This is a genomic window from Rhodospirillales bacterium (genome assembly GCA_028824295.1).
Taxonomy (GTDB): Bacteria; Pseudomonadota; Alphaproteobacteria; order TMED109; family TMED109; genus VXPW01.
Genome location: JAPPED010000023.1, coordinates 1 through 93,129, shown reverse-complemented (window position 1 = coordinate 93,129; position 93,129 = coordinate 1). Strand labels below are relative to the sequence as shown.

Here is a 93,129-nt window from a genome sequence, read left to right as displayed (position 1 = left end):
TTCGTGTGCACGAAGAAACGGATGCTACGACGCACGTGGTACTGCCGCCGCGTAGCAAGCTCAGCGAGGCCGAACGGAAGGAGGCGTTGACCGGAGCAGCGTCACTGGAGTTTCTCAAGCGGACAATGCACGACCCTGCACCTCCGTTTCGCCCACCCGCCCCGAAACCGACGACCACCCAGGCGAGCGCCGTCACGCCCGAGGCACTTGCGACGGCCGGAAGAGACAGCATCCGCCGCGGTCTCGAATTTCTGGAATCCACCATCGACGATCGCGGAGCCTGGCACTGCATCCGGTTCAACGTGGCCGACCCGGGGATTCCACGGCACTTCGAACGGCCTCCCTTTGTTTCCGCCCTCTGCGTACTCGCCCTAGAAAGTTCCGACGAAGACCGGGCCAAGGCCATTTGCACCGGCACAAGAACCTATCTTGTCAATACCGTTGAACATCCCGGTTTCTGGCGATACTACCGGCATCTTCCACAAGACCTTGACAGCACCACGCTCTGCTCACTCGTCATCGGCAATCACCCATGGATGGTGCTGGGGAAGAACGTCCCGAAGATGTTGGCGAATCGTGACCGGGAAGGTCGCTTCATGACGTGGGTGCTCGCGGAGGATCAGCCCGATGTCGTATCGGCTTTCCGGATCGAAGCGGACCCGGTCGTCAATGCGAATGTCATCGCCTACCTCGGTGACCACCCCGAAACCAGGGATGCGCAGCGGTGGCTGGAAGCCCTGGTTTCCGAAGGCGGGCTTGAGGGTTCGTCCAAATGGTACCCGGACACGGTCGCGATCCACTATGCGATCACCCGCGCCATGATTCGCTCATATCCCGCGCTTGATCAGTTGCGCCCAATACTCGCGGACCAGATCCTGGGCCTGCGTGATGAAGGGGGTGAATTCGGCAACATCCTTCAGACCGCCCAGGCGGTATCGGCGCTCTACAACATTGGAAAACTCGAGGGCATCGACGGGAGCCGCCAGATGGAACGGCTCCTGAGTTCGCAGCGAGAGGACGGCAGCTGGCCGGAACTTCTCGCATTTGGCGACCAGTCGCTGCAATGGGGTGTAGTGGGGCAGATCGGCCATGGTTCCGAAGCCGTCACTACCGCGTTTTGCATCGAGGCGCTGGAGCGCCTCGTCGAAGTCTTGAGAGGCTGACGGTCGGACGGGTCACTGCCCCTGATGGTACCATGGCGTTCCGCGTCAGGGAGAGGTACGCCGCCAGAGGAACTGCATGCTGCAAACCACAGCCGCTCGTCGCGCCTTCGGCTCGGGCGGAACTGACGTCAGACAGCCCATCGGGCCGTCAAGCGCTGACGCGTTTCCCCAATGTCTGCCGCAGGCCATCGCGCAACTCGCTGGGAAGGAACGGTTTGAAACCGACGGCGCTGGGCGGAAGGTGCACAATCGTCGTGCCAACGCTTGCAGGCGCAAGCGCTTCGGTCTGCCGGGCTCGACGGTTGATTGACTTGCAGCCCGCGAACTCACCGGGAGCTGCGCGTTCACTGCGCGCGCCTGAAGGTGCCCGCTGACCCTGCGCAGGAATCCCGGGTGCAAGCGGAGACCGCCGGGAATCCCAAGCGCGGGATTCTGCTCAAGACCACTCCCGACGACCAGGGCCTCATCACGCTTCCAGCGCTCGCTCCACACCTGAAGTTTCACGACATCGACGAGCAGCAGATGCTGCTGGTTTCCGAGTCATTCAATACTTTGCTGCACGGCAAGCTGTACGGCGATCTGCTGCCGTTGCTCGACGGTCGGCATTCACACGACGAAATCGTCTCGGCTCTCGAGGGCGTCCATGCCTCGGTCGATGTTCTCGCAGCCATCGTCTCGCTCGCGGCCAGGGGCTATGTCGTCTCGGCCGACCACGGGATGGAGCGGTCCCGGGCGGCCTACTGGTCGTCGGTTGGCGCCTCGCCACGCTGGGTCGAACAACGGCTGGCTGAATCGCGCATCTCGGTTGTCGGTGACCAGGGGCGACTGGCCCGACACCTGAACGACTCCGGCGCCAGGGTGCGAACCGACGACCCTGAGCTGAGCGTTGTCGTTTGTGACGACTATCTCGAGGAAGAACTTGCGGACGTCAATCAGCGTCATCTTGGGCTCGGCGCTTCCTGGATGCTGGCGAGACCCCGCGGCATCCAGCCGTTGCTCGGCCCCGTCTTTCGCTCAGACGAAACAGGAGCTTGCTGGGCCTGCCTCAGCTACCGCCTGCGCTGCCACCAGGAGGTGCACAGCTTTTTGCGCAACCTTGCTGGTGAGGGGGCTGCCTTCAAGCCGTTCGCCGCGGAGCCAGCGGTGCTCGAAGCGCTCTACCGACTGATCGCGGCGGAGATTGTCAAATGGGTGGTGCTCACTGAGGCCGCTCCGATTCACGAGCACGCGATCGCCGTGGACGTCGGTACGTTGGCCAGCTCTAGGCATCGGGTCGTGCGACGGCCACAGTGCCCGGCATGCGGCGATCGGGCGCTGCATCGCCCAGACCGACCGCCGATCCCGGTCTCGCTGAAGGCGAGTCCCAAAGGGCATCGCAACAGCGGCGGCGTGCGCATCGTGGCACCGGAAGTCACCCTGGCCAAGTACCGCCACCTGGTGAGTCCGATCAGCGGTGTCGTGACGTGGCTTTCCCGCACCACCGATGAGACTGATTCCTGGCTGCACGTGCACTGGGCCGGCAGCAACCTCGGGATGAGAACCCGAAGCCTGAGTTCGCTCAGGCGAAGCTTGCGCAGCAAGAGTGCCGGGAAGGGCAGCACGCGAGAGCAATCTGAGGTCAGCGCGCTCTGCGAAGCGATCGAGCGCTATTCAGGCGCCTTTCACGGTGAGGAGATCCGTGTACGCAAGTCACTCGTCGAGTTCGCAGGGAGTGGAGAGGCAATCCATCCCAACGATGTGCAGCTGTTCAGTGACGATCAGCTCGACAATGCCGAGAGCATCAATGCGAAGGGACACCCGTACAACATCGTCCCGTCGCGGCTCGCTCCCGACGCTCAAATTGACTGGACACCGGTGTGGTCGCTCACGCATGAGCGGCACCGCTACCTGCCGACGTCCATGCTCTACAGCATGCCGGCTGAACAGCGCGGCCCGGCCGATCTGATTGCCGATTCCAACGGCTGTGCCGCCGGCAACACGTTGGAAGAGGCCGTCCTGCAGGGCTTCTACGAACTGGTCGAGCGCGATGCCTTTGCCATCTGGTGGTACAACCGGTTACGTGTGCCCGGGGTCGACCTAGCCAGCTTCGACGACGACTACCTCGCATCCGCCGCTGACTACTACGGCCGCCGCGATCGGGAAATGTGGATGCTCGACGTCACCTCTGATATCGGCATTCCCACCTTTGTCGCGCTTTCGCGCAGCCCGGACGCTCAGACCGAGGACATCATTTACGGTGCTGGCGCCCATGCTGAACCACGGTTGGCGGCACTGCGGGCAGTCTGCGAATTGAATCAGTGCCTGAGCTGGCTGCCGGGTCCCGAAAGCCGAGACGGTCGGCCAATGATCGATGATCCGTTGGCGCTTTGGTGGTGGAAGACCGCTCGACTCGCCGATTGCCCTTGGCTGGCGCCGTCGCCGGACGAGCAGCCCCACAAGGCATCACGGTACCCGGCGACCGATTCGACGGACACACGTGACGACGTGGAATACTGTCGCGCGCTCGCCGAGGCCAGGGGAATGGATTTCCTGGTGCTGGACCAGACCCGGCCCGACGTCGGCATGCCGGTGACGCGGGTCATCGTGCCGGGCATGCGTCACTTTTGGGCAAGATTCGCGCCGGGGCGGTTGTACGACGTGCCGGTCAGCATGGGGCGCCGTGAGTTCCCCGTCGCTGAAGCAGATATCAATCCTGCACCTGTTATCGCGTGACGAGACGGCATGGATATTGACGAAGCAGTCGCGCTGACCCAGGACCGCCTCGCCGAAGAGGGCGGCACCATGGGCGACTTGCTCGGACACTTTCGAAACGGAGTTTCGCCGACGCTTGTCGGTGACCCTGAATGGGAGCGCATACTCGCATGCGCCGAAGACCTTCCGATCACGATGGGCGCGCTTCCGTTCGGCTTTGAACTGCCGCTGCACACTCCGAGGCCGGAGGCGGATTTGGGCGTCTCCTTGGCGAGCGGAACCAGAACGGCTGAGTTTTTCTTGGAGCGAGCGCGGACCAACAAGACCGACGAGACCGCGACAGCGATTGCGCGGTTGTTCAGACACATCGATACGGAGAATTCACCCCTGCGAGCAGTAGTGGGCCGCAAGTTGATGCTGGAATATGACATCGGCTCGGCGCGGGACCGCGAGCGCGAGCGCGAGCATCCGGGAATGTTCCTCCGGCCCGGCGGGCGGCCGATCATCGGCGCCCGCGGTCAGGCGAACGACGCCGGCATGGTGGCGGACGCCCTCGTTTCCTGTGCGGGCTGGAAGCGAAACGATGCCCAACGCGAGCACGTCGAGCGAGTCTACCTGGCGCAGCCATCGGGAACGCGCATGGATTCTTTCGGAGTATTTCCGTCTCGTTCACGAGCGATTCGTTTGGCCATCATGGGCTTTGAAGCGCAGCATGACCTCTGTTCCTATCTCGCGGGCACGAACTGGCCAGGTCAGATCCCGGCCGTCGAATCCGTGATGTCCCGCTTCGCGCGACGCGCGAACGTCGCGAGGGCAGGGGTGAACGTTGACGTCCAGGAAGACGGTCTCGGTCCGACGCTCGGCCTGACGTTCATGGTCAAGCAGCGATACACAAGAGATGCACGTTATTGGCTGGACGGCCCGGGTGATTGGGACCCGTTCCTGGCCGCACTAGGCCACGAGGAGCTTGTAGTTCCGGAGAAGGTTGCGGCGCTTGCTGGCTGGGTGTCGAAACCGCAGCCACTCTTCGCGAAGTCCGGGCGTTATTTGCTCCTGCGCGGCATTCACCACATCAAGCTGGTCATATCCGGAAACGGGCTTCGAAAGGTCAAGGCCTACGTGTTCATGGTGCTGTCCGGAGCGGCCACCTCCTGACAGCGGCGTTCAGCGGGCGCACGCAACCATCAAGTACGCCCGCCTAGGGAAGAAAAATAAGGCGAGGCCACGTCGAAACGTGGGTTCGATCAATGCGGAACTTCAACCGCCCTCCCGCTGATCGTGGAGATTACCAGCAGCAGCAAAGACCAGCTGAAATAGCTTCGAGTTGCTCCTCGGTGATGTTGGGATCTGGCGGTAGCGCGACATGCACGGTCTGCATGTCACTTTCATGCACTTTGATATTCATGGACTCAGGTATTGTGATACCCAATTCCTCGCTGATGGTACTCTTGGGATTCGCCAGAAGCTGTTGTCTGAATTCAGGGTCCAACGAAGACTTCTCAACAATCTGCTTCAGCATGTCATCGCCGCTGCGCATGACGTTCTCCTTCCTTTAAACATGACGATTCGCGTCCGTCAAGGGACGGACGATAGCATACACAAAGATGCGAAAAAATGCAACCATTTTAAGCTGATGCGCTGCACTGCAAACGCCGCTGGCACGGTGGATTCGCCTCTCGATCTGCCTTCCTGCCCGCTTTCGCGCCTGCGAAATTGCGTCGAGTTTTCCGAGACGGAGGAGCCGTGTCCATCGCATGCCAACAAGCCGGTTCTATGCAACGCGGCCCGCTGCGCCGGTTCATCCCGCAGCTTGGGCGGCTATCGCTCTTCGAGCTGCCAACTCCTTTGGAGGGCCCCGGAATCGATTCACGGTACAATGCGTCGTGTCCATCACGGGAGCTGAAGGGATGCTGATCCGCCGCGAAACCGCCGTGGGAAGGTGTACACGCCAAAGCCGGGCGACGGGCTGCCTGTGTCCCCGCCGTGCCTGGGCCGTTGCCCTGGTTCTGGCCCTGGCGTGCTTCTGCCTGCCGCATTCGCACACGCTTGCCCAGGACGAAACGCCGGAGGAAAAAGGGCTTCGGATCGCCAGTGAAGCGAGTGCCCGGAACGAAGGTTTCGGAGATTTCTCTGCCGGATTGACGATGGTGCTCCGCGACCGGCACGGACGCGAGAGCGTGCGCCAGATGCGCTTCAAGGTCCTGGAGGTGCTGACGGACGGTGACAAGAGCCTGTTCGTGTTCGATCAGCCACGCGACGTACAGGGAACAGCGCTCTTGACTCATGCTCACATCAACACGCAGGATGACCAGTGGCTGTATCTCCCGGCCCTGAAGAGGGTGAAGCGCATCAGCGCAGCGAAGCGCTCAGGGTCATTCATGGGAAGCGAATTTTCGTACGAGGACATGAGCCCTCCGGAGGTGGAGGAGTACACCTACAAGTATCTTCGCGACGAACCCTGCGGCGAACTGACTTGTACGGTGACCGAACAGGTTCCCTTGGATGCGAAGTCCGGCTACAGCAGGAAGGTCGTGTGGCAGGATGCGGACGAACTTCGAACCTGGAAGATGGAGCTCTACGACCGAAAGGGCTCGCATTTGAAGACGCTCACGCTCTCCAAGTACCAGCAGTATCTGGATCAGTACTGGCGGGCGGAAGAGCAAACGATGGAGAATCACCTGACCGGTGCTAGCACGGTTCTCCACTGGACCGATTTCCGATTCCGCACGAATCTTGATGACAGCGAATTCACCCAGACAGCGCTTCGGCGCGTGCGCTGATGCGAATTGGCATCGCCATCGAGACCGGTGTGTTCACCGACACCGAAGGCGCGGACGCGAGGACTTTGGAGGCAGGCTCCCTTGCGAGTCAGGGCGGCAGGCGAACGCCCCTGCCAGAGTTTGAGCGCGCGAGATAAGCGCTCTCGGACAGTTGATCAACGGTCGCTCACAGAAGCCTCGTAGGTAGATGGTGCCGGACGGCAAATCCTTACGGAAGATCGCGATTGTCGGGCGGGGAACGGCAGGTTCGTTGGCAGCCGCAAGCGTGACGCGTCTCCACCCGGACAACGACTACGAGTTGCACCACATCTATGACTCGCGCATCCCGGTCATCGGCGTGGGTGAAGGCAGTTGGCCCAGTCTGGTTCAGCAATTGCAGCAACTGACGAAGTTGCCGCATGCGGCTGTGCAGCAGCGTTTGAAAGGAACCAGGAAGTACGGTGTGGCGTTCGAGGGCTGGGGTCGGCGCAATCGAGACTTCACCCACTACTTCACGCCGCAGCAGGTGTCCTACGCCTACCACCTGTCGGCGGATTTCATGGCGGAATTGCTGCACGAAGCCACGCGTGCGCACCACATCGACGCGAAAGTGCTGAAAATCGCCAGAGTGGAGGGCGGCGCGGAGGTGGAATTCGAGGACCGGGCGCCGGAACACTACGACCTGGTCTTTGATGCCCGCGGGTTCCCGAAAGAGCTCCATCCCGATCACCACATCGACATTTCCTTTATTCCCACCAACACGGCTGTCATTCGTCGATGCCCGGCAATCGTCGCGGAAAGCGGGGAGGGCCCGGTCCTGCAACACACCTACACCCGCGCGGTCGCGCGTCCGCACGGCTGGATATTCGTGATTCCGCTTACGGTTCACACGTCATACGGGTACATCTTCAATCGCGATGTATCCAACCTCGCCGAAGTCGAGGCGGACTTTGACGCGTTCCTTGACGCCGACGGCGTCTCCGAATTCGAGCAGCGCGCCGTTATTCCGTTTCCCAATTTCGTCCACCGTCAGATCTACGATGGTGCAGTGGCCCGCATTGGCAATGCTGCGGCCTTCATGGAGCCCCTCGAGGCAACCGCGATCGTATCGGCCCAGTTGCAGATCGGGATGGTGCTCCACATCCGGCTGAACCGACCGGTCGAATCGCTCGAGCGCGACGCGCCGGTGGTTAATCGGTTTCTCGTCAACAATATGCTCTGCTACGGCCTGTTTGTTGGGTGGCACTATTCCTGCGGCTCCCAGTACGATACCGAGTTCTGGCGTAACGCCCGTGACCACGTCTGGCCTCAACACCGTGTGGCGGCGGACCCAGGCGTCGTCGATTGCGCTGCGCTTGAGAAATTCGATGACATGATCGAACTGCTGCACCGGCCCGTCATCGAAAAGGCGGACTGGAATCAGATGTGCGCGGTCCCCCTCACCAGTTATGCCCAGATGTCACAGGGTCTAGGCTGTTAGCCGCGCGTTGGAACGTTTCAGCGGAACTCCTTTTCGGTCGGCGGGTAGGACGTCTGCCGATTGCCGCCTGCGTTGGCGGCGGCGGGCGCCGGGCACTTGCGGTGGCGTTGCCGGTGGCCGAGGATCGCCGGTTCCGAATGCGCGTCGGCACTGCACCGGGAAAAGCGGATGACGACCAGCGAGCCGGACAGATCAAGCCAGCCGCCGTATCGGTATCCCGACTACGTGTCGACGCGCTTCCGGGCACCCACGCGGCCGCCACTTCGGGTACCCGGTTTCTCGTCGGTGCACGCCGGTCCGGCCCGCGATGGCTCGGCGCTTGCTCCGCTGGATGCCGATCTCACCAGGAACGGACGCCGTAGCGGCGAGCCCGTCGGGGAACGGATCATCGTCACCGGTCGGATCATTGACGAGGCCGGACGGCCGGTCCCGGGCGCCCTGCTCGAAATCTGGCAGGCGAATGCCGCCGGCAGATACATCCAGCCAACCGATCAGCACGATGCCCCGCTCGATCCAAACTTTCTCGGTGCCGGGCGCTGTCGATCGGATGCCACCGGTCATTACGGCTTCCGCACCATCAAGCCCGGTGCTTACCCGTGGCAGAACCACCCCAACGCCTGGCGGCCCAACCACATCCATCTGTCGCTGTTTGGGCCTGACTTCGGTTCACGGCTGGTGACGCAAATGTACTTCCGGGGGGATCCGCTGCTGCCGCTGGATCCCATCTACAACAGCGTGCCGGAGGATGCCCGCGACCTGCTGCTGGCCCAGTTCGATCTGGACCGCACCGAGCCCGGCGTCGCGCTCGCCTTCCGGTTTGACGTTGTCCTGAACGGCCCTGGGGCGACGCCGCACGAGGGTTAGGGCCGGATGCCGCGACAAACTCCCTCGCAGACGATCGGGCCGTTCTTCGGCTTCGGCCTCGTGCCCGACCAGTACGGTTTCGCTGGGACCGCCATCGGCAGCGGAACCATGGTGACGGATCAGGCCTGCGGCCAGCGTATCCGGATTGTCGGACGCGTGTTCGACGGTGCCGGGGACGTGATTCCGGACGCCCTGATCGAGGTCTGGCAGGCAGATGCGACAGGCCGCTGCGACGGTTTCACGAACGAACCGCCGTCCGGTCCATCCGACGCACCGTTCACCGGCTTCGGCCGGGTGGGGACCGGCGCCGGGTCGGACGGCCGGTTCGAGTTCGAGACGGTCAAGCCCGGCAGCGTCGACGGACTTCAGGCTCCGCACCTGCAGGTCACCCTGTTCATGCGCGGCCTGCTGCGCCACGTGGTCACGCGCATCTACTTCGCTGACGAGCACGAGGCGAATCTCCGGGATCCAGTGCTGAACGCGGTACCTCGTGGCCGGCGGGGCACGCTGATCGCACGGTGCACCGATGCCCATTCGAGCCGCACGTATAGTTTTGACATTCACATGCAGGGCGAACGCGAGACCGTCTTCTTCGATGTCTGAGCTGCCTGCAGTCGCGTCCGCGTGACTTCCGATCCCTTTTCGGCGCCGTCGCACGGCGCGCTGTTTGCGCCCGCAGACATTCGGGAACTGCTTTCCGACGGCCGTCGCGCGGCCGCGATGGTGCGATTCGAGGCCGCCCTTGCCCGGGCAAACGCCAGATGCGGCGTCATTCCGGCGGCCGCCGCGGACGAGATCAATCGCGCATTGGCCGAATTCACTCCCGACCTGGCCCGGCTGGGTAGCGGGACAGAGTCCGCCGGTGTGCCGGTGCCGGCGCTGGTGGCCCAGCTTCGCGAAGCGGTGGGTGGTCCGTCGGCCGACTACGTGCATTGGGGCGGCACTTCGCAGGACGCGGTCGACAGCGCGCTGGTACTGTTGCTTCGTGATCTGTTGGAGCGTCTCGATAAACAGATTGCGGAATTGATCGAGTCGCTCGGGGCCCTCGCACGCCGCCATCGAACGACAGTCATGCTTGCACGAACCCGGATGCAGCAGGCGGTCCCGACGACGTTCGGGCTGAAAGTGATCGGGTGGCGCCAGCCGCTCCTGCACAGTCGCGACCGACTGGCGGAGCTGCGCCCCCGCCTGCTGTTCGTGCAGCTCGGAGGCGCCGCGGGAACGCTTGCGCCGTGGGGAAATGCTGGGACGAGGGTGCGCGAGGCGCTGGCGGACGAACTGGGTCTCGCTGCCCCGCCGGTGCCCTGGCACACGCAACGCGACGGTGTCGTCGAATGTGCCGGATGGCTGAGCCTGGTGACCGGCGCGCTGGGCACCATGGGGCTCGACATCGGCCTGCTCGCGCAGAGCGAAGTCGGCGAAGTTGCCGAAACGTCGGAACCTGGTCACGGCGGGTCCTCGACGTTGCCGCAGAAGAGCAACCCTGTCCGCAGCGAGGTCCTGGTGGCCCTGGCCCGCTACAACGCCAATGCACTGGGGGCGATGCATCAGGCGCTTCTCCACGAGGGTGAGCGGAGCGGGGCGGCTTGGTCACTGGAGTGGCTCACACTGCCCGGAATGGCGCTGGCTGCCGGCGGGGCACTGGCGCAGGCGCAGCATCTGGTTTTTGGGCTTACGGTCGATGTCGCACGGATGCGCCGGAACCTAGAGGCGACACGGGGCCTATGTTTGGCGGAGGCGGCGGCCTTCGCCCTGGCTGAGCACATGCCGCGTGAGCGGGCCCGGGCTTTGGTGAGCGATGCATGCCGTGAGGCCAAGGCTGGTGGAGAGGGATTGATCGCCGTGCTCGAGCGGCAGACCGATGCCCCGGTTCACTGGCGCGCGGTTGAGGACCCTGAACGCTATCTGGGATCGGCTGTCGCCATGGTTGATGCGGCTCTGAGTGCCTGAGGCTGCGCGACAAACCGCCCGGCGGCCGGCGCTCGGAATCGCCAGGGCTCAAAACGAAGCACGGAAGACAGGGGAGATGCAGGTACAGGTCGTCATCGTCGGAGGAGGGCCATCCGGTCTGCTCCTGTCGCAATTGTTGCATCTGCAGGGCGTGGAATCGGTCGTGCTCGAGCGGCGGACGAAAGCTCATGTCATGGGAAGGGTCCGTGCCGGCGTACTCGAACAGGGCACGGTCGATCTGCTCCGAGCGGCGGGTGTGGCGGACCGGCTGGAGGCAGAGGGACTGATCCACGAAGGGCTGGACATCGCCTTCGCGGGCCGGCGGCATCGGCTGGATCTGGCGGGCCTGACCGGAGGCCGCACCGTGACGGTCTATGGCCAGACCGAGGTGACGCGCGATCTGTTCGAGGCCCGCGAGCGGCTGGGCGGGGCCGTCGTGGACGGTGCGGAGGACGTAGCCCTTCACGATCTCGACGGCGATGCCCCGTACGTCACGTACCGCCATGCCGGTGAGCAACGCCGCATCGATTGCGACTTCGTTGCTGGCTGTGACGGCTTTCACGGGGTAAGCCGCGGTTCCGTGCCCGCGTCGGTGCTTCGCGAATTCGGGCAGGTGTACGCGTTTGGATGGGTCGGCGTCTTGTCCCGGACACCGCCGGTTTCGCCAGAACTGGTCTATGCCAGTCATGAACGTGGTTTTGCCCTCTGCTCCATGCGGTCGCCCTCGCTCAGCCGGTACTATCTGCAGTGCCCGTCAGAGGACGTTCCCGAGAACTGGAGTGACGAGCGATTTTGGGAGGAACTGAAGCGGCGCCTGCCGGCGGCCACGGCGGATCTGCTGGTAGAGGGTCCGTCCGTCGAGAAAAGCGTTGCGCCGATGCGGAGCTACGTTGCCGAGCCGCTCCGGCACGGCCGCCTGTTCCTGGTCGGCGACGCGGCGCACATCGTGCCGCCGACCGGAGCCAAGGGCCTGAACTTGGCGGCGTCGGACGTTCATTACCTGTGGCATGGGCTGGTCGACCACTACCGCCGAGATGACGATTCCGGGCTTCGGGACTACTCGGAGAGGGCGCTCGCCAGGGTTTGGAAGTGCGAGCGGTTTTCATGGTGGATGACGTCGTTGCTGCACCGGTTTCCGGAGGAGGGCCCGTTTCGCGAGCGCGTGCAACAGGCTGAGCTTGAGTACCTGTTCTCGTCTCGGGCCGCCATGACGTCGTTGGCGGAGAACTACGTCGGCTTGCCCTATTGAACTGATGATGACCCGTCCAGAAGTCGCGTTCCCGGAATTTCGTCCAAGGCTCCCGTGGTGGTCAGGGGATCTGCAGACATGCCGCAACTCCCTGAGAGGACGATCCGTCAGCCTGGCGGAGTTCGAGACCCGCCGGTTGCGCGTGCCGGCGTCGGACGGGTCGGGCGACTGTCATCAGGCGGTGCTGAATTCTCCATTGTCTGACGCGAACCGGCCATTGGTGCTGCTGGTACACGGGCTGGCCGGGTCTGAAGACAGCGACTACCTGCGAGCCAGCGCCCGGTATTTCCTCGAACACGGGTACGCGGTGCTGCGCGTCAACCTGCGCGGCGCCGGGCCGTCGAGCACCACCTGCCGGGTGCGATACTGCGCGGGCAGCAGCACGGACCTTTCGGACCTCATTGCGGACCTGCCTGCGGGACTGGTGGGCGACGGGGTAGTGGTGATGGGATTCTCGCTGGGCGCCAACATCCTGCTGAAGTTCTTGGGGGAACCAGGCGGTACCCGAAGGCGAGTACTGGCAGCAGTCTCCGTATGCGCCCCGATCGATCTGGCCGCAACCTGCAGCAACATTCTCCGGTGGCGGAATGCCGGCTATCACCGATGGTTCCTGTCGCACATGAAGGCGGAAACGCAGGCTTCCGGTGTGCCGCTCGACGCTGGCGTGCGATCTGCGATCACGCGGGTCAGGACCATTTATGAATTTGACGAGTGCTTCACCGCGCCAAGTCACGGTTATGCCGATGCAGACGACTACTACCGGCAGTGTTCAGCGAAGGAGTTTCTGGGGGGGATCAACGTGCCAACGCTGGTGATTGCCGCCCAGGATGACCCGATTGTCCCGTTTGCGCCGTACCGTGCCCAGGCTTGGCGACGGACCACGGCGCTGACATGCCTGTTTCCACGTTCGGGCGGCCATGTCGGGTTTCACGGCCAAGGGTCGAAGACGCCGTGGCACGATCGCTGTGCCCATCGGTGGTTCCAGCACGCTGCCTCCCAGGAATGATCTGCATCACTTGCTTGCCATCATGATGTTCTCCTCTTAGCATCACTCGCATGAGAACCACGTTGACGCTGGACGACGACAACGCAGCCAAGCTGCGCGACGAGATGGCGCGCACGGGCAGGAGCCTCAAGGAAACCGTCAACGAATGGGACTTATATACCCTACTAGACAACCCCGCTCTCCCACAATCGGGTAGCACCCGCAAAATCCAGCCATTTCCGTTATGAACTCCCTCTAGGGGGAGCCAGCACTTACCATCTACCCTACATTGTGCTTGGCGTTGGTCGACGTTCGTTTGCGCGCCTCGACCCGACTAGTCGTTCTTTCAATTTTGTGGACTGTCGGTCGAGGCGGCTGGGCATCTCGCCCCTGCGTTCGGCATCCCGCCGCTTCTGGTTCCCCCGGCTGGTCGTCGTGGTCGGCCGGGGAGGTCCACGGATCATCTATCGCAGTTTGCAGGAATGACAACCCATGAAGCCCATGCTCGACCCCGAACGCGACCTGAAGGGTGCCACACCGGAGACGTTAGCTAGGGCACTACTGCGGAATGAGAGTTTGCGGGATAAGCCGAAGGACAAGGACCGTGGCGAACAGGACGCTACGAAAACCAACCACGACTAACTTACCTTGTTAGACGGCACATCCGGTGCCGGTTGTCCTTGCTGGCGCAAGTACTCCCCGAGGTGCTTCCAGAGACTACGGTGATAGGTGTGGGATTTGGCAGGTTCAGGTGTGACGTGGGTCAGCGGGCACCCCGGGACCTTGATGTAGATCCGCCCCTCGGTCGCGCTGTAGCGAACGGCCACGGTCACGTCCACGCTTCTGGTTCGCGCCGTGGTCATGACTCATCACTCCCCGTGTCACAGTAATCGGTGCGGCCATCCTTCAGGTCGTGCAGCGCCGCCAGTTCGCGCTCCGAGGTCTTCTTCAGGCGGTGGTACGTTTCGTAGTCCTGTGCCCGTGTGAGCGGGTCGGTCAATACCTTCTCTATCTTGGCCGCGATCTCTCTAGTCCGCAGAATCCCGCGGGCCGCGCCCCCTGCCACGCACACGTTGAGTTCCTTGTAGAAACCTTCGCACACGTTGCGGGCACTACCCCTGGCCACTTCCATGGCCCGGTCTGACAGGGTGGCCGAGTCCACGCCCGTTTCCTCCTCAAGGCCGTCAATGTGGTCCTGAACGCACCGTTGAATGAACGCCTCGTGTCCCATCACGGCCCGGCGCACGTCATCGGCATCATCCGCCTGCGCACTGGTAACCAGACCCAGCAGAACGGCGATGGCACCTGCCACCAAGACAGGTGCCCGAATAATCTTCCCCATCAGAAATGACTCACGGTTTCTGCCATGGCGCCGGCTGACGCCGGGCCATTGCAACCAACCGTGAAAACAGAAAGGCCCCGCCTGTTCGCCTCGGCGCGGGGAGCGACCCCATGCCGGGTAAGTAGGCTGTTGTATTCAGCGGGTGACCCGGCCCATGGCCGAGGTCACGATTGGTTGCGGGGGTGAGTGTACGATCGATGGTTCGAAGGGACAAGCAACTCGGCCAAGGCGAGTTGAATTGAGGATTACGCCTTCCTATTATTCCTACATAAGCGCGGAAGAAGTAGGAATCGAACTCACGGTGCGCTTGAATGCGCACCGGTACCCAGGATGATTGATAGGGACGGATATATGGGCAAGTGGCAGGTTCCGATCTCAGCAGCGGGAGTGGTCATCGCCTTGGGCATTCTGATAATCAACCTGAACTCAGGTCAAGCCGATTTGTTGAACGCCAAGTTTGATGCCCTGAACGCCAAGTTTGAGGCGGTCGATGCTCGCTTTGACGGCCTCGACGATAAGTTTAGCGCACGCGTTGATGGGCTTGATGCCAAGTTTGACGCACAAGTTGTCGGGATCAATGCGCGACTGGACGACACGATCGGCCGTCTAGATAGTCTTGGCGCCAACCTGAGCAGCATGGATGCCCGAATAACCACACGAATCGACGCGCTGCAACCGGGCGATCAAGAAGGCATGATATGGCCTGAACAACTGGACGGACCAGCCGTCACGAGCAACCCAAATACTGGAATGGAAATACCAGCGGGGATTTCGCAGGAAGACGTTAACCAATAAGCGGATAACAGGAAGTATTACCCGCCTTAGACCTGATCACCGCGCCCCATTCGACAGCCCGTTCTCCGCGACCAGCTCCCGGTATAGCAGGTTCCGGCCGACCATGGCGGCCACCATGTCCCGCATCTGATCGAGCGTGTCCGACTCCCGGATGTTGTGCTTGGCCACGAACTCGGCGATGTAGCGTTGCAGGTGCTTCGGTGACATCTTGTGGAACGTGCCCTGCTGTGCCCGCTTGAGCATGGACCAGAAGGACTCGATACCGTTCGTGTGGGCCATGTCGCGGACATACTCCGAGACCGAGTGCTTGACCGCCTTGTGGTCGAAGGGCATGCCCTTGTAGGCAATGGCCTCGTCCGTGTAGACGGTGGCGCCATCCTTGGCGGTGTCAGACACGAAACCCTGTAGCGTGGCCTTGTCCGTGGCCTGCACGACCTCGGCCTTCACCTTGTTGGTCGCCCGGTCCTTGGCCCCGACCACGGCCGTCTTGCCTACGGCACCGCGGCCGCCGACGGTCTTCCGGATTTCCCGGCGCTTGGCGTTGGACATGTTCTTCCGCTTCCCGCCGAAGTAGGTCTCGTCGACCTCGACCGGGCCATCGAACGGGCCGGTCCCGCGCCGCCATGCCCACGCTTCCCGGAGCCGGTGCAGCATGAACCACGCGCTCTTTTGCGTGATCTCGAGATCCCGGGCCAGCTTCATGCTGGCGACCGATTTCAGGCTGGTTAGGCACAGGTAAATCGCAATGGCCCATTTCCGCAACGGAATGTTGGTGCGGGCAATCGGGGTGCCCGTGCGGACGGAGAAGTACTTGCGGCAGTCGGAGCACCAGTAGGGCATCGGTCTAGCGTTCGGGACCGGTTTGGTGCGGGTTGAGCCGCACCGCCCGCAGAACCGTTTGCCGTCCGGCCAGACCACGGACTCGAACCACCGAGTCGCGGCCTCCTCGGTCGGGAACATGTTCATGAGTTCGATCAGGCTGACGCCCTTGCGGTGGGCCTTGCCTGGTGCGGTTTGTGCCATATGTGTTCTCCTTTTGCGTGGGAGAACTATAGGTCATCCGCGGGCGTTTGTCAAGTAGGGTATATAATCCCCCAACGAATGTCTTCGCCGCGGCTTCGAGGCACCCACGGAAGAGGATCTGGCGACACCATTTTCGGTCAAGTCGCAGGCAATGGGTCTCAGGCCCGGATGCGACCTGGACGACATCGGCGGCCTGCTGGATCTACTTGATGGCCCGGTCGGCCGGTGATTCTCATCGACGCCAACTTGCTTCTCTACGCCGCCGATACCGAAAGTCCGCATCATGAGCCGTCTCGGAATTGGCTCGAGAACACGTTGTCGTCCGGCCGAGCGGTGCGCTTCGCCGTTGTCACCCTGCTGGCCTTCGTCCGGATAGTATCGGACCGCCGCATCTTCAGCCGCCCCCTGTCCCCGGCAGAGGCGTGCTCGCGGGTCGACGAGTGGCTCGCGCTGCCGAACGTCCGTCTTCTCCAGCCGGGGCCGAATGCATGGCGGCTGCTGGGCAGAATGTGTCAGGAGGGCCAGGCCAAAGGTCCCATGGTGATGGATGCCCACCTTGCCGCACTGGCGATGGAGCACGGCGCGGCGATTGCAACCACCGATCGTGACTTCATGCGCTTTCCGGACATCGAAGTCGTGAATCCGGCCGTGCCGAACGCGTGATGAGCACCGCAGGCACCGGGGTCGCAGCTGGCTGTCGGATGGTTTCGGCCGGTGCGTGTCCGCCCGCCTGCATCTTCGCGCAAGGGCTCAGCGAAAGTAGCCGGATCAAGTAAGAGCGAAACCCGTCCCGTTCGGAGGAGCGGGGCAGGGTCGTCGCGCCGCCAACGGTTGTTCGGGCGGAGAAGCGCGGGGAGCACGCGCCGCCAACGCCGCCGCTGAACGCGACCTGCCATGGTTCTTGGTCCGAATTCAGCCAAGATCTCCTCGAACTCGGAACCGGCTCTCTCGGTGAGCTCAACCTTGCGTGACGGGTCCGGCGGCTGAGGCCCTTGCGGAAGCGTGCGCGTGGTGTGCACCTGCCATGCCACGGACATCGTCCTGGCAGTCAGGAACCGATCGGGGCATGACGAGAGACTGGTGGGGTGTCGAAGCCGTCCGACTTGTTTCGTGTCCGTTCCTGCTGAATCATGCATGTTTCTGGGCCAATGCTGGAGACCAGCGGAATGGACGCTGAACTGCGGGCTGCGTTAACCGCCTGTTCGACTGCAACCATTACGATGCAATTGCTCAAACGCGGCATTCGCGCGACGGCAATGCGTGGCGTTGCGCCGCTTGCGGAGGGACAGGGGCGTGTGGCCGGCGAGGCTTATACCGTCAGGTTCATCCCCATGCGTGAGGACCTCTCGGACCCCGCCGTCTTGGGCGCGAGGGAAAATCCGCAGCGTCGCGCGATAGAGGAATGTCCCGCCGGGGCAATCCTGGTGATGGACGGTCTCGGAAATTGCAACGTCGGGACACTCGGTGACATCCTCGCGGAACGCTTGCGAGTGCGCGGCGTCGCTGCCTGCGTGACGGACAGCGCGGTGAGGGATGCGGAAGCCGTCGTGGCGACCGGCTTTCCGGTGTGGTGCGGCGGGCGGGCGGCACCACCCAATAACACTGGGCTCGCGATGGGTGACCTGCAGACGCCGATCGGCTGTGGCGGTGTGGCGGTCATTCCGGGCGATGTGCTGGTTTGCGACGGCGACGGTGTGGCGGTCATCCCGACCGCGATGGTGGAGAGCGTTGCGGCCGATGCCGTCGAGCAGGAGCGGGTGGAAACCTTCGTGCTAGAGCGAATCCGCGCCGGCGACACCGTGCCCGGCACGTACCCGCCCAATGAAGAGACCTTGTCGGCCTACGAAATCTGGAAACAGGGCCACGACTGACTGCCAGCCGACGGGACCGGTCGGGTCGCCTCTCTGGCCCGATCCCTCCACCGGCACACTCCTGGGGCAGGACTTGCGCCGGTATCTGCAGTCACTCGGACCGACACGGACAACGCACGCGGCTTGCACTCCGCATCGGGCCCTGCCGGACACGGAGAGCATTCCTCATCTACATCGAGGCCGGGCGCCGTAGCTCGACACGGCCTCCCCGAAGCGTTCTCCCGATGATTACCGGATTCCATCGACTGCCGGGCGCCGGCCGCCGGTTTAGGTCCGCCTGTCGGCACGGCGCTATATCTGGACTTGACCGGCGGGTACCGTCCGGGGCCGCCATCCCACTGGCTTTACCAGCGCCGCCCTGTTGCGCGAAAATGCGGAGGTCGGGACAGGCGCGAAGGACTGAGGCAGGAGGTCACCATGGCTGAGAGCGTTGTCGAGCCGGGTATGCCAACCGAGGCGACTCCGGCCCCAGGAGGCGCGGTCGTGCCGTCATTGTGGAATGCGCTTCCGCATCTTCTGCCGTTGGCGATCTTTCCGCTGATATTCAATGCCGCCGTCTTCGGTGGCTGGTGGATTGGCGCATGTTTCGTGTTTTTCATGCTGGCGGGTCCGTTGGACATCGCACTGGGCGTGGACGAACGGAACATGGATCCGGCGAGGGCGTCTGAGCGGCGGTTGCTCTGGCACAATTTGCCGGTCTGGTTGTGGGCGTTTCTTTGGCCCGTGACCCTCGTGTTTGGTCTCTGGCAAATCCTCCTGGCCGACCACTTGGCCGCGTGGGAAGCGGTGTCGATGGCGGTCATCTTGGCCGTGGAAGCACAGGCGGTGTTCATCGTCGGCCACGAGTTGGTCCATCGGCGCACCGTGTGGGAGCGACGCCTTGGGGAGTTCCTGCTCGCCTCGGCCTCGTATCCGCACTACGCGACCGAGCACATCTACATCCATCACGCCCTGGTGGGCACGCCGCTCGACCTCGGCTCGGCCCCGAAGGGTCAGAGTCTCTGGCACTACTTTCCGCGCGAGCTGGCCAGCAATATCACCGGCGCATGGCGAGTGGCTCGCGAGCGGTTGGCGCGACGCGGACTGCCGGTTTGGCACTACACGAACCCGTTCTGGCGATACGGTGGCGAAACTGCGGCCTGGTACGCGCTGATCTACTGGATGGGCGGTCCCTGGGCCATCCTGATCTTCGCCATCCTCTGCCTCGGCGTGGTTCTGTCGATGAAGATCAGCAACTACATCCAGCACTACGGACTGCGTCGCATCCGGCTTTCGACCGGTCGGTTCGAGCGTGTACGGCCTCGCCATTCCTGGAGCGCCAATTGGCGTTTCAGCAACTGGATGTTCTACAACATGCAGCGGCATCCGGATCACCATGCCGTGGCCAGCCGCCATTACTCGCTGCTCCAGCATCACGGTGGAGACGAATCGCCGCAGCTGCCTGGCAGTTACGCCAAGATGTTCAATCTGGCGGTGCGTCCTCGGCGCTGGTTCGAGACCATGGACCCTCTGGTCGATCGCTGGCGCGCGCATTTCTATCCGGAAATTGACGACTGGAGCGCCTACGACAGCCCGGTTTCCGCTGCGCGTCCGGAAGCGTTTGACGCGATCGTCGAGATCTTCGGCGCGGCGCCTCGGCTCGCACGGCGGATCGAACGCCATCCCGAGTTGCTCGACACGCTCCAGGACAGGGAGTTCACCGATCTCGATCTTCCCACGGGCTTCGGACCGGACCCGGAAAGCGAAGCCATCGCCCGACGTGGCCTGACCCGGATCTACTGGACGCGCGAGTTCGGGGTACCGGAAATGCGCGCGCAAATCGCCGAGGCGCCGTTCCAGGATGCCGGCGATGCCGCGGAAGTGGTTCGGAACTGGGCAAACGACAAGGCATTTCAAATCGGCGTTCACACCCTGCGCGGGAATCTGTCGCCGATCGAAGCCGCAACGGCCCACTCGCACGTCGCGGATGCCGCTGTGACTGCCGTGCTGGCGGCCGTCCAGGATGAATTTGCCGAGCAGCACGGTCCGGGCGACGGGGGCGGGTTCGCAGCCGTCGTCTTGGACGACCTGGCGAGCAGGGAGGCCGCGCCTGGCGCGGAACTCCATCTCTTGTTCGTGCACGAGGGCGGACAGCAGGATCACTACGACTCGCTGTGTCGCCGGATTCTGGAGGCGACAGACGGCTTGTCGGTCGACAGCCTGCTGTTTGGGCCGATCCCGGCCGCCCGGAACAGGTGCGACGTGTGGTCGCTGGCCGGCTTCGTGGGACATTTCCGAGAGGGGGCCACGACCGACGAGCTCCGCGACCTGATCCGGGCGCGATGCGTCTACGAGTCTCCCGGTTCCGGCTTGGAGCGGCGGTTCGCCGAAGCACGGAGCGAGGCGCTGTCCGGCTCCCGGGGACGCGAAGAGCTGATCACGGAGCTCGCCGAGCCAGCTACGGACGCCGGAGAAGCCAGTCTGTCAGCGATCGACGGTGGCCGGGGCGGCCTCGGCGATGTGGAGCGCGTCGCCCGATGGCTGCAATTGCTCCACTTCCGAGACATGCCCGCGGACACAGCCACCACCGCGGCTTCGGTCTTCGAAACTGCTGCCACGCACGGATGGATCGCCGACGGAGCCGCGAAGCGGTTGGCCGAGGCTGCCAACCTGTGGCGAAATCTGCAGGGGGCTGTCCGCCTTGTTGCGGGTGCCAATGCCGAGATCGATGCGCTCGGCACCCGGGCCAAGGCCGTGCTCGCGCAATGCTGCGGGGCCGACGACTTCGAGGTACTGGCGACCACAGTGACGGACATGGCTGCCAGCACCGCCGCAGAGATCGATGCGTTGCACGGCAGTGATGCTTCCGAGTCGCAGGCTTGAGGCCCAGAAGGATTTGTCTCGAATCGGCAAATCGTGGCAGAACACGAACGTACGTCCGCGCACGAACCCAACATCAGAGGTGAGAACTTACAAGTCTTATCGAGGTGTTTGATAACCCAAAATCCGTTGTCTTACAATATCGTGAAATTCATTTTTGACAGGGATTCGAGCGGTAAGTGTGATGGGCCCGGCAGGGCTGCCTTATCGGACCCGCGCGATGAGAACATTCAGGGCCGCGCTCGCGGTGTTCGAAATCGCGATTGCTCCTGTTTTTTCGGTCGTGGTCTTCGAACCTACCGTCCGCAAGCTGCCCAAATCGTGGGTCGTTGCGTTTGGTCGGTATGGCTAGAGGTTCAGTTTTCTCGAGTAGCTTGGCAACACCAGCCACGGTGGCCGTGTCCTGCGTAGACGAGACCGTTGTTCGACACCAACGTCAGAAACCCGACTCAGAGTATGACCTGCAGGCTCGCACCACGACCGATAGTCAGGCCTTGGCCTTATTGACAATCACGAACTGACAGGCTATAGCCTGATTGCTTGCCGATAACAAACAGGCCTTGACGTTATGAAAACCGGCACAAGAGCCATTGCGCGCCAACGCTTGGATCAACGCTTTTCGTCCATGAAGCCGGAGTCCCGCTACCAACCTCCACCGAAAGGCTGGATCAGGGCGATACGCGATGCTTTGGGCATGTCCGGCGCTCAACTTGGCCGACGCATGGGCGTGAAAGCCCAAAGCGTCGCAGACATCGAGAAATCGGAGGCCGCTGGAACCATCCAGCTCACGACGCTCCGCAGGGTGGCAGAGGCGCTGGACTGCGTGGCCGTGTACGCCCTCATTCCGAAGTCTTCGCTGGAAGAACTGGTTCAACGAAACGCCCGCGAGATCGCACGCAAAGAACTCGTCCGGATCGCGCATTCGATGGATCTTGAAGCCCAAGGCCTGTCTCCGGAAGAACGCGAAGGACAACTCGAAAACTATATTCGCCAACACCTTCGAGAACGTGATCTCTGGGAGGATGCTTGAACGATCTCTTCGATGAGCCAGCGCATACCACCCCTCTTGAGCCGCGAGAGCGCGAAGGTCTTCTCCAGAGCTGGATCACCTATCGGCGAGATCTGAACGAGGCGGAGCAAACGAACGTCGCGGCGGGCACAGTATGGGCTTGGCGCGTTCGCCGACGCGACCTGCTTGAGGAGAAATTCCTTCGGCAGCTTCACAAGCGCCTGTTCGGTGACGTCTGGGCCTGGGCCGGCGAGTTTCGCATGACCGAGCGGAACATCGGTATCGAGCCGGTACGGATCCCCGTCGAACTAAGAATGGCGTTCGACGACGCTCGTTACTGGACTGAACACGAAACATTCCCGCCCGACGAGATTGCAGTGCGGCTGCATCACCGGCTGGTCGCGATCCATCCGTTTCCCAATGGCAATGGCCGAACGACGCGCCTGATGGGAGATTTGGTGGCAGCCCGGCTCGGCCAGGAGCCGTTTACATGGGGCAGACAGCATCTGACCGACATCAGCGAAATGCGGACGAGATACATCGCCGCCCTTCGGGCCGCGGACAATCACGACATCGGTCCGCTGCAGGAGTTCGCGCGTTCGTAGATCACTCGGCGGCATCCGTAAGCATGTTGGACTGATCGCGGTAGGGCGACTGTTCAAGCGCCAAGCCGATTTAGGCCGCTGGCTCTCCGACTCCGGAATCTGCCCGCGTTTCAACCCCGATTCCGCTGGCCGGCAAGCCGCGAAGTCGGAGACTTCACGGGAATCTCGGACTCATCCGGGCCCCGCCCATAGAGCGTCGTCAATGCGTCGGTCCGGGTGGGCTGGGGCGGTGCACCGGCTACCCGTCTCCATCGGCGCGAGTGCGCGGGGCACCGTTTGCCCGCGGAGTCCCTCATCTGGGTCCTGGTTCGTCGTGGGTTCCGCGACCGAGGTCGATCTCCGGCTCCGTACCCTTTAGCAATCGACGCACGTTGGCATGATGGCGGAAGGTAATGAGCAGTGCGATCAAGATCAGGGAGGGCAAGTGCGCAGGATCGCCGGGAAGTCCGATCGGCAGGTGACCAGCCCGCTGCAGTTCCAGCAGGCCCCAAAGAAGGAGGGGAGCGCCAACGACCAGCGCGCCGAGCGCCCCGACGGAGGACCTCCGGAAGATCGCCACAAGCGCGACCCATCCGACTCCTGACACGAGCGCTACCGGCCACGTCAAGGCCAGCAGCGCGCCAAACGTGGTGGCAACTCCCTTGCCGCCGCGAAAGCCAAGCCACACGGGAAACATGTGTCCACTGACGGCGGCAAGCGCCGCCCAGCCTGCGGGTTCGGGCCCGAACCGCAAGGCCAGTACGACGGCCAGCGTTCCTTTCGCGGCGTCCAGGACGAGCGTCGCGAGGGCCAGGCCGCGCCGTCCGGTACGGAGCACGTTGGTGGCGCCGATGTTGCCCGACCCGCGCCGCCGTACATCACCGACGCCCGCCAGCCGGCCCAGGATCAGACCGAACGGTATCGAGCCAAGCAGGTAGGCCGGGACCAGTACGGTCGCCCAGTACACGATCTGTCCCGTGCCCAGCACTAGGTCCGGGATCATGGTCCTTCGCCGAAGACCGTGCGTCCGTCGACAACCGTTCGGATCGCCCGGCCGCGAACCGGATGCGCGGTATATGGCGCGTTCTGGGACTTGCTTCGAAATTCCTTGGCGTCCAGGACCCAGGCGTAATCAAGGTCCAGGAGGACGAGGTCGGCGGGCTCGCCGGGAGCCAGGCGCCCGCCCGGGACGCCGAAGATGGAGGCGGGGCTCCAGGTGACCCGCCGGAGCAGCTCGATCAGCGGCAGCTGACCCGAATGCACGAATTCCAGAGCCAACGGCAGCACGGTCTCCAGCGCGGCCATTCCAAAGTCGGCCTGCTCGAATGGCTGACGCTTGCTGTCCTCATGGTGGGGCGAGTGGTCGCTCGCGATGACATCGATCACGCCGTTCACGACGGCCTCGGCGACGGCGGACCGGTCGGCTTCGGAGCGCAGCGGTGGCGACACCTTGGCGAAGGTTCGCCAGCCCTCAACCTCGTTCTGGGTAAGCGCGAAGTAGTGCGGCGCCGTTCCGGCCGTGACCGCCACGCCCCGTGCTTTGGCGGCCGCGACCGCTTCCACCGCGCCACGGGTCGAGAGAAGCGGGAAGTGAATGCGCGACCCCGCCGCTTCGGCCAGCCTCAGATCACGCTCGATCAGGATCATTTCCGCGATAGGCGGACGGCTGGGCAGGCCAAGCCGCGTGGCGAGAACGCCCGCGTTCATGGTGCCGTTTCCCGCTAGGGCAGGGTGTTCCGGGTGCTGAACGAGCAGCAGGTCGAGCGAGCGCGCATACTTGAGCGCCCGGAACATCAGGCTGGCGTTCTCGACAGCACGATTGGCATCGGTGAACGCGGGCACGCCGTTCTCGGCCAGCAGGCCCATCTCGGTCAGTGCCTCGCCACGACTGCCGACCGTGATGGCCGCCATCGCAAAAACCTTGACGAGGCTGGTCTCGCGCGCCCGCCGGCTGATGAACTCCACCTCGGCTACGCCGTCGATGACCGGGTCGGTATCCGGCGTACACAGGATGCTGGTAATGCCGCCGACCGCCGCCGAACGGCTGGCCGTGAACAGGGTTTCCTTGTGCTCGGCGCCGGGCTCCCGGAGATGGGCGCGCGTATCGATCAGGCCCGGCGCCAGCACGAGGCCCGTGCAGTCGACGTGGACCGCATCCTCGGGTGCGCCGTCGGTGAACAACCCGGGTCCGACATCGATGATCTGCTTGCCTTCGGTGAGCAGCCCGCCCTGTGCGTCCAGCCCTGACGCCGGATCCACGAGACGGCCCCCGGTATAGGCCGTTCGCCGCGGTGGGGCGCGGAAGCGCTTGCCGACCATCAGCCGGGGACTCCCGCTGCCGCGTTCTGGACCAGCGCTTCGAGCACGGCGATTCGTACCGCGACTCCGTGCGCCACCTGCTCAAGAATGAGCGAACGGCCGATGTCATCCGCCAGCACGCTGTCGAGTTCGGTCCCGCGATTGATCGGGCCGGGGTGCATGATCACGGCATCGTCCTTGGCCGCGCGCAACTTGTCCGAATCCAGGCCGAAAAACCGGAAGTATTCGCGGGTGGACGGGACGAGCGAGCCGTGCATGCGTTCGAGCTGCAAGCGGAGCATCATGACGACGTCGGCCCCTTCCAGCCCCTCGGCCATCGATTCGAACGGCAGGGCGCCGAACGCTTCGATGCCGGGAGGCATGAGCGTCGCCGGGGCCACGACGCGGACCGTCGATCCCATGATGGTGAGCAGGCGCATGTTCGAGCGCGCCACCCGGCTGTGCATGATGTCGCCGCAGATGGCGACGGTTAGCCCCTCGAGAGTGCCCTTGCGCCGCCGGATCGTCAGGGCGTCGGTCAGGGCTTGGGTGGGGTGCTCGTGGTTCCCGTCACCGGCGTTGATCACCGCGCAGTTGACCTTGTGACTAAGGAGATGGGGCACCCCGCTCATAGCGTGGCGCACGACGAGCACGTCGGGGCGCATGGCGTTGAGCGTCATCGCCGTGTCCAGCAGGGTCTCCCCCTTGCCGGTCGAACTGGTCGCGAGCGACATGTCCACGACGCTGAAGCCGAGATGCTGACCTGCAATCTGGAACGACGCCCGGGTGCGGGTCGAATTCTCGAAGAACAGGCTGATCAGCAGGTGGCCGGGCAGCGGGTCGGGCGGACGATTGTCCCGGGCTAGGCAATCCGCGATGAGGTCTGCCCGATCAATGAGGTGGACGATCTCGGTGCGGCTCATCTCCTCAATTCCAAGGAGATGGCGGCGAGCTACGGGAACGGTGGATGCAGCTTCGCCCATGAGTTCGCACGATAGGTCAGGTCCGGGACGACGGCAAGCAGACGTGGCCGCCCTGCTTGTGCGTTCGCCGAATGATGACTACCGGATATGGGGTATCCGCGTGGTACACTGATGCGCTGCTGTCATGCATCAGTCCTCGGGGTGCTACATGAATCCTCACTCGCGTACTGGTCGCGGTCGGCTTGTGACGCTCGCTGGAGTTGTTGCCGTCTTCGCGTGGGCTCTGCCAGCTCCCGCCGGCGCGGTCGAGTTCACGACAAGCGCACCGCAGGGATACCTGATCGACGCCGAGACGGGCACGGTCCTGCTGGCGAAGGGGGCCGATCAGCCAATGCCGCCGGCGTCGATGAGCAAGCTGATGACCGTGTACATGACGTTCGAGGCACTCAAGGACGGCCGCCTCTCGATGGACACCGAACTGCCCGTGAGCCGGGAGGCCTGGCAAAAGGGCGGGTCCAAGATGTTCGTGGAAGTCGACACGATGGTGCCGGTCATCGACCTGCTGCGCGGCGTGATCGTCCAGTCGGGGAACGACGCGAGCATTGTCCTGGCGGAGGGGATCGGCGGGACCGAGAGCGGTTTCGCGAGCCTGATGAATCACCGTGCGCGCGAACTTGGCCTGCAGAACAGCCATTTCACCAATTCCACGGGCTGGCCGGACCCGAACCACGTGATGTCACCCCGCGACCTCGCCCTCCTGACCATTCTGATTGTCGACCACTTCCCGGAATACTTCCCCCTGTTTTCAGAGACCGAGTACACCTACGGCGGTATCAAGCAGCAGAACCGCAATCCGCTGCTGTACCGGAACATGGGGGCGGAGGGAATGAAGACCGGCTACACGAAGGCAGCCGGATACGGCCTCACCGCTTCTGCGCTTCGAAATGGTCGGCGCCTGGTGCTGGTGCTGAACGGCATGAACTCGCCGCGACAGCGCGTGTCTGAGGCGACACGCCTGTTGGAGCTGGCGTTTGCGCAGACCGAGGCGGTCCACTTGGCGGATGCCGGCGAGGTCATTGGTGCGGTGTCCGTGGCCGGCGGCCGGGACCTGGAAGTCCCGGTGGCGTCGGCAACGAGGCTGGCGGCGACCTTGCCGAGGGGGTCCGGGCGCAACGACACCGAGTTCTTTATCCGGTATGAGGGCCCGGTAACTGCGCCGATCGCGGCCGGGACCCAGGTCGCCTCCCTGGTAGTCAGCAATCCAATGCAGGCGCCTACGGAGTACCCGCTGGTGGCGGCTACCCCCGTTCCTGAGGTGGGCCTCTTCATGCGGATGGTCCGGGCCGCCGGGTTCCTGATCTGGGGCCCTCCATAGTCCGCTCCGCTGCCCGGCGCGCTGCTTTCATCAGCTTCGAGGGAATTGATGGCAGCGGGAAGACGGTCCACGCACGTCTCGTTGCGGACCGTCTCGAATCGTGCGGAATCCCGGTCGTCCGGACACGCGAACCGGGTGGAAGCGAAGGGGCCGAGGCGATTCGCGCGCTCCTTAACAGAGGGGTCCTCGAAAGCTGGGACGCCATCACCGAAACGTTCCTGCTGTCGGCTGCGCGGACCGATCATTGTCGACGCGTGATCAAGCCCGCCCTTAGACGCGGATCGTGGGTAGTGTCGGACCGGTTCGTTGACTCGATGTTTGCGTATCAGGGCGCCGGGCGTGAAGTCTCCAACAGGTTCCTGCAAATGGTGACGCAATACTCGGTGGGCGAGCTGATGCCGGATCTCACCGTGGTCTGCGATGTTGACGTGGACACGGCCAATGCCCGGATCGAGGGGCGCAGCCTGGAAGGCGGAGGACTGCGGACCCGGTACGAGGAGACCGACCGGGAGCTGCGGCAACGGATACGCGAAGGGTTTCTCGACCATGCGTCGGTAGTGCCGGATCGCTGCGTCGTCGTGGACACCACCGAACCCCAGGACGAGGTCGCGGCACAGATCTGGTCGGTGATCGCCGAGCGGCTGGACGTGGATGATGGCGAACGCTGAGCCCGGCTACGCGGTGGATCCGCTGCACCCCCGCCGCGCCCCGGAACTGGTTGGCCACGACCGGGCCCGGGAAGCCTTCCGCGCATCGTGGGCCGGCGGTCGGGTTCCACACGCATGGCTGCTCGTCGGGCCGAGGGGTGTCGGCAAGGCGACGTTCTCCTATCAGGCGGCGATCCAGGTGCTGGCCGGACGGGGCGAAGACCGGTCGCTGGCGCCGATCGAAGCGACCGATCATCCCGTCAAGCGGCGGGTGTGGGCGGGGAGTCACGGGGATCTGCTCGCGATCGAGCGGGCCGGGGACGCCGGCGGGACACGGACGATCCCGGTCGAGACCGTTCGCGAGCTGCGTCATTTCTTCGGTCTCACCTCAGCGGAAGCGGGCTGGCGCGTGGCCATCGTGGACGCACTCGACGACCTGAACCTCCACGGCGTCAACGCCTTGCTCAAGATCGTCGAGGAGCCGCCGCCGCGGGCGCTGCTGTTCCTGATTGCCCATCGGGTGCGATCGGTTCCGGCGACGATCCGCTCCCGGTGCCGCTGGCTCCCTTTCGCGGGCCTGGCGCACGACGAATGCAACGAGGTGCTGGAGCGGCTGCTGCCCGATCAGGATGCCGCCCAGCGGTCAGGCTTGGCGCATCTCGCCAACGGTGCGCCCGGACTCGCCCTGACGTTCGCCGAAGCCGAGGCGTTGACCCTGTTCGGCGAGATCACGGGATTTTGCCGCACATTGCCCGCACTCGACGTTCCGGCCGCGCATGCGTTCAGCGATCGCTTTGCCCGACGGCCGGGCTCGGAACGGTTCCCGACGTTCACCGCCATGTTCAAGATCTGGGTGTACCGCGCCGCAATCCGCATCGTTGCGGGTGACGAAGCGGTCGGGGACGACATCGTGGACGGAGAGGGAGAAGTGCAGCGCAGCTACAGCACGGCGGCAGGCCTTGCGGGGGTGCTGTCCTTGTGGAACGATGTCGGGCGGATTGCGGACACCGCGATACACGCGCACCTTGACCGCAAGCAAGCCGTACTGGACGTGTTGTTCGCCAGCCGCCGTCTGGCGCGCGGCGCTTGAGCGGGGGAACACTGTGGACGCCTCGCCGAAGCCGTCGCGCTTTTACCTGACAACCCCGATTTACTACGTGAACGACGTGCCGCATCTGGGGCACGCGTACACCACGGTGGCATGCGACGCGCTGGCCCGGTTCATGCGCTTGGACGGACGGGACGTCCGGTTCACGACCGGGACCGACGAGCACGGCCAGAAGGTGGCGAAATCCGCGGTAGCCGCGGGGCTGGATCCCGGCGCGTTTACGGATCGGGTGTCCGAGCGCTTCCGGTCTCTCGTCGAGGCCGTGGGGGCTACGCCGAACGATTTCATCCGGACGACCGAAGAGCGTCACTACCGGTCGGTTCAGGAGATCTGGCGCCGGCTGGTCCAGCGCGATGAGATCTACGCGGGCAAGTACGAAGGCTGGTACTCGGTTCGGGACGAGGCCTATCTCGCGGAGAGCGAGCTGATTCGCCAGCCGGACGGTTCGTTCCGGGCGGCAAGCGGGGCGCCGGTCGAGTGGGTTGCCGAATCGAGCTACTTCTTTCGCCTTTCGCGCTGGCAGGAACCGCTGCTTCGGTGGTACGCGGAGCACCCCGATTTCATTGGGCCCGAATCCCGCCGGAACGAGGTCGTGCGCTTCGTGGAAGGCGGTCTTGACGACCTTTCGGTATCCCGGACCAGCTTTCGCTGGGGCGTGCCGGTTCCCGACGATCCCGATCACGTCATTTACGTGTGGGTGGATGCGCTCACCAACTACCTGACTTCGGCCGGCTTCCCGGACGAGGATTCGGACACGTACAACCAGTTCTGGCCTGCCGATGTCCACGTCGTCGGAAAGGACATCGTCCGTTTTCATGCCGTCTACTGGCCGGCCATGCTGCTGGCTGCCGGAGTCGCCCCGCCGAGACGAGTGTTCGCGCACGGGTGGTGGACCGTGGAAGGTCAGAAGATGTCGAAATCGGTCGGCAACGTGGTCGACCCGTTCGAACTCGTGAAGGAGTACGGGTTGGATCAGGTCCGCTACTTCCTGCTTCGCGAGGTACCCTTCGGGAATGACGGCGATTATTCCAGGGCGGCGATGATACACCGCGCGAATGCAGACCTTGCGAACGACTTCGGAAATCTGGTGCAACGGGTCCTGACGCTGGTGCAGCGCAACTGCGAGGCCGCCGTCCCGGAGCGCGGCGCGGCGACGCCGGAGGACGACACCCTGCTGCAGGCGGCTGCGGGTCTCGGGGCTGAACTGCGATCATTGATGGAAACGCAGCAAATGCATGCCGCCCTGCGAGCGCTGTGGGACGTGATCCGGGCGGCGAATGCCTACATCGATCATGCGGCGCCGTGGGTCCTTGCCCGCACGGATCTCGATCGGTGCCGGACCGTGCTGAGCGTGTTGCTGGAGGTCCTCCGGCGAGTCGCCATCTTTTCGCAGCCGTTCGTGCCGACCGGCGCAGCGGCAATCCTGGATCAGCTCGGCGTACCGGCCGATCAGCGCCAGTTCGGGGACGCCGGCCGTGGCCCCGCCCCGGGGACGCCGCTGGCCCCGCCAAGTCCCGTCTTTCCGCGCCTAGCGTCCAAGGTCGAAGCCGATGCTGGTTGACAGCCACTGCCATCTTGATTTCCCTGCCTTCGCGGACGACTTTCCGGCCATGCTGGAGCGCGCGCGAGCGGCGGGGGTGCGAACACTCCAGACCATTTCGACCCGTCTGGCAACGGTGGATGCCATCCTCGACGTGGCGTCCCGGGATCCCGACATCTGGTGCTCGGTAGGTCTGCATCCGCACGAGGCCGCGACCGAGGAAGACGTGTCGCCGGATCGAATCGTGGCGTTGTCGGACCACCCGGACGTGATCGGGGTGGGGGAGACCGGCCTTGACTACTACTACGAGCACAGTCCGCGCGAGCGGCAGCAGGAGAGCTTCAGGAACCACATCGAGGCCAGCCGCAGGACCGGGCTGCCGTTGATCGTGCACGCCCGCGATGCGGACGACGACATCGTGGCGGTGCTCAGGGAGGAGTACGAGGCGGGTCCGTTTCCCGGACTCATTCACTGCTTTACGGCCGGCCCGGAGTTGGCGCGCGCCGCATTGGACATCGGATTCCTGATCTCCATTTCCGGCATCGTGACCTTCAAGAAGGCGGAGAACGTGCACGCCGCGGCCCGCGACGTCCCGCTTGATCGATTGCTCGTGGAAACGGACGCACCGTTTCTGGCACCCGTGCCGCACCGAGGCAAGCGGTGCGAACCCGCGTTTGTCGCGCGCACGGCGGCGGCGATCGCGGAGCTGCGGCAAATCGATCCGTCGCGTCTGGCCGAGGCCACGACTGACAACTTCTTTCGGCTTTTCTCCAAGGCCAAGCGTCCGGCGAACTGAGGTCGGTTCCGCGGCTGTCGCGCATGCGCTATGTTCGAATGATGCTGACGATCATGTCGAAGCCCCTGCGTATCCCTCTGATCGCGTTGACGTTTTTCGTCTTCGTATTGCCGGTGCACGCGGCCGAGGCTCCGGAGGGGGTGGCGCCGTGTCTCGCCTGTCATGCAGCCGACGGGCTTGCTGCCGACGCCGTCACGCCACTCGTCGCGGGGCTTCGCAAGAAGCACGTCCTGGCGGCAATGGCGGACTATCGCTCGGGTGAGCGCCTGCATGAGGAGATGCAGCAGGCGGCCCAGGGGCTCGACGATGCAACCCTCGACATGCTTGCTGCCTGGTTTTCCGAGCAACCCTGGATCGCGAGCGAGCGCCCGGTCGACAGCGATCTTGCAAAGGCTGGCAGCAGGAAGGCCCGCGCATCATGCAGTTCGTGCCACCGCCGCTCGGGCGAGGGCGGGATCGGCGCACCCCGTCTCGCCGGCCAGAGCGTCGACTACCTCGTTGCGGCGAGCACCGCCTACCGGGACGGCGGCCGTACCAGCCCGGCTGCCCGCGGGAAAGGCTTCGTCATGGGCGACCTGACCGATGACGAAATTCTCGCGCTGTCACACTACTACGCGAGTCTCCGCTAACCATCCGCAATGGCGCGGTCAGGATGATCGTGCCGGCTTCCCCGGTTGCCCGCGGCGCATGACCACGTACCTCCAGGAAATCCCCCGCCCTTGAAGCGGCGGTACAGCGCCGCGTCGCGTCGCGCCCGGACCGCAGCCGACCTCGCTAGGCTGCGATGCCGATGAGTGAGAGCAATCGCCCGTAGCGCGGTTCCCCGGCCCGGAAGTTCCGGCGGTAACTGAAGAAGCTGTCCGGTTCGCCGGCGGTGTCGCGGTCGAGGACATCGACGATGCCAATCCCTGCTTTTTCCAGGCAACGGACCGCGTATCCAGGCAGGTCGAACAGAAGCTTCGCGCCTGCTCGTCGAAACAGCGACTCGCCGGCCGGGTCGTCTCGCAGGAAGGGCTCGGCGAACGGAGGATCCACCTCGTAGCTGGCTTGGGCGATTGCCGGCCCGATCGCGGCGACCACGCGCTCGCGCTTGGCGCCAAGCCGTTCCATCCGATCGACGGCTGCCGGCAGTACGCCGGCCAGCGCACCCTTCCATCCGGCATGGGCGGCGCCAACCACGCCGGCGACCGGATCGGCGAACAGGACCGGAGCACAATCCGCAGTCAGGATGCCGACCGCGACCCCCGGCTCCGTCGTCACGACTGCGTCCGCCCGTTGCGCGGGCGTCGGCTCGGGCCCGGCGATGATGACGCGGGTGCCGTGGACTTGATAAGGGGTTACCAGGGGTGCGTTTCCCAGGCCCGCGGCGGCAACCGCCCGGCGGCGATTCTCGGAAACCCGTGCACGCACGTCATTGGATCCGAACCCACAGTTGAGGGACCGGAACGGGCCGTCGGATACACCGCCGCGGCGGGTCAGGAAACCGTGCCGCACCGGGCAGTCCTTGAACGCCGGGGACTGGAGCGCCTCTACTCGCTTCACTATGCGAACCCCGCCGGGTTCGGGCCGTTCGGGCAGGCCACCGACATGGCGTGGAAGCGGGACCCCATGCCCTCAGGGTGAACAAGACGGTGAAGGGCGGTCTCGATGCCGGCGCTTGCCACGGCCTGCATTGCAGCCAGCCGTTGCGCGCGCTGCCGGATGCCGATGGCTTCAAGGAACTCGCCCTGCTTCCGAGGACCATGCACGCAGGCACCGCCCGTGCGCGCCGTAGCCGCCAGCGCCTGGAAATCCACCCGGGAGGACAGGTCCGCCGAGCCGGGGTCGTCCAGCGGGTCCACCCGCCGGTGCGACCGGACCGCCTGCAGGGTTCCGAATGGCTCCTCCCAATCGCGCGCGTAGTCGACAATCAGGCTGGCGCCGCCGTCGCTTACGGCACGGGCGGCAAGATCGGCAACGACCGCTTGGGCGACGGGCGAAATCTCCACGACCTCGCCTTCGCCCGCTGACTCCGGCAGCCGACTCGTGATGGGCGAGCGGCGAGGGGCAAGCGCGAAGATGAAACGGGCTCCTGATTCGTCCCAGGTGACCGTCCGTTCGCGCCAGTGCGTGCCGGTTTTGACGTACTGATGAATGGGCAGTGCGTCGAAGAACTCATTGGCCACGACCAGTGAGAACGCCTGCGGAACCGAGGCGAGTTCGATGGCAAAACGAGCATCAGGAACGGCAGCGGCCTGCGCGCCACGCAGTCTGGGTGAGGTCTCCACGAACCAGATGCTGGCGGCACGGGCGAACGAGGGCGCCACGGTGTCGGCGGTCCGCAGGATGTCCTGCACGAGCGTACCCCTGCCGGGGCCGAGCTCGACGAGGAGAAGCGGTTCGGGGCTTCCGGAACGGTGCCAGTAGTCGATCAGCCAGCCCGCGATCATCTCGCCGAACATCTGGTGGATTTCCGGTGCGGTCGTGTAATCACCCGCTTCGCCGATCGGAGTGCGGCGGGCGTAGTAGCCCAGCTCCGGATGCAGCAGGACCGTGGTCATGAAGTCGGCAATCGTCAGCGCGCCGTCGCGGCGGATCCGGCGGATCAGGACGTCCCGCAGGGTCACGGTCCGGGCCGGCGATAGGCCCGCGCCCACACGGTCGCGCCGATGACCAGGACCGGGATCGACAGCACCATGCCCATCGTCAGCGGACCTGCCAAATAACCCAGGTGGGCATCCGGTTCTCGAACGAATTCCACGAGGATGCGAGAGCACGCATAGCCTGCGAGGAATACGCCGGCCAGGGCGCCGGGGCGGTGGACCATCGGCGTTCGCGTAGCCAGGAAACGGAGCACGAGGAACAGGACAACCCCTTCCAGGGCGGCTTCGTATAGCTGGCTCGGATGGCGGGGATCGGAGCCTGCCCCCGGAAACACAACGCCCCACGGGAGCTCGGTGGGCCGGCCCCACAGTTCTCCGTTCACAAAATTGGCGACCCGCCCGAAGAAAAGGCCTATTGGGATGACGCAGGCAATCGCGTCGCAGAATGAAGCGAACCCGAGGCCACGGATGCGACAGAAGAGCCAGGCTGCGCCCGCACTTCCGGCGAGGCCTCCGTGGAAGGACATGCCTCCCTCCCAGATAGCGAAAGCGGCAGCGGGATCACCGGCGAGGATCTCGTGACCGTAAAACAGCAGGTATCCGAGGCGGCCGCCCACGATGATCCCGAGGATCGTCCAGAGGACGAAGTCAGCGACATCCTTCGGCGTCGCATTGGCAGGAAACCTATGAATGGATTGCGACAGGAGGCGCCATCCGAGAAGGATGCCGGCGATGTACGCGAGGGCGTACCAGCGGACGGTCAGCGGACCGATGGCAAAGGCCACCGGATCGATGTCGGGGAACGGCATGTCGGGAAGTCTTGTCGGGCGCAGCGTAGATGGAAGATCAATGCTGATCCGTATACTAGCGGCACACTTCGGGGAGAGACACGTCGATGGCCACGTCCCGGCGGATTGCATCCGACCTGTTTCGGCTCACCAGGGGGGCTGTGCGGACTTGTCGTCAGATCGGCAGGGAAGCGGCCTGCCGCGGACTGCCCGCGCGGGACCGGCTGCTCGACCGGCTGGGATTGGTGCCTCGCGAGGAGTTCGACGCGGTTCGCGAGCTAGCCGAGAACGCACGCCTGGAAAGCGAACGATTGGCCGAGCGAATCGCAGGGCTTGAAACCGGCGGGCGAAAACGGACGACCAGACGACGCAGCACGACCAGGAAGGCGGGAGAGTCCTCGTCGTGATTCCTGGCGCGCCGGTCAAACCTTGACCTTGCCTGCGGAGGCACTTCGGGTCCTGCTCGTCGGGTCCGGCCGCATGGGCTCGGCCATGCTTCGTGGCTGGCTGGGACAGTCGATCACGGACCCCGCCGCAATCACGGTTGTCGAGCCCGACGAAGACCGTCGCAGCCAAGCGGAGTCTGCGCACGGGGTACCCGTGAGCCCTGTCGTACCGGCGGCATGGTCCGGCGACGCCGTGGTGTTTGCCGTCAAACCGCAGATCTTGGATCAGGTCCTGCCTGCCTACCGCGCGCACTGTACCGCCAGTTGTGCTGTTTCCATCGCCGCCGGAAAGGACCTGCGGACGCTTGCGCGCGGTGTCGGTGATACGGTCCCGATCGTGCGAGCGATGCCCAACTTGCCGGCGTCGGTGGGGCAGGGGGTGAGCGTGGCAGTTCCGAATGACCACGTGGACGCGGGTATTCGGGAATGCGCCGGTCGGCTGCTCGGCGCGGTCGGCGCCGTTCACTGGATCGAGGATGAGACGTTGATGGACGCGGTCACGGCGCTCTCGGGGAGCGGGCCGGCCTATGTATTCCTCCTGACCGAAGCGATGGCGAAGGCGGGCGAGCGGGCCGGGCTGCCGTCGGGTCTTGCGCGCAGCTTGGCTCGGGAGACGGTGGCCGGCGCGGCAGCGCTGATGGCCGCGACCGACGATGACCCTGCCAAGCTCCGGGCCGACGTGACGAGTCCGGGCGGTACCACGGCAGCCGCACTTCGCGTGCTGATGGACGACGAGCAGCAATGGGCGTCACGGGTGGAACAGGCCGTGGCTGCCGCCGCTGCCCGCTCACGCGAACTCGCTGCAGTCAGGGAAGACTGAGCGAAGCGCTCAAATGGTCCGACAAGCGCTGGCCAATGCTGCCAAGCCCATGCTGATGACCTGCGGCGTCACGACATCGACGTAGAATTCCGACCACCGGCTCCGATAGTCCCACGATTGACTTGTATACGGCAGCCACGCCGAACGGCTACAAGGCGAGCATCGAGCTGGAGGAACTGGGGCTTCCCTATGACCTCCACGCCTTGGATCTGCGCGAACGAGCAGCGGGAGGACTGGTTCCTCAGGATCAGTCCCGACGGCCGCATTCCGGCCATCGTCGATCGGGATGCCGGCGATCTGGCGGTCTTCGAGTCCGGTGCGATCCTCATCTATCTGGCCGAGAAGACGGGGAAGCTCATGCCGTCGGACGTGAAGGGGCGCTCTGAGGTACTGCAGTGGCTGATGTTCCAGATGGGCGGCGTCGGGCCGATGCAGGGGCAGGTAACCGTGTTTCACCGCTATTTCGACCGAGACTCGCTGCAGCGGTGGGGCAATACCGGAACGAAACCGCCCGCCTGTACCGGGTCCTGGACCGACGGCTTCGGGGTCGTGAACGGTTGTGCAGCGCGTACTCGATCGCCGATATCGCGACGTGGCCGCGGATACGCCGCTACAACTGGTCGGGAAGCCCGGATGTCGAGAACCTCGAGCATCTGCAAGCGTGGATGGACCGCATGGCGGCCCGGCCAGCCTGCGCGCTTGGGGTCACGCGTCCGTCGTCCCCGAGACGGATGGAAGTGGTCGACATGGGCAGGAAATTGCTGGTTCGCTAGGTGGCGGCGAGATCCGCGCGCGCCGCCAGCAGGTCCTCACGAAGCTTGCGCAATCGTTTCCGGAGTTCCGGATCCATGGTGACCGCCCCCGGGTACCGTACGGCGTCAATCCCTTCCTCACGCAACGCCTTTTGCGCGCCGTCGATAGTGAGGTGGCGCTCGTGCAGGAGACGCTTGATGCCCCTGAGGAGGGCCACGTCCTTGGGGCTGTAGCGGCGACGCCCGCCACCGACCCGCCGGGGCTTCAGGACCGGAAACTTGTCTTCCCAGTAGCGGAGCACATGCTGCGGAACGTCGAGTTCAGTGGCCACGTCTCCGATTTCACGAAGCGCTGTACTTCGGAAATCAAGCCGTCCAGGTTCGGATACCGGTGAACTCGGCGGTTGTTCCGCCTTTGCCGGATCTGGTTTCATGGTGCCGCCTGCAGGCCGACCCGCGGGCTCGGTGTGAGGGTCGGATTCGCCTGACACCTCACTTGTGCCGCGGCGCGGAATTGACTCGTCGCTTCAAGTTGTTCGAGGATCGGAAACTGACTACCCGTCGAGGCTTGATGACAGCCTCGACTTGCGTGTTGGGGTTTCGTCCCAACCGCATCCCCTTCCGGTGTAAGATAAACCGGCCGAAGTTGCGAATTCTGACCACTTCGCCATCGGCCAGACGCTCAGCAATCTCTTCGAATACCCGATCCACGAGGGTGGAGGCGAGTTGTTGGGAAACCCCGAGCTGTTCGAATATTTCCCGGGCCAGGCCAGCGCGGGTCAATGTTCCCTTGCGCATGCGCACCCCCGTCGAACCCAACGTCTAATCTATCCATCAGTTAATGCTAATGTCAATGCTAAATACCGAGACATTCGGCGCCAGGGTTCCCAATGGGAAAAGTTAAACTTATTGAATTCAAGGACAGGTATTGGACGTGGACTTGATACTGATGTAACTGAATTACTCTCTAGCACGAATTCCGCTAGGCCGGTGCAGCTTCTCCAATCTCCTTGATGGCCGCAAGGATGTGCTGATTAACGTCACCACGCACCATATCGTACGCCACGTCGATAGAGTGCGCGAACCCCAGCGCATCGGTGCCGCCATGGCTCTTGACGGTCACGCCGTTTAGGCCCAGCAGAATCGCGCCGTTGTGTTTCCGGGGATCAAGCTTCTCGCGCAGGGTCTGGAACGTGGGGCGCGCAAGTATTCCTGCCATCAGTCCGCCGAGTGAACTCCTGAGTGCTGTGCGCAGGTAATGGCTGCAGAGCTTTGCCGTGCCTTCTGCGGTTTTCAGCATCACGTTGCCGGTGAAACCATCGGTCACCACCACGTCCGCCTCACCGGCCGCCACGCCGTCGCCCTCGATGTATCCTTGGTAGTTCTCGCTGAGCGGTCCGTTCCGCAAGTGCGCATCAGCCTGACGGATGACGGCGCGTCCCTTGCCCCGTTCCTGCCCGATGTTGAGGAGTCGGACTTCCGGGTCGACGCGGCCGAGTACCACGCGCGCAAACGCGGTCCCCATGACCGCGAACTGGACTAGATGGCTGTCCTCGCATTCGGCGTTGGCGCCCATGTCCAGCAGCACGATCTCACTGCGCCGCGTTGGGATCGTGGCCGCAATCGCCGGGCGATGGATTCCGGGAAGGCATTCGAGAAGCTTGATCGCGAACGCCATCAACGCGCCGGTATTTCCTGCTGAAACCGCGGCATCCGCCGTCCCGTCCTTCACCGCGCCGATCGCGAGCGCCATGCTCGAGTCGGTCTTGTTGCGGAGCGCGAGGGACGGCCTCTCGCCGGCTTCCACGCTCGCACCTGCAGCGACGACGTCACAGCGGCTGCGCAGCGTCTTCTGGCGATCCAGGAGCGGTTTGATGCGGTCCGGATCTCCCATGAGATGGATGCGGGCGTCGGGATGGCGTGCGCACGCCAGCGCGGCCCCCCGGATTACGAGTTCCGGCGCGCGGTCACCTCCCATCGCATCCACTGCGATAGTCGGTTGTCGGTTCATGAAGAAAGGTTCAGTCGCGGGCGGAGGGCGTGTCGTCGACGAAGTCCCGACCACGATAATGCCCGCACGACCCGCAAACATGGTGTGGGCGCCGGTAGGAACCGCAGTGCGGACATGCGACGGCGTTCACCGGCTTCAAGCTCTGGTGCGCGCGACGATGCCCTCGCCGCGAACGCGTCACTTTCTTACGCGGAACTGCCATGAGGTTGCCTGATCAGAGTCGAACAAGACTTGGGGGCGGACTTGGTAACCCAATTGACGCCTCTGCGCAAGCACGGAACCTGTCGGCGGCGCCAGGGATTCAGGCACGATCACTCGGATCCTTAAGGCGGGCGAGCTGCGAAGCGAATTCGGACTCCGTGCCGCCTTCCAGCCAATCCGCCTGCCCGGGTGGCGGAGCGTCAGGGTGACGGGGATAAGGATCGAGAGCCAGGGACAGATGCTGGATGGCGAGCTCCCCCAGTTCCAGCCCCTCCGCACCGAGCGGCTCAGGGAGGTCGCTCTCCGGGTCAGCTGGTTCTTCAACCGGGACAGAATGACCGGTGCGTTCGTCGAAGGTCGTCTCGAACGGGAGCACGATCGTTTCCTCGAAGTCTTCGAGTGTCACGACACAGGTCCGGATCAAGCGGGCACGGACCAGAGCCTCGAGGCGGACCTCGCTGCCGGATACAGAGGCGGTCCTTGCCTCGACCGTGAGGGACTTCAGTCCGGACAAGCCAAGTCGTTCCACCACTTCGGGACGTTCCGCGCCCAAGCAGCGAAGTCGAAAGCGGCTGTTAACCGTACTGCATAGTTCCGCCGGGACGGGATCGAGCAGCGGGCGGGCGTTAGGCATGCGGATGGCGTTCCCGGAATGTCAGGGCGACTGCCTCAATTGCGCCCGCGCGCTAACCGGCGAGGTTCGATGCAGGCGCGGCGACCGAAAGGAAAGATGAGGGCGAGTCTAATTCACCGGGCGCCGGACGACACGGTTTGACAAGAGGCGGTCCGTGGCGGGAGGGCACGCCACGAACCGCGTTCATTCGGATTGCGGTGATGCCTCGTCGAAGCGCTGCTAGCCGGAAATGACAGTTGGCACGGCTGGTACCGTGCCACCGGCCGGGTCGTGGGTGGTCCCTCGCCGACAGCGAAAACCCGCACCCACGACGACGACTCGGGGACCGGACATCAGCTACCATGTCGCGTCCAATTCAGGCGCGCTTGTCTTCATGGCTCGCCGCTCCGACACCGGCGGTTTGGCCGGTGCTTTCGTGTTTCAGGACCGTGCGAGGAGAGAAGATCCATGAAAGTCGTTGAATCGGTGGCGGAAATCCTGAAGCGCGAGAACGTCGAGATCATTTTCGGCTATCCGGTCAATCATGTCCTGGAGTACGCGGCTCGGGCCAACATTCGACCGATCATCGTGCGGCAGGAGCGTATTGGCCTGCATATGGCTGATGCAATGTCCCGCATCACGTCGGGGGCCAAGATCGGTGTGTTTGCGATGCAGCACGGGCCCGGCTCCGAGAACGCGTACGGGGCGGTGGCCCAGGCGTTTGGTGAATCGGTGCCGATACTGGTGCTGCCGATGGGATACGCACGGCGACTGGCTCACATTTCCCCCAATTTCAATTCCACGCAGGCCATGCGACCGGTCGCAAAGTCGACGGAGCCGGTGACGGCCCCGGCGGAAGTCGGGAACGTGCTGCGGCGGGCGTTTTCCAAGTTGAGAACCGGTCGGGGCGGACCGGCGGTGGTCGAGATTCCGGCCGACCTTATGCAGGAGGAGTTGCCCGACGAGCTCGATTACGAACCGGTCTACGCAACCCGCTACGGGCCTGACCCTGAGGCTGTCGCCCAGGCTGCCAGCCTCCTTCGGTCGGCGACACGCCCGGTCATCTATGCGGGCCAGGGAATCCACTATGCGAAGGCGTGGCCCGGCCTGCGGGAGTTGGCCGAGAAACTGGCGATTCCCGTTTGCACCAGTCTCGGCGGCAAGAGCGCCTTTCCCGAGGACCACCCGCTGAGTCTGGGTTCGGGCGGTGTATCGATGCCCAAGCCGGTCCGGACCTTCCTGGATCAGGCGGATGTGATTTTCGGAATCGGGTGCAGTTTCACGGAAACCGCCTTTGGTGTGTCCATGCCGAAAGGCAAGACGGTCATTCACGCCACGCTGGATCCGTCCGACTTGAACAAGGATGTTCGTTCGAAAGTCGGTCTTGTCGGCGACGCCGACTTGACCCTGAAGGCTCTGCTTGCGGCGCTGGAGGATGAACCGCCGCGCGATTCATCGGCGGTTGAGGCAGAGATTTCGCAAAGCACGGAAGCGTGGATGGCGGAGTGGCTGCCCAAGCTCACCAGCGATGCCACGCCGCTCAGTCCGTACCGCGTGCTGTGGGAACTCCAGCAGTCGGTCGACAAGGCGAATGTCGTCATCACCCACGACGCCGGCAGTCCGCGCGATCAGCTTTCGCCATTCTGGAAGGCCGCCACGCCGCTCTCGTACATCGGCTGGGGCAAGACCACGCAGCTGGGCTACGGCCTCGGGCTTGCCATGGGTGCCAAGCTGGCCTGCCCGGGAAAGCTGTGCATCAACGTCTGGGGCGACGCCGCAATTGGTTTCACGGGTATGGACTTTGAGACCGCGGTTCGTGAACGCATCCCGATTCTTTCAGTCCTGCTGAACAACTTCTCGATGGCCATCGAACTCAAGGTCATGCCGGTCTCGACAGAGAAGTATCGTTCGACCGACATTTCCGGCGATTACGCCGCCATGGCCCGGGCCTTCGGAGGGTACGGGGAGCGCATCACGGAGCCAGGCCAGATCCGCGAGGCCATTGCGCGCGGAATCGCTGCGACCGAGAATGGGCAACCGGCGCTGCTCGAGTTCATCACGTCGAAGGAAGTCCAGGTTTCGCGACACTAGCGTGCTACCAGGAAGGGGTGGGGCCGAGATGGCTGCAGTGTCCGCCCGCGTGCGGAGGGCCGGGGTCAGGCACCGGAGCCGGTATTGCTACCGCCTTGCCGTACCGATGGGCTCGTCATGGGAACGGACGGCAACGCATCATCTGGTGTGCAGGACGTACCCGCCTATGCTGACTGCTTCGCATGCCTCACGGGAGTTCGGCTGTTGCGCGTCTCGCCGCTAGCGTTGCCGCTGATCGCCCTGCTGGTGGCGTTGGCCGCCTGCGGGTCGCCACGCGTCACGACCAACGGATTCCTGTTTTCGGGGCTCGATCTTTCCTTCCTGGAAGAAGACGGCGTCACTTGTGAAGACGTCCTGGCGACACTCGGAACGCCGACGGCACGGCGCCACTTCACCGGCGATCCGTTCGGCAACGACGCATGGTTCTACATCGGTCAACGTGTCAGCTACTACGCGTTCCTGAAGCCCGACGTGATCGAGCAGCGGGTAATTGCGGTACTTTTCGATTCGGAGATCGACGCGGGGCGGTCGAGCTGCGGCGACAACCCTAACGTGTTGGAGGTTGCGGACTACGGTGACAACGAGCTCCGGAATATGGTCTTCAATCCTGATGCGACGGTCGTCGTCGGCAACAAGCGGACCCTGCTGCAGGAACTGTTCGGCGACATCGGCCGATTCTCCACGCCGACCGTCCGGTAACCGGCGGGGCGCGAACGCGAAGGCGGGAGCACCTGCCAGGACGCCCCCCAAGCCGATTGACCGGTTGACATCCCGACTGTTCGACAGGGCTTCGAGGGAGATGCCCCGGTCGGCGGTACATGCGTTCCGTCCGATGGGCATTTCACCCAGTGTTGCAGGTACCGCCATGGCTTGAAAGCTTCGCGACGCGATAGCACGTCGCGATAGACGGGGACTACGGCCGTACTCAAAAGTTCCCCGCAGCAAGGATGCACAGTCCCTAGGCTTGTCCGAACGGATGCGCCGCCGGCGCCGTGGTGACGATCACGGAAACGCGGTAACTGACCGACCAGAGAGTGTGACGCCCGCATCTGGACAGTAAGTGTGCCGTGCCGCTGGGGCTTCACCATCCGGTCGCGGGGAGTTCGCCGGCCGTTTCCGCTCGGGCACGGCGCCGTGTGGGTCGACTAATCCCGGTCCTGCGCCCGTTACCTGATGGCCATGATTCACGCTTGGCGCCGTTCGAGGATGTCTCCGGGCCCCGGTCCGGTCTGGGACCCGGCCAGGTCGTTGGAGGGATGGGACAGCCCTTGATGGTAGCTCACTGGTCCTGCGCTGCTGCCGCAACCGTTTCCACAGCTCTCATCACCCGAAGCAGGTTACCGCCCCAGAGCTTGGCGATGGCATCTTCAGCGTATCCTCTGCGCATCAGCTCGATGGTGACGTTAAGGGCCTCATCGGCGGCGTTCCAGCCTTCGATTCCACCGCCGCCGTTGAAATCGGACGTGATTCCGACGTGGTCGATTCCGATGAGATTGACGGCATAGTCGATGTGGTCGACGAGGTGCCTCACCGACGCCTTCGGCCACGTCCGATCCAATTCGACGCGGCGTTCGACATAGGCATCGCGCTCGGCCTCGCTCATTCGCGCCCAGTCCACTGCATCCCGGAGGTCGAATTCCGTCCGCAACGCCGCAAGGGCAGCTTTCTTTTCCTCGGGTACGGGGTGCAGGTAAGAGTCGAAAGCGACAATGGATACGACCCCGCCGGTCCGGCGGAGGGCCCACAGGGCTTCATCGGAGAGATTGCGCGGATGATCGTACACACCGCGTACAGCCGAGTGGGAGGCGAGTACAGGCGCATGCGAAGCGTTGATGGCGTCTAGCGCTGTCGTCATGGCGGCGTGCGAGATGTCGACGATGATTCCAAGGGCATTGGCGCGGGCGATCACCTTGCGCCCGAAGTCGCTTAGGCCGCCATGCTCCGCCGGGGGCTCGCCCCGGCGGAGATTCGGTACAGCGGAATCACCGATGTCATTATGTCCATTGTGCACAAGGCCTAGGTAACGGACACCGAACGCGTAATAGGTATCGAGGAGGTCGACATTGGGGCCCAAGGCGAACCCGTTCTCCATGCCCATGAGGGCCACGCGCCTCCCTTCGGCGTGGATCCGGTGCACATCACGGGCGGAAAGGGCCAGACCGATTCGGTCCGGATGCTGGAGGTCGGTCATCTCCCGAATCGCGGCAACTTTGACAAAGGCATCGGATACGGCGCGTGCGTATCCAGAAGGATTACGTTCACGTTGCGGGACGTACACGACAAAAAAGGCGGCATCCAGCCCGCCTTTCTTCATTCCCGGCAAATCTACCTTCTGGCGAGGAGGTTTGGCTCGGAGAATGTCGTAGGCCGCGGTGCCGAAGGTGGGCGGAATATCGATATGGGTGTCGATGGTCAGCACGCGCGCGTGAACGGCTGCGGCTTCAGCCTGGAAGGCGGCATCACGGTTCGCGGTCGCCGGAAGCGCAACAAAGGCGATTCCGAGCAGAACCATCCCGGATGCAACGGAAAATGGCATCGTTGGGCGCTCCAGCAGCAATTCGTGCAGCAGTTTGTCGTAAAGCCGTTGCGCTGCGCGGGCTCCGGCACTTTCATACTCGGTACGGAAGAGGTCGCGGCACGTAGGGTAACGTCGTCAACGGTATTCGTGGACCAGACTCGCCACTGCCTGAAAATTGCCTGGTCGCCGCTTGTCCGGACGGCTGAGCGGCGGTTGCAGCCGTGGTGGCGGTGATGCAGAGAGCCGGCGGGGCACCTAGGGGGAGAGGGCAGGCTCAAAATGCATAGGCGGTTACCTTTTGAAGCACGTATCACGAGAGGCTTCCTCCGCCCCCGACGCGTTTCTTCCTCGGGTCTCGCTCCCGCCGGCCGGCGGACCATCAGGCGACATCGTTCCTGGGGCCTGATCCCCGCTCTGCTGGCGCCGGGCTTCGACCGTTCGAAGGGTGCCAAGTGCCCGTAGTGCCAGTCGCTGGAGCTATAGGAATTGTAATGGTCGCGCCGACCGCACAGTATCAATCGGTATTGGAAACAAGTGCAAGAAGCCGCTATACGTCTTGAAGATCGCGATAGTTAGGACGCGCATGGGTCGGCTGCGCTAACTAGGACCATGGTTGAATTCGCAGCGGTACACGCGTCGCTGACTCTCTAGGCGTCCGTGGGCGGGCACCGCCGCCGAACTGCTGGAGACCGCCTCAATTGGATGCTTGGCGGATGAGTTCACAGGAGTTCAATTTCCCGGTTGCCATTACCGGGTACAGCTACCGTTTGCCTGGCGGCATCCACACCGACTCCGACTTCTGGGATCTGCTTAGCAGGCGCGAAATCGTCCAGGAACCCATAACCGATCGCTACGGGAGAGGTTACCGGCCGATCGGCGGTTTCTCCGGCCCAGGTCGGTTTGCCAGCGCCTACGAGGGTCTCATTCGCGACGACGAAGAGAAGCTGTTTGACCGCAGTCTCTTCGGGCTGTCCCAAAGCGAAATGCTGTCGACGGATCCTCAGGTGAGGATGTTGCTGACATGCGCCTGGGAAGCGTTCGAGCGCGTGGGCTGGGACCTCCATTCGCTCCGCAACAGCCCGACCGGCGTCTACATCGGCGCGCAAGTACCGCCCGTCTCGAACTGGCGGCCGATGCGGGGCGCCCAGCCGTTCGACGTGACGGGCATCAGCTTGGCCATGCTCGCCAACCGTATCTCCTATCACTTCAACTTGATGGGGTCCTCCACGACCTATTGCACGGCATGTTCGGCGAGCCTCACTGCTCTCCATGCGGCAATGAACGGGCTCCAGCGCGGTGACTGCGAGCAGGCGCTGGTCGGTTCGGTCAACTACATGGGAACTGCCAGGCTGAGCGCCTCGTTCAACGCCCTGGGAGTGATCAGCCCTGACGGGAAGTGCCATTCCTTCGACGCGGAAGCCAATGGTTACATGCGCTCGGAAGGGGCGTTCGTCTTCACCATCAAACCGCTGACTGCAGCCGAGCGCGACGGGGATCCCATTCACGCCGTCATCGAGGCTACCGCCGTGAATGCGGCCGGCGCTGCCGACGGGACTGAGGGTTTGGCGCAGGGGCGCTACATCACAGCCCCCACCCGTCACGCCCAGGCGGAGCTGATGCGAGTGGCCGGCGCCCGGGCCGGTCGCGCGCCACAGGAGTTCGACTACATCGAGGCCCATGCCACCGGCACTGTCGTGGGGGACCGGATCGAAGGAAACGCCATTACGGACGCGTTTGCCGGACCCGAGCGAGAGACCTCGCTGCGGATTGCAAGCGTCAAGAGCAACCTGGGGCACATGGAAGCCGCGGCGTTCCACTGCGCCCTGCTCAAGGTCCTGCTGATGTTGCAGAGGCGGACATTTGCACCGATTTCCAAGAACTTCGTGGTGCCCAATCCGGAAATCGACTTCGATCGCTGTCCCATGCAGGTGCAGACCGAATGCGAGCCGTTTCCCGAGCGCCCAGTGGTCGTGGGAATCAACTCGTTCGGCTTTGGCGGTGCCAACGGGCACTGCGTGGTCCGCGAGTATCGCCCGGCCCGTCCCCGGACCTGGTCGGTTTCGCTCGCGCCGGAGGCCGGGTTCATGATTCCGCTGTCGGCCCGCACTGGCAGCGCACTCACCGAGAGCGCACGGCGGCTGCGAGACTTCGTCGCCGAACACGAACCCGACCTCTACACCCTGGCCGGCAATCTCGGTCGCCGCCGCACGCATTTCGCCATGCGCGCGCCATTCGCGGTCCGGAACCGCGAGGAACTGGTCGAAGCGCTTGAGGCCTTTATCGAGGACCCGCCGCCTGTCCACTCGGTCGACGACGGCGGGCGCCGCGTGGCGATGGTGTTTTCCGGTCAGGGCACCCAGTGGGCAGGGTGCGGTCGCGACCTGTATCACGCTGAGCCTGTGTTCCGGCGGGCCATCGATGCCGTCGAGGCGCATTGGCGCGAACATTCGGAAATCTCGCTGCGCGAGGCCTGCTTCGGCGCACCGCAGACCGAGCTGAACGAGGTTCGGCTGGCGCAGCCGGTCATTTACATGATCCAGTGTGCCCTGGTGGAGCTGTTCAAGACCTGGGGCGTCTACCCGGATTGCGTGGTCGGTCACAGTTCGGGCGAGGTCGCGGCGGCCTACGCGTGCGGGGCGCTGTCGCTGCAGGAAGCCACGCGTCTGGTGTTTCATCGCGCCACGCTCCAGCAGCGGACCGCCGGATCTGGCCGCATGCTGGCGATCGGCCTCGACCGTCCGGGCGTGGAAGACCTGCTGACGGAACTGGACGTCGCCTTCGGCAGCGGCGAGGACGACTCCGACCAACCGCCGCAGGTAGAGATCGCCTGCGAGAACGCCCCTGCCAACACCGTGATCTGCGGAACAGAGGAAGCCCTGCAGCCGGTCATGGCGGCGTTGAACCACCGGCATCTGCAGAATCAGCTGCTGCCCGGCAACATCGCCTTTCATTCCACCGCGATGCAGCCCCTCAAGGACGATGCGCTGGCGGCGCTGTCGTTCCTGAATGACCTCGACTTCGACGCCGATGTCCCGTTCGTGTCGTCGGTTACCGGACTGCCGACACGGCGACTGGACAACGCGTACTGGTGGTCAAATATCCGCCAGCCGGTGCGGTTCGCTGCCGCGATGGAAACCATCACGCGAGAAATTCAGCCCGACGTGGTGCTGGAAATCGCGCCTCACTGTGCGCTTCAGTCCACGATCGCCCAGTGTTTGGAAGGCAGTCGCGCGGTACCAGCCAACATTCAGACGCTGACCCGAGAGACGGATGTCTGCATCGGCTTTCAGACCGCTCTGGGCGCACTGTTCCAGGCGGGCGTTCCCCTGGACTTCGCGGCCCAGTATCCGCGTCCGCAGCCGATCGCAGATCGCCTGCCCGGACATCCTCGGGAAGAGCGGGCGACGATGGATCTCCATTGCGACAACGAGATGTTCGTTCAGCAAGGCGAGTACTCACAAGGACCACTGGTCGGCCACCGGGTCCCATGTGAGCACCTGCAGTTCGAAGCACGACTGTCGGAAGCTGACTTCCCTTGGCTGGCGGACCATCGCGTGCATCACGCGGCGATCATGCCGGCGGCGGGCTACATCGAGCTGATCCTTGAGGCGCTGGGCGGAGTTCCGGTCCAATTCACGGTGCTCGAATTTCTCCAGCCGTGTCCGGTTCCCAAGGCGCCGGTGAGGCTGCAAACGGCCCTGCAGCCGGTTCCGACGGATCCGGAGGAGTTCACGTTCACAATTTCCTCGCGTTCCTACGAGGTCGACGCTAGCAGCGAGATCCACTGTCGCGGGAAGGTGCGCGTGCTGAGCACCGAGCCGGCGCTCAGCGTGCCGATGCGATTGACGGACATTGACACCGATGGCTTCGAGCAGTCAATTCTTGCTGACGACCAGAATTTCTACGAGCGCTTGCAATCGGTCTTGAGCGAAACATTCCAGTACGGCCCGTATTTCAGGACGATCCAGCGCGTATTGGTGGACGGCGTATCGAAGGCCTACCTGTTTGACGTCGAGATGGACGAGGGGCTGTGGGCGACAGGAGTGGAGGAGGGCTACGTCACCTGTCCTCCTCTGCTCGACGGCGGGCTGCAGATATTCCTGTATCACCTATTGACCGCCGCCGACCTGTTTGCGATTCCGCAGCGGGCGGAATGGGTGACCTTCTTGCGCCGTCCCACCGGGCCCCGCATTACCTGCCATGTCACGAAGCCCAGCGACGACTGGATGAACGCCAACGAACGGGGCCAGTATTCGGTTCGGCGCGGCGAACGATCGGGCGGCAGCATCAGCTTCTACGACGGCGCCACCGGTGATCTCGTCGCCCATATCGGCGAGTACACGTACTTCACGTCCAACCCGCGATGGAATGACTTGCCGAACAGCAAGCACCAGGTTCGCTGGCAGCCAAAGGCGCTTCCCGCAGTTCAGGAATTCCTCGACAGGCTGCCGGGCGGGGAGCCGGAGCCCGAGACCGTAGTCGCGGCGCTGACACACCCGGATAAGGGCGAGCGATACGCTTGTCACATCATCGAGTTCGCCGGCTCCAGAGAGCCGGACGAGACCATTCTTGAACGATGCGCCGCCAACCTCGCGCAGACTGCCGGGCAAAGTGAGTTCTGGCTCGTGGGGGACAGTGAAGAGAGCACGCGGGCCTTGTACGACGCCTTCCATGCCTGTGACGTGCCGCTGCGCTTCGCGACATTCGACATGGCGGATGCCGCCGCTCTGGACGCGGGCCTGCTGCGGCCGGGCGCCGCCGAGATCATTTTCCTCCACCGGGAGGCCGCGAGCTTCGGGCAAAGCGAGTGGGAAACGGTGCGGAGCCTGGCGGTGCCCGGCGCTTGGGTGCTGGTTGAGCACGACGAGGGCGACGTCGTTTCTGCCAGTCCCGGCTGGAAAGCGGTTCGAGCCGGACAACGCGCCACCCTGCTGCAAGCTCCCGGTCCGGACCGCGATCAACTCGATGCCGACGCGCTCCGCAGTCCCCGATGGATCTTGGGCGAGCCCGAAAGTTGGGTACCGGCTTGGTCGGCGTTCTTTAAGCCCCATGACAATGCGCACGCGCTCCCCGAAGAAGCGTTGCTGGCTGGTCGTTTCCATGCGCTGGAGGACTGGCCGGAGGCCGCCAACTTGCAGGCGGTCGACTACTTCTGCGGCCAGGATCCGGAAGACCCGACAGGGGAGAGAGCGGCATCCCGTTTTGTCGCGTTTGTCCAGGCCCTGGTCCCCTACCGGATTGAGCACGCGGACTGCCCGTGCCGATTGACCGTCATCACGCGCCGCGCCGTCCACGATGTAGAGGATCCGCGCGGCAGCGTGTTGTGGGGAGCGGTCCGCAGCATGGCTGTGGAAATTGACGAGGAGGCGAAACTCGATTTCCGCCTGGTGGATCTGGGTGACCGGGACGATCTCCAGACGCTGCACTGGCTGATGCACCACGACGTGCGGGAACGCGAACTGGCAGTGCGGAAGAATGACGTCTGGGTGCCGCGAATGGTCAGTTTCCGGGAGCGCTATGCGCGGATCCCTGCCGGCACCCTGCCAACGTACCGCCTGACGCTCGACAATCCGGGGCAGATCAATGGCCTCGAGATGAAGACGTACGAACTTCCGCCGTTGGGTCCGGAAGACGTGGAGATCGACGTCGCTGCCGCTGCACTCAACTTCCGCGACATCATGGTGACGCTGGGGCTGTTGCCGGCATTGGCGTATGAGCGCTCAGCCCTGGGGCACGAGGTCGGCATGGAGGGGAGCGGGGTCGTACGTCGGGTCGGGTCAGCTGTTCAGGATCACGGCGTCGGAGACCGGGTGGCTTTCATCCAGGGCGGCTGCATCGCGAATCGCGTGGTGGCCAGCCAATACCGCGTGTTCCGCAAGCCCGACGGTATCAACATGGACGAGGCCGCAGCATCGTTGTCGGTCTATGTCACCGCGTACTACTCTTTGATCCATCTGGCCCGCTTGCGGAAAGGGGCGCGGGTCCTGATCCATTCGGCGATGGGCGGAGTGGGACAGGCCGCCATCGCTTTGGCCAAACACGTCGGGGCGGAAATCTACGCTACTGCCGGAACCGAGGAAAAGCGCGCGCAGCTGCAGTCACTTGGTGTGCGGGCAGCCTTTGATTCGCACAGTTTCGACTGGCACGACGAACTGATGGTGGCCACCCGAGGAGAGGGCGTGGACGTCGTGCTGAACTCCCTGGCGGGGCGCCATGTCCATTTATGTCTCGAGGCGCTGCGTCCCGGCGGGTGGCTGTGCGAGATCGGCAAGGTCGATATCTATGCCGACAACGAACTCGGCCTGCGGGTGTTCCGCAAGAACTTGCGGTTCGCGGCCATCGATGTGGACCGGCTGATGGCCGATGACCCGGCCTTGGCACGGGAGTTGTCAGTCGCCTGTGTCGACCTGATAGAAGGCGGTGCCGTGCCGCCATTGCCGGTCACTGTATTTCCGTACGAAGAATTCGCGAAGGCCCTGCGGTTGATGACCACCGGCCGGCATCAGGGCAAGCTGGTCCTGCGGGCTCCGCAGGGCTCCGGTCCGCTGGGCGCGCCGATCGCGGACGTGCGACCGCTGTTCGATCCGGCTGCAACCTATCTGCTAACGGGCGGTCAGGGCGGATTCGGCCGCCGCCTGCTGCCATACCTTGCGGCATTGGGGGCGCGCCACCTCACCCTGATGGACCGCAATCCGGAACACGGCCGGGATGCCGAGTGGATTCGCTGGCACAGCGCACTCGCCTACATGGATGAGGATGTAGAATTCGACTTCGTTGTGGGAGACGTATCGGTCGAGGAAGACGTTCAGCGCTGTATTGGCCAGCTCCAGCGGCCGCTCAAGGGCGTGTTCCATCTTGCCGGATCCCTCGACGACTGCCTGCTCGACGATCTTTCGGCCGAGTCACTTGCAAATGTGTTTGCCCCTAAGGCTCGTGGTGCGCTCCACCTGCATCGGGCCACCAAGGGCCACCCGATCGACCATTTCGTGCTGTTCTCGTCGTCCGCCTCGGTCCTCGGCAACCCGGGCCAGATCAACTATGGCGCCGCCAACGCTTTTCTCGACGGACTGGCTGCGAGCCGCCGTCAGCAGGGCTTGCCGGGCCTTTCATACAACATGGCCGCCGTCGCCGACGCCGGCATGGCCGCGCGTAGCCTGCCGGTGCTCCGCATGATGCGGGCGGCCGGCCTGCCGGCAATCAGCAGTGATTTCGCTGTTTCCAATTTGGACTTCGCGCTCCGCGCCATGGCGGACTCGGACCATCTTGTCTCGGTGTTGTTCGAGCGTCCGTCGTGGACGGTTGACCTCCCGGACTACATGCGCATTGGGCGCCTGATGCGCAATCAGGATGCGTTCGAGGCCGGCATGACCGGAGAACAGACGCTCGAGAGCGTGGCGGCGCAGATTGCCGCGAAGGTGGCGGAGCTGTGCGGTCATGACGAGGGTGGCGTCGAAGAGCCACTGTCCAGCTTCGGTCTCACCTCGATTTCGGTTGCCGAGCTGGGAACGTTTATCCAGACGCAGTTCAATTACCGGGTGAGCGCGCTTGAACTCATGACGACAGCTTCGGCGCTGTCGTTGGCGCAGGGGATCATCCACGGAAAGGATGAGGAGGAGGAGATCTCGTCCGATGATCCGGCAAGGGAGGTAACGGACACGTCGCCCGTCTTTGCGGAACGCCTGCAGCGGGCACCGTCGCGTTTCGCGAGCGCGCCGGAGGACCACTTTCCGAAGGACGTCGATGTCGCTGTAGCGGAATCGCCCCCGTTACGGCTCGAGGCGGCGGGATAGGAGGGGCCGTGGCCATGCGGAACGCGCTCTTGGTCTATCCGGAGCACCCCCATACCTACTGGGGAGCGAACTTCGCGCTGGAATTCGTGGGAATCAAGGCGGCCTTTCCGCCGCTGGGCCTCCTGACCATCGCGGCCATGTTTCCACCGAAATACAACCTCCGTGTCGTGGACATGAACGTGGACCCCGTGACCGACTCGGACCTGGAATGGGCCGACATGGTGTTTACGTCCACCATGATTGTGCAGCGAGTATCCCTCCAGACGGTCATCGAGCGCTGCATTCGGGCCGGGGTGCCGGTCGTGGCCGGTGGGCCGCATCCGACCACATTTCACGATGAGATCCGCGGTGTCGATTACTTCGTGCTGGACGAGGCCGAAGAGACATTCCCCCAGTTTCTGCGCGACCTGGAGAACGGCACACCGAAGAAGATGTATCGGGAACCGCGGAAACCGGACGTGAGCCGAACGCCGATCCCGCGCTTCGACCTCATCGACATGAAGAGCTATCACTCGATGGGGGTTCAGTTCTCACGCGGATGTCCATTCGATTGCGAGTTTTGCGACATCACCAAGCTCTACGGCCGGGTGCCCCGGACCAAGTCACCAGATCAGATGGTGCGCGAGTTCGACGTTCTGTTCGAACTTGGCTGGCGGGGCCCCGTGTTCCTCGTCGATGACAATTTCATCGGCAACAAGCGTGACGCAATGAATCTGCTGCCGGTACTGGCGGAATGGCAACAGGTGCGCGGTTACCCGTTCCTCCTGAGCACCGAGGCAAGCCTGAATCTCGCGCGCATGGACGACCTCATGGAAGCCATGATCCAGGCCGGCTTCGACACCGTGTTCCTGGGAATCGAGACCCCCAACCCTGAGGCTCTGCTCAAGACGAAGAAACCCCAGAACACCAGCAAGGAAGAAGAGAACTTCCTGTTTCGGGCAGTCCGGAGGATCCAACGCAAGGGCATGCAGGTGCAGGGAGGTTTCATCCTGGGTCTGGACGGCGATGACGAAACCGTGTTCGACATCCAGATCGAGTTCATCCAGGCGACCGGGATTCCCGTGGCCCCGATCTATCTCCTTACGGCACTGAAGGGCACGGACATGTACAAGCGCCTTCAGGATGAAGGCCGCCTGCTCAATGTGGCGATCGGGACCCAGGCCACCATTCTGAACTTCAAGACGGAACTGGATCACCGGACGTTGCTCGAAGGATATCGGCGCGTGACCTCCACGCTCTACGATCCGACACTGGAGAACTATTTCAGCCGCTGCCTGACGCTGTTCGAACACTTGAAGCCGGTACCGCACCTGCAGAAACCCAAGAGCAAGAACGCGGTCTTCACGGACCTCATGCTTGTGCGCGGACGTCTTTCCCCGGAGCAGGTCCCGGCCTACACGAAGTACGTGGCGGAGGTATCGAGAAAGCATCCCCGCATGCTTCCAAAGGCCATCCGGCTGGCGGCATTGGGTTACCACTTCGAGAAGATCACCCGCCAGCAAATCGCGATCCATGACTTCAAGGAATTTCTGGCAGAGGAACTGGAGTCGTTCAAAGAAGACGCGGCCGCGTGTGCCGAACAGCCGGAGCACGTCGACGTCCTGCGACAAAGACTGTTCGCGGACGTCAACACCCGTTACAAGTCGATCCCGGGCGACTTCCGCTACCACAGCGATGGAATCGACACCGCCTTGGACTCTTTCCGCACGGCCATCAACGTGCAGGCTGCGCAGCAGGCGCGGTTGCCGGCGGCCTGAGGAACTGCCGGGCCGCACATCCAGGGATCGAATGCATGACCGACCAGGCCGTTGCGGACACGGCGGTATCGCCGCTTGCAGGGGAACTTCCGCCCGACTGCCAGAGAGATGTCAACGCGCTGCGCCGGTTTGTCCACGATGTCATCAGTGAAGAAGCCCCGTCTGCGGCGGTTCCTCCAACGGACATTCGAGAGGTACTGCTCACCGGTGGTACGGGGTTCATTGGACGTTTTTTCCTGTACGAGCTCCTTCGGCAGGATTCCCGTGTAGTCGTGTACTGCCTGGTTCGCGCCGAAGATTCGGAGCGCGGCATCGACCGTATCCGCCGTGCGATGTCCGAGGCGGAAATCTGGGATGATGACTTCGCACCGCGGATCCGCGCAGTCCCTGGTGATATCGGGCTATCGCGATTCGGGCTTGACGATATCAAGTTTGACAATTTGTGCGGGCGGATCGACGCGGTCTATCATCTCGCCGCTGATATCACGCTCTCTTCTTCTTACAAGGGCATCCGCGAGGTCAACACGCTCAGCCTTCGTAACGTGCTGGAGCTGTGCCTCCGGACCCGCTACAAGTACCTGTACTACGCATCCTCAATGGGCGTGTTTCCGCAATACTTCTTTTCCTTCGCACACGAGTTCAAGCAGAGTCGGATCCGGCATCAAATGCAACCGGATCTGACCTGCATGAAGCGGATGTTCCCAATCGGTTTGCTCGGCTATCCCTGGAGCAAGTTGGTGTCCGAACAAATCCTCTTGTTTGCCCAGCAGGCAGGCATGCCGTTGGCGATTTTCCGTCTCCCGCAAACCGGTCTGTCAAGTAGCGGCTACACGCCGGCACATGACCTTTCCATAAAGATACTGGCCGCGGTCGGTGAAATCGGAATCATGCCGAAAGGATTCTCGTTTCGGTCCAGCAACGAAGTCGTCGATACGGTAGCCCGAATTTGCGTGGCGATAACCCTGAACGCGAGCCGGCGCTTCACGATCTACCACTGCTGCAATCCGGAACTGGATCACCACGATCTGGAACCGGCGGACTTCGGATTGTACTGGCCCGAGGTTTCCTACGAGGAATTCAAGCGCGCGTGTCAGGCCTACGGTCAGCGATCACCGCTGCATGGCCACTGGGCGGTGCTGGATCATTTCGGGAAGTACTGGTTCAGCAGGAACAAGCCTGCGGACCAGCTCCCGATGTGCGACCGCGCCATTCGCGAGGACTGTCCGTTTCCCATCAAATGGATGGGCGCCCTGACCAAGCTTCGACGCTCCCACCGATGGATTCGGGCCCACCGTGAGGATTGGCCATATTCAGTTCATCAAAGCAGCCTCGACTTCGACGGTTTGATCAGCCGAGCGGAACAGTACGCGAAGGACGAGGGGGTAGCTTTCGAGGCCACGTATCCCGCGTGGATGCGGGAGGGTCTGGAGCAGTTGGTCCAGGCGTTGCAGGAGCCCGGAGTCAGGCTGCAGCAGGACAGGCTGGCCGATACCGTATACAGCCTGAGCCGTTTCCTGCGCGGCAATGCAGCACTTGCCGGTGAGCGACTGCGCCACCCCGAAATTGACCGTGAGAAGGTTATCCGGCCGGTATTCATTGTCGGGATCAACCGTACCGGCACCACGTATCTCCATCGCCTGCTGGCCCGAGACCCTCGGTTCTGGGCATTGCGGCAATACGAGTACATCGAGCCGGTGCTGCCGGACGGCGATTATGCGGGCGTCGGCGGCACCCCTGCAGACCCCCGCCGGATTCGGACAGAGGAAATCTTCCGTGCCTCTCGGTTCGCCGAAGTGTTCGCCGGGATTCACGACTTTGACATGGATGAACCGGAAGAGGACTACCCGATCTTCCGAATGACCTTCACGACCTGGGTCTTCCTCGCCCAGTTTCCTGTTCCGGGGTATGCGCGCTGGTTGGCGGAACGTGGATCCAGCGAAGCTTATGGCTTCCATCGGCGCACCATGCAGCACTTCAACTGGCAGCGTAGGCAGCGCTTTCCGGGGCACGGCGGGCAGTGGCTACTTAAGATGCCCTTCCATCTGATGGAACTCGATACCTTGATGGCAACCTATCCCGACGCCCTGTTCATTCAGACCCACCGGGAGCCGATACAATTCATGGGATCGTGGAACAGCCTGGTGGAACGAATTCGCTCGCTCAACAGCGATCGGGTTGTTCCCTCCGAGGTCGGTGCCGAGCAGTTGTCGTTCATGAGCCGGATGCTGGACCGGGGAATCCGGTTTCGGGAGTCGCATCCGGAGTTGGAAGCCCGCTGGGTGGACGTGAACTACCATGCGCTGGTTCGCGATCCGATGGCGGTAGTAGAGGCCATCTACGGTCGGTTCGGGTGGTCGCTCACGCGGTCGGCCGTGAACGAGATGACCGGTTGGCTGGACCGGCAGATGGAACGGCGGCGGCGGGAGCCACGACACCGATACACTCTGGATGACTACGGCCTGACCGCCGACGGGGTCGACGCAGCATTCGCCAGCTATGCCAAGTTTCTCGCGACTCGAAACTACGTGCACGACGTCAAGCCGCCGCCGGCAGCCCGCCGTGATACCACCTGACGACAAGACCTCTGAACAAGGCTTCGCGGATGCAGACGACTTGACAGGCTTCTCTGGTCGCCGATGCACGGACGCTGGCGCCCACCTGCGAGTGTAAAGTAGATACGCGGTTTCAACCGGTTTGCCCGGCTCTATTGGTTCCGACGCACCAGCCATCGCTGCCTCGCGAGACTATCATCAGATGTTTGATGTTATACGATCGTCAGCGACCGTTGAACGCCCGTCCGTGTTGGGACACCGGGAGTTGCCTCGAAGCAAGTTGGAGACATCCAGCGGGGTCCGTATAACGTGTACGCCGCCGACGCAACGGCACGTATCGTTGGTCCGCAAGGGTAACAGTCGCCCACGTGTTATCCGCGGACATCACGCAATGTATCCAGAACGGATGAAGGAGAATCAAGGTGGCAGTGACCATCGACTACGCGGCGCTGCTGGCGCCTGATCTCCCAGCACCTGCTCCCGGCTGGCAGGGGCGCCCGCCCTACAATTTCATTGGCGGGCACGTCGATGCAGCTAGCGTGCCGGTCGAGGACATGATCACGGCGACGGCGACGGCTCTGCGGCGGGACGGAGCCACGCTGTCTACCTATGGACTGGAGAGCGGCCCGCTTGGTTATCGGCCGCTCCGGGAGTTTGTCGCTGCAAAACTCGAGAAGCGCAGTGGCCTGTCGGTTTCACCTGATGATGTCCTGATCACTTCCGGATCAATACAGGCGCTCGAACTTGTTTACGAGGTCTTTTGCTGTCCCGGCGACACGGTCTTGGTTGAGCAGTTCACCTATGCGGGCACGCTCAGCCGGCTCCGGAGTCTCGGCGTGAAGCCGGTCGGCATCCCGCTCGACGAAAGCGGCATGCGCGCGGATCGGCTGGCTGCGAAGCTGGCTCAGCTCAAGGCGCGGGCAATCCAGCCGAAGTTCATCTACGTCATTCCGACCGTCCAGAATCCTGACGGCAGCATCATGCCCGAGGCACGGCGCGCAGAACTGCTGGAAGTGTCTGCCGAATACGGTGTGCCGATTTTCGAGGATGAGTGTTACGCGGACCTATTGTGGACGGGTGAACGTCCACCAGCTATTGCAGCCATGGACCGCTGCCAACAGGTCATCCACTGCGGTTCGTTTTCGAAGACCATCGCGCCGGCTCTCCGAGTGGGCTACATCGTTGCGGAGCCAAACCTCGTGGCGCAAATGGCTGCCTGCAAGGAAGACGGTGGCACCGGCGCCCTCGAACAGATGATGCTGTCCGAGTATTGCCGAGTGCATTTTGACGATCATGTTGCCAAGGTCACCGTGCTGCTCAAGGACAAGCTCGACGCGATGATCGAGGCGCTGGAGGAGAACTTCGGAACGACGGCCGAATTCACGCCGCCTCCCGGCGGGATCTTCCTGTGGGTCACATTCCCGGATGCCGTAGACGCCACGAAGCTGGCTACAGCCGCGGCCGCCCGAGGAGTGGCCATTAATCCCGGACCCGACTGGTCAGCTGATGCGGTGCCTGCGCGTTCGCGGATACGCCTTTGTTTTGGGAACCCGACGGCAGACGCGATTCGGGAGGGTGTGAAGGTGCTTGCAGACGTCTGTCACGAGGAATTCGGCATTCCGGTGCGAAGCGCGAATATCGAGCGGAACAGATTGACGGGCTGACCAGGCGGCAGCGTCGATTCTGGCGAGGGGCAAGCTGCCCGCTCGGCCAGAGAGATCGCCTGCAGCCATCCGGGGGCTGACGCTCGATCCAATTGGGATGAACCCGACTTCTTGGAGGGTGCGGGGTTTCAGCGGTCAACGGGATCCCCTGCCGACATGAGCGACAGTGCGCGTGCAATCCGAGTCCCGGAATGCTAAGTCAATCGCTTCGGCGTCCCCAAAGTCCGGATGCCGGATTCCGCAAATGTCCGCTAAGCCCTTGAAGGAAGACGCAATGACGGATGCTGAACCTTACGAACCACCGACAGTCTGGAAATGGGAAAAGGAGAGCGGCGGCCGCTTTGCCTCGATCAACCGCCCCGTGTCCGGCGCCACGCACGAAAAGGAACTTCCGCGCGGCGAACACTCGCTCCAGCTGTACTCCCTGGCGACTCCCAACGGGGTCAAGGTCACGGTGATGCTCGAGGAGTTGCTGGCGACCGGGCACAGCGGTGCGGAGTACGACGCCTACGTGATCCACATCGGGAACGGCGATCAGTTCGGGTCCGGGTTCGTTGCCATCAATCCGAACTCGAAGATTCCCGCCTTGGTGGACTACTCGCTGCCCAAACCGACGCGGGTGTTCGAATCGGGAGCGATCCTGCTCTACCTCGCGGAGAAATTTGGCGCCTTCATTCCGAAAGACCCGTCCGAACGGGCCGAGTGTCTCTCCTGGCTGTTCTGGCAGATGGGCTCGTCGCCCTACCTCGGCGGCGGGTTCGGGCACTTCTACGCATACGCGCCCTACAAGATGGAGTACCCGATCGATCGCTACACCATGGAGGTAAAACGCCAGCTCGATGTCCTCGATAGGCGCTTGGCCGAGACACGCTACCTGGCCGGCGACGCGTACACTGTTGCCGATATCGCGGTCTGGCCATGGTACGGTGTCCTGACGACGGGCAGGCTATACGACGCGGCCGAGTTTCTGGCGGCAAGCGAATACAAGAACGTGGTCCGCTGGTATGAAGAGATCGCCGCCCGCGACGCCGTGGTAAGGGGCCGGAAAGTCAACCGCATCAGTGGCCCGCTGGAAGACCAGCTCCGCGAGCGCCACGATGCATCCGACTTCGAGCTTCGGACCCAGGACCGGCTTGAGGCCGCCGCGTAGGACTGCCGACTCGCGATCCGCGATCCGACTTGTGCGGTCCTGTGCCGGGAGAACTTGCGTCGTGGAAGACCGTGCCGTCCACTGAACCGTGCGTCACGATCCCGATGGAATCCGGAATCCGCAGGTTTCCCGAATGATCAGTTCCGGCCGGAGGACGATCCGCTGCTGCGGTGATTCCGGTTGGTCGATACGCTCGATGAGGGCCGCGGCCGCGCGCCGTCCCATTTCGTCACGGTCGACGGCGGTGACGCTCAGCGCAGGGTTGGTCATGCCGGTTTCTTCCACGTCCTCACTACCGATCAGCGCGAAATTCCTTCCCGGGTACAGTCCGTCTCTCTGGAGGCCCGCCATCAGACCGAGCGCAAGGGAATCGTTGTAGCAGATAGCGGCCGTGGGCCGCGGTGATAGCGATGCTATCCAGCGTGCTGCGTCAAATCCGGCCTTCCGGGTCGGAACGGAGGATCTAACGAGCGCCGGGTCGAATCCTACTGAAGCACGGTCGAGTGACTCGCGATAGCCGCTGAATCGTTCAACGAAGCAGCTGACCCGGGTGTCCCCGCCGACAAAGGCAATCCGTCGGTGGCCCTGGCGGAGCAGTCGATTGGTTGCCATTCGCGCCGCTTCGCTGTCATCGTTGATCACGTAATCGAATCCGAGTTCGAACAGGGCTCGCGACACGAAGACGGTTGGCGGGATGCCGCCCTGCCCGGGCTGAAAATGGGCCGATGTCGTGCCGACCGCGGGACAAACGATCAGGCCATCGGCGCTGTACTCCGCCATCTTTCGAACGAAGTCGGTCTGGCGCGAGATCACCTCATTCGTGTGGCACAGAAACGCCGTTCGCCCGGACGCTGCTAACGCGTCCTCCAATGACGCGAGCAGCGAGCCGAAGAATGGGTCCGAAACGTTGTTGAGAATGACCCCAACGGTCTGGGTCATGGAGGTGCGAAGGCTTGCCGCGCTCCGTTGATAGACGTAGCCGAGCTCGGCAATGGCAGCGAGAACCCGCTCCCGTGTCGCGGCCGAGATTCGCTCGTTACCGCGCATCGCGAGAGATACCGTCGCCGCGGACACACCAACGTGTTCGGCAACGTCGCGGAGAGTCATCCTGCCCAAGAAGGAGCGCTCCAAGGCCGCTGAGACTTGAAGGTATCATGGCCTGGTTGAACTTGCACGGTTGGAGGCGATACCACTCCCGTACGCGCGGACAAGCGACACACAGAAGTCCGTTGTCAGCCGGCAGCGCCTGACCAACTATTACGGCACGCTAAGGCACGAAAGGGGTTTCAACTGTGTCGCCACATCTTCAAACCGCACACTCTGTGTCATTGTGTCTTGATGTCCGTGCTAACGGGGCGGCACGGTCGGTCGACCCTCGGCAATCCATTGCAGGATGCCCTGGTGCGCGTTGTAGACCTGTCGGTATCCAAGCTGCTCGCTCAGGAGGCGGCTCACCGCAGCGCTGCGTCCGCCGCTGCGGCAGATCAACACGATGGGTTCATCGGCAGCGGCGATCGGCCCGATCGCTGCCATCCATGCGCGGACGTCAAAGCGTCCCTCTTCATCGAAGAAAGTCTGAAGGTGGCTGCCTTCGATGATACCGGTCTGCACCCACTCATCGGGTCTTCGGATGTCGATGACAGCAACCCCGTTCGCCAGCAGCTGTTCAAGCGTAGTAGTGCCGATATCCGTTATCTCGGCGCGGGCAGGGGAGCTGGCGGCAAAGGTTAAGATGACGAAGAGTGCCAGTTTCAGCATCGGGACATCCCCGGGATCGGGTCGGATGAGCAGGTCTAGCCTACCGCACCCGCGCTGGCTGGCAGTGCGGTGGCGACCGGTCCCGCGTGGGTAACCGGTTCCGGCAGGTGTTGCACGTGGAGTAATTCCCAAACCATGGCATCTGCTCTGGAGTGCAGTTCCGAGTCCCTGCGACGTCGGTGCTGCCGCTCGAGCTACAAGCGGAACGGGATGTAGAGCGCGATATCCGGGACGGCCACGACGATCGACACCGTGATCAGGATCAGGATCACGAAGGGGAGCACGCCGTGCACAATGTCGGCGATCGTGGTTCCGGCTCCGTCAGGGGTCTGGCGGGCGACCGCCTGAATCACGAACAGGTTCAGGCCGACCGGAGGCGTGATCAGGGCGCACTCGATCATCATCGTGAAGATCACGCCAAACCAGATTGGGTCAATGCCGAGGCCACCCAGTGACGGCTGAATGATGGGCAGCATCAACAGCATCATCGAAAGCGTCTCAAGGACACAGCCCAGCGCGAGCAGCAACGCGCAGATGGCCACGATGAATGCGATTGGGCTGGTCATGCTGCCGGTTACGAGCGCGGTGACATCCTGCGGGAGCTGGTAGAGCGTAATGGCCTGCCCGAACACCTTCGCGCCGACGATGATGAACAGGATCATCACGGTCGTTCGCATCGACGCGATCGCGATCTGCGGCAGGTCGGAAAACCGCAGCGAGCGATAGATGCCCAGCGTGATCACCAGTGCCGCGACGAAGCCGACGCCGGCGGCTTCCGTGGGTGTGAAAACGCCTAGATAGATACCGAACACGATGCCAGCCGCGAGCGCGAAGGCAGGCAATGCCCGTGCCGTGGCCGTCCACCGTTCTACCCAGCTGGCTCGGGGCATCGACTGGTAGCCCGACCCGAAGTGCGCCTTTGCCACGACGTACGCGATGAACACTGTGGCCAGCAGCAAGCCGGGGCCGATTCCCGCCAGGAACAGGTCGACGATCGACTCCGAGAGTACGAAACCGAACACGATCATCGGGATCGAAGGGGGTATCAGGATTCCCAGGGTGCCGCCCGCCGCCAGCAGGCCGAAGACGAAGCGCCGCTCGTAGCCGCGGTTGACCATCTCCGGGATCGCGACCGTACCGATCGTTGCCGACGTGGCGACCGATGATCCGGACGTCGCTCCGAAGATGGCGCAGGACAGGACGGTTGCCACGGCCAGCCCGCCCGGCCAGTGACCGATCCAGCTCTGCACCGCGCTGAACAGGCGTTCGCCGGCACCCCCCTTGAGCAGCACATTGGCCATCAGGATGAACAGCGGCACCGCCAGCAGGATGAAATTGTCGACGCTGGAGAGCATCGCCTGCGGGACCATCAGCGGTGAGTAGCCGCCGACCAGCAGCATCACGATGCCGAGCCCGGCCATGGCGAAGGCGATGTCGATTCCGGCCAGCAGGAATCCGAACAGCGTCAGCAGAATGAAAATGCCGGTCACGGCGCGCCGTCAGACCTCGCGATGGGGTTGCTCGCCTCCGAGGAGCGCGGGCGAACGAAAGCTTCCGATGACCGTCGCCAGCACTTGCAGGACGATCAGCGCCAGCCCGGCGACGACCGGCCCCTGCAGCAGCCACATCGGCAATTCCAGGGTAGTGTCGGTGGTCTGCCCGATGTCGATCGAGAACTGCATCAGCTTGATTCCGTACCAGGCAGAGACGCCGGCCACGGCCCCGATCACCAGCAGCACGATGCGCGACAGCCAGGTCTGCACCGCCGGCGGAAGATGGGCGGTCAGGACGGTGATGCGGATGTGTTCGCGGCGCCCGACGAGCCACGCCGCCGCCAGGAAGACTCCATAGATCTGCAGCACTCGCGCGGTTTCCTCGACCCAGCTGGTCGGTGCCAGGAAGGCATGCCGCATGGCCACTTCGTAGAACACGATGAGCCCGATTACCGCGAACAGGGCCCCGGCGACCCACGCTGCGACCTGGGTCATGCGATTGATCAGGTGGAGCACTCGAGGAGGTGCCTTCAGGGCGTGCTGGCGGCGCGTAGCGCCTCGGCGGCAGCCAGCAGCTGCTCACCGAGAGGCCCAGCGGCCGTTCGGTAGAGCTCCTTGAGGCCACGGGTGGCGTCCTGCCAGGCCGCGACATCGGTTGCGCTGAGGCGATGGATGCTCATCCCGTTGGCTTCCGCCACGGCGTACGCTTCGGCCTCGATCTCGGCCAGTGCGTCGCGCATCTCGATTTCCACCGTTCGCGCGGCCCGGCTGATGAGGACCTGGAGCGCGGGCCCCAGTTGCTGCCAGACCCGATCGTTGATCAGCACGATGAACTCGATGTTGCTGTGATTCGTGACGGTCAGGTGATTCATGACCTGATACAGCTTTCGTTCGCTGACGCTTTGCATGCCGGTCATGCCGCCGTCGACTGTGCCGCGTTCGTAGGCGAGGTACTGCCGAGATCCACCGATGTTCGTGGCAGCGCCGCCGACGTGGTTCACGAATTGCTCGAGTGCCTTGCCGAACGTACGCATCTTGAGGCCTTGGAGGTCCTCGGGTCGACGGACGACCGTATCGCGCGTCATCAGGACCGACAGTCCGTAGGGTTGCCACCACAGCGGGCGGGCGCCCTTCGAGGTCATCGCGGCGTCAAGCGGACCGCGTACGGGAGAATCCGGCTCGGTGGCCGCCCGGACCAGTTCCGGCGTGTCCAGCAGGAACGGCACGTTGAAGATGTCGACGGCCGGGATGGTGCCGGCAAAACGGGCGAGCGACGACGAGCCCATCTCGATCTGGCCCGAGGCGACGGCTCCCGGAACCTCTTTGTCGGTGAAGAGCTGGGCCGCCGGGTAAATCTCCACCACCAGCTCGCCGTCCGATTCCGCCTCGACAAGCTCCTTGAAACGCACGAGGTTCTGACCGAGCGGCGTGGTCAGCGGAAGCTGCGTGGTAATCCGCAGCTTAGTCTCGGCTTCGGCGGGCCCGTGAGCGAAACCTACGGCCAGGAAGGCCGTCGCGGCCAGTGACAGCCAGCGCGCCGGCCGGGTCATGACGCCGCTCCCGTTTCCTGGCGTTCCGCGTAGCGCATGTAGGCTTCGAGGCCGGCGGTTTCGCACATGTCGTCAAACCCTCCCTGCAGGTGGTCCGGCGCCTTGCCCTGGGCGCGCAGGTCGCCAAGGGTCGCCCGCATCGCACGCGTGGCCGTGACGAGCAGGCTCAGCGGGTAAATCGCCAACTGGTATCCGATGCCGGCCAGGGTGTCGGCATCGAGGTAGGGGGTCTTGCCGCCCTCGACGATGTTTGCCAGCAGCGGCACGCCGGTGACGCGCCGGCAGATGGTGCGCATCTCGTCCCGGTCGATGGGAGCCTCGATGAACACGACGTCGGCGCCTGCATCGCGAAAGCGCAGCCCCCGATCGATGGCTTCGTCCAGTCCATGTGTGGACCGGGAGTCAGTGCGAGCAATGACGAGGACCGCGTCGCTGGCCGTGTCCTTGGCGGTCTTGATCTTGGCGACCATCTCTGCGGCGGTGATGACCTGCTTCCCTGCCATGTGTCCGCAACGCTTGGGAAAATCCTGGTCCTCCAGCTGGATCGCGGCTACGCCGGCCCGGCGATAGGCGGCCACCGTGTGGCGAACGTTGAGGACGTTCCCATACCCGGTATCGCCGTCGGCGACGATCGGGATCCCTGCGGCATCGGCCATGCGGGCAGCGTTATCCGCCATCTGTGTCGCCGTCATGAGGCCGATGTCCGGGGCGCCGAGATACGCCCCGGAAACGCCGAAGCCCGTCATGTAGCAGGCGCCGAAGCCGGCCTGGGCCACGAGTCGCGCGGTCCAGGCGTCATAGGCGCCTGGGATCAGGGTGCATCCGGGGGCGGCGATCAGCGCGGAGAGCTGTTGGGCGGGGGTCATCGGGGAGTCTCGGTCCATCACCGCAGGGGAGTGTTCTCAATCCATTATGGCGATTGCTCAGGAACCGCCGCATGTGCACCCGGAAAAGCCGTCGATACTGCCCTGTTCTGCCTGACGAACACGATTCTTGATCAAGTGGAGGATGTACGACGGTCGGATTCGTATCCCCTGGCCTTGTTGACAGGATGTTCTCACTTGGGAGCGGCCGAAGGGCCGCTCGTGGAAGCTGGTGGTTACATCAGCGAACCATCAGATACATCGCCTTGCTGGAAACCTGCCTGAAGAGCCGCTGGCCCAGCGTTACGATGCAACTCGACTGTCGAGAGTTCGCTGAATCCGTGACGCAGTCGTTTCCGAAGGTCCGAAAAAACGAGGCGCGGCCGTGATCATGGCATCAAGGAAAACACTGTACTTGGCGAACCCGTACGGATTCTCCGCGCAGCAGCGAGACGGTCCGCTTCAGCTCCTCGTGGCTGCCTTGGAGGCAGCTGGTGCCGAAGTCTGGGAACCCTTCGCCCGAAACAACGTGGTCGACCGCACTGTCCCCGGCTGGGCGTACCGCATCGGACAGGCTGACCTACGGGACGTGCGTCAAGCGGACGGGATGTTCGCAGTGGTCAACGGCTGCCCGCCGGACGAGGGCGTCATGGTTGAGCTGGGAATGGCCGTGGCCTGGGAGAAGCCGGTGTTCCTGTTCCGTGATGACTTCCGACGATGTACGGACAGCGAAACCTATCCGCTGAACCTCATGGTGTTTACCGGCCTCCCGGAGAACGGTTGGGAGGCCCACTGGTACAGCGACGTCGGAGAGATCGGGGATCCAGACAAGGCTCTGGCGCGATGGCTGCGCGGATAGGGGCGGGCGGAGACGGCTCCCGAGAACCTGGTACGTATACCGCGCCGTGGCGCGCCGCTCCACAAGCCCGTGCGCCCGCGGCGCGTCTCCGGCTCCGGCAGTTCCGCCGCGGTCGTGCTAGGCGATGGCGGATCCTGCGACCGGCGACTCAGGTCGATTTCACCGTTATTGGCAGCCTGCTTCGGCCGATTCCCGCGGCACAAAGCGCCGCCGCGTTGATTTCCGGAATGGCCCACGTCGCGGCTATGATCCGCAGACGGCGTAGCGCCGGTCCCGCCGTGCCGCCGTCCAGCAAAACAGAAGGGGGCGGGCCAGCGCTCCTGCAAGAACCCGCTGCTGTCAGCCCTGCGATACCGCGTTCAGTTTGTCCCAAATGAGATCCCCGGCCATGTTGCGAACACGATTTCCAGTTCCTACCCAGAAAGACGACCCGGCGGAGGCGCAGATCGTCTCGCACCGGTTGATGCTGCGTGCCGGGCTGGTGCGGCAGGCGAGCGCCGGGATCTACAGCTGGCTGCCGATGGGGTTCCGGGTTCTCAAGAAGATCGAGGGCATCGTCCGGGCTGAGCAGAACGCGGCGGGCGCCGTCGAGGTCTTGATGCCGACGATCCAGGCGGCGGACCTCTGGAAGGCATCCGGCCGTTACGAAGACTATGGCCTGGAGATGCTCCGGGTTACCGATCGCCACGAACGGGAGATGCTGTACGGGCCGACGAATGAAGAGCAGATCTGCGAGATTGCTGCCGAATTTCTCAAGAGCTACAGGGATCTCCCGAAGAATCTGTACCACATCCAATGGAAGTTCCGGGACGAGCTGCGGCCCCGTTTCGGGGTCATGCGTGGCCGGGAGTTCCTGATGAAGGACAACTACTCGTTCGATGTGGATGCGGCTGCGTCGCGCCTGTCGTACCACCGGATGTTCCTGGCCTACCTCCGCACCTTTCAGGCGTTGGGCCTGACTTCGATACCTGTCCGCGCGGAGTCCGGCCCGATCGGCGGCGACATGAGCCACGAGTTCGTGATCCTGGCCGACACCGGGGAAAGCGGCGTGTTTTGCGACCGCGGCATCCTGGACCACCCGGTTCCGGGTCCCGTGTACGACGATCCCGAGGAACTGCAGCGGATCGTCGACCAGTGGACCGGACCCTATGCCGCCACCGACGACATGCACGAGCCCGAACGGTTCGAACAGGAGGTTCCCGAAGAGCGGCGGGTCGAGGCGCGCGGGATCGAGGTCGGCCACGTGTTCTATTTCGGGACCAAGTACTCCGAAAAACTTGGCGTGGTGGTCGACCTGCCGGACGGATCGCGCGCCCCCGTCGAGATGGGCTCGTACGGTATCGGGGTATCCCGGCTGGTCGGTGCGATCATCGAGGCGTGCCACGATGATCGCGGGATCCTGTGGCCGGCCTCGGTCGCGCCGTTCCAGGTCGGTTTGGCCAATCTCCGGCAGAACGACCCGGCTTGCGCGGAGTGCGCGTCCGCGGTGTACGACTCGCTGACCGCCGCCGGCGTCGAGGCTCTCTACGACGACCGCGATGAACGGGCCGGCACGAAGCTTGCCGATCTCGACCTGCTCGGTTTCCCCTGGCAGGTGGTGGTGGGCCCGCGCGGCGTCGCGCAGGGTGTCGTCGAGCTTCGCGCGCGCGCGACCGGCGAGAGCGCGGAGGTCTCGCCCGAAGACGCGCTCCAGCGCATCCAGGGCGCGTGAACCTCGGACTTGAATTGTGGATTGCCCGCCGCTACCTGCGGGCACGCCGGGTTGAAGGCTTCATCTCCGTCGTCGCCGGGTTCTCGCTGATCGGCATCGCGCTGGGGGTGGCCACGCTGATCATCGTGATGTCGGTGATGAACGGCTTCCACACGCAGCTGGTGGACCGGATCGTCGGCGTGAACGGCCACGTGGTCCTGCATCCGCCCCCTGGTGCCGACACGCTCTCGGACGTGGCGGGACTGGAACGCGAACTGCGCGATTTCCCGAACGTGCTGGACGTCTTTGCCGAGACCGAGGGCCAGGCGCTGGCCACCACGACCGGGAACGCCACCGGAACCCTGGTCCGCGGTATCCGTCCCGACGATCTTCGCCGGCGGACGCTCGTGGCCGACGCAATCACGAACGGTTCGCTGGACACCTTTGCGACGGAGGGCGGCGCCGTCATCGGCTCCCGCTTGGCCCGGCAGCTGGGGGTCGGGGCCGGCGACGCCCTGACGCTGCTGCACCCGGACGGCGACGTCACCGTTGTCGGCACGATTCCACGCGTCCGGACGTACACCATCGCCGCCCTCTTCGAGATCGGCATGTACGAATACGACTCCGGTCTCGTCTACCTCCCGTTGGACGATGCCCTGATCTTCTTCCGGGCGGGGGAAGAAGCGACCAAGATTCAGGTCGTGCTCGATGATCCGGACTCGGCCGAGCAGGTGAGCACCGGGCTTGCGGAGACGTTTGCCGGCCGGGCGCGCACCTCGGCGTGGCCGAGCCTCAACCGGCAGTTCTTCAACGCCCTCAAGGTGGAACGGAACGTGATGTTCCTGATCCTCACGCTGATCATCCTGGTGGCCGCGTTCAACGTCGTCTCCAGCATGATCATGCTGGTACGCGACAAGGAAAAGGGCATCGCCATCATGCGCACCATGGGGGCCACGCGCCCCGCAGTGCTGCGGATCTTCGTGTTCACCGGGGGCTCGGTCGGGGTCGTCGGGACCCTTCTCGGGTTCGTGCTGGGCCTTGCCTTCGCCACCAACGTGGAGGCGATGCGGCGGTTTCTCGAGAGCATCGCGGGTGTCGACCTGTTTGCCGCCGAGATCTACTTCCTCTCGCAGCTGCCCGCCGAAGTGCAGCCCCTGCAGGTGATCGGCGTCCTGGCATTCGCGCTGGCGCTGGCGCTCATGGCCACGATCTACCCGGCCTGGCGGGCCTCGCGGATCGATCCGGCGGAGGTGCTCCGGTATGGCTGAGCCGGTGCTGAGGCTCAGTCGGGTGTCGCATTCGTATTGGCAGGGGCGCGCTGAGGTTCCGGTGCTCGCCGGCGTGGACCTTGTTCTGGAAGCCGGGGAAACCGTGGCGCTGGTGGGCCCGAGCGGCGCCGGCAAGTCGACGCTCCTTCACATCGCCGGGCTGTTGGAGACCCCGAGCGTTGGCGAAGTGGCGCTCGCGGGACAGGTGGTGCGAGCCGGGCGCGACGGCACGCGGACGCGCCTGCGCCGGACCCACCTCGGCTTCGTGTACCAGAACCATCACCTGATGCCCGAATTCTCGGCGCTCGAGAACATCATGGTGCCGCTGCGGCTGGCCGGGCACGACCCGCGGGCGGCGCAGGGCCGTGCCACCGAACTGCTCGATCGCGTGGGGCTCGCCGCGCGCGGTTCCCACCGGCCGGCAGCACTGTCCGGCGGCGAACAGCAACGGGTAGCCATTGCCCGTGCGATCGCCAACCGGCCGAAGCTCCTGCTCGCCGACGAGCCGACCGGCAACCTCGATACCGGGACCGCGGCGGACGTCACCGACATGCTGGTCGAGCTTGTTCGGGCCACCGGCTTGGCGGCCTTGCTGGCGACCCACAATCCCGAAGTGGCGCGCCGGATGCACCGCGGCGTACGCCTGGAATCGGGTCACCTGCATCCATGGACGCCCCAGCGGCCGTTGGTCTCGCCGGCCGCGGGCGTGCCGGACCCGGTCGAGGGACAGCAATGAGCGCTGCTCCGTTCATCCATCTCAGGGTCCGGTCCGCCTACTCGCTGGCCGAAGGGGCCATTCAGATCCCCGATCTCGTGAAGCTCGCCGCCGGCGATGCGATGCCTGCGCTGGCCCTCACGGACCATTCCAACCTGTTCGGCGCGCTCGAGTTTGCGCTTGCGGCAAGCCGGGCCGGGATTCAGCCTATTCCCGGCGCTCTGGTCGAACTCGCCCCGGACGAAGACGTTCATCTCGCGAATTCGCTGCAATGGCCGCGCGCGCCGATCGTGCTGCTTGCGGCCACCGAGACCGGCTGGCACGGCCTCAAGCGGCTGGTCTCGCAGATGTACCTGGAGGGAAGCAGCCCGGGAACGCCGGTCGTGACCCTGGGGCACCTGGCCGACCACGCCGACGGCGTGATCGCGCTGACCGGTGCTGCCCCGGGACCCCTCGGACAGCTGCTGGCGACCGGCAGGGCGGAATCCGCCTACACCCTGCTTGCGCGCCTGCAGTCGGTGTTCGCGGATCGGCTGTACATGGAGCTGCATCGCCACGGCACGGATACCGACGCGTCCCTGGAGCCGGAATTCCTGCGCCTTGCCCATGCGCGCGACATCCCGATCGTGGCCACCAACGACGTCTATTTCTCCGGCCCGGAGATGCACGCCGCGCACGAATGTCTGCTCTGCATCCGGGATTCGACGACCATCCTCGACGACCGGCGCGTCCAGCTCACGCCGAACCATTGTTTCCGGTCCCAGGCGGCAATGGCGGAGCTGTTCGCGGACCTGCCCGAGGCCTTGGCCAATACGGCGGTCATCGCGCGGCGCTGCTCGCACGTGCTGGAGGCGCGAATGCCGATCCTGCCTAGGGTTCCGGACACCGGCGGCCGGTCCGATGCGGAGGTGCTGGCGGAACGGGCGGAGCGGGGGCTCGAAGAGCGGCTCGACCGGCACGTGTTCACGGCGGGCATGACGGATGGCCAGCGTCGGGAGCAGGGGGGGCGCTACGCGGACCGGCTGCAACGCGAGCTCGAGATCATCCGCGAGACCGGCTACGACGGGTACTTCCTGATCGTGGGCGAGGTCATGAACTGGTCCCGGGAGCAGGGGATTCCGGTCGGGCCGGGCCGCGGTTCGGGCGCCGGCTCCGTGGTTGCATGGGCGCTCGGGATCACTGACGTGGATCCGCTTCGGTTCGGCCTGCTGTTCGAGCGCTTCCTCAATCCCGAGCGGGTCTCCATGCCCGACTTCGACCTGGATTTCTGCCAGCAGCGCCGCGAGGAAGTCATCGCTCACGTGCGGGAGCTGTACGGGGACGACCGGGTCGCCCAAATCATCACTTTCGGTTCGCTCAAGGCGCGGGCGGTGGTTCGCGACGTGGGCCGGACCCTCGGGCTCTCGTACAGCAAGGTCGACGAGCTCGCCAAACAGGTGCCGGAGAACCCCGCCAATCCCATCAGCCTGAGCGAGGCGCTGCAGTCCGAGCCGGGGTTGCAGGAGGCGCGGGCGACCGACGGCGACGTCGAGCGGCTGTTCGAGATCGCGCTCTCGCTGGAGGGCCTCAACCGCAACGTGTCGACGCACGCCGCGGGCCTGGTGATCGGCGACCGGCCGATCGAGGAACTGGTGCCGCTGTACCGCGACCCCCGCTCGGAGATCGCCGCCACCCAGTACGACATGAAACGCGTCGAGCAGGCCGGGCTCGTGAAGTTCGACTTCCTCGGCCTGAAGACCCTGACGTCGATGGATCTCGCCGTCCGCCTGCTCAGGGAGCGCGGCACCGAGCTCGATCTCGAGGCACTGCCGCTCGATGACAAGGCGACCTACGCGCTGCTCACGAGCGGCGAGACGGGCGGGATCTTCCAGCTGGAGAGCCCGATGATGCGGGAGGTGCTGCGGCGCCTGCAGCCCAACCGGATCGAGGATCTGGTGGCGATCCTGGCGCTGTACCGGCCGGGTCCCATGGACAACATTCCCAGCTTCATCGAGCGGCGGCGCGGGCGCGAAGCAATCGCCTATCCGCACGAGAAGCTGCGGGACATCCTGGAAGAGACCTCCGGCATCTGGGTCTATCAGGAGCAGGTCATGGAGACCGCCCAGGTACTCGCCGGCTTCTCTCTGGGCGAGGCCGACATCCTGCGGCGCGCCATGGGCAAGAAGATCAAGTCGGAAATGCAGGCGCTCGAGGCTGATTTCGTGGACCGTTCCGTGCAGAACCGAGTGCCTCGCGAGGTGGCGGTCGACATCTTTGCCGATCTCGAGAAGTTCGCCGGGTACGGATTCAACAAAAGCCACGCGGTCGCCTACGCGCTGATCAGCTACCGCACGGCCTACCTCAAAGCGCACCACCCGGCCGACTTCTTCGCCGCGATGATGACGATCGAATCCGGCAACCGCGACAAGCTCAACCTGTTCCACGACGAGATCACGGGCCGCGGGATCAGCCTGCTGCCGCCCGACATCAACCGGTCGCGGACCGAGTTCACGGTCGAGGCGATGAACGGGAATCAGCCGGCCGTGCGCTGCGGCCTGGGTACGCTCCGCGGGGTCGGCAATGCCGCCATGGACGTGGTCGTGAACGAGCGGGACCGGGCCGGTCCGTTCGCCGATCTCTGGGACCTGGCCCGCCGGTCGCGGAAGGCCGACCTCAACAAGGAGCACTTCGAGAATCTGGCCGAAGGGGGGGCGCTCGACCGGCTCCTCACCGGCATGGCGCAGGACCAGGCCCGCGCGGTGGCCCATGCCGCAGCCCAGATGGCGGCTCGTTGCGGGCAGGAGGCGGCGACGGAGGAACGTCTCTCGCAGTCAAGCCTGTTCGGCGACGACACGTCGTCGCAGGAATTGTGGGTGCTGCCCGAGGTCGAGGCCTGGGATCGTTCCGAGATGCTCACCCGCGAGTTCGCGGTGCTCGGCTTCTACGGCTCGGGGCACCCCCTGGAGCAGCACGCCCAGCAGCTCGCCGCGATGCACGCGGTGCCGCTCGGCGAGGCGGGCAGGCAGGAGGCGGGTACGGCATTCCGGGTGGCCGGGGTCGTCGCTCAGGTCAAGGAGCGCGTCTCACAGCAGAAGCGAAGGTTTGCGCGCGTGCGGCTCTCCGATGCGACCGGGGCGGAAGAGGTCATGGTCTTCCCCGAGACCCTCGTCCGGTACCGGAATGTGCTCCGGGAGGGGACATTGCTGCTGGTCGAGGTCACCCGGGAAGCGGATTCTTCGCGGGCCGACAGCCTGATCGCGCACGACTTCGCCCTGCTCGAGGACGGCGGCCTCGAACGCGAACTCCCGCCCGGATGGAAGATCTGGACCGACGACACGTTCGACATCGCGGCGCTGTTCGACCTGTTCGAAACCGCGCGCCCCGGCAACGGGCGAGTGGAAGTGGTGTTTCCGCTGGACGGGGACCTGGAGGCGGACATGAATCTTGGCGTCAGCGTGCGCCTGGGCCGGAGCCTTCGGCTGGCCGTCGAGCGGCTCTCAGGCGTCACCGGTGTCGAAGAACTGACCGATCAGGAAGGTCTCTCGCACACCGTCTGACCAGAACCCGGCCCGCCTGGGGAGGCCGCGCCGCGCTCCGCCCGCCGCAGCCGGTCGTTGATGGCCTTGCCCAGGCGATAGTCGGGGATTGGTGCGACCGCGATGCGCCGGGCGCCCGCGCGGTCCAGCCGGCGCAGCATCACGAACAGGTTCCGCGCGGCCTCCTCGAGATCGCCGGTCGGGCTGAGGTTGCAGGTGACGCCCGATGCGGCGCCGAACCCCAGGTACACCTCGTCCGGGAGCGGGTCATCGGCATCGAGCCGGAGCGGCGTCCGGGGCGCATAGTGCTGCCGGAGCATGCCGGGCGCGCGGGCAGTCTCGTCGGCGCCCGGCTCGTCCACTGGGCCGATCACCGCTTCTAGGTCCTCGACGGTGATGCCGCCGGCGCGGAGCAGCACCGATCGGCCGCTCACGAGTTCGAGCACCGTCGATTCGAGGCCGATCTCGGTGGGCCCGCCGTCCAGCACCAGGTCGATCGCCGGCCCGAGCTCGTCGCGGACGTGCTGCGCTTCGGTGGGGCTTAGTCGGCCGTGTGGGTTGGCGCTGGGTGCCGCTACCGGCCGCCCGACCGCCCGGAGGAGAGCCGCGGCCACCGGGTGGTGGGGGACCCTGACGGCGACCGTGGAACGCCCCCCCGTGACGGCGTCGGCGATGCCCGCCTCGGACCGCAATGGCAGGACCAGGGTCAGTGGACCGGGCCAGAACCGTTCGGCCAGCCGTGCGGCGGCCGGCTCGGCCGCGCCAACCGCGAACGCGGCCGCAGTGGTGGCGGTATGGATGATCAGCGGGTGGCCGGCCGGGCGGTTCTTGGCCAGGAACACCCGCCCGACGGCGTCGGCGTTGGTGGCGTCGGCGCCGAGCCCGTAGACGGTTTCCGTCGGAAAGGCGACGAGACGGCCGTTCCTGAGGTGGGCCGCCGCTTGGCGAATGTCGGCGGCCGTCGCGAGCACCTACCGGAGTGCCACGGCCAGTCGATTGAGCGCCGTTTCCAGCAGGTCCGGCGACTTGGCGTAGCAGATACGGAGGTAGTTGTCGCCGCCCGCACCGAAGGCGTCGCCGGGCGCCAGTCCGACGCCCGCCTGCTCGACCAGCGACCACGCCATGGCGGTCGGTGAGTTCATGCCGTGCACCCCGAAGAACGCGTAGAACGCGGCGTCCGGCCGGATCAGTTCCACCCGGTCGATCGCGCCGAGGGCCGTCATCACGGTGTCGCGGGCCTGCGAGAGGCCGGCGCGCATTTCCAGCACGTGGGGCTCGCCCTGGCGGATGGCGGTGATCCCGGCCGTCTGGGCCGCCGCCGCCGGGCTGGCGACGTTGAACTCGTTCAGTCGCTCCATCATGGTGGCGGCCTCGGCCGGCGCCACGACCCACCCGAGGCGCCAGCCGGTCATGGACCAGCTTTTCGAGAAGCTGTTCACCACGATCACGGCGTCGTCGGGTTCGGCAAGGTCCAGGAATGACGGGGCGACGTCCCGGTCGTAGACCACGCGGGCATAGACCTCGTCGGAGACCACCCACAGCCCGTGGTGCCGGCAGAACTCGAGGATGGCTTCGAGGGTGTCGCGTTCGGCCATCCAGCCGGTCGGGTTGTTCGGGGTGCTGAGGTAGATCGCCCGGGTTCGAGCCGTGACGGCACCGAACAGACGGTCGAGGTCGAGGTGCCAGCGGCCGTCCTTGGGTGCCAGCGCCACCTCCACCGGATGGCCGTCCATGATCTCGACGCAGCCGAGGAAGTTCGGCCAGACCGGTGTGACGCAGATCACCTCGTCGCCAGGGTCGACCAGCAGCTCCGCGGCGATCATGAGGGCGTTCATACCGGCGTTGGTCACCACGATCCGGTCTTCGGCGATCGGCCTCGCGTAGAGGCGGTTCTCGTACTCGGCGATCGTGGTCACGAGTTCGGGCTTGCCGCGGTTGGGCGCGTAGAACGTGTCGCCGGCGCGAAGCGCCGCTGCGGCCGCGTCACAGATGAACTCGGGCGTCGGCTGGTCCGATTCACCGAACCAGAGCGGGATGACGTCCTCCCGCCCCATCGTGGCATTCGCGATGACGCGGATGCCCGATTCCTTGATCCGCGCGATGCGCCGGCGGATGGCCGGGGGGCCGGGGACCGCGCTTACAGCAGGGCGCCGATCTGCCATGGGACAAACTCCTCATCGCCGAGCCCTGCGGCCTCGCTTTTGGATTCCTCGCCGGACACCACCCGAAGAATGGTGTCGAAGACCTCTTCGCCCATGGCGTCGATGCTCTTGGTGCCGTCGAGGACCTGGCCGCAGTTCACGTCCATGTCCTCGCTCATGCGTTCGTACATGGGCGAGTTGGTCGCGAGCTTGATGGACGGCGCCGGCTTGCAGCCGAACACGGAGCCCCGTCCCGTGGTGAAGCAGACGACGTTGGCGCCGCCGGCGACCATGCCGGTGACCGAGACCACGTCGTAGCCGGGCGTGTTCATGAAGGTGAAGCCCTGCGCGCGAATCGCCTCGGCGTACTGGTAGACGTCGACCAGGTTGGTGGTGCCCCCTTTGGCCACGGCGCCGAGGGACTTCTCGAGGATGGTCGTCAGGCCGCCGGCCTGGTTGCCGGGAGAGGGGTTGTTGTTGAGCTCGGCCCCGTGCTGCTCGGTGTAGTCCTCCCACCAGCGGACGTGCTTGATCAGTTTCTCGCCGATCTCCTCGCTGACCGCCCGGCGCGTGAGGAGGTGCTCGGCCCCGTAGATCTCCGGCGTTTCGGCCAGGGTCGCGGTGCCGCCATGCCGCACCAGCCGGTCGACGGCCGCCCCGAGCGCAGGGTTGGCGGTCATGCCCGAGTACGCGTCCGATCCGCCGCACTGGAGTGCCAGGCGGATGTGGCTGGCGGGGAGCGGCGTGCGCCGGACGTCGTTCGCGCGCGGCAGCATGTGGCGAATCCGCTCGACGCCGGCCTGGATGGTCGCCCGCGTGCCGCCGGTGTCCTGGATCGTCATCATTTGGAACATGTCGTTGGCGGACCATTCGTGGTTGGCCGCCATCGTGTCCACCTGGTTGACCTCGCAGCCGAGACCCACGACCAGGATGCCGGCGAAGTTCGGGTGCCGCGCGTAGCCCGCCATGGTGGCCTGCAGCAGGTCCCAGCCGAGCCCCTTGCCGGCCATGCCGCACCCGGTCCCGTGGGTAATGGCCACGACGCCGTCGACGTTGGGGAAGTCCTTCAGCCCGTCGCCCTTGAACGTGTCGGCGATGTACCGGCAGACCGTGGCCGAGCAGTTCACTGACGACAGCACGCCGATGTAGTTCCGGGTCGCAACCCGCCCGTCAGGCCGCTGGATCCCCCGGAACGTCGCGCGTTCGGCCTCCGGCACCATGGCGGTCGCCTGTGCCCCCTGGGTGAACTCGTAGTCGCGCTGAAACTGGCGGACGGCCACGTTGTGCGTGTGCACGTGGTCGCCGGGCTCCACGGTCTCGGTGGCGAAGCCGATGATCTGGTTGTACTTGCGCACCGCGTCCCCGACGTCGATGCGGCGCGTGGCGATCTTGTGGCCGACTGGGATCTGCCGGGCCGTAACCACGTCTTCACTGGGTACGGCCGTGTCCGGCGCCAGCGTCGTCTTCGCGGTGACCACGTTGTCCGCGGCGTTGAGGCGGATGGTCAGTGTTTCCTGTGCGGTCATGGCGGCCCTCCTGACCAGACACTTTGGGGGGCTGAAGAGCCGGATGTTAGCAGCAGCGAGGCACCAACAGCCGTTTTGCGTGACACGCTTGGGCCTGACGACGGGGCGCACCGTGCCGCCCGCGCCACGCTCGCGTGCAACCGCCTCCCGCGGATTCGAGGACTGCGACTGCAGGCGGTTCAGGTTCCGTCCATTCCCGTTGGAGCGGGCATTGCGCACGGCTTCGCCGTCGGGCAGATGGGTCCGCTGCGGGTCTCTGTCTCCCGGAGGTTGAGCACTGCGGTGGCTTGCGGGGGTTGGGCGCTTCAGCAGCCGGGAAAACGCGGGAGATTCAATGGGGAGGCGTGTTAAGGTGCCCGCCGCGTGCCCGCGGTACGCAGTTCGGTTTCCATGAAGGAGAGTCGTCATGAAATTGGTGCGCTTCGGCCCGCGCGGCAGGGAAAAGCCCGGCTTGATTGATGACGAGGGCAACTTGCGCTCGCTGGAGAAACGGGTGCCCGACATCTCGTCGAAGGTGCTGTCCGACAAGGGGCTGGAGCGACTGGCCAGGATCAATCCGGCACGGCTTCCGAAGGTGACCGGCCGGCCGCGGATCGGGGTCCCGGTCGCCGACATCGGCAAGATCGTCTGCATCGGCCTCAACTACATCGATCACGCGAAGGAAGTCGGCGCCGCGATTCCGGAGGAGCCCATCGTCTTCATGAAACCCACCAGCGCGCTCAACGGGCCGAACGACATCGTCGAGATGCCGAAGGGCTCGAAGAAGTCGGACTGGGAGATCGAGCTTGGCGTGGTGATTGGCACCGCGGCGAACAACGTGCCCAAGAGCCGCGCGCTGCAGCACGTGGCCGGCTACACGGTCGTGAACGACGTGTCGGAACGCGAATGGCAGATCGAGCGCGGCATGACATGGGACAAGGGCAAGGGGTGCGACACGTTCTGCCCCGTTGGCCCGTGGATGGTCACGCGGGACGAGATCCGGAACCCGCAGCGCCTCAACCTCTGGATGGACGTCAACGGCAAGCGCATGCAGGACGGCAACACCAGCACGATGATCTTCGATGTCCGGACGCTGGTCTCCTACATCAGCAAGTTCATGACGCTCTACCCGGGAGATCTGATCGCGACGGGTACCCCGCCGGGGGTGGGCTCCGGCATGAAGCCGCCGCTGTTCCTGAAGCAGGACGACGTCATGGAGCCCGGCATCGAGGGACTGGGCGCGCAGCGCCAGAAGGTGCGGAAGTGGGTTGCCCGCTGATGCACCCGCAGTCTTGACGGAGCGCCCGTGAACCGCCTGTCCGTCCTTGTCCACACCTGGGTGCCCGACGACCTCCGGGCTCGGCTCGACGACCGGTTCGACGCGGACTACCACGACGTGTTCGCCGACGGCCTGCTAGAACCAGAGCCCCTGAAGGAGCGCTTCCGGGACAAGGCCGGGGCGCTGCTGCTGGGGCCGTACGTCGGCGCGGAGGTCTTCGATGCCTGTGCCGGCACCCTCCGGGTGGTCGCCAACATCGCGGTCGGAGTGGACAACATCGATGTCGATGCCGCCACGCGGAACGGCGTGCTGGTGACCAACACGCCGGGCGTGCTGGACGCGCCGGTCGCCGACATGAGCATGGCGATGGTCCTGGCGGTCGGCCGGCGTCTTGCGGAGGGCGACCGGTACGTTCGCGCCGGGCGCTTCCGCACCTATCCCTTCCAGTTGCTGTGGAGCGCCGACATCGGCGGCGAGACGCTTGGGATCATCGGCCTCGGGCGCATCGGCAAGCGGGTCGCCGCGCGGGCGCAGAGCTTCGGGATGAAGGTCTGCTACCACAACCGGAACCGTCTTCCGGATGACGAGGCGGCGGCGCACGACGTGGAGTGGCGGAGCCTGTCCGACCTGCTGGTGGAGGCGCGGTACGTGGTTCTCCTCTGCCCGCTCACACCGGAGACCCGCCACCTGATCGGGGCGCCGGAGCTCGCGCGGATGCGAGATGACGGGTTCTTGATCAACATGGCGCGGGGACCGGTCGTGCACGAGCAGGCGCTGGTGGAGGGGCTGCAGAAGGGGGAGATTGCGGGGGCCGCCCTCGACGTCTACGAGTTCGAGCCCAAGGTCGATTCCGCGCTGTGGGAGATGGAGAACGTGGTTCTCACGCCCCACATTGCGAGCGCCACGCGCACCACGCGTCTGGCGATGATCGACCTAGCTGCCCGCAACCTGGAAGCAGCCCTGACGGGTGGCGACGTCCCGACGCCCGTCAACCCCGAGGTACTGAAAAGGAGCTTCTGATGGCCTGGACCGTGGACCTTTCGGGCAAGGTGGCACTCGTCACGGGCGGCGCCACCGGCATCGGCTATGCGATCGGAAGCGCCTTCCTCGAGGCCGGTGCCGCCGTGGTGGCGACGGCCCGGAGCGATACCTCCCTGGCGGCGTGCAACCCGGAAACTGAGTCCGGCACGATGCAGCTGCTGAAGCTCGATGTGACGAATGATATTTCGATCGACGCCGCACTCGAGCAGATCGGCCGGCTCGACATCCTCGTGAACAACGCTGGCATGGTGAAGCGCGCGCTTGAGTTCCAGAGCGAGAACTTCGCCGACGTGATCAACACCAACCTGATGGGCGTGCAGCGCATGGCCCAGCACTGCCTGCCCAAGCTGGCCTTGACGCGGGGGTGTATCGTCAACGTTGCGTCCATGTGGTCGTATTTCGGTTCGCGCACGGCGCCGGGCTACACCGCTTCGAAGACGGGTCTGGTCGGGCTGACACGTTCGCTGGCGCACGCCTGGGCCGAGCACGGCATCCGCGTGAACGCCATCGCGCCGGGCTGGATCGCTACGAAGATGACGCAGGCGCTCCGGGAGGACCAGGAGCAGTATGAGGGGATCCGGTCGCGGATTCCGATGGGGGAGTGGGGCCGGCCGGAGGACGTCGCGGGCACCGCCGTGTTCCTGTGTTCACCGGCGGCGTCCTACGTGACCGGGGCCCTGATTCCGGTCGACGGCGGCTACTCCGCCGCCTGAAAAACGTTCAGTTGGCCGTCGGCGCTTCGGGGATCGGCGTCCGGATCTTGAGCTTCGCGTCGCCGCAGTCGAGTTCCTCACCTGCCGCTGCCGCCTCGGCGACGAGCGCGAGCCGGACGTGCGCCAGGCCGTCGTTGCCCTGACTCGAGCGCATCGTGCCCACGTCCCGGTTGCCGAGGCGGATCGGCGTTCCTGCGGCCGGCACGGGTCCGGAGGTGATCGCGACGCGCGCCAGTCGCCGGCGCACGGTCCCCCGGTATCGCTGACGGGCCGTGTTCTCCTGCCCGATGTAGCAGCCCTTGGAGAACGAGACGCCGTCCAGCAGGTCGAAGTTGCTCTCGAGGAGGTAGCTCCGTCCGATGACGAGGTCCCGGCTGCCGTCGGGAATGCCGGCGGAGAGGCGGTGTCGGTCGTAGTCGTCGCGGCTGCCCTCCGCAAAGCCAGCCGCCCCGAAGAACTCAGCGAGGCGCGTTTCCGGAAGATGAACGCGGACCCCCAGTTCGTCCGAGCGGGGATCCGTGAACACGATGCCGTCGGCAAGGTTCCGCGCCTGGCCGCGCGTTCCATCGAGTTCCGCCGCCTGCGCCGCGTGCATGCCAAAGCCGACGCCGACGGCGAGCCCCGCATCGACCTCGATGGTGGCCTTGCTGCGGAGCCGGTACAGGGCGAGCTTGCGGGCGAGATCCGGCTGACGCTCGCGCTCGCTGTCCAGGAGGATGGCGCCGCCCGCTTCGGTCAGCAGGAAGTCGTGGAGGTACATGCCCTGGGGGGTCAGCAACGCGGCGTAGAGGGCGCGGTCACCTTCGAGCCGGTCGAGGTCGTTGGTGACGACGTTCTGGAGAAACTCGCGCGCGTCCGGGCCTTCGACCCGGGTGATGACCCGGTCTGGAAGCAGGCACCAGTGACGCAGAGGGGCGTGGTTGTCGGCCATGCGATGTCAGTGTACTAGCGAACCCCGAGAACCTCATCGTACACGGTGCCGGCGCCGGCAGACTTCCCCCTACAGGCCTCCCCATGCTCGTGACCATTGCCGACCGTTCCTTTCCCTTTGACGGGAACACGCCCTGCGAGATCGCCCTGCCTCCCGGCCAGAAAGGCGTGGTCGAGCTGGCAGAGGCCTTGGCGCAGGCAGGCCACACGGTCCGGGTCTTCAACCAGTGCGAGATGTCGACGGTGGTGCGCGACGTGAGCTGGGTCCCCTTGGAAGAGGCAGCCGCGGCCAGCACCGATCTCTGTATCGCGCATCAGGATCCTGAGCTCCTTGACCTGGTGCCCGACATCAAGACCCGGGTCCTGTGGCTGACCGGCTCGGGAAAGCCACTGGTCAAGCCGGAGCGGTTTGCCGCGGCGGCTCGGCACCGACCGACGCTCGTCTACCAGGGTGATGCGCATCTCAAGACCATTCCTGACGCACTCCTCGCGTTCGAGGGGGCCCGCATCCGGAACGGGGTGGGCGAGGCATTCCTGAATGCGGAGGAGCCCCGTCCGGCCGTGTCGCCGAGGGCGGTCGTGACGACGCACCCGTTACTCGGACTCGAGTGGCTCATCGGCCTCTGGCGCAGGCGCATTCACGGCCGCCTGCCCTGGGCTGAGCTCCATGTGTTCTCGAGCGCGCTGCACGGCGCGTCAGAGGGCCGGTCTCCAGCGCCTGCCTACGAGCGGATCCACGCCATCGTCACGGCGGCAGAGAAGTCCGGCGTGCATGTCCACAAACCATTGCCGGATGCGGAAATGGTCGAGTTCCTGAGGGCTGCCCGGGTGCATCTCTACCCGTCCCATGAGACCGACGTCTCGGCGATGACGCTGGCCGAGAGCCAGGCGGTCGGATTGCCGGCGATTGCGCGCCCCTTTGGCGCGGCCGGTGAACGCATCCTTGACGGCAAGACCGGGTTCCTGGCGAAGGATGACAATGCGTTTGCCGAGTACGCCATTCGGCTGCTCGATGACCAGGCGACCCACGCCCGCATGAGTGAGCATGCCCGTGAGCGCGGCGGGCAGTCGTGGAGTTCGGTGGCGGAGGCGTTCGAAGCACTGACCCGCTGAGCCTGTCGGCAAAGGCAGGGAATCCGGGATGATGGCGTCGAGGTAATCAGAGGCGCAGCGAGGACCCAAGACTGCATGTGAGGGTGGGGCGATCTGCCCCGCCCCCCGGGGCAAACTAGTCCGCTGAAAATGTGAGTAATCGGAACGTTTCTGGAGAATGCGGGCACGGCTCGTCTCGCGGCCAGAATTCCCCGAAGGCTGGGTGCTACGTCATCGCGAACAGTCCCCTTGTGCGGCATCTGCACCTGGCCTGTGATCGTCTGCGCAATCCCTGCAAGTTTTCGATCTGCGACCTGACTTCCCGCATGCGCAACGATCCATAGGCCGATCGCTTCCAAGCCCCGTGAGACCTGCGGATGGAAGCGGATTCGATCCGTTACTTGCCGCGCGATGCTTCCACGGCGGCGCGGACGGCCGATAACGCTGCCGCTGGGTCAACGTACTCCGAACGGGCCGTTCGCGGTCGCGCGCGGACTTCCCCGGTGAGGGCGGAAAGCGCGACTTCCCGTTCTTCCTCATCCTGCATTGTGCGCTTGATGGCGTTGGCTACAGCAGCGCTCCGAGCGGCAAACTGCCTGTCCCTGAACTTCTCCGAGGGGATACGGTCGTGGCGGTCAGTGAAGCTGAGTGCGGTCTTTACAGTCATTCGCACTTCCGTTGCATGACCGAGTCATGTCTCCTCTTGGTCCACGGGGGCAGGAGTCGGCTGGCGGTGCGCCGGCGATGGATCGAGGAGTGGGCGTTCGGGACGCTCAAACGGCGGTTTCAGGGGGCCCATCACGGTACCGGGGCTCCTTACGAAGGCCCCCGCTATCAAGTAGCGGAATTGTCGTAATCGACAGCACGGTCACTTCTTTTCCGGTGGGGCGGTTCGGCGTTGTCGGTGCCTGGTCGGAACGCGTTGGCACCGGTCGAGCCTTGCAGCGCGCACCAATCAGTTGGCAATTCCAAACAGCGATGTAGCACGCCTCGTATTGATCATTGCTCGGACGGCAGGGTCATCGGGAGCCTCAACGAATTGGCTCGCGGCATCGAGAACAACCGGCAGCAGATCCAAGTCGCCAACCGTGTTCAGGAAGATCTGCGGTTTGCCCAGCACCCAGTGCACAGCTTGATGAATGTCTTGTGGATCTTCGAAGGGCTGGTACCACGTGTTCCGTATGGGATCCGTAACCGCCCAGGGGCCGCGCGCGATCGACTTGATGGTTTGCACGGCGATGTCCCGTTGTTCGCAGAGCTTGCAAAGAGTTTCGAAGTCCTTGCGGTAACGCGCGTTTTCGTACATCACGAAATTCCACGGCAGCAGGACCGAATCGAAGTCGAAGCGCTGAAGACTTCGGTAGTGCATCGCCGCAATCGTCCAGCCATGACCGGTGACGCCAATGAAGCGCGTCAGACCTTCCTCACGGGCCTCGACCACTGCCTCCAGGGCGCCTTGAGGACCCATTGCGGTCTCACACTCGTCCGGATGACCCAACGAGTGAAGTTGCAGCAAGTCAACGGAGTCCACTCGGAGACGTTCTAGGGAGCGCCGAATTTCGTCCCGCGCAGCCGAATGCGTGCGCTGGCCGGTCTTGGTGGCCAGAAAGAACCGATTACGGTGCTCTCGCATCCAGGGGCCGATCCGACATTCCGCGTCGCCGTAGCGAGGTGCCGTGTCGATGTGGTTGACGCCGTGTTCCAGCAGCAATTCAAGTGCGCGGTCGGCGCGGGCCTGGGTCACATTCTTGAGCGCGGCCGCCCCAAATATTGTGACGGTGCTCAGGTGGCCTGTACGGCCGAAACGACGCGTTTGAATCATGCAAACGATCTCTCGTGTTTCCGGTATTGACCGCGAAGAATGAGAACCGGAACTTCAATGCCCAGCACCTAACGGCGATGATAGGCGTTCGACGTGAACCTCGATGCAAGTAGAAACCGATCTCTGGGTCAAACCCGGCGGTCCTGTCGAGAACGCGGTAACCCGTATACAGCGGCATCTGGCGGAAAACGGGGAAGAAGCGCCCGACGGATCGGTGTGTAACCCGGTCAGCGTGTGGGTTCCATTTGATGACCTGCCGCAAGTGCCGGATGTTGCGGTCATATGCGTGCATTGCTAGAGCGCGGGTCTGGAACAGGTACGGAGTATGGATGAAACTTCATTCGAATATGCACCGCGTTCCCGGACCAGGACGCCAGGCCAAATGCACGAAACCCCCTCCGGGCGATTCTTGATGACCGCCGACACGGCATGTCGAGCTGGCAACCCGAAATTTGAGTGGATGCGCCCCTTGAATCGGGACTTGCAGCGACAGGCATGTGGTGCGGCAGCGACGGGCGCGACCGCATGAGGTCAAGCGGCTCGAGTAGGGCTCCGCTACCGAAGCTCCGCACGATTTTAGGTTCACAGACCCCATTGCACCCGGCTGCCCTGGCGTTGGCTGGTCTCCTGTCGCTGGCGGTGGCAGTCGGTATTGGGCGTTTCGCCTACACCCCGATTTTGCCGTACATGACCGCAGGCCTGGCGTTGGGCAAGTCTGAGGTTGGCCTGATCGCATCGGCTAACTACGCGGGATATCTGCTGGGTGCGCTGGCGGCTGCGTTACGGGGCTTGCCCGGTAATCCGCGTGGCTGGCTGCTCGGAGCGCTGGCGGCAAGCGGGTTGAGTACCTGTGCCATGGCCCTGACGACGGACCTGATGGTGTTTCTGCTGCTGCGTTTCTTGGGTGGAGCGGCCGGAGCGTTAGTGATGGTGTTCGCCTCCTCGCTCCTGATGGACCGGCTCGCGGCCGCCGGCCGCGATGGTTGGGCGGACCTGATCTATGCGGGTGTGGGGACGGGTATCGCGATTTCCTCGCTGGCGGTTCCAGCGTCAGCGTCAGGGATCGAGGACTGGCAAAGCCCGTGGCTGTTCTGTGGTGCTCTTTCCATTGCCCTGTCCGTTCCGGTCGCTGTGCTGTTGCGAGCCCCGTTGACACCTGCCTCGGTTTCTGTGGGATCAAGGGTAGGGCAGGGAGAACAGGGGATTCGTTCGCTCATTGTCGCCTACGGTTTGTCTGGATTTGGCTATGTCATCACTGCAACGTTCGTGTCTGACATGATGCGGATCGACCCCGTGCTGCGGCCCGCTGAAGACCTGGTCTGGCTTTGTGTCGGTTTGGCGGCGGCCCCGTCCGTCGTATTCTGGGGTTGGATAGGGCGCCGCTGGAGTATTCCGGGCGCTTTCGCGGCCGCCTGCCTGGTAGCGGCGGGCGGCGTCGCGATGAGCGTCTTGGTGGACGGAGTTTGGCCAGTGTTATTGGCGGCAGGCCTCCTTGGTGGGACGTTCGTAGGACTGACCGCGTTGGGACTCGTCAGCGTCCGGCGGATGTCCGTTGGCAATCCACGTCGAAATCTGGCGCTGATGACCGCGGCTTTCGGGCTAGGCCAAATGGTGGGGCCGACGTTTGCCGGCGTCCTCTACGATTCGTTAGGCAGCTATCAAGTGCCATCGCTCTTGGCCGCATTTGCACTCGTCGCTGCCGCCGTGTTGGAGGGCGGGCTGCCGCGCAGGCAAGGCACTGAATAGATCCGTTCTGTCGGAGAATGTTGTTGATCTGCGCCTCTAAGCGTGGCTCGGGTTTGCAAGGGTCGCCCAAACACGGCCCATCGCGCAACGATCGCCTTCTTGATTGGATGCCCCCCCCGGCACCTGGATCTTCGCGCATGCTGGCCTGGCGGACAGTCGGCCGTGGCATCCGTTTTCGGCGTCTGCAGACGGGGACGGGTTTTGAGTCGATTCCTCTCAGGGCTCGAGCATTTGTACCGAGCCCCCCTGGGCCTGCTCGATAAAGCGGTGATCGAATGTGAGCATGGCGTCGCATCGCGCGGCGGCACCAAGATGCAGTGCATCGGCAAAGTCCATGCCGGCTTCCGCGCGGTCAAGGGCTGCGGCAATCCGGCCCGGATTCTCGACCGCAACGCCCGGCAGCCCTGCGAAGGCCCGGAGTGCCGACGCGACTTCTTCGGGAGCAAAGCCGTAGACGCTCCGCAAGACCCATTCGCTTTCCAGCAGGACCGTCGTGCTCGCAAACACCGCCCCGCCGTTGACCGCGGCCCGCGCCCTCGCGGACTGGTCCGGATCGTCGCCGGTGAGGTACCGGACCACGACATTGGTATCAATCGCCCGCATGCCGACGTTTCGCCTCCGCCGCAATGCCCGCCTCCATTTCCGACAGGGACCGGGGGGAGCCGTGGAAGGCGAGTCGGCCAAACACCTCGTCCGGCCGGGTCTCCGGGAACCCTGGCGCCGGCTTCAGCAGCACGCCCCCAGATGTGGTTTCGACGGCAAGCCGCGTTCCGGGGCCCCAGCGCAGTGCCCGGCGAATCGCACTGGGCAAGATGACTTGGCCCTTGGTCGAGACGGTAGTGGTGAGCGGTTCCGGCATCGCAAGGCTTCCAGCTCAGCGGGATGTAAGGCAAGAGTAAGATATCACATTCCGTGTTCCGGTCCAAGAGACGTGGATGCGCGTGCCCATTGTGTGAACCTGTAGTTCCTGCAGGGAGTTCAGCGGTCTGACGCTTCTCACCAACGTTGCCACCCTTATCGAGCTAGGCGGCGGCCCGGCGGACCGCCATCCGTTCCTTTTCCGGTGCAGCGAGCCACGTCAGCATATTGCCGCACACTCCACCGGTTCGTGCTGCCAATACGAGCGCGTTGCAGTCAACGACCACTCTCATGTATGTCGGCGGAGCGCATTCGGTGCTCGCCAATGACTACGCCAAGATGTCGGCCGACGGCATGCAGCTTGACGAGAACGAACCGTTTGATGCGCTTATGGAACAATGCGCCTCGAACGAGGCGAGAGCGAATGGCAGGTAACCCGATGCAGGCGACCGCAGCTCCGCGCCTGAATTGGTTGCGGTGTGCGAAATCTCAGACCAGGCATAGCCTGTCGAGCGCGTTGGTCGGTTCCAAGGCTCGTCGAGCATCGGTCCGAATCGGGTGCCCCGCGAGATGACGGCCCCTCTCGAACTGCGCGCCCGACGCGAGATCGATGCGGCCGCGAAGCCACCGTCTGGCTCGTTCAGGATTTCGACGAACTCGTCCTCTTGGCCGAACGTGGTATTTCGATCTGGCAGGTAAGGCAGTCCGGTACCAGCAATCCGAACCGGGTAGGAGCGCGGGGGCGAGTCTCTGACGGGTTGCCTTTTGTGTTACGTTATTACCGGTGCTGGGAGACGCCACGTGTATCTTCGGCAGGTCCGCCGACGGAGAGAGCAAGCGATGCCGCTCACCAAGAACAGACCGCGGCCCGGGCTGAAGCCAGCTGCGACGGCCGCGTGAAGACGTATGACGGACAGTCATTCTGAAGTGTCCCCCCAATCCGAGACTGCACCCCTGCCGGGGCAGGTTCCGGCGATCGAGTTGGCTGCCGCGACATTCGGTTACGGCGGTGTTCCGGTTCTGGAAGAGCTGGACTGGCGGGTCGAACGCGGCGAACATTGGCTCGTCATTGGTCCCAGCGGCGCCGGTAAGTCCACGCTCCTGCATCTGTTGGCCGGTTTCTTGTCCCCTGTCTCGGGGACCGCAAAGGTCCTGGGCATGGACCTGGCGACCCTGGCTACCCCCGCGCGGGACCGCTTCCGGGGCGGGAACATGGCGATCGTCTTTCAACGACAGCATCTGGTTCAGGCGCTCAACGTGACGCAGAACCTAGGCCTGGCCCGGCGGTTGGCGGGATTGGACCCGGGGCCGGAGATCGTGCACAGTACGCTCCGCCGGCTCGGCGTCGATGCGTTCGCCCGGACCCGGCCGGCGGAACTGAGCGTCGGGGAAGCACAGCGCGTGGCGCTGGCTCGGGCGCTGGTCGTGGAGCCGAAGATCTTGCTGGCGGACGAACCGACCGCGAGCTTGGATGATCGGAACGCGGAGACCGTTGCGGATCTCCTAGCGCAGGAGGCGGAACGCCTCGGCTCAACTCTCGTGATGACCACCCACGACGCCCGCGTGCGCGAAAGGTTTGCGCAACGCTTGGTCCTCGGCGATGGGGGGAGTTCGTGAGCGCCTGGGGCCTGGCATGGGCCTGGATTCGGTTCCGGCCGCTGGGTGCCGCGCTGAACGTCGCGCTGCTCGGCCTGGGGACTGCGACCATTGCCTTGCTGATGATAGCGGTCCAGCAGTTCGAGCAGCGGCTCACCGCGGACGCCGACGCCGTCGACATGGTGGTCGGCGCGAAGGGCAGCCCAATGCAGCTGGTGCTCTCGACGGTGTTCCATGTCGACGCGCCGGTCGGCAACGTCCCCGCGGAAGAGGTCCAGTTTCTCGAGCAGCACTCGATGGTCAAGCAAGTCATCCCGATGGCGCTGGGGGACGGGTTCCGGGGATTCCGGATTGTTGGGACGGATACGAGCTACCTTGATCTGTACGGCGCGGAGTTGGCCGAGGGCCGGCTGTGGGACGCGCCGCTGGAAGCGGTTTTTGGGGCAGTTTCGGCCGCGCAGACCGGCTTGGGGCTGGGTGACCGTTTCGTCGGGGAACACGGGCTTAGCGAGGCTGGCGGGCCGACCCACGACGACTTTCCCTATGACGTGGTGGGCGTGCTGGCTCCTACCGGAAGCGTAGTGGACCGTCTCGTGTTTACGTCGGCGGCAACGGTTCAGATCGTGCACGAGATGGATCCCTATCACGACCACGATCATGATGATCACGCCGACGACGCGCATCACGACGATCATGCGGACGACGACGATCACGCCGACGACGCGCATCACGATGACCACGCCGACGACGCGCATCACGACGATCATGCGGACGACGACGATCACGCCGACGACGCGCATCACGACGATCATGCGGACGACGACGATCACGCCGACCATGCGGACGATTCGGTACTCCGGGCACCCGAGATCACGGCGTTCCTGGTCGAGTTTTCCACGCCGATGGCGGCGGTGGCGCTGCCTCGAGAGATCAACCAGTCCACGGTGATGCAAGCGGCGCGCCCGGCATACGAAATTCAGCGACTGTTGCGGTTGATCGGGTTTGGTGCCGACGTTGTGCGTGCGTTCGCGGTGATTCTGGTAATTGGGGCGGTGCTCGGCCTTTTTACCGCCCTCTTCCAGGCCCACGAAGAGCGGCGTGCAGACCTCGCGGTCATGCGGGTATTGGGGGCCACGCAACGCCGGCTGTTCTGGCAGATCGTGGCCGAGAGTCTTATATTGACCGTTGCCGGTATAGCACTGGGGCTGGCGCTCGCCCACGGTCTGGCTTGGGGTGCAAGCCTGTGGTTGTGGGAGTACAGCCAGATCCTGGTGTCGTTCGCTTGGGCCGACGGGGAAATCGTACTGGTTCTGACAGTGCTCGGGCTCGGCGTCCTGGCAGCGCTTCCGTCTGCCATTCGGGCCGCCGGAATCGATATTCCTCGTGTGTTGTCCGGCGGCTAAGGCGCCGGCGTGAGGGAGATCGAACATGCAGATTTGTCGGCCTTTCCCAGGGGCTGTCGTGGCGGCGGTGGTGATCGGCTGGGCGATGTGGGCCACTGCGCAGGATTACGGGCAGGACTACGAGCAGGATGCGGTGTCGGTGACGGCGGAAGGCGCAGACGTGGCGATCGACGAAGAGCCGCACGAGCGCATGGACTACCGAGAGGCGCTTGAGCTCGGCATTACACCTGCATTGCCAGAGATTGAAGATGCCGTCTCGTGGGACCTGTTGATCACCAGCACGCTGGGTTACGACGAGCGGTTTGACGAACTGCGTCCGATGTTCCCGCCAGAAGTGCGGGCGCTAGCGGGGACCCAGGTCAAGATTGTTGGCTTCAATATCCCGCTCGACAGTTCGGGGCACCGAATTCTGCTGAGTCTGATCTCGCCTTCGTGTCCGTTCTGCCTGCCGGGCGGGCCGGAGACCGTGGTCGAGGTCGAAGCGGTGGAGTCAATCGGGATGCAATTGGAGCCGATCATACTGGAAGGGACGTTCGAACTGATTGGCGATGGAGTCTGGACGGGGCGCTACTTCTATCGTTTGACGGGCGCTCGAAGAATTTCCTGAACGGCCCGTCCTTGTCGTGCAGATTCCCGGCACACAGTTTGGTCGTGAGCCCGTTTGCCCAATCGTGATCTGTGGTGCTGAGCCGTTCAGGCCATCGGTGGCTTGGACGTCGCTGCGGCTGCTGGATCAGGCGGGGTCCGAGGCGACGGAGCCGGAGCGCCATACCTGCCGTGGGCGGGCCTGAATGCCGGGTCGATCGCCGAGAGCGCGCACTACTGCAGGCCGGGACGAACGATCTCATTTGGACGACCTTTGGCGTCAGCCGTGACGATGCCGGGCGATCCCTCGCCGGGCATCTGGAGGCGGGTGTGTTTGCAGTGGATCCATTCAGGTCGCTCGACGTCGCAGGAGTGGGCGGACTGATTCAGTGTGCCCCTGCCCGCAGACGGGCCGCGCGATCGGCCTGAAGCTGGCTAGCCGTGGGGATCACTGGTGCGACCCGGCGTCGGTTCTGCATGGGCGTCTCCTTGGCCTCGATTGAGGGTCCTGCTCGCCGTACCCCGTGCCGATCGCACTATTGGCAGCCGCACGCAGCGGTCGAGTCCCGTACCGGGAGCCCCGCCTCCACAGATTGATCAGGATCGCGTCGAGCAGGCGTCGATATCCGTGTTCGGGCCGGACACTGTCAGGAATGTGAAGAGGCGCGACATAAATGCTTGGCGCGCTGCGGTGAGGCCGCGTGTTGCGGCAGGTCAGTTATAGAAACGGTATCAAGAAGTTATACGAATGCTTGGACAAGGATTGTTCGGCTTCGTCCGGAATCCGGGCCCCTCCTTGCAAAAAGTTATATGGTTACACTTCTGGAACGTTCCGTTGGATGGTTCCGACGGATCCCGGATGGAGGAAATCACATGAAACTTCACGTGTTGTTGCCGATCGCGGCAGCATTCATGCTGGTGGCGTCGGCTCACGCCGGTAACAATCCGGTTGACGAGAACTGGTGGCCCAGTGAGTTCGGAGCCGACGACGAGGCGGGCGCCACGAACTGGATCACGCCTGAGAAGCGGATGGCAGCCGCGGCGCTGGTCAAGACCGGTCGGGTCGCCACCTTGGGCATGCACTACCACAACACGACGCCGCTGTTTCCCGGACGCGTGCTGTCCCTCACGATCCCTGGCGGTGGCCTACCCACGCACGATCTGGCCTGGTCGGGCGACAGCTACCGTCAAACCTTCATGGACGAACTGATGACGGCCAACATCGGTCAGGTCGGCACGCAGTTCGACTCGCTTGCCCACCCCATGATCAAGGTCGAGGGACAGGACGGCTGGAAGGACGGCAACTATCTCTACAATGGCTATCGCCTGGAGGACGTCGGCGGACCATACGGCCTCAAGAAGAACGGCACCGAGAACGTCGGCTCCTTCTTCACGCGCGGCATCCTGATCGATCTCGTGGCGTTGAAGGGCGGGAACCTGCCGATCGGCTACCCGATCACCATGGATGACTACAACGCGGCATTGGCGGCGCAGGGTATCGCAGACGCCGGCCAGGGCGACGTGGTGCTCGTCCGGACCGGGTGGAACGATATCTGGCGGGACAACCACAACCTGCCGACAGGTGAAGCAATCGCAAACAACGCGGCCTTCAACGCAGGCGGCCCTGGGATAGCCCCCGACGTCTGCGACCACCTCGCTGGGAAGAAGATCGCGATGCTGGGTGCCGACAACTGGGGCATCGAACCGTACGACTTCGCCGGTCAAGGCGATTGGCCAACGCCATTCGCCGAGGTCAAGGACTGGGCGTACTGCCACATGAACCTGTCGGTGCGCCGCGGGATCTACCTGTTTGAGAACCTCGATCTCAAGCAGCTGGGCGAGGACCAGGCGTACGAGTTCCTGTTCTCGTGGGCGCCGCTCAAGCTCGTGGGCGCCACTGGTGCACCGGGTAACCCGATCGCCGCTTACTGAGGATGCACTGATGCTGGAGACCGCGATGGTCGCTGGTCTCCAGCATCTTCTTGGTGCCACTTTCGGAAGGGTTTGGTGCCACTTTTGGAAGGGTTGACAGATGAAGCTTCGACGTTGGCTGACCACGGCTCTAGCATGTGCGATGGCGGTGATGGCGTCCGGCTCGACGCTCGCTCAGCAGGACCAAAGCAATCTCTTTCCGGTGCCGGAGGTCGAAGACGCCCTCTCCTGGCGATCGCTTGGAGCGGCGGAAGTCCAATTCGATGGCGATCGCGCACGCACGGTGGTCCCTGAGGATCTGTTGGAGCAGGAGGGGGAGACCGTCAAGGCGGTCGGATTTCTGCTGCCGCTAAGCACGTCTGGCGACCGGCAGTTCCTGATGGAGACGTCGCCCCACTGCCCGTTCTGCTTGCCGATTACACGGGAAAGCCTGATTGAGCTGACCAGTGATGAACCAATCGGGTTCTTGTTCCGTGCCGTGGTGGTCGAGGGGCGTTTCGACATTGCCGATGAGACGGTCGAGGGATCCCTGTACCGAATGACAAACGTGGAGCTCCTTGATGAATGACCGGGTTCGGCGCGTCTTCTCGTTCGCGTTGATCGCTGCCGGAATGGTTGCAGCGGCCGTTTCGGCGGCCGAGGCGGCCACCCGAATCGACTGCCCGGGCCAGGTGCTGTATCGGTTCCACTATTCCGACGGCAATCTCGCAGCGGGCGCGGAGGCAGATTGGGGCCTGAAGATCCGCCGCGGTGAAGGCGAGCGGACGGTGGGGTTGCCGAAGCTGTACGTCCGTCAAGGCGAGTTGGTCTGTGAGTACGAGTTGCCGAACGGTGCTTTCGCTCTGGTAAGTCGTCCAGGCCCGGACGGCGCCACTTGCACTGCCGGCGCGGACGACTCGCTTTCGCTCGCGTATTTCGCCTGCGAGTGACGTGCACAGGGTGCGCCAGGCGCGCTAGCTGACGACCTCCGGAAACACGTTCATGGCCAGCGGGTTACCGCCCGGTCATGTTTCGGAGGCTACGCGGGCGAGTTCGATCAAGCTATCCAGCTCCAGGTCGTATGGGCCCGATTGCCTACGTGGCGGCGCGTCTCCTGAATCCCGCCCCCACTCGTCAGGTCTTCGGATGAGCGCCGTCCTGAAACCGACCGAGCGCGCCGCATCCAGGTCATAGGGGTGGCTGGCGACCATCAGGCATTGATCGGGCGTCAACTGCAGACGTGTGGCGGCACGGCGATAGGCTTCGGGCAAGAGCTTGTAGACACCGAGTCCCTCGCAGGAGAGAACGGCGTCCCAGGTCAGCCCGTTGCAGCGCGCCGTGTCGATGATCAGCCGATAGGACAGGATCGTGAAGGACACGACGATGTGGGTCCCTCGGAGGGCCCGCAATCCTTCGCGAACATCGGGCCAGGCGGTGAAGCGGTGTGGCGCTTCCCAGGCGATCGCATGCCGGTTTTCGGCGTCGAACGCTTCGAGTTCTGCTTCAGCGCAAAGTGCGTCGAGGCAAAACCGGTGGGCGTCGTCGATGTTGTGGGTAGGTGGCCCGTCGCGCCCTTGGTCGAGCATGGCTGCCAGCGACTTCCGCCGGAGGTCATTGGCCAGCTGCGCCCAGTCACGCTCGATGCCGTGGCGTAGGCCGGCTTCGGCAAGAGCGTCGCGAAAGCCGCTGTGCCAGTCGAGCAGGGTGCCACCGGTATCGAACGTCAGCGCCTTGATGCCAGCCAGGTTCA

The 93,129-nt window shown here is 64.3% G+C and carries 80 protein-coding genes and 1 pseudogene; 51 read left to right on the top strand and 30 right to left on the bottom strand.

The window, feature by feature from the left end; translation table 11 throughout:
* The 3 genes from OXH60_10360 to OXH60_10350 form a co-directional block, all read left to right on the top strand.
* Positions 1–1,163 (top strand): hypothetical protein (locus OXH60_10360; GenBank protein MDE0712521.1); only part of this gene is annotated, 1,163 nt, incomplete at its 5' end.
* A gap of 393 nt (positions 1,164–1,556) precedes the next feature.
* Entirely contained in the window at positions 1,557–3,875 is a 2,319-nt protein-coding gene (locus OXH60_10355) for a TOMM precursor leader peptide-binding protein (protein ID MDE0712520.1), read from the top strand.
* Between the two features lie 9 nt (positions 3,876–3,884).
* A complete protein-coding gene (locus OXH60_10350) occupies positions 3,885–5,009 on the top strand; it encodes a hypothetical protein (protein MDE0712519.1) in 1,125 nt (374 codons plus the stop codon).
* Positions 5,010–5,139: 130 nt separating this feature from the next.
* Here OXH60_10350 and OXH60_10345 read toward each other — a convergent pair whose 3' ends face one another.
* The gene (locus OXH60_10345) at positions 5,140–5,391 is read right to left on the bottom strand and encodes an NHLP leader peptide family RiPP precursor (GenBank protein MDE0712518.1); all 252 of its coding nucleotides are present in this window, start codon (positions 5,389–5,391) and stop codon (positions 5,140–5,142) included.
* Positions 5,392–5,737: 346 nt separating this feature from the next.
* Between OXH60_10345 and OXH60_10340 the strand changes: the two genes are divergently transcribed.
* The 8 genes from OXH60_10340 (at position 5,738) to OXH60_10305 (ending at position 13,389) form a co-directional block, all read left to right on the top strand.
* A complete protein-coding gene (locus tag OXH60_10340) occupies positions 5,738–6,634 on the top strand; it encodes an outer membrane lipoprotein-sorting protein (GenBank protein MDE0712517.1) in 897 nt (298 codons plus the stop codon).
* 187 nt (positions 6,635–6,821) lie between these two features.
* Positions 6,822–8,093, top strand: coding sequence for a tryptophan 7-halogenase (locus OXH60_10335; GenBank protein MDE0712516.1), 1,272 nt, complete (start codon positions 6,822–6,824; stop codon positions 8,091–8,093).
* A 168-nt stretch (positions 8,094–8,261) separates the two neighbouring features.
* Positions 8,262–8,957 (top strand): protocatechuate 3,4-dioxygenase subunit beta, encoded by a 696-nt coding sequence (pcaH, locus tag OXH60_10330; GenBank protein ID MDE0712515.1) that lies wholly within the window; start codon positions 8,262–8,264, stop codon positions 8,955–8,957.
* A gap of 6 nt (positions 8,958–8,963) precedes the next feature.
* Positions 8,964–9,560, top strand: coding sequence for a protocatechuate 3,4-dioxygenase subunit alpha (gene pcaG / locus OXH60_10325; GenBank protein ID MDE0712514.1), 597 nt, complete (start codon positions 8,964–8,966; stop codon positions 9,558–9,560).
* A 21-nt stretch (positions 9,561–9,581) separates the two neighbouring features.
* The gene (pcaB, locus tag OXH60_10320; GenBank protein ID MDE0712513.1) at positions 9,582–10,907 is read left to right on the top strand and encodes a 3-carboxy-cis,cis-muconate cycloisomerase; all 1,326 of its coding nucleotides are present in this window, start codon (positions 9,582–9,584) and stop codon (positions 10,905–10,907) included.
* Between the two features lie 76 nt (positions 10,908–10,983).
* On the top strand, positions 10,984–12,156 hold the full coding sequence (gene pobA / locus OXH60_10315) for a 4-hydroxybenzoate 3-monooxygenase (protein MDE0712512.1): 1,173 nt from the start codon (positions 10,984–10,986) through the stop codon (positions 12,154–12,156).
* Positions 12,157–12,163: 7 nt separating this feature from the next.
* The gene (locus OXH60_10310; GenBank protein ID MDE0712511.1) at positions 12,164–13,162 is read left to right on the top strand and encodes an alpha/beta fold hydrolase; all 999 of its coding nucleotides are present in this window, start codon (positions 12,164–12,166) and stop codon (positions 13,160–13,162) included.
* A 62-nt stretch (positions 13,163–13,224) separates the two neighbouring features.
* Positions 13,225–13,389, top strand: coding sequence for a hypothetical protein (locus OXH60_10305; protein MDE0712510.1), 165 nt, complete (start codon positions 13,225–13,227; stop codon positions 13,387–13,389).
* 390 nt (positions 13,390–13,779) lie between these two features.
* Here OXH60_10305 and OXH60_10300 read toward each other — a convergent pair whose 3' ends face one another.
* Both OXH60_10300 and OXH60_10295 read right to left on the bottom strand, forming a co-directional pair.
* Positions 13,780–14,004, bottom strand: a complete 225-nt coding sequence (locus OXH60_10300; GenBank protein ID MDE0712509.1) for a hypothetical protein — start codon at positions 14,002–14,004, stop codon at positions 13,780–13,782.
* Complete coding sequence (locus OXH60_10295) at positions 14,001–14,483, bottom strand: hypothetical protein (GenBank protein ID MDE0712508.1); 483 nt, start codon at positions 14,481–14,483, stop codon at positions 14,001–14,003. The genes OXH60_10300 and OXH60_10295 overlap by 4 nt, the downstream gene beginning before the upstream one ends.
* A 330-nt stretch (positions 14,484–14,813) precedes the next feature.
* Between OXH60_10295 and OXH60_10290 the strand changes: the two genes are divergently transcribed.
* Positions 14,814–15,278, top strand: coding sequence for a hypothetical protein (locus OXH60_10290; GenBank protein MDE0712507.1), 465 nt, complete (start codon positions 14,814–14,816; stop codon positions 15,276–15,278).
* Between the two features lie 36 nt (positions 15,279–15,314).
* Here OXH60_10290 and OXH60_10285 read toward each other — a convergent pair whose 3' ends face one another.
* A complete protein-coding gene (locus OXH60_10285) occupies positions 15,315–16,301 on the bottom strand; it encodes an IS1595 family transposase (protein ID MDE0712506.1) in 987 nt (328 codons plus the stop codon).
* A 225-nt stretch (positions 16,302–16,526) separates the two neighbouring features.
* Between OXH60_10285 and OXH60_10280 the strand changes: the two genes are divergently transcribed.
* The 6 genes from OXH60_10280 (at position 16,527) to OXH60_10255 (ending at position 22,645) form a co-directional block, all read left to right on the top strand.
* Positions 16,527–16,964: a type II toxin-antitoxin system VapC family toxin gene (locus tag OXH60_10280; GenBank protein MDE0712505.1), complete on the top strand. Its 438-nt coding sequence runs from the start codon at positions 16,527–16,529 to the stop codon at positions 16,962–16,964.
* A gap of 503 nt (positions 16,965–17,467) precedes the next feature.
* On the top strand, positions 17,468–18,172 hold the full coding sequence (locus tag OXH60_10275; GenBank protein MDE0712504.1) for a ribonuclease activity regulator RraA: 705 nt from the start codon (positions 17,468–17,470) through the stop codon (positions 18,170–18,172).
* A gap of 417 nt (positions 18,173–18,589) precedes the next feature.
* Positions 18,590–21,034, top strand: coding sequence for a fatty acid desaturase (locus OXH60_10270; GenBank protein MDE0712503.1), 2,445 nt, complete (start codon positions 18,590–18,592; stop codon positions 21,032–21,034).
* 217 nt (positions 21,035–21,251) lie between these two features.
* The gene (locus OXH60_10265) at positions 21,252–21,383 is read left to right on the top strand and encodes a hypothetical protein (GenBank protein MDE0712502.1); all 132 of its coding nucleotides are present in this window, start codon (positions 21,252–21,254) and stop codon (positions 21,381–21,383) included.
* A 216-nt stretch (positions 21,384–21,599) separates the two neighbouring features.
* Positions 21,600–22,061, top strand: coding sequence for a mobile mystery protein A (locus OXH60_10260; protein ID MDE0712501.1), 462 nt, complete (start codon positions 21,600–21,602; stop codon positions 22,059–22,061).
* Positions 22,058–22,645, top strand: coding sequence for a mobile mystery protein B (locus OXH60_10255; GenBank protein MDE0712500.1), 588 nt, complete (start codon positions 22,058–22,060; stop codon positions 22,643–22,645). Before OXH60_10260 ends, OXH60_10255 begins: the two co-directional genes overlap by 4 nt.
* Before the next feature lie 292 nt (positions 22,646–22,937).
* Here the strand turns inward: OXH60_10255 and plsY are convergent, their stop codons facing one another.
* Genes plsY through OXH60_10240 form a run of 3 tightly spaced genes read right to left on the bottom strand, consistent with a single transcriptional unit; the run spans position 22,938 to position 25,905 of the window.
* The gene (gene plsY / locus OXH60_10250; protein MDE0712499.1) at positions 22,938–23,627 is read right to left on the bottom strand and encodes a glycerol-3-phosphate 1-O-acyltransferase PlsY; all 690 of its coding nucleotides are present in this window, start codon (positions 23,625–23,627) and stop codon (positions 22,938–22,940) included.
* Positions 23,624–24,943, bottom strand: a complete 1,320-nt coding sequence (gene pyrC / locus OXH60_10245) for a dihydroorotase (GenBank protein ID MDE0712498.1) — start codon at positions 24,941–24,943, stop codon at positions 23,624–23,626. The genes plsY and pyrC overlap by 4 nt, the downstream gene beginning before the upstream one ends.
* Positions 24,943–25,905: an aspartate carbamoyltransferase catalytic subunit gene (locus OXH60_10240; protein ID MDE0712497.1), complete on the bottom strand. Its 963-nt coding sequence runs from the start codon at positions 25,903–25,905 to the stop codon at positions 24,943–24,945. Before OXH60_10240 ends, pyrC begins: the two co-directional genes overlap by 1 nt.
* A gap of 148 nt (positions 25,906–26,053) precedes the next feature.
* On the opposite strand from OXH60_10240, the gene OXH60_10235 reads away from it, so the two are divergent.
* From OXH60_10235 to OXH60_10210, 6 genes are read left to right on the top strand one after another with little or no spacing between them, the layout of a single operon-like run.
* The gene (locus OXH60_10235; GenBank protein ID MDE0712496.1) at positions 26,054–27,220 is read left to right on the top strand and encodes a D-alanyl-D-alanine carboxypeptidase; all 1,167 of its coding nucleotides are present in this window, start codon (positions 26,054–26,056) and stop codon (positions 27,218–27,220) included.
* A 29-nt stretch (positions 27,221–27,249) separates the two neighbouring features.
* A complete protein-coding gene (gene tmk, locus OXH60_10230; protein ID MDE0712495.1) occupies positions 27,250–27,888 on the top strand; it encodes a dTMP kinase in 639 nt (212 codons plus the stop codon).
* Complete coding sequence (locus OXH60_10225) at positions 27,875–28,957, top strand: DNA polymerase III subunit delta' (protein ID MDE0712494.1); 1,083 nt, start codon at positions 27,875–27,877, stop codon at positions 28,955–28,957. The genes tmk and OXH60_10225 overlap by 14 nt, the downstream gene beginning before the upstream one ends.
* 13 nt (positions 28,958–28,970) lie before the next feature.
* Positions 28,971–30,536, top strand: coding sequence for a methionine--tRNA ligase (gene metG / locus OXH60_10220; protein ID MDE0712493.1), 1,566 nt, complete (start codon positions 28,971–28,973; stop codon positions 30,534–30,536).
* Complete coding sequence (locus OXH60_10215) at positions 30,526–31,311, top strand: TatD family hydrolase (GenBank protein ID MDE0712492.1); 786 nt, start codon at positions 30,526–30,528, stop codon at positions 31,309–31,311. The genes metG and OXH60_10215 overlap by 11 nt, the downstream gene beginning before the upstream one ends.
* Before the next feature lie 23 nt (positions 31,312–31,334).
* Positions 31,335–31,940 (top strand): c-type cytochrome, encoded by a 606-nt coding sequence (locus OXH60_10210; protein MDE0712491.1) that lies wholly within the window; start codon positions 31,335–31,337, stop codon positions 31,938–31,940.
* A gap of 145 nt (positions 31,941–32,085) precedes the next feature.
* On the opposite strand, the gene pgeF is transcribed toward OXH60_10210, so the two are convergent.
* Genes pgeF through lgt form a run of 3 tightly spaced genes read right to left on the bottom strand, consistent with a single transcriptional unit; the run spans position 32,086 to position 34,702 of the window.
* Complete coding sequence (gene pgeF / locus OXH60_10205; GenBank protein MDE0712490.1) at positions 32,086–32,853, bottom strand: peptidoglycan editing factor PgeF; 768 nt, start codon at positions 32,851–32,853, stop codon at positions 32,086–32,088.
* Positions 32,853–33,917 (bottom strand): SAM-dependent methyltransferase, encoded by a 1,065-nt coding sequence (locus tag OXH60_10200; protein ID MDE0712489.1) that lies wholly within the window; start codon positions 33,915–33,917, stop codon positions 32,853–32,855. Before OXH60_10200 ends, pgeF begins: the two co-directional genes overlap by 1 nt.
* Positions 33,914–34,702: a prolipoprotein diacylglyceryl transferase gene (lgt, locus tag OXH60_10195; protein MDE0712488.1), complete on the bottom strand. Its 789-nt coding sequence runs from the start codon at positions 34,700–34,702 to the stop codon at positions 33,914–33,916. The genes OXH60_10200 and lgt overlap by 4 nt, the downstream gene beginning before the upstream one ends.
* Positions 34,703–34,788: 86 nt before the next feature.
* Here lgt and OXH60_10190 point away from each other — a divergent pair, with 86 nt between their 5' ends.
* The 4 genes and pseudogenes from OXH60_10190 to OXH60_10175 all read left to right on the top strand — a co-directional run bounded on the left by OXH60_10190 (position 34,789) and on the right by OXH60_10175 (position 36,720).
* Positions 34,789–35,088, top strand: coding sequence for an accessory factor UbiK family protein (locus tag OXH60_10190; GenBank protein ID MDE0712487.1), 300 nt, complete (start codon positions 34,789–34,791; stop codon positions 35,086–35,088).
* A gap of 22 nt (positions 35,089–35,110) precedes the next feature.
* Positions 35,111–35,947 carry a pyrroline-5-carboxylate reductase gene (proC, locus tag OXH60_10185; GenBank protein MDE0712486.1) on the top strand — a complete coding sequence of 279 codons (837 nt, stop codon included), beginning with the start codon at positions 35,111–35,113 and terminating at the stop codon, positions 35,945–35,947.
* Between the two features lie 189 nt (positions 35,948–36,136).
* A pseudogene (locus tag OXH60_10180) lies at positions 36,137–36,238 on the top strand (hypothetical protein).
* A gap of 104 nt (positions 36,239–36,342) precedes the next feature.
* On the top strand, positions 36,343–36,720 hold the full coding sequence (locus OXH60_10175) for a glutathione binding-like protein (protein MDE0712485.1): 378 nt from the start codon (positions 36,343–36,345) through the stop codon (positions 36,718–36,720).
* On the opposite strand, the gene OXH60_10170 is transcribed toward OXH60_10175, so the two are convergent.
* The 4 genes from OXH60_10170 to OXH60_10155 all read right to left on the bottom strand — a co-directional run bounded on the left by OXH60_10170 (position 36,717) and on the right by OXH60_10155 (position 39,545).
* Positions 36,717–37,133: a MerR family transcriptional regulator gene (locus OXH60_10170; protein ID MDE0712484.1), complete on the bottom strand. Its 417-nt coding sequence runs from the start codon at positions 37,131–37,133 to the stop codon at positions 36,717–36,719. The two genes, OXH60_10175 and OXH60_10170, sit on opposite strands and share 4 nt — an antisense overlap.
* A 548-nt stretch (positions 37,134–37,681) precedes the next feature.
* Entirely contained in the window at positions 37,682–38,710 is a 1,029-nt protein-coding gene (plsX, locus tag OXH60_10165; GenBank protein ID MDE0712483.1) for a phosphate acyltransferase PlsX, read from the bottom strand.
* Between the two features lie 10 nt (positions 38,711–38,720).
* The gene (rpmF, locus tag OXH60_10160) at positions 38,721–38,912 is read right to left on the bottom strand and encodes a 50S ribosomal protein L32 (protein MDE0712482.1); all 192 of its coding nucleotides are present in this window, start codon (positions 38,910–38,912) and stop codon (positions 38,721–38,723) included.
* Positions 38,913–39,011: 99 nt separating this feature from the next.
* Positions 39,012–39,545 (bottom strand): hypothetical protein, encoded by a 534-nt coding sequence (locus tag OXH60_10155; GenBank protein ID MDE0712481.1) that lies wholly within the window; start codon positions 39,543–39,545, stop codon positions 39,012–39,014.
* A gap of 270 nt (positions 39,546–39,815) precedes the next feature.
* Between OXH60_10155 and OXH60_10150 the strand changes: the two genes are divergently transcribed.
* Together OXH60_10150 and bamE are read left to right on the top strand one after the other, a co-directional pair.
* A complete protein-coding gene (locus OXH60_10150) occupies positions 39,816–41,615 on the top strand; it encodes a thiamine pyrophosphate-requiring protein (protein MDE0712480.1) in 1,800 nt (599 codons plus the stop codon).
* A 204-nt stretch (positions 41,616–41,819) separates the two neighbouring features.
* The gene (bamE, locus tag OXH60_10145) at positions 41,820–42,314 is read left to right on the top strand and encodes an outer membrane protein assembly factor BamE (GenBank protein ID MDE0712479.1); all 495 of its coding nucleotides are present in this window, start codon (positions 41,820–41,822) and stop codon (positions 42,312–42,314) included.
* A 580-nt stretch (positions 42,315–42,894) separates the two neighbouring features.
* Here the strand turns inward: bamE and OXH60_10140 are convergent.
* Positions 42,895–44,151, bottom strand: coding sequence for a dipeptidase (locus OXH60_10140; protein ID MDE0712478.1), 1,257 nt, complete (start codon positions 44,149–44,151; stop codon positions 42,895–42,897).
* Positions 44,152–44,846: 695 nt separating this feature from the next.
* Here OXH60_10140 and OXH60_10135 point away from each other — a divergent pair.
* The 5 genes from OXH60_10135 (at position 44,847) to yghU (ending at position 59,046) form a co-directional block, all read left to right on the top strand.
* Entirely contained in the window at positions 44,847–51,923 is a 7,077-nt protein-coding gene (locus tag OXH60_10135; protein ID MDE0712477.1) for an SDR family NAD(P)-dependent oxidoreductase, read from the top strand.
* Between the two features lie 14 nt (positions 51,924–51,937).
* Positions 51,938–53,680: a B12-binding domain-containing radical SAM protein gene (locus tag OXH60_10130; GenBank protein ID MDE0712476.1), complete on the top strand. Its 1,743-nt coding sequence runs from the start codon at positions 51,938–51,940 to the stop codon at positions 53,678–53,680.
* 35 nt (positions 53,681–53,715) lie between these two features.
* Positions 53,716–56,253, top strand: a complete 2,538-nt coding sequence (locus OXH60_10125; GenBank protein MDE0712475.1) for an SDR family oxidoreductase — start codon at positions 53,716–53,718, stop codon at positions 56,251–56,253.
* Between the two features lie 401 nt (positions 56,254–56,654).
* Positions 56,655–57,896, top strand: a complete 1,242-nt coding sequence (locus OXH60_10120; protein MDE0712474.1) for a PLP-dependent aminotransferase family protein — start codon at positions 56,655–56,657, stop codon at positions 57,894–57,896.
* 274 nt (positions 57,897–58,170) lie between these two features.
* Positions 58,171–59,046 carry a glutathione-dependent disulfide-bond oxidoreductase gene (gene yghU, locus OXH60_10115; protein MDE0712473.1) on the top strand — a complete coding sequence of 292 codons (876 nt, stop codon included), beginning with the start codon at positions 58,171–58,173 and terminating at the stop codon, positions 59,044–59,046.
* Between the two features lie 93 nt (positions 59,047–59,139).
* Here yghU and OXH60_10110 read toward each other — a convergent pair whose 3' ends face one another.
* From OXH60_10110 to OXH60_10085, 6 genes are all read right to left on the bottom strand, one after another.
* Entirely contained in the window at positions 59,140–60,153 is a 1,014-nt protein-coding gene (locus tag OXH60_10110) for a LacI family DNA-binding transcriptional regulator (protein ID MDE0712472.1), read from the bottom strand.
* 240 nt (positions 60,154–60,393) lie between these two features.
* Positions 60,394–60,804: a rhodanese-like domain-containing protein gene (locus OXH60_10105; GenBank protein ID MDE0712471.1), complete on the bottom strand. Its 411-nt coding sequence runs from the start codon at positions 60,802–60,804 to the stop codon at positions 60,394–60,396.
* Positions 60,805–60,998: 194 nt separating this feature from the next.
* On the bottom strand, positions 60,999–62,294 hold the full coding sequence (locus OXH60_10100; protein ID MDE0712470.1) for a TRAP transporter large permease: 1,296 nt from the start codon (positions 62,292–62,294) through the stop codon (positions 60,999–61,001).
* Between the two features lie 9 nt (positions 62,295–62,303).
* Complete coding sequence (locus tag OXH60_10095) at positions 62,304–62,792, bottom strand: TRAP transporter small permease (GenBank protein MDE0712469.1); 489 nt, start codon at positions 62,790–62,792, stop codon at positions 62,304–62,306.
* A 35-nt stretch (positions 62,793–62,827) separates the two neighbouring features.
* The gene (dctP, locus tag OXH60_10090) at positions 62,828–63,847 is read right to left on the bottom strand and encodes a TRAP transporter substrate-binding protein DctP (protein ID MDE0712468.1); all 1,020 of its coding nucleotides are present in this window, start codon (positions 63,845–63,847) and stop codon (positions 62,828–62,830) included.
* On the bottom strand, positions 63,844–64,713 hold the full coding sequence (locus OXH60_10085; protein ID MDE0712467.1) for an isocitrate lyase/PEP mutase family protein: 870 nt from the start codon (positions 64,711–64,713) through the stop codon (positions 63,844–63,846). The genes dctP and OXH60_10085 overlap by 4 nt, the downstream gene beginning before the upstream one ends.
* A 412-nt stretch (positions 64,714–65,125) precedes the next feature.
* On the opposite strand from OXH60_10085, the gene OXH60_10080 reads away from it, so the two are divergent.
* From OXH60_10080 to dnaE, 5 genes are all read left to right on the top strand, one after another.
* The gene (locus OXH60_10080) at positions 65,126–65,569 is read left to right on the top strand and encodes a nucleoside 2-deoxyribosyltransferase (GenBank protein ID MDE0712466.1); all 444 of its coding nucleotides are present in this window, start codon (positions 65,126–65,128) and stop codon (positions 65,567–65,569) included.
* A gap of 388 nt (positions 65,570–65,957) precedes the next feature.
* Complete coding sequence (locus OXH60_10075) at positions 65,958–67,280, top strand: proline--tRNA ligase (protein ID MDE0712465.1); 1,323 nt, start codon at positions 65,958–65,960, stop codon at positions 67,278–67,280.
* Positions 67,277–68,527 (top strand): lipoprotein-releasing ABC transporter permease subunit, encoded by a 1,251-nt coding sequence (locus OXH60_10070; protein ID MDE0712464.1) that lies wholly within the window; start codon positions 67,277–67,279, stop codon positions 68,525–68,527. The genes OXH60_10075 and OXH60_10070 overlap by 4 nt, the downstream gene beginning before the upstream one ends.
* The gene (locus OXH60_10065; protein MDE0712463.1) at positions 68,520–69,263 is read left to right on the top strand and encodes an ABC transporter ATP-binding protein; all 744 of its coding nucleotides are present in this window, start codon (positions 68,520–68,522) and stop codon (positions 69,261–69,263) included. Before OXH60_10070 ends, OXH60_10065 begins: the two co-directional genes overlap by 8 nt.
* Positions 69,260–72,778 carry a DNA polymerase III subunit alpha gene (dnaE, locus tag OXH60_10060; protein ID MDE0712462.1) on the top strand — a complete coding sequence of 1,173 codons (3,519 nt, stop codon included), beginning with the start codon at positions 69,260–69,262 and terminating at the stop codon, positions 72,776–72,778. The genes OXH60_10065 and dnaE overlap by 4 nt, the downstream gene beginning before the upstream one ends.
* On the opposite strand, the gene OXH60_10055 is transcribed toward dnaE, so the two are convergent.
* From OXH60_10055 to OXH60_10045, 3 genes are read right to left on the bottom strand one after another with little or no spacing between them, the layout of a single operon-like run.
* Positions 72,751–73,728, bottom strand: coding sequence for an L-threonylcarbamoyladenylate synthase (locus OXH60_10055; protein MDE0712461.1), 978 nt, complete (start codon positions 73,726–73,728; stop codon positions 72,751–72,753). The two genes, dnaE and OXH60_10055, sit on opposite strands and share 28 nt — an antisense overlap.
* Positions 73,729–74,919, bottom strand: coding sequence for a pyridoxal phosphate-dependent aminotransferase (locus OXH60_10050; protein ID MDE0712460.1), 1,191 nt, complete (start codon positions 74,917–74,919; stop codon positions 73,729–73,731).
* The gene (locus OXH60_10045) at positions 74,895–76,424 is read right to left on the bottom strand and encodes an altronate dehydratase family protein (GenBank protein MDE0712459.1); all 1,530 of its coding nucleotides are present in this window, start codon (positions 76,422–76,424) and stop codon (positions 74,895–74,897) included. The genes OXH60_10050 and OXH60_10045 overlap by 25 nt, the downstream gene beginning before the upstream one ends.
* A 406-nt stretch (positions 76,425–76,830) precedes the next feature.
* Between OXH60_10045 and OXH60_10040 the strand changes: the two genes are divergently transcribed.
* Genes OXH60_10040 through OXH60_10030 form a run of 3 tightly spaced genes read left to right on the top strand, consistent with a single transcriptional unit; the run spans position 76,831 to position 79,436 of the window.
* Positions 76,831–77,682 carry a fumarylacetoacetate hydrolase family protein gene (locus OXH60_10040; protein ID MDE0712458.1) on the top strand — a complete coding sequence of 284 codons (852 nt, stop codon included), beginning with the start codon at positions 76,831–76,833 and terminating at the stop codon, positions 77,680–77,682.
* A gap of 27 nt (positions 77,683–77,709) precedes the next feature.
* Positions 77,710–78,702, top strand: coding sequence for a D-glycerate dehydrogenase (locus OXH60_10035; GenBank protein ID MDE0712457.1), 993 nt, complete (start codon positions 77,710–77,712; stop codon positions 78,700–78,702).
* Entirely contained in the window at positions 78,702–79,436 is a 735-nt protein-coding gene (locus tag OXH60_10030) for an SDR family oxidoreductase (protein MDE0712456.1), read from the top strand. Before OXH60_10035 ends, OXH60_10030 begins: the two co-directional genes overlap by 1 nt.
* A gap of 7 nt (positions 79,437–79,443) precedes the next feature.
* Here OXH60_10030 and OXH60_10025 read toward each other — a convergent pair whose 3' ends face one another.
* Positions 79,444–80,367, bottom strand: a complete 924-nt coding sequence (locus tag OXH60_10025) for a folate-binding protein (GenBank protein MDE0712455.1) — start codon at positions 80,365–80,367, stop codon at positions 79,444–79,446.
* An 89-nt stretch (positions 80,368–80,456) separates the two neighbouring features.
* On the opposite strand from OXH60_10025, the gene OXH60_10020 reads away from it, so the two are divergent.
* Positions 80,457–81,479, top strand: coding sequence for a glycosyltransferase (locus tag OXH60_10020; GenBank protein ID MDE0712454.1), 1,023 nt, complete (start codon positions 80,457–80,459; stop codon positions 81,477–81,479).
* A gap of 376 nt (positions 81,480–81,855) precedes the next feature.
* Here OXH60_10020 and OXH60_10015 read toward each other — a convergent pair whose 3' ends face one another.
* Both OXH60_10015 and OXH60_10010 read right to left on the bottom strand, forming a co-directional pair.
* Complete coding sequence (locus tag OXH60_10015) at positions 81,856–82,125, bottom strand: hypothetical protein (GenBank protein ID MDE0712453.1); 270 nt, start codon at positions 82,123–82,125, stop codon at positions 81,856–81,858.
* A gap of 288 nt (positions 82,126–82,413) precedes the next feature.
* Positions 82,414–83,280 (bottom strand): aldo/keto reductase, encoded by an 867-nt coding sequence (locus OXH60_10010; protein ID MDE0712452.1) that lies wholly within the window; start codon positions 83,278–83,280, stop codon positions 82,414–82,416.
* A 525-nt stretch (positions 83,281–83,805) separates the two neighbouring features.
* Between OXH60_10010 and OXH60_10005 the strand changes: the two genes are divergently transcribed.
* Positions 83,806–85,026, top strand: a complete 1,221-nt coding sequence (locus tag OXH60_10005; GenBank protein ID MDE0712451.1) for a YbfB/YjiJ family MFS transporter — start codon at positions 83,806–83,808, stop codon at positions 85,024–85,026.
* Between the two features lie 216 nt (positions 85,027–85,242).
* Here OXH60_10005 and OXH60_10000 read toward each other — a convergent pair whose 3' ends face one another.
* Positions 85,243–85,629 carry a type II toxin-antitoxin system VapC family toxin gene (locus tag OXH60_10000; protein ID MDE0712450.1) on the bottom strand — a complete coding sequence of 129 codons (387 nt, stop codon included), beginning with the start codon at positions 85,627–85,629 and terminating at the stop codon, positions 85,243–85,245.
* On the bottom strand, positions 85,616–85,885 hold the full coding sequence (locus OXH60_09995) for an AbrB/MazE/SpoVT family DNA-binding domain-containing protein (GenBank protein MDE0712449.1): 270 nt from the start codon (positions 85,883–85,885) through the stop codon (positions 85,616–85,618). The genes OXH60_10000 and OXH60_09995 overlap by 14 nt, the downstream gene beginning before the upstream one ends.
* A 926-nt stretch (positions 85,886–86,811) precedes the next feature.
* On the opposite strand from OXH60_09995, the gene OXH60_09990 reads away from it, so the two are divergent.
* The 6 genes from OXH60_09990 to OXH60_09965 all read left to right on the top strand — a co-directional run bounded on the left by OXH60_09990 (position 86,812) and on the right by OXH60_09965 (position 92,329).
* On the top strand, positions 86,812–87,501 hold the full coding sequence (locus tag OXH60_09990) for an ATP-binding cassette domain-containing protein (GenBank protein MDE0712448.1): 690 nt from the start codon (positions 86,812–86,814) through the stop codon (positions 87,499–87,501).
* Complete coding sequence (locus OXH60_09985; protein MDE0712447.1) at positions 87,498–88,883, top strand: ABC transporter permease; 1,386 nt, start codon at positions 87,498–87,500, stop codon at positions 88,881–88,883. Before OXH60_09990 ends, OXH60_09985 begins: the two co-directional genes overlap by 4 nt.
* Positions 88,884–88,908: 25 nt before the next feature.
* Positions 88,909–89,490, top strand: coding sequence for a hypothetical protein (locus OXH60_09980; GenBank protein ID MDE0712446.1), 582 nt, complete (start codon positions 88,909–88,911; stop codon positions 89,488–89,490).
* Between the two features lie 851 nt (positions 89,491–90,341).
* Positions 90,342–91,400 (top strand): cyclase family protein, encoded by a 1,059-nt coding sequence (locus tag OXH60_09975; GenBank protein ID MDE0712445.1) that lies wholly within the window; start codon positions 90,342–90,344, stop codon positions 91,398–91,400.
* A 100-nt stretch (positions 91,401–91,500) separates the two neighbouring features.
* Complete coding sequence (locus OXH60_09970) at positions 91,501–91,968, top strand: hypothetical protein (GenBank protein MDE0712444.1); 468 nt, start codon at positions 91,501–91,503, stop codon at positions 91,966–91,968.
* A complete protein-coding gene (locus tag OXH60_09965) occupies positions 91,961–92,329 on the top strand; it encodes a hypothetical protein (GenBank protein ID MDE0712443.1) in 369 nt (122 codons plus the stop codon). Before OXH60_09970 ends, OXH60_09965 begins: the two co-directional genes overlap by 8 nt.
* Before the next feature lie 75 nt (positions 92,330–92,404).
* Here the strand turns inward: OXH60_09965 and OXH60_09960 are convergent.
* A partial coding sequence (locus tag OXH60_09960) for an HAD family hydrolase (GenBank protein ID MDE0712442.1) occupies positions 92,405–93,129 on the bottom strand: 725 nt, incomplete at its 5' end.

What these genes read in the sequence shown, in the direction of transcription:
- OXH60_10350 (MDE0712519.1), top strand. Translation starts at nt 3,885, where the DNA reads ATGGATATTGACGAAGCAGTCGCGCTGACCCAGGACCGCCTCGCCGAA.
- OXH60_10345 (MDE0712518.1), bottom strand. Translation starts at nt 5,391, where the DNA reads ATGCGCAGCGGCGATGACATGCTGAAGCAGATTGTTGAGAAGTCTTCG.
- OXH60_10335 (MDE0712516.1), top strand. Translation starts at nt 6,822, where the DNA reads ATGGTGCCGGACGGCAAATCCTTACGGAAGATCGCGATTGTCGGGCGG.
- pcaH (MDE0712515.1), top strand. Translation starts at nt 8,262, where the DNA reads ATGACGACCAGCGAGCCGGACAGATCAAGCCAGCCGCCGTATCGGTAT.
- pcaG (MDE0712514.1), top strand. Translation starts at nt 8,964, where the DNA reads ATGCCGCGACAAACTCCCTCGCAGACGATCGGGCCGTTCTTCGGCTTC.
- pobA (MDE0712512.1), top strand. Translation starts at nt 10,984, where the DNA reads ATGCAGGTACAGGTCGTCATCGTCGGAGGAGGGCCATCCGGTCTGCTC.
- OXH60_10310 (MDE0712511.1), top strand. Translation starts at nt 12,164, where the DNA reads ATGACCCGTCCAGAAGTCGCGTTCCCGGAATTTCGTCCAAGGCTCCCG.
- OXH60_10300 (MDE0712509.1), bottom strand. Translation starts at nt 14,004, where the DNA reads ATGACCACGGCGCGAACCAGAAGCGTGGACGTGACCGTGGCCGTTCGC.
- OXH60_10295 (MDE0712508.1), bottom strand. Translation starts at nt 14,483, where the DNA reads ATGGGGAAGATTATTCGGGCACCTGTCTTGGTGGCAGGTGCCATCGCC.
- OXH60_10290 (MDE0712507.1), top strand. Translation starts at nt 14,814, where the DNA reads ATGATTGATAGGGACGGATATATGGGCAAGTGGCAGGTTCCGATCTCA.
- OXH60_10285 (MDE0712506.1), bottom strand. Translation starts at nt 16,301, where the DNA reads ATGGCACAAACCGCACCAGGCAAGGCCCACCGCAAGGGCGTCAGCCTG.
- OXH60_10275 (MDE0712504.1), top strand. Translation starts at nt 17,468, where the DNA reads ATGGACGCTGAACTGCGGGCTGCGTTAACCGCCTGTTCGACTGCAACC.
- OXH60_10270 (MDE0712503.1), top strand. Translation starts at nt 18,590, where the DNA reads ATGGCTGAGAGCGTTGTCGAGCCGGGTATGCCAACCGAGGCGACTCCG.
- OXH60_10265 (MDE0712502.1), top strand. Translation starts at nt 21,252, where the DNA reads ATGAGAACATTCAGGGCCGCGCTCGCGGTGTTCGAAATCGCGATTGCT.
- OXH60_10260 (MDE0712501.1), top strand. Translation starts at nt 21,600, where the DNA reads ATGAAAACCGGCACAAGAGCCATTGCGCGCCAACGCTTGGATCAACGC.
- plsY (MDE0712499.1), bottom strand. Translation starts at nt 23,627, where the DNA reads ATGATCCCGGACCTAGTGCTGGGCACGGGACAGATCGTGTACTGGGCG.
- pyrC (MDE0712498.1), bottom strand. Translation starts at nt 24,943, where the DNA reads ATGGTCGGCAAGCGCTTCCGCGCCCCACCGCGGCGAACGGCCTATACC.
- OXH60_10240 (MDE0712497.1), bottom strand. Translation starts at nt 25,905, where the DNA reads ATGGGCGAAGCTGCATCCACCGTTCCCGTAGCTCGCCGCCATCTCCTT.
- OXH60_10235 (MDE0712496.1), top strand. Translation starts at nt 26,054, where the DNA reads ATGAATCCTCACTCGCGTACTGGTCGCGGTCGGCTTGTGACGCTCGCT.
- OXH60_10225 (MDE0712494.1), top strand. Translation starts at nt 27,875, where the DNA reads ATGGCGAACGCTGAGCCCGGCTACGCGGTGGATCCGCTGCACCCCCGC.
- OXH60_10215 (MDE0712492.1), top strand. Translation starts at nt 30,526, where the DNA reads ATGCTGGTTGACAGCCACTGCCATCTTGATTTCCCTGCCTTCGCGGAC.
- OXH60_10210 (MDE0712491.1), top strand. Translation starts at nt 31,335, where the DNA reads ATGCGCTATGTTCGAATGATGCTGACGATCATGTCGAAGCCCCTGCGT.
- lgt (MDE0712488.1), bottom strand. Translation starts at nt 34,702, where the DNA reads ATGCCGTTCCCCGACATCGATCCGGTGGCCTTTGCCATCGGTCCGCTG.
- OXH60_10190 (MDE0712487.1), top strand. Translation starts at nt 34,789, where the DNA reads ATGGCCACGTCCCGGCGGATTGCATCCGACCTGTTTCGGCTCACCAGG.
- OXH60_10170 (MDE0712484.1), bottom strand. Translation starts at nt 37,133, where the DNA reads ATGAAACCAGATCCGGCAAAGGCGGAACAACCGCCGAGTTCACCGGTA.
- plsX (MDE0712483.1), bottom strand. Translation starts at nt 38,710, where the DNA reads ATGAACCGACAACCGACTATCGCAGTGGATGCGATGGGAGGTGACCGC.
- rpmF (MDE0712482.1), bottom strand. Translation starts at nt 38,912, where the DNA reads ATGGCAGTTCCGCGTAAGAAAGTGACGCGTTCGCGGCGAGGGCATCGT.
- OXH60_10155 (MDE0712481.1), bottom strand. Translation starts at nt 39,545, where the DNA reads ATGCCTAACGCCCGCCCGCTGCTCGATCCCGTCCCGGCGGAACTATGC.
- OXH60_10140 (MDE0712478.1), bottom strand. Translation starts at nt 44,151, where the DNA reads ATGCCATTTTCCGTTGCATCCGGGATGGTTCTGCTCGGAATCGCCTTT.
- OXH60_10135 (MDE0712477.1), top strand. Translation starts at nt 44,847, where the DNA reads ATGAGTTCACAGGAGTTCAATTTCCCGGTTGCCATTACCGGGTACAGC.
- OXH60_10130 (MDE0712476.1), top strand. Translation starts at nt 51,938, where the DNA reads ATGCGGAACGCGCTCTTGGTCTATCCGGAGCACCCCCATACCTACTGG.
- OXH60_10125 (MDE0712475.1), top strand. Translation starts at nt 53,716, where the DNA reads ATGACCGACCAGGCCGTTGCGGACACGGCGGTATCGCCGCTTGCAGGG.
- yghU (MDE0712473.1), top strand. Translation starts at nt 58,171, where the DNA reads ATGACGGATGCTGAACCTTACGAACCACCGACAGTCTGGAAATGGGAA.
- OXH60_10110 (MDE0712472.1), bottom strand. Translation starts at nt 60,153, where the DNA reads ATGACTCTCCGCGACGTTGCCGAACACGTTGGTGTGTCCGCGGCGACG.
- OXH60_10105 (MDE0712471.1), bottom strand. Translation starts at nt 60,804, where the DNA reads ATGCTGAAACTGGCACTCTTCGTCATCTTAACCTTTGCCGCCAGCTCC.
- OXH60_10095 (MDE0712469.1), bottom strand. Translation starts at nt 62,792, where the DNA reads ATGACCCAGGTCGCAGCGTGGGTCGCCGGGGCCCTGTTCGCGGTAATC.
- dctP (MDE0712468.1), bottom strand. Translation starts at nt 63,847, where the DNA reads ATGACCCGGCCGGCGCGCTGGCTGTCACTGGCCGCGACGGCCTTCCTG.
- OXH60_10085 (MDE0712467.1), bottom strand. Translation starts at nt 64,713, where the DNA reads ATGACCCCCGCCCAACAGCTCTCCGCGCTGATCGCCGCCCCCGGATGC.
- OXH60_10075 (MDE0712465.1), top strand. Translation starts at nt 65,958, where the DNA reads ATGTTGCGAACACGATTTCCAGTTCCTACCCAGAAAGACGACCCGGCG.
- OXH60_10065 (MDE0712463.1), top strand. Translation starts at nt 68,520, where the DNA reads ATGGCTGAGCCGGTGCTGAGGCTCAGTCGGGTGTCGCATTCGTATTGG.
- dnaE (MDE0712462.1), top strand. Translation starts at nt 69,260, where the DNA reads ATGAGCGCTGCTCCGTTCATCCATCTCAGGGTCCGGTCCGCCTACTCG.
- OXH60_10050 (MDE0712460.1), bottom strand. Translation starts at nt 74,919, where the DNA reads ATGGCAGATCGGCGCCCTGCTGTAAGCGCGGTCCCCGGCCCCCCGGCC.
- OXH60_10045 (MDE0712459.1), bottom strand. Translation starts at nt 76,424, where the DNA reads ATGACCGCACAGGAAACACTGACCATCCGCCTCAACGCCGCGGACAAC.
- OXH60_10040 (MDE0712458.1), top strand. Translation starts at nt 76,831, where the DNA reads ATGAAATTGGTGCGCTTCGGCCCGCGCGGCAGGGAAAAGCCCGGCTTG.
- OXH60_10030 (MDE0712456.1), top strand. Translation starts at nt 78,702, where the DNA reads ATGGCCTGGACCGTGGACCTTTCGGGCAAGGTGGCACTCGTCACGGGC.
- OXH60_10025 (MDE0712455.1), bottom strand. Translation starts at nt 80,367, where the DNA reads ATGGCCGACAACCACGCCCCTCTGCGTCACTGGTGCCTGCTTCCAGAC.
- OXH60_10015 (MDE0712453.1), bottom strand. Translation starts at nt 82,125, where the DNA reads ATGACTGTAAAGACCGCACTCAGCTTCACTGACCGCCACGACCGTATC.
- OXH60_10010 (MDE0712452.1), bottom strand. Translation starts at nt 83,280, where the DNA reads ATGATTCAAACGCGTCGTTTCGGCCGTACAGGCCACCTGAGCACCGTC.
- OXH60_10005 (MDE0712451.1), top strand. Translation starts at nt 83,806, where the DNA reads ATGAGGTCAAGCGGCTCGAGTAGGGCTCCGCTACCGAAGCTCCGCACG.
- OXH60_10000 (MDE0712450.1), bottom strand. Translation starts at nt 85,629, where the DNA reads ATGCGGGCGATTGATACCAATGTCGTGGTCCGGTACCTCACCGGCGAC.
- OXH60_09995 (MDE0712449.1), bottom strand. Translation starts at nt 85,885, where the DNA reads ATGCCGGAACCGCTCACCACTACCGTCTCGACCAAGGGCCAAGTCATC.
- OXH60_09980 (MDE0712446.1), top strand. Translation starts at nt 88,909, where the DNA reads ATGCAGATTTGTCGGCCTTTCCCAGGGGCTGTCGTGGCGGCGGTGGTG.
- OXH60_09975 (MDE0712445.1), top strand. Translation starts at nt 90,342, where the DNA reads ATGAAACTTCACGTGTTGTTGCCGATCGCGGCAGCATTCATGCTGGTG.
- OXH60_09970 (MDE0712444.1), top strand. Translation starts at nt 91,501, where the DNA reads ATGAAGCTTCGACGTTGGCTGACCACGGCTCTAGCATGTGCGATGGCG.
- OXH60_09965 (MDE0712443.1), top strand. Translation starts at nt 91,961, where the DNA reads ATGAATGACCGGGTTCGGCGCGTCTTCTCGTTCGCGTTGATCGCTGCC.